The organism is Luteimonas panaciterrae (genome assembly GCF_020511115.1).
Lineage (GTDB): Bacteria > Pseudomonadota > Gammaproteobacteria > Xanthomonadales > Xanthomonadaceae > Luteimonas > Luteimonas panaciterrae.
In genome coordinates, this window is record NZ_JAJAVH010000007.1 from 460,827 (window position 1) to 576,169 (window position 115,343).

Sequence of the window (115,343 nt, forward strand, 5' to 3'; positions counted from 1 at the left end):
GCGGTCGGACTCCGTTTATGGCGATCTTCTCTATTTGGACCAAACCTACGTCTCGTCCAGGTCAAGCACATACGCGACGCTCACTTACAAATACAAAGTTAGAGACCAGATTCCGGAAGTCATGTATCAGCCTGGGTACAACCCAAATGGCTGGAATACCGCTTGTCCGAAGAACAACGATCCTTACCACCCTCTGCATTGCGCCTCTGAATCCGGCGCCTACGACGAAATCATCAAATATTGGACACAGGCCTTTCCAACATGCCAAATGCTGGAACATTCCCTGATCGGTGCATATCAAGATCCATACAATTCGATCGCATCTGTTTCCAATGGCGACGGTAGTTATCACGGGGAGATCAGATTTGGATCCAAGAGAGTTCGTCGGGTCATGCAATGTCCTGGACAAAGCGGGCCCAATATCTCTGAAAGCGACTCCATATCAAAAAACATAAGCTTCAGATGTGCTAGTAATTTCTCACCAATTACGGATGGAACTAACGCACCACCAAATGTAAGCGTCCCCTATCTCTGTAGAGCTTCGGGCCCATTCCCAAGCATCACCGGCAGGCTGAAGCAAGTCGCTTCCTGCCCCGCCAACTCCCAGCCCTGCCATCCGTCTACAACCGACAAGTCGCGCACCGAGATTGACTTTGAGTTCGCAGGAAGGCCATTTGCCCGCTATTACCATTCCTTAAAGCAAGTCGTCGACAAAACCGGATTCCCTGCTGGTTGGACGCATACCTATTCCGAGCGCCGCATTGACTCCAGCTGGATAAATACTTCCGACGGTTATTATGAATCTTTGACATCCCTCGGCAACGATCGCTACCGCCTCGACAACTCCAACGATCGAATTCTTGAGAAAGTCACTGACGGAACCGCCTCCTATCGCATTGTCTCCGCCAATGGAGAGATTCGATACTTCGGGAGCACTGGCCTATTGCTGAGGATTCAGAATCCTAGCGACCCGAGCCGCGACGTCACGCTGGTCTATAACAATGATGTTCCTGGGGAAGAGTTCATTGATCATATCGTTGATTCGAAGGGTCGCACGCTTGACTTCAAGTACGAAATTCCAGGCCTCCTAACCAAGGCCGTCCTGCCGGATGGAACTACTGTTACGTACGTGTATGATTCCTACGACAACCTCGTCGCAGTGGACTATGGCGACGGAGTTCGCAAAGAATACTTCTATCATGAGTCTGGATTGGCTGATCCGGTTTTTCGGAACCATCTGACAGGCATTGCCTATGAAGACGGACAGCGCTACGCCTCATTCGGCTACGACAATACAGGACGAGTCAAGTCAAGCCAGTTGCATGGTCCAAATGGTTATGTCGAACAGACGACACTGAGTTACGACACCGCTGACAAGGTCAGCGCAATCACGCCTTCAGGAAGTACGCGCACCTATACAATTCAACCGGGCATCTATCGTCGTCCGTTGAGTATCACTGGCGGCCCCGATGCTGTGACAAATACCTACGAGACAGATGGCCGCGTCAAGACACGCACATATGCGAACGGGGCGACCTCAAGCTTTACTTATCAGCCCGCCTATCAATCCGGCACCACGGAAGCCGTAGGCACAATCTCCGAACGCAAAACGACCGTCACGCGAGATGCCGGAAATCGGCTCACGCGAAGGGAACTCTATGGCCTGCAAAACGGCGTACAGACCCTACAGCAAGTCGAACTGAGAACCTACGATACGAACGGCCGGGAAACTGCTTCTTGTCTAGTCGACCCGGCCATTTCTGGCGCAGCCAGCTACGTCTGCGGATCCCAAGCCAACGCCCCCAACGGGGTTCGCCAAACTCGGACGACCTATTGCGAAGCAGCCGACATCAGTGCCGGCACATGCCCGATCGCTGGCTTGGTAACCGCTGTCGACGGCCCACGAATCGATGTGGCAGATATCACCACCTACACCTACTACGCCAGCGACTCCCCGGACTGCGCCACTGCCCCCACTACATGCCAGTACCGCAAAGGCGATCTGTGGAAAGTCACCAATGCCCTCAACCATGCCACCGAAACGCTGCGCTACGACAGCGCCGGTCGGCCTCTGTCGGTGAAAGATGTCAACGGCGTCGTGACTGACCTTGAGTATCACCCCCGTGGCTGGCTGACTGCACGCAAGGTGCGTGGCACGGACGAAGCTTCCGAAGACGATGATCTGATCACCCGTATCGAATATTGGCCAACCGGCCTGATCAAGCAGGTCACACAACCTGACAGCACATCCATCAAATATACATATGATGCAGCCCGACGGTTGACAGACATTACCGACAACGCCGGCAATACGATCCACTACACGCTCGATAATGCCGGTAATCGCATCCAAGAAGATACCAAGGATGCTGGTGGCACACTCCGCCGCACTTTGTCGCGCATCTACAACCAGCTGAACCAGCTGCAGATTGCCAAGGATGCCGACAATCACGCGACTGGTTTTACTTACGATGCCAACGGCAACCCTGACACCACTACCGATGCGTTAAGCCGCCTCACAGACAATGATCATGATCCGCTGAATCGGCTTACGCGCACACTGCAAGATGTGGGCGGTATCAACGCAGAGACTAAGTTTGCCTACAGTGCTCTTGACAACCTCACCAAAGTCACCGACCCGAAAGGTCTAGAGACTGCCTACACCTATAACGGCCTGAGTGATCTGACCCGTCTTGCTAGTCCGGATACGGGTATCACCAACTATACCTACGACAATGCCGGCAACCGCAAGACTCAAACCGATGCCCGTGGCGTAATCACTACCTACAACTATGATGTATTGAATCGACTTATCGGGATCACTTATCCCGACATCAGCTTGAACGTAGGCTACACCTACGACACTACTAATTTCGTCTGCGCCAATGATGAGAATTTCGCAACGGGCCAGCTCAGCAGAATGACCGACGCCAGTGGTAGTACTGACTATTGCTACGACCGCTTCGGTCGTCTGACGCGCAAAGTTCAGACTACCAATAGCAAGGCTTTCACTCTTCGCTATGCCTACACGAAGACGGGGCAATTGCAGAGCATCACCTACCCCGACGGCGCTCTGGTTGATTACGTACGCAATGCGCTAGGGCAGATTTCTGAAATCGGAGTCGAGCGACCGCAGCAAATGCGTCAAGTGCTGTTGAACCAGACCACTTATGCCCCGTTTGGTCCTGCTACCGGCTGGACTTACGGCAATGGTCGTAGCCTGATCCGCACGCTCAATCAGAACTACCAACCGGAAATGATCCGCGACAATGCTGCAGGCGGCTTGTCCCTGCACTATAGCTTCGACGCCGTCGGCAATCTCACACAACTGAACAATGCAGACCAGACTGCGATCCTGTCGCGTTATGACTACGATGCGCTGAACCGTCTGACTAACACTAAGGACGGACCTACCGGCACTGTCATTGAGCACTATGACTACGATGCCACTGGCAACCGCACTGGGCTGACCAATACCAGCGACATCGCCTCCTACACTTATCCATCCGACAGCCATCGCCTCTCCGGCACCGGTGTTGTCGCCCGGACCTACGATCCCAGCGGTAACACTCTCAGCATCGGCGGTACGACCAAGGAGTTCACCTACAACGGTGCCAACCGTATGACACAAGTGAAAGCCAACGGCGTGGTAGCGATGAACTATTTCTATAACGGACGCGGAGAGCAAGTCCGCAAGTCTCTCGGGACCAGCAACACTTACGTGATCTATGACGAAGTTGGCCGCTGGCTAGGCGATTACGATAAAAATAGTACTGCGACCCAGCAAGCGATCTGGCTAGACGGCCTTCCCATCGGCTCGTTGTCAGGATCGGGGGCTGTGCAAGCTCTCCACTACCTCGAACCTGATCACCTTGGCACACCTAGAGCGGCGATCGATGTGACTCACAATACGGCGGTTTGGACCTGGGACATCAAAGGCGAAGCTTTCGGCAACACAGTTCCTAACGAAAATCCGGATGGGGATGCCACACAGTTCAAGCTTGATATGCGATTCCCTGGCCAACTATACGATGTAGCCTCGGGATTGAACCAAAATTGGCACCGTGACTATGACCCAGATACGGGGCGTTACATTGAAAGCGATCCGATTGGCCTGAATGGTGGAATTAGCACATACGCATATGTCAGCAACACACCATTGAGTGCTGTTGATCCGCGAGGCTTAGCGATGTCACCGGCACGCGAGTGTGGTGGCGGGCCTGGGACTTATGCATGGGCGCATTGTGGCGATCCGCCTTCAGGTAGCCATGCCTCTGGATACTATGGAGGTGAATTTCATGCCATTGTCGGATTTGGTTTGACGAGTGTTACTTGTAATGACCAGTGCGGCAAAAAGAAAACTTTCAGTTATCTTAAATTGTGCATTGGTGGCGCACTTGGCGGCAGTGGTGGCGGCGGCGTCGTATTCGGAATGGATGGCGAGAATTGCAATCCGGACAGGTATAAGGGTTGGTTCTACGAAGCCGGTGTTTCATACGGATATGGCTCAGCCGGTTTCGACATTGGTTACAATAATGATGGGTCGCTATCAGGAGTGACCGAAGAGAGCTTAGGCGTTGGATTTGGAGCAAAAATTAAAAGCACATGGTGTTATTACTTCCCGCTAATAAACTGAAGAACGATGCCCATCGAAGCAAAAATTATTGCGACAATTTTCATAATCGCAATTTCAATTGGGGTCACCCTCATCAAATCGACAGCGCACAATGCTGGGCCTGATTGGCTGTGGCGTGGAGGTAAGAACGACCCCTTCCGCAATCTCTTGATGCAGAGCGATGGGAAGTTGCGGCGCTTCACCAGGATCGGAGTCTTGATCTGGTTTGGAATCTTCTTGGCAATTATGTGGTTTGCGGTCCCGACAACGTAGCGGCATTGCCTGACGCTAGAAGAATGGGCTGCACAAGTAGGGACGCCTTCCATGCACTTTCGAACACTTCTGCTGTCTTAGAACTTCTTGATCTCGACATGCCATAGGTTTCGAATCGAAGCGATTCCTTGAGCGCCACGATGGCGAGCAGCCAAAAGATCGTCTGGCCCTACCCCGCCGATGGCATAGATTGGCAACGAAACAGTTTCACGCAGGTGTCCGAAGCGAACCCAGCCGATACCTTTGGCATCCGGATGAGTAGGCGTCGGATTGACGGGGCCTAGTACGACGAAATCACAGCCGATCTTTTCGGCAGATTCGAGTTCGGCTTGATCGTGGCATGACGCCGCAAACGGCGCGGCTATCGGCCGTTCAGTAAAATCTGACAGCTGGGCAGCCCGCAGATGCACACCGACATCGAATTCGCGGGCCAGTGCAATGTCACCGTTGATCAGTACTTCTGCCTCGACGGCATGACAACGATCGATCGCTTCACGGATCAAGTAATGACGGCGTGGCAGGGCAATATTCGGAAGGCGCAGCTGCACACGTCGAATACCGGCAGCAAGTGAGTTCGCCAAGCCATCAAGCCACTCGACATCACTCTCACCAGGTTGCGGCGTGACCAGATAACGCTCCGGCTGCAGCAAAGCAGCGACTACCGGTCGATCGGCAGGCGGCATGGAATAAGCTGTCAGTTTTGTCGGCGGAACCCAAGCCAGCGCCTGTCCTTCATTGCCGCGCGGCTTGCCGCGCCAGCGTTCGATGCGACGCACATCTAATCGCAATCGTTTTTTTGGATAGCGCTGCGGTACGGCAATGATGGGATCGCCGACTTCGACCTGGATGCCGAGTTCTTCATCGAGCTCGCGGATCAGCGCCTGCTCGGGTGTTTCGCCGGGCTCACGCTTGCCGCCCGGAAATTCCCACAAGCCAGCCAGGTCCCGACCTTCGGTGCGGCGCGCGAGCAGGATGCGGCCAGTGGCGTCGGTGATGACGCCGGCGACAACATCAATGCGTGGTTCGTCCTCGGTCACCACGGAGCCGACCTACCCGGCTGCTATCGGAACGATGCGAGGCCGGGATTGCCGATATCGGTTTTCCGGCTCAGGCCAGCTGTCCATGGCAGTGCTTGAACTTCTTGCCGCTCCCGCAAGGACAAGGATCGTTGCGGCCGACCTTGGGCATGTCGGCAAGATCCGCTTGCGCCTGAGCCTGCGCGGCTTCTTCGTCGGCACCGTAACCACCCGCATCGGCGTGGCGGAACTGCATCTGACGCGCCACGGCCTCGGCCTGGGCGCGCTCCTGCGCTTCGAGGGCGGCCACTTCTTCCTCGGTGCGGATGCGCACACGCGCGAGCAGCGTGACCACTTCGCGCTTCACCTTCTCCAGCATCTGGCTGAAGAGTTCGAACGCTTCCTTCTTGTATTCCTGCTTCGGCTGCTTCTGCGCATAGCCGCGCAGGTGGATGCCCTGGCGCAGGTAGTCCATGCGCGCGAGGTGCTGTTTCCAGTTGTCGTCGAGGACGTTGAGCATGATGTGCTTCTCGAGCATGCGCATCGTGTCGTGGCCGACGGCGGCTTCCTTGTCGGCGAACAGGCGGTCGAGTGTGTCCTGCACGTAGCGCTGGACGCCTTCGGCGTCGATCTCTTCCTTGTCCTTCACCAGCGAGGTCACCGGCACGACCTGGCCGAATTCGGCATTAAGCGTGCTTTCCAGGCCCGGCAGATCCCATTCCTCGTCCACCGAGTCCGGCGGCACGTGACGCTCGACGAGTTCGGCAACGACGTCGCCGCGGATGCCGTCGATGTTTTCCTTGATGCTCTCGGCTTCCAGCAGTTCGTCGCGCTGCTTGTAGATCACCTTGCGCTGGTCGTTGTTGACGTCGTCGAAGTCGAGCAGGTTCTTGCGGATGTCGAAGTTGTGCGCTTCGACCTTGCGCTGGGCGTTGGCGATCTGCTTCGACACCAGCGGGCTTTCGATGATGTCGTCTTCCTTCAGACCCATGCGCGCCATCACGCGCTGCACCCAGTCGGCGGCGAAGATGCGCATCAGGTTGTCTTCGAGCGACAGGTAGAAGCGCGAGGAACCCGGATCGCCCTGACGGCCGGAACGGCCGCGCAGCTGGTTGTCGATGCGGCGCGATTCATGGCGTTCGGTGCCGACGATGTGCAGGCCACCGGCGGCTTTCACTTCGTCGTGGCGCTGCTGCCAGGCTTCTTTGAGCTTGGCCTTGGTGGCGTCGTCGAGCGGCGCACCGGTTTCGGCTTCGAGCGCGGCGATCTCGGCTTCGAGCGCGCCGCCGAGCACGATGTCGGTACCGCGACCGGCCATGTTGGTGGCGATGGTGACGGCCTTCGGACGGCCCGCCTGCGCGACGATGTGCGCTTCGCGCTCGTGCTGCTTGGCGTTGAGCACTTCATGCGGAATGCCGTCGGCCTTGAGCTGGGCCGACAGCATTTCCGAGACTTCGATCGAGGTGGTACCGACCAGCACCGGCTGGCCGCGTTCGTAGCATTCCTTGATCTCGGCCGAGACGGCGCGGAACTTGCCGGCGCGGTTGAGGAACACCGCATCCGGGTGATCCTTGCGGACCATCGGGCGATGGGTCGGGATCACGATCACTTCCAGGCCATAAATGCTCTGGAATTCGTAGGCTTCGGTGTCCGCGGTGCCGGTCATGCCCGACAGCTTCTTGTACATGCGGAACAGGTTCTGGAAGGTGATCGAGGCAAGCGTCTGGTTCTCGCGCTGCACCGGCACGCCTTCCTTCGCCTCGACAGCCTGATGCAGGCCGTCGGACCAGCGACGGCCTGGCAGGGTGCGGCCGGTGAATTCGTCGACGATGATCACTTCGCCGTCGCGCACGATGTAGTCGACGTCGCGCGAGTAGATCGCATGCGCGCGCATCGCCGCGTTGAGGTGATGCACGACGTGGATGTTGTGCGGCGCATAGAGGCCATCGTCCTCGGAGAGGATGCCGGCCTTGCGCAGCAGCTGTTCGGCGTGTTCCTGCCCTTCCTCGGACAGATGCACCTGCTTGCCCTTCTCGTCGACCCAGTAGTCGCCCTCGCTGTCTTCCTTTTCCTGGCGCGCCAGCGACGGCACGATGCGGTTGACCTTGATGTAGAGCTCCGGCGATTCGTCGGCGGGGCCGGAGATGATCAGCGGCGTGCGCGCTTCGTCGATCAGGATCGAGTCGACTTCGTCGACGATGGCGTAATGCAGACCGCGCTGGAAGCGGTCGTCCTTCGACAGCGCCATGTTGTCGCGCAGATAGTCGAAGCCGAATTCGTTGTTGGTGCCGTAGGTGATGTCGGCGCCGTAGGCGGCGTGCTTGTCGCCGTGCGGCATGCCGGGATAGACCACACCGACGCTCAGGCCGAGCCAGTTGTACAGGCGGCCCATCCAGGCCGAGTCGCGGCGAGCGAGGTAGTCGTTGACGGTGACGACATGCACGCCCTTGCCTTCCAGTGCGTTGAGATAGGTCGGCAGTGTGGCGACGAGCGTCTTGCCTTCGCCGGTGCGCATCTCGGCGATCTTGCCCATGTGCAGCACCATGCCGCCGATCAGCTGCACGTCGTAGTGGCGCATGCCGAGCACGCGCTGGCTGGCTTCGCGACAAACCGCGAAGGCTTCCGGCAGCAGCTTGTCGAGGGACTCGCCCTTGGCGACGCGTTCCTTGAACTCCGCCGTCTTGGCTTGCAGTTGCTCGTCGGAGAGCGCCTGCATCTGCGGTTCCAGCGCGTTGATTTTCTTGACGATGCCGCCGAGTTGCTTGATGAGGCGTTCGTTGCGGCTGCCGAAGATGCCGGTGAGCAGGCGATTGAGCATGTTGTTGATGGCCAAGACTTGATTTAACAAACCGGGAATGGGATCCGGAAGTCGCCAAGCCTTGGCCCCCTTCGCCCCGCCGGACCGCGCCGAGGGCGCGGGAAGACGGGGAACCGCGGGAAACAGCTCCCGACTACCGAAAATAAAAAAGGGCGCCAGGCGCCCTTTTGGCAACGCGACATTGTACGTGGTGACGCCGGGATGGGGTATCAAGCCCATCTGCGTCCCCTCCCCGCGTCGCGGGCGGGGGTGCGAACGGATTACATGCGCTTGACGCCCTGTTCGCCGAGGAACTTCTTCGGGTTCACGACGTGACCGTCCTCCCACACCTCGAAATGCACGTGGGCACCGGTGGAGCGGCCGGTGGAGCCGGCCTTGGCGATCTGCTGGCCGCTGCGGACCAGATCACCCACCTGCACCAACAGGCGCGAGTTGTGCGCGTAACGGGTGACGTAGCCGTTGCCGTGATCGACCTCGACCACTTTGCCGTAGCCCGAACGCACGTCGGCGTAGCTGACCACGCCGTCGGCCACGGCCAGGACCGGATCGCCGATGTTGGCGTGGAAATCGATGCCCTTGTGGAAGGCGCCGCCGCCGCCGAACGGATCGGCGCGGCCGCCGAAAGGCGAGGTGATGTAGCTGTTGGCGATCGGCTCGCGCGAGGGCGTGGCGCTCTTGTCGAGCTCGCGATTGAACAGCAGCGACTCCAGCACCGACAGCTGCCGGCCGGAATCCTTCAGCTGCGCGCCGAGCGCGTCCATGCCCTGGCGCAGATCGCCGGCCGGCATGTCGCGCACCGGGCCTTCGCCGCCGACACCGACCGGTTTGTTGAAATCGAATTCGCCGTCGCCGAGCTGGCCGATGCGGGTCAGCCGTTCGCCGAGGGCATTGAGACGATTGGCCTCCGCCTGCAGCTCGCCCAGACGGGCGGCGAGCGCATTGACCTCGCGCTGCGCGGCACGGCGGGTGGTCTCGATCTGGGCTTCCTGGCCGTTGGCGCGTGCCTGCAGCACCGAGACGCGCAGCACGTCGACCGTGGTGGTGGCGGCAACGCCGAAGGCGACGCCCACACCCAGCAGCGCCACGAGGGCGGTGGCCGGACGGGCGGCGGTGCGCGCATGCGCGCGCTGGGCGAGTTCATGGGTGCGACGCTGCGTCCAATGCCACAACCGGGCGGACTGGTGACGCGCGTATTTGGAAATGCTGTGTAAAGTCATAGGTACCGATGTCTGATTCCCGATCCAAACCGCCCAAGGCTTCCGACCGCTCCGCGACTCCGCGTGCCGCGCTCGATGCGCTGCTCGCCGATGCCGCAGGCGATCCCTTGCGTCGAGCCTTATGGCTGGACGAGTTGGATCGTCGTTTGCGCCCCCAATTGGCGCCTTCGCTGGCCGCGCATGCGCGACTGGCGAATGTGGTTGGCGCCAAGCTCGTTTTCGTCACCGATTCGCCGGTCTGGCATGCGAAGCTCAGGCTCGCCGCCGACACACTCCTCGATGCTGCCCGGTCCCTCGGACTGGATGTCAGCGAAGTGGCCGTCAAGACGACCACCCGGTCGGAGGCTCCACTCGCGCAGAGATCGCCGCCGGCTGCAAAACCCATGTCAGCCACCGCGCGTGAAGCCTTGCGCGATGCCTTGGCGTCGCTTCGTGAGTCCGGTGGGGGGCCGGCGAAGGACGAGTCCTGACAACTGAAGTTCAAAACGCGCGTCTTGCACGCTTTTGAAGTCGCGGGCAGTCCGGGAAACGGAATGGAAGGCGCTACCGGACCGCAAACGAACGGGGCATCCTACCGGCGCACGCGCGACTGGGCGTTAAACAAAGACTAAAATTTAAGTAACAAAAAGTTAAATTTTAGTTAAGACATCACGCCGCGTTCACATCTGTGACGGGGATCGACTTGTGGTCATGTGTCAGAAAACGACACCTGCCCGCGATCGGCGGGCTTGGGCGGCCTGGTCTCAGGCCGGCAGTGGATCGGCGTAAACGACGGGCGCCGTCTGCGCTTCCGGGAAGGTGACCTCTTCCCAGGCCGAGCGCTCGGCGAGCAGTGCGCGCGCCAGCTTGTTGTTCAGGGCGTGGCCTGACTTGAAGCCCTCGTAAGCGCCCAGGATCGGATGGCCGACCAGGTACAGGTCGCCGATCGCATCGAGAATCTTGTGGCGCACGAACTCGTCGGCGTAGCGCAAACCGTCGTCGTTGAGGATGCGGAACTCGTCCAGCACGATGGCATTGTCCATCGAACCGCCGAGGCCGAGGTTGCGCTCGCGCATGTATTCCAGATCGCGCATGAAACCGAAGGTGCGCGCGCGGCTGACTTCGCGAATGTAGGCCTCGGTGGAGAAATCGACTTCGGCGCGCGACTGCGCGGCCGGGATCATCGGATGGTCGAATTCGATGGTGAAACCGAGACGGAGGCCGTCGTAGGGCTCGAAACGGGCGACCTTGTCGCCCTCGCGCACTTCCACGGGGCGCTTGATGCGGATGAAGCGCTTGGGCGCGGCCTGCTCGACGATCCCCGCGGATTGCAGCAGGAACACGAACGGCCCGGCGGACCCGTCCATGATCGGCACTTCGGCCGCGGACAGATCCACGAAAATATTGTCGATGCCGAGGCCGGCCAATGCCGACATCAGATGCTCGACGGTCTGCACCTTGGCACCGCTCTGAGCGAGGCCGGTGCACAGCGTGGTTTCGGCGACGAGATCGGCGTTGGCCGGAATCTCGACGATGGGATTGAGATCGACTCGACGGAACAGGATGCCGTTGTCGGCAGGCGCAGGCCGCAGCGTGAGGTAAACCTTCTCGCCACTATGCAGCCCGACGCCGGTGGCGCGGATCACATTCTTGATAGTGCGCTGCTGCATGCGGGAATAGATGTCTAGGTCGTCAGACGACGGTCATTGAACCGTGTTATGGGGAATGGGGCATCAGACCGCCGAGGAGATTAGCACGCGGAATGCTGAACCTGAACGGAAGAAATGCCGCGTACTGCGGCCTGGATCGCAGTTTTCGGCCCGGCTTTCACTGGAACGAATCGGTGGGTCGAAGCCACCCTCCGCGCCGGAACCCCGGCGGGGTCGAAAAACCCCGCCCGGACACTGGCGTCCGGGCGGAAATCAACGGGACATGACTACTGCTATCGAGTTACTTAGTCAGCCTGGCGACGCAGGAACGCCGGGATGTCCAGGTAGCTGCTGTCGGTGCCGAAATCGGCCACCGGCGGCGTCGACGGTGCTTCGGCCGGGCTGCTGCCGCGACCGCGTAGGCTCGAGGCCAGGCTCTGTCCCGCGCTGTAGGCATTGCCGCCGTAGGCCATGCCGCCGTCGTCCACCAGCAGACCGGTGGTGCCGTCGCGCTTGGCCGGGGTGCGGACCAGCTCGACCTGCGGACGATTGGTCCGCAGGATGTCGTGGCCGAAGCTGCGGTCATCGTGACGCACGTTCTGGCGACCGGCACTGCGGTTGAGGCCGGTGGCGACCACGGTGACGCGCACGTCGTCCTGCATGTCCTGATCGAGCACGGTGCCGATGACGATGGTGGCGTCCTCGCTGGCGAAGTTCTCCACCGTGCGGCCGACTTCGTCGAACTCGGCCATGGTGAAGTCCGGACCCGCGGTGATGTTGACCAGGATGCCATTGGCGCCGGCCAGGTTGACGTCGTCGAGCAGCGGATTCTGGATCGCGCTTTCGGCGGCGGCCTGGGCGCGATCGTCGCCGCGCGCATGGCCGGTGCCCATCATCGCCAGACCCATTTCAGCCATGACGGTGCGGACATCGGCGAAGTCGACGTTGATCAAACCCGGACGGACGATCAGATCGGCGATGCCCTGCACCGCGCCGAGCAGCACGTCGTTCGCCGCGCGGAAGGCCTGGATCATCGTGGCGTTGCGACCGAGCACGGTGATCAGCTTCTCGTTCGGGATGGTGATCAGCGAGTCGCAGTGCTGCGACAGTTCGTCGATGCCCTTCAGCGCCACCTGCATGCGGCGGCGTCCCTCGAACGGGAAGGGTTTTGTCACCACGGCGACGGTGAGGATGCCCATCTCCTTGGCCAGCTGCGCGACGACCGGCGCCGCGCCGGTGCCGGTGCCGCCGCCCATGCCGGCGGTGATGAACACCATGTCGGCGCCCTGCAACGCGTCCATGATGATTTCGCGGTCTTCCAGCGCGGCCTGACGGCCGACTTCCGGATTCGCACCGGCGCCGAGACCCTTGGTGACGTTGCCGCCGAGCTGCAGTTGCAGCTTGGAGCCGTTGTTCTTGATCGCCTGCGCGTCGGTGTTGGCGGTGATGAACTCAACGCCGTCGACGCTGCTGTTGACCATGTGCGCGACCGCGTTGCCGCCGCCGCCGCCCACGCCGATGACCTTGATCACCGCGTTGGGAGCCATTTTTTCAACCAGTTCGAAATGTGCCATGTCCGTGTCCTCGCTTTGGTTTAGTTATGTGTTGCTAGTGATGATTCGTGTTGCCAAGTACTACGTGTCGTCGTCGCCTCGCCTGCCGCTTTGAAGCCGGGAACCGATAACCGGCAGCCGACAACCGAAAAGCAAGAGCGAACGCTCCTGTATTTCGGCTACCGGTTCCCGGCTTCCGGCTCCCTTCCATCATCAGAATTCCCCCCGGTACCAGTTCTTCAACTTGTTGAAGAACGTGCCGGCGCGTCCGGTCGGAATCACCGGGCGGCGCGGATGCTCGATCTGGCTGCCCATCAGCAGCAGGCCGACGCCGGTGGCGTGCACCGGATTGCCCACCACTTCGCCAAGACCGGTCACGTGCTGCGGAATGCCCACGCGCACCGGCATCTGCAGCATCTCCTCGGCCAGTTCGACGACGCCTTCCATCTTGGAAGCGCCACCGGTGAGCACCATGCCGGCGCGCACGTGCTGCTCGAAGCCGGAACGGCGCAGTTCGGCCTGCACCATCTCGAAGATTTCCTCGTAGCGCGCCTGCACCGCCTGCGCCAGCGACTGCCGCGGCAGACGGCGCGGCGGACGATCGCCGACGCTCGGCACCTGGATCGATTCCTCGCTCGTCGCCAGCTGCGCCAGCGCGCAGGCGTAGCGCACCTTGATCTGCTCGGCCTCGGGCGTGGGCGTGCGCAGCATGTGCGCGATGTCCTCGGTGACCTTGTCACCGGCGATCGGCAACGAAGCGGTATGGCAGATCGCGCCCTGCACGAACACGGCCAGATCCGTGGTGCCGGCGCCAAGATCGACCAACACCACGCCGAGTTCGCGTTCGTCGCCGGTGAGCACCGCGGTGCTGGAGGCCAGCGACGACAGGATCAGATCGTCGATCTGCAAGCCGCAGCGCTGCACGCACTTGCTGATGTTCGCTGCGGCCGACTGCGCGCACACCACCAGGTGCGCATGCACTTCCAGGCGCACGCCGGTCATGCCGACCGGATTGCGGATGCCTTCCTGCGAATCGTCGAGCACGTACTCGCGCGGGATCGCATGCAGGATCTTCTGATCGGCGGGAATCGCGACGGCCTTGGCCGCTTCGAGCACGCGATCCAGATCGGCGTAAGTCACCTCGCCATCGCGGATCGGCACGATGCCGGGCGAATTGCGGCACTGCACGTGATTGCCGGAGATCGACGCATATACCGAACGGATTTCGCAGCCAGCCATCAGCTCGGCCTCTTCCACCGCGCGCTGGATCGACTGCACCGTGGATTCGATATCCACGACGACGCCGCGCTTGAGCCCGCGCGATTCGTGCGAGCCGATGCCGATCACCTCGATGGGATTGCCCGGCGAATACTCGCCCACCAGCGCCACCACCTTGGAGGTGCCGATGTCGAGTCCCACGATCAGTGCCTTGTCGCCTTTGCGGTTCATGTGCGTGCCTGCCTTTGCGGCGTGTTGCGCCCGCTTGCGGCAGCGGGTGGGGGGGATGCGGGTGCGGCGGGCGTGTCGGTAGCCCAGCTCAGCGCGAAACCGTTGGTGTAGCGAAGATCGGCACGCTGCAACGGCAACGGCTTGGAGGCGAGCAGTTGCGGCATCAAGCGCGCGAAGCGCGCCAGGCGCAGACGCGCCTCCTGACTGCCGACGATCAGTTCGGTGCCGTTCGACAAGGTCAGCGACCAGCTGCCGCGGCGATCGAGCGATACGCCACTCACCTTCCTGCCTTCCGCCGCGAACATTTCACCGGCCTCGTTGTAGAGCGCGACCACGTCCTTGATGCGCGCGGCGGGCGCGTCGACATCGAAGCGTGGCAGCCCCGGCGGCACGGTCATGCTGCCGATCGGGAATACGTTGCCGCGCTCGGACAGCAATTCCTTGTCGCCCCAGCGCGCGAACGGCTTGTATTCGACGATGCGCACTTCGAGCACGTCCGGCCAACGCTTGCGCACTTCGGCCTGCTCCACCCACGGCAGCTTCGCGACCGCGGCCTGCGCGTCCTGCAATTTCACCGCGAAGAAACCGCTGCGCGCATACGGCAGCACCGTGTTGCGCAGCTGTTGCGCATCCACGCGCTTGAGTTCGCCACCCACACGCAGCGTGCGCAGCGGCCAGCGATCCGCGCCGATCCAACCATTGAGCACAGCGACGACCGGCAGCACCACCAGCGCCAGCGCCAGGCTCCAGACGATCAGGCGCAGCAGCGCGCTCATGCACCCTTCTCCGGCGCTTTGACAGGCTCGAAGCCGTCGATGGCGATCTGCTGCGCCGCGTAGCCGATGTCACCGGCGCCCATCATCAGCAACAGGTCGCCGTCACGCAGGATGTCGGGCAGCACCGAGCGCAGTTCCTGCGCGCCGTTGACCACGACCGGATCGATGCGCCCGCGCGCACGGATCGCGCGCGCCAGCGACTTGGCATCGGCGCCGGCGATCGGTGCCTCGCCGGCCGGGTACACCTCGGTCAGCACCAGCGCATCGACGTCGGACAGCACGCTGGCGAAATCGTCGAACAGATCGCGCGTGCGCGTGTAGCGATGCGGCTGGAACGCGACCACGAGCCGATGCTGCGGCCAGCCGCCGCGCGCGGCCGCGAACACCGCCGCCAGTTCCTTCGGATGGTGGCCGTAATCGTCGACCAGCTGCACCGTCGCGCCCTGCGCGGTGTGCAGTTCGGCCAGCAGATTGAAACGGCGGCCGATTCCCTGGAATTTTTCCAGCGCGCCGGCGATCGCCTCGGCGGGAACGCCAAGCTGCCACGCCACCGCGGCGGCGGCGAGCGAGTTCTGCACGTTGTGGCGGCCCGGTAGCGCCAGCGTGACCGGCGTGCGCGAGGCATCGGGCAGGCACAGCACGTAATGCATGCGGCCGCCCTGCTGCTCGACATCCTCGGCGCGCACTTCCGCCTTCTCGTCGAAGCCATAGGTCATCACGTGGCGCGGCATGTCGCTGGCCAGCTTGACCACTTCGGGATCGTCGATACACAGCACCGCGATGCCGTAGAACGGCAGACGGTGCAGGAATTCCGAGAACGCGGCCTGCACGCGCGCGAAATCGCCGCCGTAGTTCTCGAGATGATCGGCGTCGATGTTGGTGACCACCGCCACCAGCGGATTCAGGCGCAGGAAGCTGCCATCGCTCTCGTCGGCCTCGGCCACCAGCCAGTCGCCGCTGCCCAGGCGCGCGTTGGCGCCGGCCGCGAGCAGCTGTCCGCCGATCACGAAGGTCGGATCGAGCCCGCCCTCGGCGAGCACGCTGGCGAGCAGCGAGGTGGTCGTGGTCTTGCCATGCGTGCCGGCCACGGCGATGCCGCGGCGGAAGCGCATCAGTTCGGCCAGCATCTCGGCGCGCGGCACGATCGGGATGCGCTGCGCGCGTGCTTCCAGCAGTTCCGGGTTGTCCGGCTTGATCGCGCTCGACACCACGATGCAGTCGGTGCCCAGCACGTTGGCGGCGGCATGGCCGCGATGCACGTTGGCGCCGAGCTTGGTCAGACGGCGCGTCACCGCGTTGTCGGCCATGTCGGAACCGGAGACCTGATAGCCGAGCGTGCACAGCACCTCGGCGATACCGCTCATGCCGACGCCGCCGATGCCGACGAAATGCACGCGCGAATAGCGGCGCGCGAAATCGCCCGGCGAGACGCCGCCCTGGCTGTCCTTGGCGTCGTACAAACGGCGGATCATGCGTGCTGCCCCATCGTTGGTTCAACACGACGGCGAAGATCGCCGCCGCGAGCAGCCGCGGGCGTCGCCTTCACCTGCTTCGGCCGCACGGTGGCGGCGTCCTTCTGCGGCTCGGCATTGGCTTGCACCGCATTGGCGGCTACCTGCGCGCCTTCGCCGCGCAGGCGCGCGACCTGGCGCTCGGCGCGATCGAGTTCGTAGGACACGCGCAGCAGCAGGCCGAGCGCGGCGCAAGTCATCAGCACGCTCGAACCGCCAGAGGAAATCATCGGCAGCGTCAGCCCCTTGGTGGGCAGGATGCCGAGGTTCACGCCGATCGAGACGAAACTCTGCAGGCTGATCCACAACGCCACACCGAACGCGCAGTAGCCGGCGAAGTGTCGGCGCATGCCGACACAGCGATAACCGACCCAGAACGCGCGCCCGACCAATGCCACGTATAGCCCGATCACCAGGCACACGCCGACGAAGCCGAGTTCCTCGGCGATCACCGAGAAGATGAAGTCGGTATGCGCTTCCGGCAGGTACGACAGCTTCTGCACCGAGGCACCGAGGCCGACGCCGGTCCATTCGCCGCGGCCGACCGCCATCAGCGCGTTGCTGAGCTGGTAGCCCGAACCAAGCTGATCGGCCCACGGATCGAGGAACGAGGTGAGACGGCGCACGCGATACGGTTCGAGGATCGCCACGAACGCGAATACCGGCAGCCCGATCACGATCGGCATCGACATGCGCGGCAGATTGACGCCGCCGAGCACCAGCATGCCGGCGGTGATCGCCAGGATCAGCGAGGAGGAGCCGAAATCCGGCTGGATCAGCAGCAGCGCGACCAGCGCCACCGCCACACCGAGCGGCTTGAGCATCGCCGGCCAGGTGGCGTTGACCTCGTCACGGAAGCGCACCAGATAGCTCGACAGCCAGACGATGTAGAGCAGTTTGATCGCCTCCACTGCCTGGAATTTCGAGACGCCGAGATTGATCCAGCGCCGCGCGCCGTTGACGGTACTGCCGACGCCTGGGACGAACACCAGCAGCAACAGCACGAAGCAACCGAGCAGGAGCAGCTGGTTGTAGTGCTCGATGGTCTTCAGCTCGGTGCGCATCGCCCAGATCGCCAGACCGATGCCGACGGCGAGGAAGACCAGATGGCGGTTGAGATAGTAGAAGGGCCCTACCCCCATCGCGATCGAACTCGAGGCGACCATCACCACGCCGAGACTGGCGAGCGCGATCGAGACGCCGAGCAGCCAGCCGTCGTAACGGCCCGTGATGGCATCGAGCCGGGTCGCCTGTTTCACGCTACCGAGGTAGGAAGACATGTTCATCAGCGCACCTTCAATGTGGCGAGCCCGACAAGCACGAGAATCACGGAGATGATCCAGAAGCGCACGATCACGCGCGGCTCCGGCCAGCCCTTCAGTTCGAAGTGGTGGTGGATCGGCGCCATGCGGAACACGCGCTTGCCGGTCAGCTTGAACGAGGCGACCTGGATCATCACCGACAGTGTTTCGATCACGAACACGCCGCCCATGATCACCAGCACCAGTTCCTGGCGAACAATGATCGCCATCGTGCCGAGCACCGCGCCGAGCGCGAGCGCACCGATGTCGCCCATGAACACCATCGCCGGATAGGTGTTGAACCACAGGAAGCCGAGACCCGCGCCGGCGATCGCCGCGCAGATGATGACCAGCTCTCCGGCACCCGGAATCTGCGGAATCTGCAGATAGGACGAGAACACCGCATTGCCCGAGGCATAGGCGAACACGCCCAGCGCGCAAGCCACCAGCACCGTGGGCATGATCGCCAGGCCATCAAGGCCGTCGGTGAGATTGACCGCGTTGGAGAAGCCGACGATCCAGAAGTACGCGACCACGATGAAGAACGCGCCGAGCGGAATCGCCACCGTCTTCAGCAGCGGCACGAAGAACATGGTCGCCGCCGGCACGGTGGAATCGGCGGTCATGTACAGGAACACGCCCGCGGCGAGGCCGAAGATCGACTGCAGCAGATATTTCCAGCGCGACTTCAGACCGTTGGGATCGCGCTTGACGATCTTGATCCAATCGTCGAGCCAGCCGATCGCGCCGAAGGCGAGCATCACCGCCAGCACCAGCCACACGTAGCGGTTGCGCAGATCGCCCCACAGCAGCACCGACAGCAGCACGGTGATCAGGATCAGCGCGCCGCCCATGGTCGGCGTGCCGGCCTTGGAGAAGTGCGTCTGCGGACCGTCCGTGCGGATCGGCTGGCCGCCCTTGTACTGCGCCAGCTTGCGGATCACCGCCGGCCCCATCCACAGCGACAGGAACAGCGCCGTCAGCGCGGCGAGGATGCCGCGGAAGGTCAGATAACCGAACAGGCCGAACAGGCCTTCCAGCTGCTGCAGCCAGCGCGTCAGTTCAAGCAGCATGTGTGGCGCTCCCCTTTTTGTTCGGCCCGTTCTTGTTGGGCCCGCCCCTGTTCGGCTCGCCACCGTCGGCCGCCAGCAGTGCCTTGACGATGCGATCCATCGCGCTGCCGCGCGAACCCTTCACCAGCACGCGCACGGTGGCGTGCAGTTCCGAGCGCAATGCTTCGATCAGATCTTCGTGCGTGGAGAACGTGCGAGCGCCCTCGCCGAAGGCTTTCGCCGCCATCGCGCTCAGGCCGCCGAGCGCGTACAGCCGCGCGATGCCAGCTTCCTTCGCGCGCTTTCCAGCGGCCTCGTGCAGCTGTTGGCCGTCGACACCCAGTTCGCGCATGTCGCCCAGCACCAGCCAGGTTTCGCCACTGGCGCTGGCGAGCGTGTCGATCGCAGCGTTGAGCGAACCGGGGTTGGCGTTGTAGCTGTCGTCGATCAGCACCGCGCCGTTGCCGAGGCGATAGCGCATCAGGCGTCCCGCCACCGGCTGCACGTCGCGCAATCCGATCACGATATCCTGCAGCGATGTTCCGCATGCATAGGCGAGCGCCGCCGCGGCCAACGCGTTGGCGACGTTGTGCCGGCCGGCCATTGGCACGACGGCATCGGCCTCGCCCTGCGGCGTGATCAGGCGGAACTGCGTGCGATCGTCGGCGACGCGCAGGTCGCGCGCCGTGATCTCGGCTTCGGCATCGAGCGCGAAGCGGATCTGGCGGCGGCCATGAGCACGGGTGGCGAAATACGGAGCGAAAGCGTCGTCGGCGTTGATCACCGCGATACCGTCGGCCGGCAACGCGTCGTAGATCGCCGCCTTAGTGTCGGCGACGCCTTCCACGCTACCCAGCCGCTCCAGGTGCGCCGGTGCGACGTTGTTCACCAGCGACACGCGCGGACGCACGATCGCCGTCAGATAGGCGATGTCGCCGGGCTGGCCGGCGCCCATCTCGTAGATGGAGAAATCGGAGTTTTCCGGCGCATCGATCACCGACAGCGGCAAGCCGATCTCGTTGTTGCGATTGCCGGGATTGGCGTAGGTCTTGCCGACGCGCTGCAGGATCGACAGCAGCAGCGTCTTCACCGTCGTCTTGCCGTTGCTGCCGGTGATCGCCACCACCAGCTCGTCGCGCGTGTGCTGCAGCGCGGCCGCAATCGAAGCCAACGCGCGCTCGGTGTCGGCGACCACGATCTGCGGCAGCGCCACGTCCTGCGCTTCGGACACCAGCGCCGCGCGCACGCCGAGTTCGGCCGCTTCGGCGACGTGACGATGGCCGTCGAAGCGCTCGCCCTTGAGCGCCACGAACAAGGCGGCGGACTCAGTATCGCCGGCGGCATTGCCAAACGTGCGCGTGTCGGTGATCACCGCATCGATGAGCAAATCCTGCGACGACGAATCCTGCGCGCGACCATGACCATGCAGCTGGCCGCCGGTCCATTGCGCGATGCGGGACAACGGGACCGGGATCATGCCACCCCTCCCGTCGCCGCGCCTTTCGTCGATCTGCTCTCCAGCACGGCACGCGCCACTAGCGTGTCGTCGAACGCGTGCTTGACGCCTGCGACTTCCTGGTACGGTTCGTGGCCCTTGCCGGCGATCAGCACGATGTCGTCCGGACCGGCTTCGCCGATCGCGCGCGCGATCGCGGCGGCGCGGTCGCGCTGCACCAGCACCGCGGAACGATCGCGAAACCCTTCGAGGATGTCGGCGATGATCGTATCGCCATCCTCGAAACGCGGATTGTCGTCGGTAACGATGACGTAATCGGCGTTCGCTTCCGCGATCACCGCCATCTGCGGACGCTTGCCGCGATCACGCTCGCCGCCGCAGCCGAACACGCAGATCAGACGTCCGCGCAGATGGCCGCGCAGCGATTCCAGCGCCTGCTGCAGCGGATCGGGCTTGTGCGAGTAGTCGATCACCACCAGCGGCAGCACGCCATCGCCACCGAGGCGATTCATGCGGCCGGGAATCGGCTGCAATTGCGGCAGCGCGGCGGCGATGTCGTCGTCGGTCTCGCCCAGCGCATGCAGCACGCCGGCCACGGCCAGCAGATTGTCGATGTTGAAGCGACCGAGCAGCGGCGAATGCACAGGGTAGCGCGCATCGCCGAGCACCAGATCGAAGGCGATGCCGGACGCGTCGAGCGCGACGTTCTCCGCACGCACCTGCGCCTGCGACTGTCCGCGCGCGCTCAGACCGACGCCACGCACCGTCTGCGGCAGCTGCGCCAGCAGCGAAGCACCGAAGGCGTCGTCGAGGTTGATCGCGGCCGCGCGCAATCCGTCGCGCGAAAATAGCTTGGCCTTGGCGGCACCGTAACTTTCCATGTCACCGTGGTAATCGAGATGGTCGCGGGTGAGATTGGTGAACACCGCCACGTCGTAGTGCACGGCGTCCACGCGGCCCTGGTCGAGCGCGTGCGAGCTGACTTCCATCGCCACCGCCGCCGCGCCCGCGTCACGCAATTCGGCGAGCAGCGCATGCATCTGCAACACCAGCGGCGTGGTGAACCCGGTCGGCACGGCCGCGCCGTACAAGCCCGCGCCCAGCGTGCCGATGGTGCCGGTGCGGCGACCACGCGATTCCAGCGCCTGCGCGATCAGCTGCACGGTCGAGGTTTTGCCGCTGGTGCCGGTGACGCCCACCATGGTCATGGCGCGCGACGGCTCGCCGTGGAACTGATTCGCCATCGCGCCCATGCGCGCGCGCAATCCCGGCACGGCGATGGCATCGGCAGGCGCCGGCAGGTCGGTAGGTGCGGGAGGCTCGAACAGAATCGCCCCCGCACCCGCCGCCTTCGCCTGTTCGACGAAATGCAGGCCGTGCGTGCCGAAACCGCCGATGGCGACGAAGGCATTGCCGGGTTCGATGGCACGGCTGTCCTGCACCAGTCCGGTGATCGACAGCGACGGCGGCACCGTATCGACATCGGGCAGCAGTTCGGCGAGCAGCATGCTGCGCGTCATTGATGCGCTCCCGCCGCCGGCGTGGCCGCGGCCACGGGCAGACGCGCCGTCGTGGTCTTGCCCGCGTTCTTCTTGGCTTCCGCCTTCGCCTGCTCGGCCAGCCAGGTCTCGATGTCGTCCGGCGGCACGTCCATCAGGCGCAGCGCGCCTTCCATGACGTTGCGGAACACCGGCGCCGCGGTGAGACCGCCGAAGTGCGAACCCTTGGTCGGATCGTCGATCACCACCGCCATCGCGAAGCGCGGATTGTCGACCGGCACGATGCCGGCGAAGAAGCCGACATAACGACGCGAATAGCCGCCGTTGCTGGCCTTGTGCGCGGTACCGGTCTTGCCGGCGACGTGATAGCCGAGGATCGTGCCCCAGGGATAGGCGGTGCCGCCGGGTTCGGTCACCGTCTGCATCATCTTCACCACTTCGTGCGCGATCTGCGCATCGAGCACCTGCTTGGATTCCGACTCCTGGCGCTCCTTGCCCTTGATGAAGGTCGGCGTGTACATGCGTCCGCCGTTGGCGAGCGCGGCGTAGGCGTGCGCGATCTGCAGCGGCGTCACCGAGATGCCGTAGCCGTAGGACAACGTCTGCTTGGTCGTGCCGCTCCAGCGCGAAGGCGGCGGGAACAGGCCGGCCGCTTCGCCGGGGAAGCCGCTCTGGGTGCTCTGGCCGTAGCCGAAGCGACGCAGGAAGTCATAAAAGCGCTGGTTCGGCAGCAGCGCCGCGATCTTGGCCGCACCGACGTTGGAACTCTTGCGGATCACGCCCGTGGTATCGAGCACACCATAGTTATGTGTGTCGGTGGTGCGGTACTTGCCGTTGGGCATCCAGCCTGGGTTGGTGTTAAACGTGGTGCGCGGCGTGATCACGCCGGCTTCCAGCGCCGCGGCGACGGTCAAAGGCTTCATCGTCGAACCCGGCTCGATCAGGTCGGTGACGGCGCGGTTGCGGTGCGCGTCGCGATTGCCGGTTTCCACCGCGTTCGGATTGAACGACGGCAGGTTCGCCATCGCCAGGATCTCGCCGGTGGCGATGTCGACGATCACCGCCGAACCGCTGGCGGCGCCGGATTCGTCCAGCTGACGACGCAGTTCGCGATAGGTCAGGAACTGGATGCGGCGATCGATGCTGAGCGTGAGGTCCTTGCCCGGCTCGGCGGCGCGCACCAGATCGACGTTCTCGACGATGCGGCCGCGGCGGTCGCGGATCACCTTCTCCACGCCGGGCTTGCCGCGCAGCCAGTCGTCGAATGCCAGTTCGATGCCTTCCTGGCCTTCGTCGTCGACGTTGGTGAAGCCGAGGATGTGCGCCATCGCCTCACCCTGCGGGTAGAAGCGGCGGTATTCGCGCTGCGAGAACACGCCGGGAATCTTCAGCGCGAGGATCTTCTGTGCCTCCACCGGATTGATGCGGCGCTTCAGGTACAGGAATTCCTTGTCGGCCTTCTGCGTGAGCTTGCGCGTGAGCACGTCCTGCGACACGCCCAGCACGCGCGCCAGCTCGGGGATGCGGTCCGGCGCCTTGAGCAGCTCGTGCGGATTGCCCCACACGCTTTCCACCGGCGTCGAGACGGCGAGCGGCTCGCCGTTGCGGTCGGTGATCATGCCGCGCGAGGTCGGAATGGGAATCTCGCGCAGGATGCGCGCGTCCGCCTTCTGCTGATAGAAGGCGTTGTCGACCAGCTGCAGATCGACCGCGCGCCCGACCAGCGCCACCACGCACAGGCCGAGCGTGCCGATCACCAGCCGCAGGCGACCGCGCAGGTTGAACTGCGCGCGATTGCGCGACTTGCGCGGCGGCGGCGCGCTGCCGCTTGTTTTGAAGCGCCTGGACTCGCGCGAGAAAGGCAGCTTGATCATGTCCCGGATGCCTTTCATGGCCGGATCACCACGATGTCGGCGCTTTCCGGGAACTTCATGCCGAGCTTGGTCCGCGCGATCTGATCGATGCGGTTGGCTTCGGCCCAGGTCGCCTGCTCGAGCTGCAGGCGGCCGAAATCGACGTTGAGCTCGTCGCGCGCGTGTTCGAGCTTGGCCAGCTGCACGAACAGCTGGCGGTGCTGATGGCGCGCATTGACCACGCCCACCGCGCTGAGGATGTTGGCGATCACGAGGATGGCAAGGAGGACGCGCAGGATCATGCAGCGGCCTCCAGCTTCTCGGCCACGCGCAGCACGGCGCTGCGGGCGCGCGGATTGGCCGCGAGCTCGGCCGTGTCGGCCTTCTGCGCGTCGCCGATCGCGCGCAGCGTCGGCACGAAAGATTCCGCCGCCGGCAAACGTCGATTGGCCGGCGGCGCTTTCGCATGCCGCGCGATGAAACGCTTGACGATGCGGTCTTCCAGCGAATGGAAACTGATCACGGCCAGCCGTCCGCCTGTCTTGAGGTTGGCATAGGCGGCGTCGAGGCCGCGCTCGAGGTCGTCGAGTTCGCGGTTGATGTGGATGCGGATGGCCTGGAAGGAACGCGTGGCCGGGTGGATGTCGTGCTTCCCACGCGGCATATTCGAAGCAATCACTTGCGCCAGATCGGCAGTGCGTGTGATCGGCTGCTGCGCGCGCCGCGCCACGATCGCGCGGGCGATGCGGCGGCTCATGCGCTCCTCGCCGTAGGTCCACAGCACGTCGGCGATTTCCTGTTCGGAGGCGCGCGCCAGCCACTGCGCCGCGCTTTCGCCGCTGTCTGGATCCATGCGCATGTCGAGCGGCCCGTCCTTGCCGAAGCTGAAACCACGCTCGCCGACATCCAGTTGCGGCGAGGACACACCGAGATCGAAGAGAACGCCGTCGAGGCCGTTCTGCGCGGCATCCCAGTTTGCGAGGTCGGCGAAGCTGCCGCGGCGGATGGTCACGCGCGGATCGGTGCCGAATTCACGTTCGGCGACGGCGATCGCTTCGGGATCCTTGTCCATCAACAGCAGCCGACCTCCTCCCCCCAAGCGTTGCAGCACGCCGCGCGCGTGACCGCCGCGACCGAACGTGCCATCCAAATACGTTCCGTTCTCCACCACCCGCAGCCCTTCCATGACCTGCTGCCACATGACGGGGAGGTGGCCGGACGCGATGTCCGCGCCACCGCCCGTCACAACTGCAAACCGAGCATGTCCTCGCCCAGATCGGCATCACCCAGCGTCTGCCTGATCTGCGCGAGATGCGCCTGCTCGCTCCACAACTCGAACTTGTCGCCCATGCCCACCAGCACGGCCTTCTTTTCCACACCGATCGCGTTGCGATGGCTGGCCGGCAGACCGATGCGGCCATTGCCGTCCGGCTCGACGAAGGTCGCCGCGCCCACCAGCTTCAACTGCAGATTGCGGCTCACCGACTTGGTGCGCGGCAGCGCGTTCACCTGATCGCGCACGCGCTCCCACACCGGCTGGGGATAGAGGTAAAGACAACCCGACTCGAAGGGGTTGTAGGTGATCACCAGGCGGTTGCCGCACTCACGCGCGACAAGGTCCCGGTAACTGGTCGGGATCGCCAGCCGGCCCTTATCGTCAATTGTGATGGCGGTCTCGCCTTGGAACACGACAACCTTCTGGTTTTGCCCGTCTTCGGCGGGCTTCAACGCCGGAAAACCACATAACTCCCGGTTTTCCCACGAAGCGCCACCTTAGGAGCGCCGCACAGGGTTGTCAACAACTTTCAGAAGGAAATTTACTTAGGCGCGTCAAGGACTTGCAGAGAACTTCAGAGACTTGTTCAAGCTTTATCCACAAGCTGCTGTTTCATCTCAAATTTTGAGATTCGACCAGTCTCATGGTTGACGAGACGCACAAATGAGCACGGTGCCACAGATCTGCTGCGACGCAACAACGGTGGAGATTCCGAGATTGTCCTGGAATTGGAGCGAAATTCTAATTTCAGAAGAAAAATCACTCTCAATTAAAACAATAGAGCCGCCCGCAGGTCGCCGCCAAACCCGACGAGGAGCCCCCTTGAGTCAAGGGGGCGCCGCGACAGCGGCGGGGATCGGAAGCACATAGCGGGGCCCAAAGTTTGCCGCGCAAACTTTGGGGCTTTCAGTGCGAAGCACTGGAAGCGCGGGGCGGAGCCGGCCGATAAGCCGGGTTCTGTCGTGAGCAGTCATTCCTCTAGGCGCAGCGTCACCGCTACGCTCAAGCAGCCTACCCGGAGACACCGCGGGCCGCGGCATTGCCTCCCTATTTGGCCTTGCTCCCGGTGGGGTTTGCCGTGCCGGTCCGTTACCGGACTCGCGGTGCGCTCTTACCGCACCATTTCACCCTTGCCGTCCTGCTTGCGCAGTCTTAGGCGGTATCTTTCTGTTGCACTTTCCGTCGGCTCGCGCCGCCCAGGCGTTACCTGGCACCGTGCCCTGTGGAGCCCGGACTTTCCTCGGCACCCTTGCGGATGACGCGACTGCCTGGCCGACTCCGCCGTGTCGATTATCGCACGCCGCCTTCCCGCTGGGCTGAAGAACGTCCGCCCGCGGACCTCAGAAGACGTACCCGAACGATGCCGACAGCAGATCGATGTTGGCGCTGTAGCTGCCGTTGATGCGGCCGAAGTTCGAGGTGGTGGTGATTTCCGGCTCCCCGTTGAACAGGTGCAGATAGCCGACATCGACCACCGTGCGATCCGACGGCTTCCACTCGAAGCCGAGGCCGAGCAGACGGCGATCCGCATCCGGCAGGCGCGCGTTGCGATGCTCCAGGCTCGTGGGTGTCTGGTCGTAGCCGATGCCGCCACGCAGCAGCCAGCGTTCGTTGAGCTGGTATTCCACGCCGATCGACACTGCGGTGGTGTCGCGGAAACCGTAGGTCTCCACCACGTTGCGCTCGCCCGGCGTCGTGTCGAAGTCGAGCACCAGTTCCTGGAAGCTGGTCCATGCGGTGCGCGAGATGTCGCCGGTCACCGCCCAGCGATCGTTGAACTTGTGAAACACGCTCAGGATCGCGACCGCCGGCGTATCGAGCCGGGTACTGCCCTTGCTGGATTTCAGCAGCGGCGGCAGGTTGTCGAGGATGGCCTGTTCGGTGGCGTTGCGCGCCTGCGGCGGCCGGAACGTGCCCTTGCCATCGATGTCCTGCTTCACCTTGGACTGATAGCTCAATCCGATGTGCGTGTTCTCGGTGACGCTGAGCAGCACGCCCAGCTTGAAGCCCCAATCGGTGGCATCGCCTTCGATGGTCGCCTTGCCGTCGCGCTGTTGCGATTGCCCCAGGAACAGGCCGTAATCGACCGCCTGGCTCAGTTCCGCATCCAGCCGCTGGCCGTACACGCTGACACCGAAGCTGACGTAGGGATTCACGTCGTAGGAGAAGCTGGCGCCAAGGTCGATCACGCGCAGATCCGACTTCAACGCGCTGTAGCGTCCGACCCAGCCATTGTCGTATTCAGTCTTCAATCCGAACGGCGCATCGATGAAGAAACCCAGATGCGCCTTCTCGCCGATCGGCGTGGCGAAGAACGCGGACGCCACCGGCAGCAGATCGCCAGCATCGCCGCCATCACCGCCGGTGAGCGGCTGACGCGTGAAGTTGTGCGTGCCGCCGTTGGAATCGTATTCGGCGCTGAGGTTGATCAGCGTGGCGTCGGCTTGGAAGATCGGCCGTTCACCCAGCAGGCGCATGCCGGCGGGATTGTTGGAAACGATCGCGGCATCGCCCGGCGCGGATGCACGCCCGGCGAAAGCACGGCCGAGCGCGGCGGCGCTGTTTTCCCGGATCTGGAAACCGCCGGCAATGGCATCTGGAGCGATGACGAAAGAAGCAACAACGGCGACGGTCAATACGCTCGGAACGAATAGCTTGCGGTTCATGCCTACCCTCTTGTCAGTGAAATTGCGGAATCCCCGATAGAATTTCTTGTCGGCCCCGCAAAATCGCGTGAATCGCGCACGCTGAAGCGCGCATGCAACGTGTCGAGCCCGTCCATACGCAATGTCCAATCCGAATCAGCCATGCGGGATAGCGGATCGGGCCAGATACCCGGCCTCTTGAGGCCATCACTTCCGCGCGCGCTGATCATTCGCACGGTTCGATGCATGGCGAACCGTGTGAACTATTCGATCCCTGGATGCTCGCGAAGCAGAAATGCTTCGACGCGGATCAATCGCTGCCGTACAGCGCCTTGCGCGGCGCGCCGCTCAATTCCGCGGCCAGTTTCGCCGCCGTCGAAGGCGGCAGATGCGCGCTGAGTTTCGTGTAGATGCGCCGGCCCTCGGCGACTTTCGCATCCGCGTCGTCGCCCGCACCTTCGATCAGCAGCACGAACTCGCCCTTGCGCTGGTTGGGATCGGCGTCGATGCGTGCCTGCAACTCCGCCAGCGTGCCGTCGAGCACGCTCTCGAACAGTTTGGTCAGCTCGCGCGCGACCACGGCGCGGCGGTCGGCACCGAATACCGTCACGCAATCGGCCAGCGTCTCGGCGATGCGGTGCGAGGATTCGTAGAACAGCAGCGTGCGCGTTTCACTGGCGAGCGCGGTCAACCGCTCGCGTCGCGCGTTCGCCTTCGCCGGCAGGAAGCCCTCGAACACGAAACGATCGCTGGGCAGGCCGGCGACGCTGAGCGCCGTGATCAGGGCGCTGGCGCCGGGCACGGGCGAGACCCGCACGCCCGCCGCGCGCGCGGCGCGCACGAGGCGGAAGCCGGGATCGCTGACCAGCGGCGTGCCGGCATCCGACACCAGCGCCAGCGATTCGCCGGCCTGCAATCGCGCCACCAGCCGGCCGGCGAGTTCGTCCTCGTTGTGCTCGTGCAGGGCGATCAGGCTCTGCTCGATGCCGAAATGCGCCAGCAACTGGCGGGTGTGGCGGGTGTCCTCGGCGCAGATCGCGGCGACCGAGCGCAGGGTCTCCAGGGCGCGGGGCGAGAGATCGCCGAGATTGCCGATCGGCGTTGCGACGACGTGCAGGGTGCCGGGTGTGGAGGGTGAGGCGGTGGACATCGGAATTCCCAGCGTGAACGCTTCCCGGCCGCTTCGCGGAGCCGGGAAAGACGAAAGGGTAGAATCCTAGCCGTTTCCGTCCCTGGGCCGGCCCTGATGCGCCATCCGTTGCAATCGATGAAAGGAATCCTCGCCGTTTCGCTGCTGGCCGCCCTGGCGGCGGGCTGCACCACGGTCAAAGTCAGCCAGGCTCCCGACAAGCCGAAGGAAGCGGCCGTCGAGGCGTCCCAGCGCGTCGCGCACTGGCAGTTCGACGCCGGCAGCCGTCCGCCGGCCGATCGCGACGGCTATCGCCCGCCACAGAAGCTGGCGGTGCTGCTGCCGCTCTCGGGCAGCCTCGCCCCCGCCTCGGCGCCGGTACGCGATGGCCTGCTGGCCGGCTACTACGGCGAACAGCGCCGGCGCCCCGAATTGAAGTTCTACGACACCGCCGGCACGGCCGGTGGCGCGATCGCGGCCTACCAGAAGGCGGTCGCCGACGGCGCCGACCAAGTGCTGGGGCCGCTCGGCCGCGATGAAGTCGACGCGGTGTTCCGCGAGGTGAAAACCGGCGTGCCGGTGCTGGCGCTCAATCGCGGCACGGTCGCCCCGCCGGCCAACAACGCGAGCTATTCGCTGGCGCCGGAAGACGATGGCAACAGTGCCGCCGATTACCTGATCACGCGCAAGGCATTGCGCGCGCTCGTGCTCAGCTCCGGTGACGACTACGCGCGCCGCAGCGCGGCCAGCTTCGCGGCACGGATGCAGGAAAACGGCGGCAGCGTGGTGCAGACGCTGGCCGTGGTCGGCGACAAGCCGGCCGACATGACGCCCACGCTGCAGGCCGCCCTGCAGAAAGAAGGCGGCGTGGATGCGGTCTTCCTCGCACTGCGCGGCCCGGCCGCGCGCGCGATGGCGCCGCAATTGTCGGTCGCCGGCTACACGGGCAAGCCGCTGGTGGCGACCTCGCAACTGGTCTCCGGCACCGGCAAGGCCGACCAGGACCGCGCCCTCGACGGCATCGCCTTCCCCACCGAGCGCTGGGGCGTGAGCTCGGTGTCCGGCCTGCCCGGCGCGGCCGACACCGCCGGCCGCATCTCCACGGCACGCGGTCCGCAGGCCAAGCTGTTCGCCTTCGGTTTCGACGCCTGGCTGCTCACCGCCTATCTCGAACGCCTCGCCACCAGCGCGGACGCCGACGTGGAAGGCGCAACCGGCCTCCTGCGCGTCGGCGCGACCGGCAACGTGCTGCGCACGCCGGCGTGGTCGACCTTCAGCAGCGGCTACGTCGTGCCGCTGAACAACGGCCGGGGCGGCTGATCGCACCGGAATATCGGGCGGGACCTTGAGTAGTCCGCGCCAGCGCGGTGCGACCGTCGAAGCGGCGGCGCGCGCCCATCTGCTGCGCGCCGGGCTGCGCGAGGTGGCGGCGAACGCGAACTATCGTTTTGGCGAGCTCGATCTGATCATGCTGGACCCGGCGAATATTCGCCGGACTGGCGATGCGACCCTGGTGTTCGTCGAGGTGCGCTATCGGCGCGATACGCGATTCGGTGGCGGCAGCGCATCGGTGGATGCCGGCAAGCGGCGCAAGCTCGTGCTTGCCGCCGAACAGTTCCTGGCTGCCCATCGCGAGTACGCCGATGCGGCGTGCCGGTTCGATGTGATCGATGCGAGCGGAGATCCCGAGTCGCCGGAGATCGTCTGGCTGCGCGATGCTTTCCGCGCCGATGACATTTGAGTCGTCATTCCCGCGCAGGGTGAGCGAGCGCGTGCTTAGCGGACGCCTTCAAGGCGTCTGCTGCGCTCCCGAACGCCCGGCCATGGATGGCCGGGCCGGACGTTCCGAAAGTCTGTATCGTCGCGCCAGGGATGGCATCAAGAGTAACGTCCAGGGATTCCCGCCTTCGCGGGAATGACGAGCAAAAACTAAAGGCCACTGGTCTCAGAAGTGAGCGTAGCCCGTCTTTTCCGGTACCCACGCCTGGCCCTGCATATCGAATGCACTGACGCGTCGCGCTTCGACGATGCGGCCGATCCGAGTCGCAACCAAATCATCCCGATGCACAGCATCTTCGATTGCATCGCGCACATCCACTGCCGCCGTGAAGCACAACTCGTAATCATCGCCCCCACTGGCCTGCAGCACGCGCCGCGTCGCGACATCGAACGTGGATCGCAGCGCAGGCGATGCCGGCAACGCATCGATTTCGACATCAGCCCCGACGCCACTCGCTTCGCAGATGTGCCCGAGATCGGACAACAATCCGTCGGAGACATCGATACAGGCATGCGCCAGGCCGGACAATGCCAGGCCGGCCGCCACGCGCGGCTCGGGCCGGTCGAGACGCACGCGCAGTGTTTCGTCGATGGCCGTGCCCTTCCGCCACTGCGCCAGCGCGGCGGCGGCATCGCCCAATGTCCCGGTCACCCACACATCGTCGCCGACCCGCGCACCGTCGCGGCGCAGCGCCTTGCCGGGCTCGACGAATCCATGCGCCGTCACGCACACCGACAGCGGCCCGCGCGTGGTGTCGCCGCCGACCAAGGCCACGTCATGCCGCGCCGCGAGCGCGAGAAAACCGTCGAGGAATCCATCGACCCAAGCCGCCTCGCCTTCCGGCAGCGACAACGACAAGGTGCACCACGCGGGCCGCGCACCCATCGCGGTGAGATCGGAAAGATTCACCGCCAGCGATTTCCAGCCGATGTCGGCGGGCGCGGTTTCCGCGGGGAAATGCACGCCCGCGTTGAGCGTGTCCATCGCCACGACGAGCTGCATTCCGGCCGGCACGGCCAGGAGCGCGGCATCGTCGCCGATCCCCAGCACCACGTCGCTTCTGACAGCGACGCGTTCGCGGATTCTTGCGATGAGATCGAATTCCGCGCTCACGGGCCGGAACTCCCGCACGCGCTAGGAGCGCGGCGCTTTCGCCTCGACGGCGCGCCATTCCGCCGCGGCATGATCGAGCACGCCGTTGACGTAGGTGTGGCCGTGTTCGGAGCCGAAACGCTTCACTGTCTTCACCGCCTCGTCGATGATCACGCGATACGGCACGTCGATGCGATGCTGCAGTTCGTAGGCGGCGATGCGCAGCATGGCGCGCTCGATCGGATCGACGTCCTCGATGCCGCGATCCAGGAACGGCGCCAGCGCCGCGTCCAGTTCGCGATAGTGCTTGTCGACGCCGTGCACCAGGTCCTCGAAATATTCGAGATCGGCGACTTCGTGCGCCTGCTCGTGCGCGAACTGCGCGATCACGTTCTTCACGTCGGCGCCGGAGAGCTGCATCGCGTAGACCGCCTGCAGTGCGCGGCTGCGCGAACGCGAACGCGCGACGTGGTCGACGCCGTCGCGGCTGCGATGTCCGCCGCGGCCGCGGTTGCGAGACTCGTCCCGGCTCAACGCAGCTTCTCCGTCAGGCTGGCCATCTCGATGGCGACCAGGGCGCATTCCTCGCCCTTGTTGCCGTGGCTGCCGCCGGCGCGGTTCTCGGCATCGACGAGATCGTCGACCGCGAGCACGCCATTGGCCACGGGCACGCCGTAGTCGAGGCTGATGCGCATCAGCCCGTCGGCACAGCGGTCGGCGACGTGTTCGTAGTGGCGGGTATCGCCACGCACCACGCAGCCGAGCGCGACGATCGCGCGATGCGCGCCGGCAGCGGCGAGGCGCGAGGCGGCCAGCGGGATTTCCCAGGCGCCGGGCACGCGGACCACGTCGATCGACTCGTCGGGGACGCCGTGGTCGGCGAAGGTCTTGCGCGCGCCGGCCACCAGCGCATCGGTGATGCGCGGATTCCAGCGGCTGGCGATGATCGCGAAACGCGCGCCTTCGGGGGCGCGCAGGTCGCCTTCGTGGTGGGTCATGGGAAAAAGAAAGGAAGTCGTTGGGGGAAGTGTAGCGTGTGGGTCGGGACACCAACCGCCCGCCGCTCCCACACAGGAGGAAATGACAGGCAGCGAGCTATTTTACGGTTCGAGGTATTCCACGACCTCCAGCCCGAACCCGGCCAGGCCGACCTGCTTGCGCGGAGTGCCGAGCACGCGCAGCTTGCCCAGGCCCAGATCCGCCAGGATCTGCCCGCCCGCGCCGTTGCGGCGCCATTCCGCCAGGGCGCCGGCGCGGCTTTTGCCGGCGGCGGCATGCGGGGATTCCTCGCGGATGCGCGCGAGCAAGGCATCCGAGGACTGCGGCTCGTCGAGCAGCACCAGCGCGCCACGGCCCTCGGCGGCGATCGCCGCGAGCACATCGCCCACCGCCGGCCCGAAATCGGCGCGACGCCAGCGCAAGGCATCGGCCAGCGGGTTGTGCATGTGCACGCGCACCAGGGTCGGGGTGCTTGCGTCCACTTCGCCGCGCAGCAGCGCGAAATGCAGGGCGTGGCTGACCCGGTCACGATAGGTGACCAGCTGGAACGGCCCGTGCTCGGTCTCGATCTCACGCGCGTCGACGCGTTCGACGGTGTGCTCGGTTTCGAGCCGGTAGCGGATCAGGTCCTCGATCGAGCCCATCTTCAGGCCGTGCTCGCGCGCGAATACCTCCAGTTCCGGCCGGCGCGCCATGCTGCCGTCGGCGTTGAGGATTTCCACCAGCACGCCGGCCGGTTCCAGGCCCGCCAGCATGGCCAGATCGGTGGCGGCTTCGGTGTGGCCGGCGCGCGTCAGCACGCCGCCTGGCTGCGAGGTCAGCGGGAAGATGTGGCCGGGCTGGGCCAGATCACGCGGCTGCGCGTCCGGCCGCACCGCGGTGCGGATGGTGTGGGCGCGGTCGTAGGCGGAGATGCCAGTGGTGACACCCTCGGCGGCCTCGATGCTGACCGTGAAATTGGTGTGGTGCGTGGAGGTATTGGCCTGCACCATCGGCGGCAGGCCGAGCTGGTGGCAGCGTTCGCGCGTGAGCGAGAGGCACACCAGCCCGCGCGCGTGCGTGACCATGAAGTTGATGTCGGAAGGCCGCACCAACTCTGCGGCCATGATCAGATCGCCTTCGTTCTCGCGATCCTCGTCGTCGACGATGACGACCATGCGGCCGGCGCGCAGCTCCTCCAGCAACTCGGCGATAGGGGCGAAGCTCATGCGCCCTCCTTCGCCGACAGCAGACGCTCGACGTAGCGCGCCACCAAGTCGACTTCGAGATTCACCGCATCGCCCACCCGCGTTTGCGAAAACGCGGTGTGCGACACCGTGTGCGGGATCAGCGCCACGTCGAAACCTTCATCGCCGACGCCGTTCACCGTCAAGCTGACGCCGTCGACGCAGATCGATCCCTTCTGGGCGATGTATTTCGACAATGGCTTCGGCGCGGCGAAGCGCCAGCGCTGCGCGCGCGCATCCTCGCGCACGTCGAGCACGCGGCCGACGCCGTCGACATGGCCGCTGACAAGATGGCCGCCGAGGCGATCGTTCGGACGCATCGCGCGCTCCAGATTCACCGCGCGCCCGACCGGCAACTGCCCGAGCGTGGTCAGCGACAGCGTTTCGTTGGAGGCATCGGCTTCGAAGCCGGTTTCGTCGAACGCGATCACGGTCAGGCAGACACCGTTGACCGAGATGCTTTCGCCAAGCGCCACGCCTTCGAACGGCAGCGTACCAGCGTGGATGCGCAAACGGGCGTCGCCGCCGCGCGTGTCGCGTGCGGCCAGGGTGCCGACGCCTTCGATGAGTCCTGTGAACATAGCTGTCGCGTTCCGAAGTGGCTTGGAAAGTCCGCACATCGAACCGCGTCATCAACGCGGTAAGGTGTGCGGGCTCTTGCGGAGGGACCCGCATACGCCTCGGGACGCGAAGGCACGCGCGCAGCCATGGGCCGCGCGATGCCGTCTTCTTTCATCCGGACTCTAACCGTCGGCCCCGGCATTCGACCGGGTCTGCTGACCTTTCGCGGCGTTTGCGAAGAATTCGCATGCCAACCGCGGAAGCGCTCGCGGGCTCGTGACGCGACCTGGAAAACCAGCGTCGCCGTCACCTACCGCCGGTGGGGAATTTCGCCCCGCCCTGAAGACGTTTCAATGTTGTGTGTGAAGCCAGGCCGGCGAACCGGCCCGCGCATCCTATCACCCGACCGGTTTGCGGCGAGCGTGAACGAACAGCGGCCAGTGGAGACGCTGTGTTGCGGCAGCCTCGCCCCAGGCCGCGGCGAACCCGTCCGCGCGGGCGGCGACGGGGTCGAGGCCGTGGCTTTCGCGGTAGCGCTTGGTCGCCGAATAGCTGGAGAAATAGCCGAGCAGGCGCGCCAGCGACCAGTCCGCCTCCAATGTGAAATCCGGCGCATCGACCGGATCGAACGGCCAGCGGAACCCAGCATAGGCTTCGTCGACCAGGGCCCGTTCCGGCGGCCAGTAGTCGCGGATCGCGTCCTGGAACCCCGCATTCGCCGCCGCCAGTGCCGGCGGCACGACGATGTCCTGATAACCCCATGCCACCAGCACGCCGCCGGGACGCAGTACGCGCTCGCATTCGGCGAAGAAGGTCTCGCGGTCGAACCAGTGCAGCGCCTGCGCCACGCAGATGGCGTCGACGCTGGCATCCGGCAGGCCGCAGCGCTCGCCGGGCTCGACGGCGAAGGTCACGTTCGATGGTCCCGACGCCTGCGCGATCTGCGCCGCGCTCGGATCGGTGGCGAACACCGCATCGAAATGCGCCGCCAGATCGCGACTGGCTTGCCCGCTGCCGCAACCGGCCTCCCACACCTGCCCACGCGCGGGCGCGATGGTGGCGATCCAGCTGAACAGTGCCTGCGGATATTCCGGCCGCGCCGCCGCGTAATCGGCGGCGACGGTGGAGAAATGATCCTTGAAAGCAGGATTTCCTGCGCTCATGCCGCCTGTTCCGGCTGCAGGAGCAGACGCATGTCGTCGCCTAAGCGGCGTGTATCCACCGTGCGCAAGCGCAGACGCTCCGCCATCGTCTCGATCGACAGACCGTCGAACAACGGCCGCGCCTGCGCGCCGAGCAACACCGGCGCCACGTAGAGCAGCAGCTCGTCCACCAAGCCCGCCCGCAGGAACGCACCCGCCAGCGTGGCGCCGGCTTCCACCTGCACTTCGCCGATGTCGCGCTCGGCCAGCAGCGCCAGCACGGCGGCCAGATCGAGCGAACCATCCCGCTGCTTCACCGCGGCGTGCGACACCGTGAAACCACGCGGCAGCTTGGCGTCGGGTGCATGCAGGTAGAGCGTCGGCGCGTCGCCCTCGCGCACGCGGCCGCGCGCGATGGTTGCGAGGCCCGGATCGAGCACAACACGCATTGGCGCCACGAATTCGGTTACCTCGTCGAAGCGCACCGTCAGCTGCGGATCGTCCGCCAGCACGGTGCCGGAGCCGGTCAGGATCGCGCCGCTGCGCGCGCGCCAGCGCATCACGTCCTGGCGCGAGCCTTCGCCGCTGATCCACTTCGACTCGCCATTGGCCATCGCCGTGCGGCCGTCGAGACTGGTCGCCAGTTTCACCCGCACCCAGGGCCGGCCACGCTCGACGCGCGACAGGAAGGCGCGATTCAGGGCACGCGCCTGCGCTTCCATCAGTCCCGAGTCGACGGCGATGCCGGCGGCAAGCAGCTTGTCGAAACCTTTGCCATCCACTTGCGGGAACGGATCACGCATCGCCGCCACCACGCGCGACACACCCGCCGCGATCAGCGCATCGGCGCAGGGCCCGGTGCTGCCGGTGTGCGCGCAGGGTTCCAGCGTGACGTAGGCGGTGGCGCCACGCGCCTGCTCGCCCGCCGCCTGCAACGCGAACACTTCCGCGTGCGGCCCGCCCTTGCGCTGATGCCAGCCCTCGCCGACCACGCGATCGCTCTGGACGAGCACGCAGCCGACCATCGGATTGGGCTTGGTGGTGTAGGCGCCACGCTCGGCCAGGCGCAGCGCGCGCGCCATCATCGCGTGGTCTGTTGCGGTGAATCCGGTCATATCGCAACTCCTCTGCTTTCCCTTCTCCTTTCGGGAGAAGGTGGCGCGTAGCGCCGGATGAGGGCGTGGAAATCACTTGCCGGGGGGAGATTCCCGCGGGCCGGAATTCTTCTTCCCTCATCCGCCCCTGCGGGGCACCTTCTCCCGGAGGGAGAAGGGAAATATCTAGCGTTTCTTGTTCTTGTCGACGTTCTTGTCGAACGGCACCACGTCCCCGCCGAGCAGCGGCAGCTGTCCTTCGCCGGGAAGATCGCGCTCGAGCCGGTCGAGTTCCTCGCGGAAATCGGCCACGTCCTCGAACGAGCGATAGACGGACGCGAAGCGCACGAACGCGACATGATCGAGCTTGCGCAGCTCCGCCATCACGAACTCGCCGACGCGGCGCGACGGCAGCTCGCGCTCGGTGGTCATGCGCGACTGGTGCACGACAGCGCGCACCGCCGCCTCGATCTGCTCCTCCGACACCGGCCGCTTGTGCAGCGCGCGGTCGAAGCCGCGGCGCAGTTTCTTGGCATCGAACGGTTCGCGCCGGCCATCGCCCTTGATGATCACCGGCATCTTGATTTCCACCGTCTCCAGCGTGCTGAAGCGCTCGCCGCAGGCCTCGCACTCGCGGCGACGGCGGATCGTCGCGCCGTCGTCGCTGACGCGCGAGTCGATCACGCGGGTGTCCTGGTGCTGGCAGAAGGGGCAATGCATTCGTGGTGTCTAAAACTCCGGGGTTCTGGCGTTGTCAGGTCTCAACCGTACACTGGGAACTGCTGACACTGCTTGGTCACGTTCTCGCGCACGCCCGCGATCACATTCTCATCCTTCGGATTGTCCAGCACGTCGCAGATCCAGTTCGCCAGCGCCACGCAATCCGGCTCCTTGTAGCCGCGCGTGGTCACCGCCGGCGTGCCGATGCGCAGGCCCGAGGTGACGAAAGGCTTCTGCGGATCGTTCGGCACGGCATTCTTGTTGACGGTGATATGCGCCTTGCCGAGCGCGGCTTCCGCGTCCTTGCCGGTGATGCCCTTGCCGATCATGTCGACGAGCATCAGATGGTTCTGCGTGCCGCCGGAGACGATCTTGTAGCCGCGCTTGATGATGGTCTCGGCCATCGCCTGCGCGTTCTTCACCACCTGCTGCTGGTAAGCCTTGAATTCGGGCTCCAGCGCTTCCTTGAAGGCGACCGCCTTGGCGGCGATCACGTGCATCAGCGGGCCGCCCTGGATGCCGGGGAAGACGATCGACTGCAGCTTCTTCTCGATCTCCTCGGCCGCCTCGCCCATCGCGGCGCGGCTGGCGACGATGATGCCGCCGCGCGGGCCGCGCAGGGTCTTGTGCGTGGTCGAGGTGACCACGTGCGCGTGCGGCAGCGGGCTCGGATACACGCCGGCGGCGATCAGGCCGGCGACGTGCGCCATGTCGACGAAGAGATAGGCGCCGATCTTGTCGGCGATGGCGCGGAAGCGCGCCCAGTCCACCACCTGCGAATAGGCGCTGAAGCCAGCCACCACCATCTTCGGCTTGTGTTCGAGAGCGAGGCGCTCGACTTCGTTGTAATCGATCAGGCCCTCGTCGTTCACGCCGTACTGCACGGCGTTGAGGATCTTGCCGGAGAGATTGACCTTGGCGCCGTGGGTGAGATGGCCGCCGTGCGCCAGCGACATGCCGAGGATGGTGTCGCCGGGATTGAGCAGCGCGAAATACACCGCCTGGTTGGCCTGCGAGCCTGAATGCGGCTGCACGTTGGCGTAGTCCGCACCGAACAGCTGCTTGATGCGGTCGATGGCCAATTGCTCGGCCACGTCGACGTATTCGCAGCCGCCGTAGTAGCGCTTGCCCGGATAGCCTTCGGCATACTTGTTGGTCAGCACGCTGCCCTGCGCTTCCATCACCCGCGGGCTGGCGTAGTTTTCCGAGGCGATCAGCTCGACGTGATCCTCCTGGCGGCGCACCTCATTGGCGATGGCTTGGGCGAGTTCGTCGTCGAAACCGGCGATGCGGGCGCTGCTGGAGAACATTCGGGACCTCGGGCGGGGGTTTGGCGCCTGGAACATCGGCGCGGACGGGGGTTTTCAAGTATCGCAGGGCGCGGGACGCCGTCATAGGGTCGCGGGGTGCTCATCGCCCCTTCCACCGCCTCCAGACGGCGCCAACCGTGCCGTGCGGCACTGATTCATCCCCCTTGCAAAACAATATGATCCGCCCCAGACACCGGGGCAGGCCTTTAAAATGCGGTCGGCAAGCTCTTCGCCAGCCAGACCCGTCGGGCGACGCGCCCGCCCTCCTTCTCCCTCTGGTCCAGAGTTCACGTCGTGAAATGGGTTTTCGTCTTTTTGTTCGTCGCCAGTGCGCTCTACGTGCATTTCCGCGGCAAGGTGCGCCATCGCGTGGGCCGGCAGCTGCTCGACCACTCCACGTTCATGGCACCGATCAACGTGTTGATGTACGCGTTCTCGCGCGTGCCGACGACGGCCTTCATCGACCCCGGCAAGCATTTCCCCGAGCTTGAGACGCTGCGCGGCCACTGGCAGGTCATCCGCGAGGAAGCGCGGCATCTGCGCGAGATGCAGCACATCAAGGCCGCCGACGGCTACAACGACGTCGGCTTCAATTCCTTCTTCCGCCGCGGCTGGAAGCGCTTCTACCTGAAGTGGTACGACGACGCGCATCCTTCGGCCGCCGAACTGTGTCCGCGCACCACCGAGCTGCTGCGCGCCATTCCGAGCGTGAAGGCGGCGATGTTCACCGAACTGCCGCCGGGTTCCGAATTGCGCAAGCACCGTGACCCCTTCGCCGGCTCGCTGCGCCTGCACCTCGGCCTGGAAACGCCCAACGACGACGCCTGCTTCATCGATGTGGACGGTACCCGCTACAGCTGGCGCGACGGCGAGTGGACCATGTTCGACGAAACCTACATCCACTGGGCGCAGAACGGCTCGGACCAGAACCGGACCATCCTGTTCTGCGACATCGAGCGCCCGATGAAATACCGCTGGGCGCAGTGGCTCAACCACTTCGTCGGCAAGAACTTCATCGCCGCCGGTGCGTCCCCCAACATGGAGGGCGACAAGACCGGCGTGATCAACAAGCTGTTCAAGTATTTCTACGCGGTGCGGCTGAAGACCAAGGAGCTGCGCAAGCGCAGCAAGTTCACGTACTACGCGCTGAAATACCTCGGGATCGTGCTGGTGGTGGCGTTGATCGTCTGGATCTAGGGAAAAGCTGGATTCCGGCTTTCGCCGGAATGACGAGCAAAAAGAAAGCGCGCCCTGGGCGCGCTTTCTTCGTTCCGGATGCCGGCTTCGCCTTAGTTGTGCAGGATCAGGTCGGCGATGACGCCGGTGGCGATGGCCACCAGCAGGAAATCGCCGGCATCGCTGCGGCGCCAGCGGTAGCCGTACGGCGGGTGCCGCAGGCCGTAGCGCCCGTAATCGGTGACCACATAGGTCGGGCCGTAGCCGCGGTCGTAATAGCGGGTGCCACGCGCCCAGCGCGGCGGGCCGTAACCGTGATAGCCGTAGGCGCGGCCATAGGGCGGGCCGGGGCGATAGTCGTGGTGGATCACGCGTACCGGAGGCGCGTAGTAGCGGCGGCCGTAATCGCGATCGCCGTAATAACGTCCGTCACGATAAGACCGCCTGTCGTCGTATCGGCCGTAGTAGCGCCGATCGTCATCGCGATCGCGTCCGTGGCGATCACGGCGCCAATCGCCACGGTCATCATTGCCGCGGTGATCGCGCCAACGCTCCTGGCGGCCGTCATGGCGCTCGTAGCGGCCATCGCCGTGCTCGCGCCAGCCATCGCGCGCGAGGGCGGTCGGCGCGGTCGCCATCAGCGCAAGCAGCAACGGCGCCGTGAATCCAAGCAGTTTCCGCATCATGTCGTTCTCCCGGGTGGGATCTGGTTGGGAACACTATCGGAGAGGGCAACTGAATCGCCACTTTCCCGAACCGGTCCCACCCAGGCCGCCTATAAACCGGTTCAGATGGCGTGCAGACGAACGGCCCGGCGAGGGCGCACCGGCTATAATCCTGACTTCCCAACCTTCCAGCTCGCCCGCCGGCCCCGCCGCGGGCGCGGGCTGTATCGGAACCCCGCATGCAATACATCTACACCATGAACGGCGTCAGCAAGACCGTGCCGCCGAAACGTCAAATCATCAAGGACATCTCGCTGTCGTTCTTCCCCGGCGCCAAGATCGGCCTGCTGGGCCTGAACGGCGCCGGCAAGTCGACCGTGCTGAAGATCATGGCCGGCGTCGACCAGGACTTCACTGGTGAAGCACGTCCGGCCAATGGCATCAAGGTCGGCTACCTGGCCCAGGAGCCGCAGCTGGATCCGGCCCACACCGTGCGCCAGGCCGTGGAAGTCGGCCTGGGCGAGATCATCAACGCGCAGGCGGCGCTGGACGCGGTCTACGCCGCCTATGCCGAGGAAGGCGCCGATTTCGACAAGCTCGCCGCCGAACAGCAGCGCCTGGAATCAATCCTCGCCGCCGGCGACGCGCACACACTGGAAAACCAGCTCGAAGTCGCCGCCGATGCGCTGCGCCTGCCACCGTGGGACGCTGTGGTCGGCAACCTCTCGGGCGGCGAGAAGCGCCGCGTCGCGCTGTGCCAGCTACTGCTGCAGAAGCCCGACATGCTGCTGCTGGACGAACCAACCAACCACCTCGACGCCGAATCGGTCGAATGGCTGGAACAGTTCCTGGCCCGCTACACCGGCACCGTGGTGGCGGTCACCCACGACCGCTACTTCCTCGACAACGCCGCCGAGTGGATTCTTGAACTCGACCGCGGCCGCGGCATTCCGTGGAAGGGCAACTACACCGACTGGCTCGTCCAGAAAGAAGAACGCCTGAAGCAGGAAGAGGGCCAGGAAAAAGCGCGCCAAAAGGCGATCGCCAAAGAACTGGAGTGGGCGCGGCAGAATGCCAAGGGCGGCCGTTCCAAGGGCAAGGCGCGCCTGTCCCGCATCGAGGAACTGCAGTCGGTCGATTACCAGAAGCGCAACGAGACCAACGAGATCTTCATTCCGCCGGGCGAACGCCTGGGCAACAAGGTCATCGAGTTCAAGAACGTCAGCAAGAAGTTCGGCGACCGCCTGCTGATCGACGACCTCAGCTTCAGCGTGCCCCCCGGCGCGATCGTCGGCATCATCGGCCCGAACGGCGCCGGCAAGTCGACGCTGTTCAAGATGATCACGGGCAAGGAGAAGCCGGACTCGGGCACGATCGAAACCGGCCCGACCGTGAAGCTGGCCTACGTCGACCAGAGCCGCGAGGCTCTGACCGGTAACCACAACGTGTTCCAGGAAGTCTCCGGCGGCCTGGACATCCTCAACATCAACGGCATCGAGATCCAGTCGCGCGCCTATATCGGCCGCTTCAACTTCAAGGGCCAGGATCAGCAGAAGCTCGTCGGTACGCTGTCGGGCGGCGAACGCGGCCGCCTGCACATGGCCAAGACGCTGCTGCAGGGCGGCAACGTGCTGCTGCTCGACGAACCGTCGAACGACCTCGACATCGAAACCCTGCGCGCGCTGGAAGACGCATTGCTGGAATTCCCCGGCAACACGTTCGTCATCTCGCACGACCGCTGGTTCCTGGACCGCATCGCCACGCACATCCTCGCCTTCGAGGGCGATTCGCACGTGGAGTTCTTCCAGGGCAACTATCGCGAATACGAGGAAGACAAGAAGCGCCGCTTCGGCGACGATGCCGGTCCGCACCGGTTGCGCTTCAAGGCGCTGAAGTGAGTCAACAGCGAACGGGACCGGCGACGGTCCCGTTTTTACAAGCAAGCGTTTTGCAGGCAACGGCACCAGCCATCGGCATCATCGCCTCGCATCGACATTGATATCGACTCCAGGAGTTGCTCCCATGAACTTCATGCACGCATTGCGCCAACGCTGGCAACAAGCCGGCACCCTGGTCTGCGTCGGCCTCGATCCCGAGCCTGCGAAGTTTCCCGCGAAATTCTCCGGCGACGACGATGCAGTGTTTTCCTTCAACCGCGACATCATCGACGCCACGGCCGACTATGCCTGCGCGTTCAAGCCGCAGATCGCGCACTTCGCCGCGCTCGGCGCCGAAGACGCGCTGTCACGACTGATCGCGCACATCCACGCGCGCCATCCCAACATTCCGGTGATCCTGGATGCCAAGCGCGGCGATATCGGCAGCACCGCGCAGCAGTACGCGGGCGAGGCGTTCGACCGCTACGGTGCCGACGCGGTCACCGCCAATCCCTATCTCGGCCATGATTCGCTGCGGCCGTTCCTGGATCGCGCCGACAAGGGCGTGGTGATCCTGTGCCGCACCTCCAATCCCGGCGCGGGCGATTTGCAGGACCTGCCCGTCCGCGGCAGCGACGGCAAGGAACGTCCGCTTTACCAGCACGTCGCCGCGAAAGTCGCCAGCGAGTGGAACACCCACGGCAACTGCGCCCTGGTCGTGGGCGCGACCTGGCCGGCACAGCTGAAGGAAGTGCGTGCGATCGTCGGTGACGTTCCATTCCTCGTTCCTGGGATCGGCGCACAAGGCGGCGATGTCGAAGCGGTGATGAAGAACGGCGCCACGGCTGACGGCACCGGCCTGATCGTCAGCAGCTCGCGGGCGATCCTCTATGCCTCCGCGAAAGACGACTATGCCGATGCCGCCGCGACCACGGCCAAGGCACTGCGTGACGAGATCAACCGATACCGGTAAGCACCACTTTCCACCTCGACAACGGAAAGCGATTCAATCGTCGCTATTGGGATCGAGACCGGGGAATAGAATCTCGGTAAACCCGAACTGGGCGAAATCCTCGATCCGAGATGGATACAGCCGGCCGATCAGGTGATCGCATTCGTGCTGCACCACGCGCGCATGGAAATCCTCGGCCTCGCGCTCGATCGGCGCACCCGACGGGTCGAACCCGCGATATCGGATGTGCCGGAACCTTGGCACCACCCCGCGCAGCCCGGGAACGGACAGGCAGCCTTCCCACCCGTCCGCTTTTTCCTCCGACAGTGGCTCGATCGTCGGATTGAGCAGGATCGTGCGCGGCACCGGCGGCGCGTCGGGATAGCGGTCGCTGTGTTCGAACCCGAAGATCACCAGTTGCAGGTTCACGCCGATCTGCGGCGCGGCCAACCCGACGCCGCCGGCGGCATGCATGGTGTCGAACATGTCGGCGATCAGGGCATCCAGTTCCGGGGTGCCGAACGCCGGAACAGGCTCAGCGACCCGGAGGAGACGGGGGTCACCCATTTTGAGGATGTCACGTATCACTGCCCCTCCCGTCCGCCCGCATCGCGACCGCCTGGAAACCCGCTAAAAGTCTGGTGAATGGGGAATCGCGCTGCTCTATACTTTCGGCGCCAATGGTTGGCGCCTCACCCGGACCCTTAAAGGAATTATCGTCATGAAAAGAATCTTTGTCACCGCTGCACTGGCTGTATCGTCGTTGTTCGCGGTTTCCGCGAACGCGCAGGCCGCCGACGCCCTGCTTTGCTACAGCTCTCTCTTCAGTCAGAGTTCCGGCGGCACCCCTTCCGGAACCGTGACTTATCCGCAGCTGACCAACGCGACGAAGTACACCTGCAATTCGACTGCCCAATACACGCTGTCCCAGCTCGCCCAAGGTGGCTGGATCGTCGTTGCCATCGACGAGACCTTGTACTCGACCACGTTCAACAGCAACGGCACGACCACCACCAACTCCCGTTACAGGCTGATCATTCGTCGGTGATATCGCTATGACGAATTGCCGTGGCCGGCTTGCAAACAGGGGGTCGGCTGCGGCAACACCCAAAGCTTTCATCGCGCGTGTCGACGATCGTCCACGCGCATGCTCACTTCAGAGCACGCAAGGTCGCTGGTAGAAACCTGGCCCAGATCGCCATCCAGATCGCCATCCGGCTGAAAAGATTGCGCCGGGGCGCTTCGAACTTCCGGAAATAACGCCACAAGCCGCGATGCTTGTGCCATTCCACGAAGAATGGCCGCGCGCGACTGGAAACGCCGCGCACATGCACGACGCGCACGTCGTTCGCGACCGCCACCGATGCACCGGCCATTCGCACGCGCCGGCATAGATCGAGATCCTCCGCGTGCAGGCGATAACCCTCATCGAAGCCGCCGACACGATCGAACAGCGTGCGCGGAAGCAGCATCAAGGCGCCCGACACGGCATTGACATGCTGCAAGACCTGATTATCATCGGGCGACACATCGAGCGGGCGTTTGCCACCTCCGCCGATCGCGCCTTTCAGCATCGCGCCGAAATCGGGATCGCGACGACGCGCGGCGCCATCGCGCACGCCCGACTCGTCGACCAGATCGGCGCCCACCAGCATTTCGGCCTCGCCGCCACGAGCATGCGCGAGCAATCGCGCCAGCGTGTCCGCTTCCACCAGGCAATCGGGATTGACGAATGCCAGCCAGGGCGCGTCGCAATCACGCGCGCCCTGATTGCAACCGACGGAAAACCCGGGGTTGTGCGGATTGCCGATGAAATGCACGCGCGCATCCGTCGCGGCGTGCCGCTGCACGATGGCGAGCGTGCCATCGCGCGAGTCGTTGTCGACGACGCGGATCTGGGAAATCCCTTCGCTTTGGCGCAGCCGGGTCAGGCAGTCGTCGATGGTGGAGGCGCTTTCGTGGGTGACGACGACGGCGGCGATTCCCAGAGCCGTCATGACACGCCCTCCTCGTCCGCTTCCGCCGCCGGCGCCTCCTTTGCAACACTCGTACTCGCCGCAGGCGCCGTGTCGATTTCCGCGAGCGGGCCGAACAGATCGTGCTGCGCGGGAGACGAAGCAAGACCAGCCTGCAAGCGGGCAAGCGCATCGCGCATCGCGTACAGCGGATCGTTCATCAGGAAGCCGGCCAACCGCGCATGCCATCCCGGCCAGCGCGTGGCCAGGGCATCCAGGTCGCCATCGGCCGGGCCGCCCTCGCCGCCACGCGCGACGAAAGCGGTTTCGCACAAGGCATTGCGCCAGCCGAGTCCCGACAAGCGCAACGACAGATCGATCAGTGCGGCATACCACGAGGCATACGTGGTCGCATCGAGCCCGCCCGCCTTGGCCCGCGCGCGCCCACGCAAGAGCACGGCATGATCGACCGCCGCGGGCAACTCCGGATGCCGCGGCGCCATCGCAGCGGCCGCGCGCGCGATTCGTTCCGGATCCTCGGGAATCGGCGCGATCTCGCCGCAACGCGGCCACGCCGCGGTTTCGCCGGCGTTGCACCAGGGCGTGGCGGTGGCGATCGAGGCATCGCGCGCGAAGCACGCCGTCAGCTGCATCGCCCATCCCGGCATCGGGATCGCATCCGGCGCGAGCACGATGACATCGGCATCGCCGCAGGCCTTGAGCATTTCGTCGAGGTGCGCGACCTGTCCGATCGATCGCTGCCGGCGCGTGTAGTCGGCGGACAATCTGGTCTGCGCGATCCAGCGCTCGATCACGGCATAGCCGCGCGGACCGCATTGCGCATCGTCCGCCAGCCAGACCTGCGTGCCGGCGGGCGTGTTGGCTTCGAGCGCGCCGAGACAGGTGTCGAGCGCGACGTCGTCGGCCCCGACCGGCAGCAGCACGACCGGGAGATCAGTCATGCGGCGCCCCGGTCTTCCGCATTATTTCTTCCGCTTGGGCTGGAGGGGTTCCATCGCGCGGAAGCGGCGGCTGTATTCGTCGGTGAGCGCGTTGGCTTCTTCCGGGCTGCGGACGATGGTGGGCGTGATCAGCACGATTGTTTCGGTGCGCTCGGTGGTCGAGTGCTGCCCACCAAACAACCCACCGATGATCGGAATACGACTCAACCCCGGAATTCCGTTGGAACCGCGATTGACCGAGTCACCGATCAAGCCTGCAAGCAGGACGGTATTGCCGTTTTGCACCGCGGCTTCCGTCTTGAGTCTGCGCGTTGAAATACGGACGTTCGGATTTTGCTCGGTCGGTTCGCTGGATGGCTGACTGATTTCTTGAACGATATCGAGAAATACGATGCCGTCCTTGGTGACGCGTGGGCGCACCTTGAGAATTGTGCCCGTATCGAGATACTGCACCTGATTGTATGAAGTGCTGGTTCCGACACCAGTATTGACCGAGGTCGACACGATCGGAATGCGTTCGCCGACATTGAAGGTTGCCTCGGCATTGTTCCGCACGAATACCGAGGGAGTTTGCAGAATCTGGACATCGGTTACCTCGTCCAGAGCCTTGATGACCGCAGCGGCATCGTTCTTGACCAACTGCCACAAAACTCCGCCGCCTGCGGTACCGGCACCAACGACGGCGCCCAGCGTGCTCCATTTGCTTGGTCCGCCTTGACCTGGCTGCGGGAACGGCCCGATACCGTTATCGGTCATGCCTTTCTCGAGGTACCAGCTCACGCCCCACTCAAGATCGCCCTTGAGCTGCACCTGCACCACTTGCGCCTCGATGTGCACCTGCGACGGCATGATGTCGAGCCGTTCGATGACGTCCCTGATCGAATTCCAGGCACTGCCGGTGCAACGCACCAGCAAGGTATTGGTTTCATCCACCGCCGAAACACCGACACGCTCGCCTTCCACTTCCAGCGTGACGCGGCCATTGCCGCCCTGGCGGGGGCTGAGCGAAAGCGACCCGCTGCCCAAACCGCCGCCGCCCGAGCTTCCGCCTCCAAGGGAATCGCCGCCGGTCGAGGCCGAACTCAGTCCCGAGTCGTTGTCCACGCCACCGTCCTTGATCTCGGTGGGCGACAGCCCCGGCATCAGGGAGGCGCTGCCGCCGCCTTGATCGCCGCCGCCACGACTTCCACTGCTACCGAAAACATCGGCCAGCCGGTCGGCGAGATCCTTCGCCTTCACGTATTTCAATTCGTAGGAGAACAACTGCGCGCCTGCACCGGCGCCATCGATGCGCTCCAGCCACTGCTGGATCTGGTCGAGATAATCCGGCTGCGGCGTGATCACCAGCACCGCGTTGGCGCCTTCCAGCGGCATGAAGCGGAACATGCCGGCGACCGGGGTCTTGCTCTGCTCGCCGAAGACTTTTTCCAGGTCCTGCACCACCTTGCTGGCCTTGCCGGTCTGCAGCGGGAACACGCCGACCGACATGCTCGACATCCAGTCGACGTCGAAGATCTGGATGGTGCGCAGGTAATTCTCGAGTTCGGTGCGGCTGCCGGCGACGGTGATGACGTTGCGGCCGGAATCGACGTTGACGATCGAGCCCTGGCGCGCATACGGCTTGAGGATCTTCTCCATCTCGGTCGCGGAGATGTACTTCAGCGGCACCACGCGTGATTCGAAGCCGCGCGCGTTGGCGGCCGAGCCCGTGCGCGGCGCGACCGCGCCGGTCGAGACGGCCTGATCGGCGGGCACGATGTTGTAGCGGCCGTCGCTATAGATCAGGCGCGCGTTGTTCCAGCCCAGCACCATTTCCAGCACCGACAGCGCTTCGGCCGGACTGACCGGCTTGCCGGTGTTGAGTGTCACCGTGCCCTGCACGCCGGGCGCGATGACGTAGTTCTGGCCGAGCATGTCGCCGAGGATGGCCTTGGCGACCGCCTGCAGCGATTCGCCTTCGAAATTGAACGTGGCCGAGCCTGTGGTGCCGCCGAGACTGGGCGGCGTGGAGGCGGCGATTTCGCGATTGATGGCCTGACCGGTGCCGCGACGGATCTGCGGACGCGCACCGCCGGTCTCGCGGTTGTCCTTGCGGATGTCGCGCGGAGCACTGCTCCCCTTGTCCTGGTCGGTCTCGCCGGCGGCCGGCGCTTCCACGGTATTGTCGCGACGCACGTTCGGCGTCGGCACCGTCGCGCAGCCCGCGAGCAGGGTGATGAGGAAGGCGACACAGAAGGAACGAACATTCATTGCGTGCACTCTATGGGTTCTGGCCCGGCTGCGGCGGCCGTTGTTGCGCTTCCTGCCGCAGCTTGGCGCGGCGGGCTTCGATGCGCTTGCGGATGGCTTCGATCTGTTGCTGCGTGGCGGCGTCCTGCGCGGCATCGGCCGGATTGGGATTGGGCGGCACGTCGGCGCTTTGCGGCGGCGGGCGTGGCGGCGGCACCTGGTTCACGGCGGGCGATGGCACGGGTTGCCCCGGAATCGGGGGCGGCGGGGGCAGCGGAGGCGGCGCCGCGATCGCCGTCGGCGGTTCACCACCGGTGCCGTTGAAGACGCGCAATTCGAGCTTGCGTTCGCCTTCCGGTCCATTGAAGACCGCGCTGCGCGTATCGACCGAAGTCAGATGCCAGTTCGGCGCGGCCTTCGGCGCGTCGCCGACTTTCACGCGCATGGGTTCGCCGGTGCCGTCGGGCGTCTGCAGGATCGCCATCTGGAAATCCGGTGTGCGCAGGACGCTGGTGAGCACGTAATCGAAGGCGTTCGCCTTGCTCGCTTCCTCGCCTTCCGGGTTGATGGTGAAAGGCTGTGGACGGCGATCGTCGGTGAACAGCGGGCGTTCGCCGATGGCGGCGTATTGCGGTAAGGGGCCGAGGCGCTCGGGTACCTTGGCGACCGGCTGCGGCAGGCGACCGGCCAGTGTCGGATCGTCCTCCAGCGTCGCCACCTTGCCGCCGATACCGATCAGCGCGAACACCCACATGCCGAGCGCCCACAGCGCCAGCCCGCCCAGCAGCCAGGTCTTGGCGCCTGCCGTTTCAACCCGGCGCATTGACACCTCCCGGTCCTGGTCCAGGGGGATTCGAATTCGGGGCCGGCTGCGCCGGTGCCGCCGCCGGCTGCAGATAGCCGTAGAGATCGAAACTCACGTCCAGGCCCGCACCCTGTCGCGATTGCTGCTGGGCGACGAAGAAATTGGTGGAGAGGATGTTCAGATTGTCGACGAACAGACGCGGCGAGCCGTTTTCCAGTGAATACAGCACGGTCGCCAGCTCGGCATTGCCGCAGCGCAGGCGCACCTGCACGACTACGCGCGGGAAGCGCTGCGGACGAGAATCGGTGGTCGGCGAGCGGTTCTGGATCGCGCAGCTCTTGTTGCCCGGGCTCGCTTCTCCAACCGCGGTTTCCAGACGCTGCACCAGGCTCGCCGTCGCCAGTTCCGGGCTGCGCTCGGTCATGAATCCGGGAACGCGGCTGGATTGCAGCTGCAATTCCTGCAAGCGCCTGCGCACCTGCGGTTCCTGTTTCAGCTCCATCCGCGCGCGCAGATCACGCTGTTGCAGCGAGGCGATCTCCTCGTTGACTTCCAGCATCGGCGCCGTCCACCACGGGTGGACGAGCACGAAATAGGCCAGCGCCAGCACGCCGACGAGAATGCCCAGGGCCAGCCAGCGGTCGCGCTCAGGGCGTTCGGACATCGACGGCTCCCGGTTGCGATTTGGCGGCGTCGGTGACCGCGAGTTCGGCGGTCAGGGTGAAGCGGTCGCGGTGCGTGCGCGGATCGGGCTGCAGCGCGCCGGTCAGCGCCGGCTGGCGCCACAGCTTCGAACCCTCCAGCTTGATCACCAGCGCCGAGGCTTCGCTGCTCTGCCCGATCAGCGTCAGGCGCGTGTCCTCGATGGCAAGCTTTTCGACGTAGGTGGTATCGGGCAGGCGGCGCGCGAGTTCGTCGATCACCTCGACGGCGGTCGGCCGGCCCGCGCGTGCGTCCTGCAGGAAACGCAGGCCTTCGACCCGGTCGATCAGCTGACGCTTCGCGGCGGCGGCCTGACGCGCCTGGCTGCCGTGCTGATCGGCTTCGCGCTTGAGTTCGGCGGCGACCTCGCGACGGTTTTGGAGGATCTGCCACAGCCCCACGCCGAAGGCGAGCAGCGCGACGACGATGAAGACGTGGTTCCAGACCCGCCACGGATCGCTGCGCCGGCGGCGCTGCCCGTCCGTCAACAGATTGATGCCGAGCGCGCGACCCTCGCCGTCGACGACGTCCACACCGGCGAGCGTGGCCCCGAGCGGGCCGAGCGCGGCGAGCGCCTTGTCGAACGTCGCGCGCGGGACGACGACGAGTTCGACGTCGAGCTGATCGCCGCGGCGCGCGATGACACGCGCGTCGTAATGCACATCGGAGGCGGCGAAGGGGGTCTGTCGATCGATTTCGAAAGCGACGACGTCGCGCAGGCGGTCCGCGGCTGCGGCCGGCAGGGTGAGCCGCCGCCTGAGGCCGGCGCTTGCCGGCAGCAGCAGCCAGCGCGGCAGATCGACGATGCGCTGGGCGAGCAGTTCCGCCAGCGGGTCGTCGGTACCGATCTCCGTGGCGCCGCCAGCCTCGGGCGCCCAGGGGATCTGCCCGAGCTCCTCGTTGCCTTCCCCGCGCTGTAGCAGCAGATGCAGGTCGGCGCCGTCATGGCGAAACAGCAGGCGCTCGTGGGCGAGGCCGAACAGGGCGCGCAAGCGCGCCGGCAGCCAGCTCGCCAGCGCTTCGGTCCACCAGGTCCAGAACCCGTTGAACCCCGGACGCAGGCGCCCGCCGACCCGTCCGAACCTTTGTCGGAACGAGCCTGGCGACGCGCTCGTGTTGTCGACCGCGGACATCATCGCGGAATGGCTCCCTCTTCCCATCGCAGTGCCAGATAAGCGGATCCCGGCACAGTACCGATCCCCGCACGCACAACGGCCTTCAGCACTGCCTGGCGGCCATCCCGGAGCCGCGCGCGGCTGACGATACTATACGTACCGGTGCCGCCACCCAACAGCGCGGAGTCGTCGAGGTCGCCAGGCTTGGGCTGGGTTTGCTTGCGGCGTGCCAGGATCGGCGCCGCATCCACACCCAGTGCTTGCAGTACTTCGGCCGGCGCGTAGTTTGGATCAGGGCGCATCTGCCCGCTGTATACAGTGAGCAGCGGCGCCACCTTGGCGTAGAGCTGCGGCGTCATCCCCAGCACCTGTTCCACCTCGGCGACGGTATCGAAAGGCGCGTCCTTGGCGCCGTACGGCAGGCCCGCCGACGCGTAATCCGGGTCCTCGGCGCCGCCCTGAGGCTGAGTGAGGTTGTCGATATCGCGCCAATCGGCGATCGCGGCGGCGAGCCGGTCGGCTTCCTGCTTGTCGGTGCCGAGCACCACGAACAGCTGGCTCAGGAACGGCACGTCGGCGGTGTTGAGGTCGACCTTGCCGGATTCGTCGACGATGCTGACTTCCACCTGCGCATCACCGAACGCCCAGGGATAAGGCCGGCCGTCGGGCTTCCAGCGCAGGCGCGGATCGTTCTCGAACACCCGCGTCAGCGCGTACTCCAGACCGGCGCGTGCGGCCTGTCCGACCACCACTTCCTGATCCAGCGATCGCGCCTGCAGACGCTCGATGCGCGCGGAGAACGCGAATGCGGCGACCAGCGTGGCCAGCAGCGCGATGATCCACATCACCAGCAGCAGGGCGACGCCGCGCGCGCGCGCGGCCGGAGCGTTCCTCATCGGAACACCCCCGGCGCCTGATTGCCCGCCTGCGGCAACGACACCACCAGCCGCGGCCATTGGCCGGCGACCTTGCTTTCGATGTCGATCGACACCTGCACCGGCAGCCGGTCCGGCGTCTCCCACTTGTCGACCCACTCGTCGAGCTTGTTTTCGGCGTTGAGGCCGCGATAGCGCATCTTCACGGACACCAGGTCCGGCACCATCGGTTCGGGTGGACGCGGCTGCCGTTCTTCCGCCACCGTGTTTCCCACCACCGGCGCGAAGGACACCACCAGCTTCGCCTGTCCGCCGTCGTCGATGACGCGGATGTCGTGCAGATGCGGGCCGCCACGGCCGAGATAGTCCGGCAGGTCGGCGACGAAACGCATGTGATCGGATTCGCCGATGAAGCGGGTTTGCTCGCCGGTGCTGGTATCGATGGCGAATCCGATCAGCAGCGCTGAGGTGATGCGGCGGCGCAGGAAGCCTTCGACGGCGCGCATGCGCTCGTTCTGCTCGGAAATGAGTTCGCCACGCTGCTTGGTCGCGGTCGCCGCGCGCACCGTGGCGAAGGCCACGGCCAATCCCGCCGCCAACAGCGTCGCCGCCAGCAGCACTTCGATCAGCGAGAAGCCGGAAACCTGGCGCCGGCGCGCATGCGCGCGTCGCGAAGCCCGGATCGATGTTCTGCCGAATCGCGGATTCATGGCGTCACGCTCTGCGTCATGTCCGGCGTGGCCAGGCGCAGCGTTTCCAGCGACAACTGCCGCCCCGGCCCACCGTCGCCCCACTGCACCGTCAAGGCCAGCCGCAGCAGATGCGGCGCGCCAGGATTCTGCAACGCGTCCTGCCGCGGGCGCAGCGGATCGGTGTAATCGCTGATCTGCATCGTCCAGCGATATTTGCCGTCGTCGAACTCGCCATCGCGCGCGCCCGGTTGCAACACCTCGCCAACGCCGGTTTGCGCGAGCAGCGATTGCGCATGCAGCGCCGCGCGCCCCGCATCGGCGGAATCCCGCACCTGCCGCGCCGAGCCGGACAAGGTGCCGAGCAACAGTGTCAGCGCGAGCGCCAGCACCGCGAAGGCGATGATGATTTCGATCAGAGTGAAGCCGGTTTGCTTCCCCTTTGCCGAATGCCGCACGCGCGCGGCAGCCCTCCCCATTCCGTGTTTCATGGCGGCACCGTTTCCGCGCGCCACGACTTGACCTCTCCGGTCAACCAAGCGACATCGACATTCCAGCCTGCGCGCTTGACGACCAGTTGCACGCGCCCGCCGGTGGAAGCGCCGTCGGCGAAGAACACGATCGCGCCCTGTCCGCGACTGGGCTGCACTTCACGCGCGCCGAAGAAGCGGATCGAGATCTTGTCGGAGATGCGTCCCTGGCGTCCGGCGGCGCCTTCCCAGGTGTGCTCGCTCGGGCTGATGACGAAACGCTGCGGCGTGCCGGTGGCGATCGCCTGCGCGCGCGCGAAGCGCAGGTTGGCGGCCACATCCTGCGTCGCCGAGCGCAATTGCATGCGCTCGAAACCACCGGTCACCGCCATCACGCCGAGCAAGGCGGCACCGGCGATGATCGCCATCACCACGATGATTTCGATCAGCGTGAAACCGCGCTGATGTCCGTCGAAGGCATTGTGCGATCGCAGCACAGCGGTGGCGGGCAAGGGACGCTCCCCCGATGTCCGCACTGCGGCAACCGGTTCCCTACCCTGCCAATCCCGGCTGCCGAATTTCACGTTTACTCGAACTTGATGTCGCCCTTGACGCTGTCGCCGCCGGCCTGCTTGTCGGCGCCGAGACTGACCAGATCGAAAGGCTTGTTGTCGCCGGGCACCTTGTATTCGATCGGCGTGCCCCACGGATCCTTCAGATCCGCTTCCTTCGCATACGGACCGAGCCAGTTGTTGGCGCCGCCGGGCTGCGTGATGAGATCGTTGAGCGAAGCGGGCAGGTTGCCGGTGTCCATCTGATAGGACTGGACCTTCTCGGCCAGGGTCTGCACCTGTGCCTGCGCGAGCTTGAATTTCGCCTTGTCGCCGCCGCCCAGGATTCTGCTGGCCGCGAACGCGACGATGCCGCCGATCAGCACGGTGACGATGATGATTTCGATCAGGCTGAAACCCGCCTGTGCCGAACGCGGGGAGCCGGGGAAGGAACGTGAACGCCTCATCGCTTGCATCCTAAAAAGTTGTCGGGTCAAAAACTGTCAACAAAACCTGTCAAATACGGCGCCTGGCCGCCAGGAACGCCGAAGTCTCGCATTTCCCGCCAGCCGGGAAATGACCGAACCTGAATTCCAGATGTTGGATCGACGACCGGGCAAATGGTTCATCGCCCGGACGGCCGTTCTGTCCCCTGAATACGGCACGGCGTCACTGGATTGTATCGGTGAGGCCGTAGATCGGGATCAAGACCGCCATGATCACCGCGCCGACGATGCCGGCCAGGACCAGGGTGATCACCGGCACGAGGGCCGCCAGCATGCGGTCCAGGGCCTGCCCGGTCTCCTGCTCGAAGGTGTCGGCGGTCTTCAGCAGCATGGTGTCGAGCGCGCCCGACTCCTCGCCCACCTGGATCATCTGCAGGGCCAGCCGCGGGAAGCGCTTGCCCTTGGCCAGGGCCGCGGACAGACCGACGCCGTTCTTCACCTCGTCCGCCGCGGCTTCCACGTCGCTGGCCAGGGCGCGGTTGCCGAGCACGTTGCGGCCGATGCCGAGCGCGGTGAGCAGCGGCACGCCGTTCTTCAGCAGCGTGCCGAGGGTGCGCGCCAGGCGCGCGGTTTCGAGCTTGGCCACCAGCGAGCCGGCCAGCTTGCGCTGCAGGATCCATTCGTCGAAGCGCGCGCGTACCGCCGGATCGCGGCGCTTGCGGTCGAGCCACAGCAGCAACAGCGCCGGCACCACGATCAGCACGATCCACCAGTCGCGCACGAACAGGCCGAGGCCCAGCACGAGTTGAGTGAACCACGGCATCTCCGCATCGAGGCTCTCGTACATGCCGGCGAACTGCGGCACGACGTAACCGAGCAGGAACATCAGCGCGCCGATGACCAGCGTCAGCAGAATCGCCGGATAGATCAGCGCATTGATCACGCGGCCGCGCAGCGCGCCGCTGCGTTCGAGATATTCGGCCAGGCGCTGCAGCGTCTCCTGCAGACTGCCGCCGGCCTCGCCGGCGCGCACCATGTTGATGTACAGGCGCGAGAAGGTGCCGTGCTGGCGTTCCAGCGCCGTCGACAGCGCGCTGCCGCCGCGCACGGCGTCGCGGATGTCGGTGATGGTGCGGCGCGCGGCCTCGTCTTCTGGCAGCTCGAGCAGAATTGTCAGCGCCCGGTCGAGCGGTTGTCCCGCGCCGAGCAGCGTCGAAAGCTGCATGGTGAACTGCACGAGCCGTTCACCGGCGAATGGCTTGGGCTTGAACAACGCGTGCCAGGTGGATTCACCGCCGCTGCCGCTGGCGAGCGTCGCCTCGACCGGCAGATGGCCCTGTTCCTGCAGGCGCAGCGCAACCTCGCTGTCGCTGGCGGCTTCCATCTGGCCGTCGAGCATTTCGCCGCGGGTGTTGAGGGCTTTGTAGCGGTAGAGGGGCATGGCTCGGAGGCTTCGTTGTTGCTCGTCATTCCCGCGAAGGCGGGAATCCATGGACGTCTGCTTTAGGCATCTGCCCAGTGATATCGGACCACAGATCGCGCCAGGGCGGGTTACTTTCGTCTATCAGTCGAACCTTCCATGCGCGATTCCACTTCTTGATTCGCTTCTCCCGCTGAATCGCCGCCTCCATCGTGGAATGCAACTCGTACCAAACCAAGCGCGCAATCCCATAGCGTTTCGTGAAACCATCGACGACATGCTCGCGATGTTGCCAAGTTCTGGCTATCAAATTGCTGGTCACTCCGGTGTACAAGGTTCCGTTCCTATCGCTTGCCAAAATGTACACACAAGGTTGTCTTTCCACTGATTTCGTCCTTGAAACGTCCATGGATTCCCGCCTTCGCGGGAATGACGAACAAGAGCATCACGCATCCTCCGTTACGCGCAAAACTTCCTCGATCGTCGTCAACCCGGCCATCGCCTTGATGATGCCGTCCTCGTACATCGTGCGCATGCCGGCCTGCTTGGCGAGCTGCTCGAGTTCGCCCATGCCGGCATGGCGCATCACCGCGCGGCGCAATTCGTCGTCCATCACCAGGAATTCCATGATGGTGGTGCGGCCGTGGTATCCGGTGGGTGCCAGCGTGGAGCCGCGCGGACGATAGAGATAGATGTCGCCCTCGGGCTGATAGCGGCGCAGGCTGAACTTCTCGATCTCCTCCGGCGAGGCCAGATATTTCTCCGCATGCGTCGGTTCCAAGCGCCGCACCAGACGCTGCGCGAGGATGCCGTTGACGGTGGAGGTGAGCAGATAATCCTCCACGCCCATGTCGAGCATGCGCGTGATGCCGCCGGCGGCGTTGTTGGTGTGCAGCGTGGACAGCACCAAGTGGCCCGTCAGCGCGGACTGGATGGCGATGCGGCATGTTTCCAGGTCGCGCATTTCGCCGATCATGATGATGTCGGGGTCCTGACGCACGATCGAGCGCAACGCGTGCGAGAAATCCAAGCCGATCTGCGGCTTGGCCTGGATCTGGTTGATGCCTTCGATCTGGTATTCGACCGGGTCCTCGACGGTGATGATCTTCACATCCGCCGTGTTGAGCTTCGACAGCGCCGTGTACAGCGTCGTGGTCTTGCCCGAACCGGTGGGACCGGTGACGAGCAGGATGCCGTGCGGTTGGTCGAGCACCTTCTGGAATTGCGGCAGGAACTCGTCGGTGAAGCCGAGCCTGTGGAAATCGAACACCACCGTCTCGCGATCGAGCAGACGCATCACCACCGATTCGCCATGCGCGGTGGGCACGGTGCTCACGCGCAGGTCGAGTTCCTTGCCCTGCACGCGCAGCATGATGCGGCCGTCCTGCGGCAGGCGGCGTTCGGCGATGTTGAGCTTGGCCATGATCTTGATGCGGCTGATCACGGCGGCGGTGAGATTGCTGGGCGGGCTTTCGCCCTCCTCCAGCACGCCGTCGATGCGGTAGCGCACTTTCAGGCGATTCTCGAACGGTTCGATGTGGATGTCCGACGCACGCAGGTCGACGGCGCGCTGGATGATCAGGTTCACCAGCCGAATGACGGGAGCTTCGGAGGCGAGGTCGCGCAGATGCTCGACATCGTCCATGTCGCCGCCGCCTTCGCCGTCGGCGGTCTCGACGATCGCGCCCATCGCGCTGCGGCCCTGGCCGTGCCAGCGCTCGATCAGATCGTCGATCTCCGAACGCAGGCCGACGGCGAGCGCGACCTCGCTGCCGCTGGCCAGACGGACCGCGTCCACGGCGTAGGTGTCGTAGGGATCGGCCATCCACAGCACGAGGCGGTTGTTCTGTTCGCCGAGTGGACAGACGTGGAATTGCTTGAGGAAGCGTGTCGACAGTGTCTGGGCTTCCGCCGGCATCTCCGGCGGCGCATCCGGCGCGTCCTTGCCGGTCAGCAGCGGCAATCCGAGCACCTCCGCGCAGGTTTCGGCGTGGTCGCGCTCGGAAACCAGGCCCAGCCGCGCCAGCAACGACAGCAGATCGTTACCGGTTTCCTCCTGCAGGCGGCGCGCGCGTCCCAGGTCGGCTTCCTTGAGCCGGCCTTTCTCCAGCAGCGCCGCGACGATGCGCTCGTCAGCGGCACGCACGCCAGCGGCACCCTCGTTGACAGATGGGCCGACGGCGGAATGTTCGTGTCCGGGCTCCTGAACGACTGCGCTCACTGCGACCTCCTGAAGAAAGCCGACTTTAGCAGGTCATCCCGCATGCCCGACATCACAGCGGGCGGCTGCGCTCACAGCGCCGATCCCGGGGCGAACCGGACGTGAATCCGCCTCGAAACCCCTGTTCCCGGCACAAAAAAAGACCCCGGCTGGAAACCGGGGTCCAAAGTTTCGCGAGGACGATGCGATTTATTGACGCGCCACCAGGGTGACGCCGCTGTACGCCGCCGCACCCACCAGCTTGATGTAGTAGGTACCCGCCTGCGGGGCGGTGAAGCGCACGGTTTCGCTGTTGCCGACGCGGGTCGACTTGGCGTCGTAGACGCTCGTGGTCGGCTCGGCGTCGAAGCTGACGTACACCGAGACGTTGCCGGTGCCGCCGTAGGTCATGAAGCTGAGCACGCTGCCGGCGCTGGCTTCGAAGCTGTACAGCACTTCGCTGCCAGCCGTGCCGGACAGGCCGGTCACCGGCGTCTTGTTGACCAGCGGAGTGGCCTCCGGGCCGCACTGCTCGGTCTCCGGATCGCACGGCACTTCCAGCGCCTGGTCGAGCGCGGCCTTGGCATCGACGATGCCGGTGCCGATCGGCGTGCCGGAAGGAATGGTGACCGGGAACGGACGCGCGGTCTCCTTCAGCAGGGTTTCCATCGCCGCGGGCGTGAGCGGATCCCGTCCGGCTCCGGCCAGCGCGCTCTGCACCAGCGCGACGGTGGCGGCGACGTGCGGCGCCGACATCGAAGTGCCGCCGAGGCCGAAGTAAGTAGCTTCGCCTGCTTCCGGCGTGGTCTCGCTGTCGCTGCCGGTGGACCAGACATAGCCGTTCGGATTGCCGTCCACGCTGCCGCCGCCACCCGGTGCGGACAGATCGACGGTGGTGCCGTAGTTGGAGTAGTACGCGATTCCGCCGGTGACGCGCGTGGCGCCGACGGTGATCACGCCGTTGCAGTTGGCCGGGCTGCGCGTGGAAGCGTCGGCGGCCTGGTTGCCGGCCGAAACGACGACGGTGGTTCCGCGGCTGTTGGCGCCGTTGATCGCATCCTGGGTGGCGGCGTCGCATGCGCCGGGGCCGCTCAGGCTCAGGCTGACGACTTCGGCCGGATTCGTATTCGCCGGAACACCGTCCACGGTGCCGCCGGACGCCCAGATGATCGCGTCGGAAATATCGGAGTCATAACCGCCGCAGCGGCCGAGCACGCGCACCGGCAGCACCTTGGCGTTATGGGCGAGACCGGCCATGCCGATGCTGTTGTTGCTGACTTCCGCGACCGTGCCGCTGGTGTGGGTGCCATGCCAGCTGCTCGGCTCGCCGACCCAGTCGGCGCTGCAGTCGGCATCGAGGGTCCAGTCACCGTAGTCCTTGGCGCCGGGCACGCGCTCGTCGGTGGGACGGCGCGAGACGAAGGCGTCGGTGATGAAGTCGTAGCCTTCCAGCAGATTGGCCTGCAGGTCGGGATGGTTGAGCAGCACGCCGGTATCCAGCACCGCGACCACGGCGCCGTCTCCCTTCGAGATATCCCACGCCGCCGGCGCGTTGACGCCGCCCACGGCATTGTGGAAATGCCACTGGTACTGCGCGTAATACTGGTCGTTGGGCGTGAAAGCCTCGGTGGTCGCGGCGAGCACCTTGCGCATCGGCGCATCGTCGATGCGGCGCATGCGGTCGACCTGCGCGTATTCCACCGACGGATCGGCGCGAAGCTCGCGCACCAGCTGCTGCAGCTGCGCTTCGGGCACGCGACGCGAGAGCTTGAACAGTTCGGCGCCGGTGCCGAGCTTGCGAACGTAGTTCGCGCGGGTCGCGGCCACCTGGCCGCGCGCCGCGCTCAAACCGGCGCGTCCCACGGCGGAATTGACCGCGCCGAGCTTGGCATTGCGGTCAACGCTGACGGCGGTGCCCTTCTTGTATTTGACGATCAGGCGCGCGCCAGCCTGCGATTGCTCGGCCGTGACGCGTGCAGGTTCCTTGGTGATGAAAGGCTTGCCGGCGGCCTGCGCCGCAGGCATCACGGCCACCATCAATGCAATGCCGGCGATGCCGTACACAACGAATTGTTTCTTGCTGATCACGATGCAGTTCCTTTTTCAGTTTACGAAACAAGTGAAATCGCCGGCTGACGATTCCATCCCCAATGACCACGGCCAACGACCGCGGCATGCATCCGCGGGCTGTCTCTCGTCAGCCCACGGATGTTTTTCCGATTACCAGCCGAAGCCCGCGCCGATGCCGACCGACGTGTCGTCGCCGCTGGTCGCGCCGCCGATCGTGAACGTGGCCCGGTCGCTGATCGCCCGCTGATAGCCGATCGATAGCGCGCTTTCGCCACCCTGGAAGCCCACGCCCACGCCCACGCGGTTATCGCTACGGATACCTGCAGCACTCGTAGCCATGTTCAACATGGCCGCGCTCATCGCGCCCTGACGATCGATGCGGCGATCCTGATCACGCAGACGGCGTTCGACACCGTCCTTGAACACGCCGAAGTCGTCCTCCAGCGCCATGATCTTGGCGTCGGTGTAGGCCTTGGCCGAGTTCAACGTCTTGGTCGCGCTGGCGTCCATCTGGCGCTTGTTCACCGCATCGGTGGCCTGCGTGCCGTCGGCGACGTTCACCACCTGACGCTCGTTGCCAACGCTGCCGACCGAAACGGTGTTGGCGCGATCGGCCACCGAACCCTGGCCGAGCGCGACGCTATTCGCCGCCGTCGCGCTCGCGCCCTGTCCGATCGCCGTGCTCGATGCGCCGGACGCGACCGCGCCCTGCCCCATCGCTACCGCATTCGTGCCCGAAGCCGTGCCGCCCATCGCGACGCTGCTGCTGGGCACGGCGGAAGCGGATTCGCCCGCCGCGATCGTGCCGGTACCGTTGCCGCTCGCGTTGGTGTCGCCGATGCCCTTGGTCGGCTTGCTGGCGGCGGCCGTGCGATCGTCGCCGCCGGTGTCGCTCGCCGCGTCGCCGGTACTGGCCACTGCGCTGCCTTCGACGTTGGTCAGACGCTGATCGATCTGCGTGATCGTGGCATCCAGCGCGCTGATCGCATCGCCGACACTGAAGTAGCTGCCGCCCTGCACCATGTAGGTCGGTGCGCTGATCGTGCCGAACGCCGTCACCGACGCGCCGCCGCCGAGCGCTTGCGCCGTGCTGTCGAGCGCGTCGTACAGCTGGCCGCCGTTGACCGCCTGCGTGCTGCCGGCATTGACGTCGCCGGCCGCGAGGTTGTTGATCTTCGTGCCGTCCGCGCCGGCCAGGGTGATGCTGTCCTTGTCCTCGTCGTCGTAGCTGACGGCATTGGCGACGCCACTGGCGACTTCGTCGAGCTGCCCCTTGTTGACCGCATCGGTGGCTTCGGTACCCGCCGCGACGTTGGTGATCTGACGATCGACAGCTTCATGCACGTTGCCCGCGGCATCCGTCCAGGCATGCGCGGCACCGACCGACACCGAGTTCTCGCGTTCGGCCAGCGAACCTTCGCCCAGCGCGACACTGCCGGTGGCTTCCGGCGTGGTCCAGGCGTTGGCACCGAGCACCGTTGCGCGATCGGCCTGCGCGAAGCTGTTGAAGCCCAGCGACGTGGACGAACCGCCGATCGCCCAGCTCTCCGAGCCGATCGCGGTGGTGTAGTCGCCGACCAGAGTGCTGTCCCAATAGGAACCGGCATAGGCACCCGCACCGACCGCGACGCTGTACTGGCCGGCCGCGGCCGCGGAGCTGAAGGAACCATCGGAGAAACCGCCGATCGCCGTGCCGTACAGGCCGGTGGCCGATGCGTTCTGACCGACCGCGGTCCCCATTCCACTCTGGAACACCGTCTGACCGCTATCCGGGTCGACGACGAACATGCCCGTCGACGCACCCGCGCCGATCGCCGTGCCGCCGTCTCCGGCCATCGACCCCGCGCCCGTCGCGGTGGCGTTGAAGCCAGTCGCATAGGCACCGGAACCGACCGCCGTGGACTGATAGCCATCGGCCGTCGCGAAACCGCCGATCGCCGTGGCGAACGGCGCCTTGGCCCAGGCCAGTCCACCGACCGCGGTACCGAGGAAGCCCTCGACCTCGCTGCCCGAACCGATCGCGACGCCGTTGCTGCCGTTGCTGATGCTGTTGAAGCCCAGCGCCACGCTGCCGCCACCGTTGGCCTGCGCACCGTTGCCGCCGGCGAAGCTGGAACTGCCCGTGGCGATCGCGTTGCTGCCGAAGGCGCTGCTGTTCTCGCCTTGCGCAAGGGCGTTGTAACCCGCCGCGGTTGCGTTGTCCGCCAATGCGTTCGCGCCGCTGCCGTAGGCCGATGCGCCGTTGCCGATCGCGTTGGCCGCTTCGCCTGCCGCGGTCGCATTGTCGCCTTCGATGTACGCGCCGGCGTTGCTGTCCTCGCTGTCGCTCGCCTTGAAGAAGCGGTCCGTGTTCTCCGCCGTCTTCTCCACTTCCTTCAGCTGCGCCACGTTCACCGCATCGGTGTCTTCCGTGCCCGCCGCGACATTGGTGATCTGGCGCTCGCTGCCGACATCGCCCACCGACACCGTGTTCTCGCGCTCCGCGCGCGAGTCCGCGCCCAGCGCCACGCTGTTGGCCGCCAACGCGAATGCGTTCGAACCGACCGCCGTCGAGTTCTCCTCACGTGCGTAGCTGTTGTAGCCCAGCGCCGTCGACAGATCGCCCGTCGCCCATGCGCCATTGCCGAACGCAGACGCGCCAGCGCCCGTTGCTTGAGTGGTGATCAAACCGAAGAACGAGGTGCCGCCGACCGCCGTGCTCTCTTCTCCGGAGGCTTCCGCCGATTCGCCCACTGCCGTTGCGCCGCTGCCGCTAGCCGTCGCGCCGTAGCCGAAGGCCGAGGCGAAGTCGCCGGTGGCCGCGCTGTAGCCGCCGACCGTGGTCGAGGCCAGGCCCGAGGCTTCGCTGCGGAAGCCCGTCGCCGTCGCCTGCGTGTTCGAAGCCACCGATTCGGAACCGGTCGCGGTGGCGTAGGCACCGGTGCTCTGCGCACCTTCGCCGGTCGCCGTCGCACCGATCTCGCTCGCCGTCGCACCGAGACCAATCGCGGTCGACGATTCACCCGAAGCGACACTTTCCGCACCGAGCGCCGTCGCGCCGTCGGCGCTGGCGGTGCTGTAGTAACCGACCGCGGTGGATTCGGTGCCGCTGGCTTCGGCCAGCGCGCCGTTGGCCACGCTACCGTCGCCGGACGCGACCGATGCCGCACCCGTCGCGGTGCTCTGCTCGCCCGAGGCTTCGCTCTCCGCGCCGACCGCCGTGGCGTACTCGGCGGTCGCCTGGCTGGCAGCACCGAACGCAACACTGTTCGCAGCCTGCGCGATGGCGTTGTAGCCGACGGCAACTGCGCCATCGGCAAGCGCATTGGCGCCGCTGCCGTAAGCGGATGCACCCGTGCCGATCGCATTGGCCGCTTCGCCCGAAGCCGTGGCGTTATCGCCTTCGGCATACGCACCCGCGTCACTGTCGTCGCTGCCGGTCGCCTGGAAGTACTTGGTGTCCTGCGTGACGGCCTCCAGCTGTGCGAGGTTCACCGCATCCGTCGCTTCGGTACCGGCCGCGACGTTGGTGATCTGGCGTTCCGCGCCGACATCACCCACCGACACCGTGTTCTCGCGATCGGCAAGCGAACCGGATCCCAACGCCACCGAATTCGCGGCGAGCGCCTGGCTGCCGGCACCGATGGCGATCGCGCTCTCGGCATCGGCGAACGAATTAGTACCGAACGCGATGCTGTGCAGGCCGTTGCCGAAGGCCTGGAAGCCGACGGCGACGCTGTAGTCCTCGTAACCGAACGCGCCGCGGCCCACCGCGACGGCGTTGGCGCCGGGCGTCCAGCTGTTGTAGCCGATCGAAGTCGAACCGTTGCCATCCGCCCAGGCGGCATTGCCGAAGGCGCTGGAGTTCGTGCCGGTGGCCCACGCGTAGTTGCCGAATGCGGTGGCGCCATCCGCGGTCGCCCACGACATGGCGCCGACCGCGGTGGTCTCCTCGCCACTGGCCCAGGCTTCATCGCCGATCGCGGTGCTGTAGCTGCCGGTCGCGCGCGACTTGTAGCCGCCGGCGAAGGCATGATCGCCCGTCGCCTGCGCGCCGTAACCGTAGGCGCTGCTCACCTCGCCCGTCGCCTGCGCACCCGCGCCGACGGCGGTGGCGTTCTCCACCGACGTGGTACCGACCAGCACGGGGTTGCCGTTCTCATCGAGAATCGGCTGGTTGAATTCGTCGTAGGCCTGGCCCATGCCGCCGACCGCGACGCTGCCCGCGCCATCGGCGGTGCTGTTCTGGCCGACCGCGACGGTGTTGGTGCCAGCGGCGGTGGCGCCGCTGCCGAACGCGGACGCGCCATTGCCGATCGCGCTGGCGGCCTCGCCTGCGGCGGTTGCGTTGTCGCCTTCGACGTACGCGCCGACCGCGCTGTCTTCGCTGTCGGTGGCCTTGAAGAAGCGATCGGTGTTTTCCGCCGTCTTCTCCACTTCCTTCAGCTGCGCCACGTTGACGGCATCGTTGTCGTTGATGCCGGCGGTGACGTTGGTGATGCGGCGCGTGGCCGGATAACCACCGTTGCCGGTGCCGTTACCCACCGAGACGACATTCTCCTCGCTGGTGCGCGAACCCGCGCCCAGCGACACGCTGTTGGCGCCGTTGGCCCAGGCGCTGACGCCGATCGCCGTGGCGTTGGTCGCATAGGCGAACGTGTCGCGGCCGAGCGCCGTCGCGCCGGCCTGCGTCGCCCAGGCGAACTGGCCGACCGCGGTGGTCCTATCCGCCGTCGCCCACGCCGAGGCACCGACGGCGGTGGTGTTCTCGCCCGTGGCGCGCGAACTCGAACCGATGCCGATGCTGTTCAAGCCGCTGGCGGTAGCCGATTTACCGACCGCGATGCTGTTGGTGCCGGTGGCGGCGCTCTGCGTGCCCAGCGCCGTGCTGTAGTCGCCGGTCGCGTTGGCGACCGCGCCGAAGGCCGATGCCTGCTCACCCGGCGCATAGGCACCGACGCCCGCCGCCGTGGCTGCAAAACCATCGGCGCTCGCGCTCGCACCCAGGGCCGTGCCACCCACACCGGCGCTGGTCGCGCCCGTGGTCACGGGCTGACCATTGTTGGTGATCAGCGGATCGCCGTTTTCATCCACCGCGATACCGCCCACGGCCACCGCGGCCGGGCCGGTCGCCTGCGCGTTGTTGCCGAAGGCGGCGCTGTTCTGACCGGCAGCCAGCGAGTTGTAGCCGACAGCAACCGCGCCATCGGCAATAGCATTGGCGCCACTGCCGAATGCGGAAGTGCCGTTACCGATCGCATTGGCCGCTTCACCCGCCGCGGTCGCGTTGTCGCCTTCGATGTACGCGCCGGCGTTGCTGTCCTCGCTGTCGCTCGCCTTGAAGAAGCGATCGGTGTTCTCCGCCGTCTTCTCCACTTCCTTCAGCTGCGCCACGTTCACCGCGTCGGTGTCTTCGGTGCCCGCCGCCACGTTCGTGATCTGGCGTTCCGCGCCGACATCGCCCACCGACACCGTGTTCTCACGCTCCGCGCGCGAGTCCGCGCCCAGCGCCACGCTGTTGGCCGCCAACACATACGAGTTCGCACCCAGTGCCAGCGAGTTCTCCTCGCGTGCGTAGCTGTTGTAGCCCACCGCCGTCGACAGATCGCCCGTCGCCCATGCACCGGTACCGAAGGCCGAAGCCGCTTCGCCACTGGCTCGCGTGTTGATCAGGCCGAAGAAGGTCGTACCACCGACCGCCGTGCTCTCCGCGCCCGAGGCTTCCGCCGATTCGCCCACTGCCGTCGCGCTGCTGCCGCTGGCGGTTGCGCCATAGCCGAACGCCGAGGCGAAGTCGCCACTGGCCAAGCTGTAGCCGCCGACCGTCGTCGAGGCCAGGCCCGAGGCTTCGCTGCGGAAGCCCGTTGCCGTCGCCTGCGTGTTCGAGGCCACCGATTCGGAACCGGTCGCCGTGGCGTAGGCGCCGGTGCTCTGCGCACCTTCGCCGGTCGCGGTCGCACCGATCTCGCTCGCGGTCGCACCCAAGCCAATCGCGGTGGACGATTCACCCGATGCAACGCTTTCCGCACCGAGCGCCGTCGCGCCGTCGGCGCTGGCGGTGCTGTAGTAACCAACCGCGGTGGATTCGGTGCCGCTGGCTTCGCTCAGCGCGCCGTTGGCCACGCTGCCGTCGCCCGAAGCAACCGCAGCCGCGCCCGTAGCCGTGCTCTGCTCGCCGGACGCTTCGCTTTCCGCGCCGACCGCCGTGGCGTACTCGGCCGTCGCCTGGCTGGCAGCACCGAGTGCCACGCTATTCGCGGATTGCGCGATGGCGTTGTAGCCGACCGCAGTAGCGGCATCGGCGATCGCGTTCGCGCCGCTGCCATAAGCGGAGGCTCCGTTGCCGATCGCATTGGCGGCTTCGCCCGCCGCGGTCGCATTGTCGCCTTCGACGTATGCACCGACCGCGCTGTCTTCGCTGTCGGTGGCCTTGAAGAAGCGGTCGGTGTTCTCCGCCGTCTTCTCCACCTCCTTCAGCTGCGCGACGTTGACCGCATCGGTATCTTCGGTACCCGCCGCCACATTCGTGATCTGACGCTCCGCGCCGACATCGCCCACCGACACCGTGTTTTCACGTTCCGCGCGCGAGTCCGCGCCCAGCGCGACGCTGTTCGCCGCGAGCGCGAACGCATTCGAACCGACCGCCGTCGAATTTTCCTCACGGGCATAGCTGTTGTAGCCCAGCGCCGTCGAGAGATCACCCGTCGCCCATGCGCCGTTGCCGAAGGCCGAAGCGCCGGCGCCTGTCGCCTGTGTCGTGATCAAACCGAAGAACGAAGTGCCGCCAACCGCCGTGCTCTCCTCACCGCTGGCTTCGGCGTATTCGCCGACCGCCGTGCTGCTCGTTCCGACTGCCGCCGAGCCCGTGCCCACCGCGGTGCTGTAGTCGCCGATCGCGTTGGCAACCGCACCGAAAGCGGACGACTGCGCGCCCGAAGCATAGGCGCCAACGCCCGTGGCCGTCGAAGCGAAGCCTTCGGCATTCGCGCTCGCACCGAGCGCCGTTCCGCCGACACCAGCGCTGGTCGCGCCCGTGGTCACCGGCTCACCGTTGACGGTGATCAGCGGATCGCCGTTTTCGTCCACCGCAATGCCGCCGACGGCAACCGCGGCCGGGCCGGTCGCCTGCGCATTGTTACCAAAGGCCGCACTGTTCAGACCTGCCGCTAGCGAGTTGTAACCGACAGCAACCGCGCCATCGGCGAGTGCATTCGCACCACTGCCGAAGGCCGATGTGCCATTACCGATCGCATTCGCCGCTTCGCCCGCCGCGGTCGCGTTATCACCTTCGACGTAAGCGCCTGCGTTGCTGTCCTCGCTGTCGGTCGCCTTGAAGAAGCGGCTCGTATCCCCCGCTGCCTTCTCCACTTCCTTCAGCTGCGCGAGATTCACCGCATCGGTGTCTTCCGTGCCGGCCGCGACGTTGGTGATCTGGCGCTCCGAACCGACATCGCCCACGGAGACCGTGTTCTCACGCTCCGCACGCGAATCCGCACCCAGCGCCAGGCTGTTGGCTGCCAGCGCGAACGCGTTCGAACCGACCGCCGTCGAGTTCTCCTCACGTGCATAACTGTTGTAGCCCAGCGCCGTCGAGAGATCACCCGTCGCCCATGCGCCGTTGCCGAAAGCGGAAGCGCCAGCGCCTGTTGCCTGCGTCGTGATCAGACCGAAGAACGAAGTGCCGCCGACCGCCGTGCTCTCCTCGCCGCTGGCTTCGGCATATTCGCCGACTGCCGTGCTGCTCGTTCCGACCGCTGCCGAGCCCGTGCCCACCGCCGTGCTGTAGTCGCCGATCGCATTGGCGACCGCGCCGAAAGCGGACGACTGCGCGCCCGAAGCATAAGCACCGACGCCCGTGGCCGTCGATGCGAAACCTTCCGCATTCGCGCTCGCACCCAGCGCCGTGCCGCCGACACCAGCGCTGGTCGCGCCCGTGGTCACCGGCTCACCGTTGACGGTGATCAGCGGATCGCCGTTTTCATCGACGGCGATACCGCCCACGGCCACAGCAGCCGGCCCCGTCGCCTGCGCGTTGTTGCCGAAAGCCGCACTGTTCAGACCTGCGGCCAACGAGTTGTAACCGACGGCAACCGCGCCATCGGCGAGTGCATTCGCACCACTGCCGAAGGCCGATGTGCCGTTACCGATCGCATTCGCCGCTTCACCCGCCGCGGTCGCATTGTCGCCTTCGACATACGCGCCGACCGCGCTTTCTTCACTGTCGGTCGCCTTGAAGAAGCGATCAGTGTTCTCCGCCGTCTTCTCCACTTCCTTCAACTGCGCCACGTTCACCGCGTCGGTGTCCTCGACACCAGCGGCCACGTTGACGATCTGCCGTTCGAAGCCGACGCTGCCGACGGATACGGTGTTCTCGCGATCAGCGATCGACTGGTAGCCCAGCGCGACGCTGTTGACTGCGAACACATCGGCTTCCGAACCAATCGCCGTGCTGTAGTCGACACGCGCCTTGGCCCAGCGGCCGAAGGCGCTGCTGTTCTGGCCGTCGGTGCCGGAGAGCTGACCGACCGCCGTGTTCTCGTCGCCGTAGGCGATGCCGCCCACCGCGACGCTGCGATCCCCATGCGCTTCCGACCAGGCGCCGAGCGCCGTGCTGAACGCACCGTAGGCACGCGTCTGCTCGCCGACGGCGACTGCGTTCAATCCGCGCGCCGTGCTCGCGGCACCGACCGCGACCGAAGTCTCGCCGCTGGCTTCCGCGACGGCACCCACGGCCACCGCACCGTACTCGGTGGCGCGCGCGGCGACACCGATCGCGGTGCTTTCCTGGCCCGATGCCGTGGTGTGCCAGGTTTCTTCTTCCCAGGTGCCGCCGTTGATGACGGTCATCTCGCCGCCGATCGCGGTCGAGCCCTGACCGCTGGCTTCGCTGCCGGTGCCGTAAGCCGACGCGTTATCGGCACTGGCTGTCGCGCGATTGCCGCCCGCCGTGGCGGATTTGCCCTGCGCGCTCGCGCCGCTGCCGAATGCCGTCGCGTATTCGCCTTCGACCGATGCGCCGTCTTCGCTGTCGGCGCCGGCCGTGGCCTTGAAGAATTTGTTGGTGTTTTCGGCGGTCTCGGCGACTTCGTCCAACTGCGCCTTGTTCACCGCGTCTGTATCGTTGATGCCTTCACTGACGTTGGTGATGCGGCGCGTGGCCGGACCGACCGTGCCGGCGCCGCCACCGTTACCGACCGAGAACACACCCGCTTCGTCCGCGCGCGCGCCGTAGCCGATCGCCACGCTGCCCGCCGCCGCTGGCGCGACGTAGGAATTGAATCCGATAGCCACCGCACCTTCCGAATGGCTTTGCGCGGAATAGCCGACCGCCGTGCTGCGCTGGCCGAACGCCTGCGTGTTGGAACCAAGCGCGGTGCCCGCGGTGCCCTTCGCCCAGGCGTTTCCGCCGACCGCCGTGGTGTTGGTCTGCTGCGCGCGTGCGTTGCTGCCGACCGAAGTCGCGCTGGTGTGCGTGGCTTTGGCCGCATCGCCGAGCGCAGTGCTGCCGGTGGCGCTGGCTTCCGCGTTGTTGCCGCACGCGAGCGAACCGGTCGGCTGCCCGCTGTCACCGGCCTGCTTGCAGACCGTGTTGGCGCCAGCGGTCGGCGGCGCTGCCTGCGGCACGGCGCCCGGCCGTGTGCCGTTGTCGTTCTCGTCCGAATTCGCCGAGATCGCAGCGATCGCACCGGCGGTGAGCGCCGCCTGCAGCAGCATGCTGCTCTTGTCCTTGCTCGCGACAGGCGCACTTTCGGCGGGACTAGATTTCGCCTCGTCCGTGCAATCCGGACTGGCTGCCGCGCCATCGCCGGCCTGTTTGCAATCGACGTTGTCGACAGCCTTGGCGCTCTGCGCCTGCTTGCCTTCGTCGAGGGGCTTCTCCTGCTCCGCGATCGCAGGCGCCGCGACAAGTGCGCTCGCCACCACGATCGCCTGCAACAACCGCGCGCCTTTTCCTTTGCCTTTCGTCTTCGCCAGTTCCGAAACCACCACCACGCCGCGATCGGCATCCCATACCTTGCGGAAAATGCGGTTCATTGCTTCAACCCCTTCTGTTGTTTGTTTGGCGAAGATGACGCGTGCGTTCGCGCAGCAGGCGCCGCGCGAATTTCGATTTCGGTCTTTCCCAATAATTCCGGCTCGGCGATTCGGTCTTCCTTGTCCCAACGAGCTCCCCTCAGCCCATCCCGTTTCGCTGGGTCAATGAATGCAGCCTGACGACGGAATAGCCCGATAGTCGCTTCGGGGCTTTTTTGACGTCAAGTGAACAAAAGTGACTTCAGACACAAATTTTTTTCTTGCGTCTTCATTTCGCTCTCACGCTCAATCGTTTTTTTATCAAGGGTTTACCCCTTAAAAAATCGCGCGAACGAATCGCTGCCTCCTCTTGATGCAGGCGCAAAAAAACCCGGTTCTCACGAGACCGGGTTCTCTTTTATTTTGTGATGTGTTTCCTGTTTCTATCCGGCGCGACTGCGCACATTGCGGAACATGCGCAACCACGGCGAGTCCTCGGACCATTCGCGCGGTGACCAGCTGAGGTTGGCGGTGCGCAATGTGCGCTCGGGGTGCGGCATCAGAATCGTGGCACGCCCGTCCTCGCTGCAGAGCCCGGCGACGGCGTCCATCGAGCCGTTCGGGTTGGCGGGGTAGCTGGCCGCGGGACTTCCGTCACCCTCGACGTACCGCAGCGCGACGCGTGAGGCCGTGCGGTCGATGGCGTCGGCGAACTCGGCGCGTCCCTCGCCATGCGCGATGGCGACGGGAATGCGGGAACCGGCCATGCCGCCGAAGAACCACGACGGCGATTCCACCACTTCCAGCATGCCGAAGCGCGCTTCGAACTGTTCGCTGCGATTGCGCAGGAACTGCGGCCAGTGCGCGGCGCCGGGAATGATGTCCTTCAGTTGCGACAGCATCTGGCAACCGTTGCACACGCCGAGCGAGAAACTGTCGCCGCGCGCGAAGAACGCCGCGAACGCATCGCGCAGCGCTGCGCGTTCGAGAATCGATGTCGCCCAGCCACGGCCCGCGCCGAGCACGTCGCCGTAACTGAAACCGCCGCAGGCGACGAGTCCCGCGAACGTCTCGAGTTTCGCGCGCCCGGAAATCAGGTCGCTCATGTGCACGTCGACGGCGTCGAATCCGGCACGCGTGAACGCGGCGGCCATCTCGACCTGGCCGTTGACGCCCTGCTCGCGCAGGATCGCGACTTGCGGACGAGCGCCGGTGGCGATGAAAGGCGCGGCGATGTCCTCGGCGGGATCGAAGGTCAGTTTCGGCTGCAGGCCCGCCGCATCGAAACGGCGAACGGCCTCGCGCTCCTCGTCGGCGCAGACGGGGTCGTCGCGACGCTTCTGCATCGCATGCGTCACCGACCACCAGGCGTCGAACAGCGCATCCCAGCGCCATTCCACCAACGACTCGTTGTCGTCGAGCACGCGCACGGTCGGCGCCGTGGTCGGGCGCGCGATGCGCTGCGCGCATTCGATCAGGCCATGACTGGCGACGAGGTCAGCGAATTCGGCGCGATCCTCGCCGCGGATCTGCACGATCGCGCCGAGCTCCTCGTTGAACAGCGTGCGGAAGACATCGTCGGCGCGTTCGGCACCCCAGCCTTCCAGTGCGATGTCGAGGCCGAGATGCGAGCAGAACGCCATTTCGCACAACGCCGCGAACGCGCCGCCGTCGGAACGGTCGTGATAGGCGAGCAGCAGTCCGGACTCACGCGCTTCGCGGATCAGCTCGAACAGGGCGCGCAACCGCTGCGGATCGTCGAGATCGGGCGGCGTGCCGCCAAAGGCCTCGAAGCATTGCGAGAGGATCGAGCCGCCCAGGCGCTGGCGTCCGGCACCGAGGCCGATCAGCCAGATTTCCGTGTCGGCTTCGCGCGAGAGCAGCGGCGTGAGCTGCGCACGCGTGTCCGTCACCGGCGCGAACGCGCTAACCACTAGCGATACCGGCGACACCGACTTTTGCGCGACGCCACCGGCATTCCACTGCGCCTGCATCGACAGCGAATCCTTGCCGACCGGAATGCTGAGATCGATCGCGGGACACAATTCCAGGCCAACCGCTTTCACCGCATCGAACAGGCGCGCGTCCTCACCCGCGTGTCCGGCGGCTGCCATCCAGTTCGCCGACAGCTTGACGCGATGCAACGTTTCCACCGGCGCGGCGCAGAGATTGGTGATCGCCTCGCCCACCGCCATGCGCGCGGCGGCGGCGGAATCCAGCAGCGCCAGCGGCGTGCGCTCGCCGATCGCCATGGCTTCGCCGGCGTGGTTTTCGTAATCCGAGAGCGTGATCGCGCAATCGGCCACCGGCAGTTGCCACGGGCCGACCATCTGATCGCGGGCGGTGAGTCCGCCCACCGTGCGATCGCCGATGGTGATCAGGAAGTTCTTGGCGGCAACGGTGGGATGCGCGAGCACGCGCAGACCGGCTTCCTGCAGATCGACGCCGTCGGTCGACAGCGACGGCCAGCGCGCGGGTCGCGGACGCTGGGTATCGCGGTGCATCTTCGGCGCCTTGCCGAACAGCACGTCCATCGGCAGGTCGATCGCGAATCCGCTCTTGCCTGCTTCCGCATCAAGATGGGCGACATCGGCGCCGTAGCCGACGACCAGCCGCTCCTCGGCGGTGGCCACGCCGACCGCTGCGAACGGACAGCGCTCGCGCTCGCACAGCGCGGCGAAATCGGCGAGGCGCTGCTGCGCCACGCCGAGCACGTAACGTTCCTGCGATTCGTTGCACCACAACTGCATCGGCGAGAGCGAGGGATCGTCGCTCGGCACCTTGAACAGATCGATCACGCCGCCGACGCCCGAGTCGTGCAGCAATTCCGGAATCGCGTTCGACAGGCCGCCAGCACCGACGTCGTGGCACCACAGGATCGGGTTGTCGTCGCCGAGCGCGGCGCAGCGATCGATCACTTCCTGGCAGCGGCGCTCCATCTCCGGGTTGTCGCGCTGGACGGAAGCGAAATCGAGATCCTCGGCACTGTCGCCCGAGGCGACCGAACTGGCGGCGCCGCCGCCCAGGCCGATCAGCATCGCCGGGCCGCCGAGCACGATCACCGCATCGCCCGGTGAAAGCAGTTTCTTCTCGACCAGACCGCGATCGATGGCGCCGAGACCGCCGGCCAGCATGATCGGCTTGTCGTAGGCGCGAGCGAGGTCGTCGCCTTCCTGCACTTCGAAGCTACGGAAATAACCGGTGAGATTCGGCCGGCCGAATTCGTTGTTGAACGCGGCCGCGCCGAGCGGGCCGTCGGTCATGATCTCCAGCGCGCTGGCCATGCGCGGATTCAATGCGCGTGGCTGTTCCCAGGGCTGCGGCAACGTCGGAATGCGCAGATGCGAAACGCTGAAGCCGCACAGACCGGCCTTGGGCTTGCCACCGCGACCGGTGGCGCCTTCGTCGCGGATTTCACCGCCGGCACCGGTGGATGCGCCGGGGAACGGCGAGATCGCGGTCGGATGATTGTGCGTTTCGACCTTGATGCAGAACGCGCTCTCGTGCACGTCCTCGTGGCGGTAGGTGTGCGTCTGCGCATCGGGGCGGAAGCGCCGCGCCGGATAACCTTCCACCACCGCGGCGTTGTCGCTGTAGGCCGAGAGCGTGTGCTCCGGCGTCTGCGCGTGGGTGTGCTTGATCATCTTGAACAAGGACAGCGGTTGATCCTCGCCGTCGATGGTCCAGGAGGCGTTGAAGATCTTGTGCCGGCAATGCTCGGAATTGGCCTGCGCGAACATCATCAGCTCGACGTCGCTGGGATCGCGGCCAAGTTCGGCGTAGCGCGTGCGTAGGTAGTCGATCTCGTCGTCGGCGAGCGCGAGGCCCAGGCGCGCGTTGGCGGATTCGAGATCGGCCAGGGCGATGCGCTCCAGTTCGCCGCGCGCGGGCACGGCGAACAGTGCCGCGGCCTCGTCGTGCGCGGCGAGCAGCGACTGCGTCATCGGATCGTGGAGCAATTTCGCCAGCGCCGTCTGTGCCGCCGCGTCGGACGGCCAGCCGGCCAGATCCAGACGCATGCCGCGCTCGACGCGCTTCACCGGCAATCCGGCGCCGCGCAGCAGTTCGGTGGCCTTGCTGGCCCAGGGCGAGATCGTGCCCACGCGCGGGGCGACGTAGCGGGACACCGCCCCATCGGCGCGCGGCGCGGCGGTGTCACCGGCCTGGAGGATGCGGTGCAGGGTCGCCGCGTCAGGGAGCGCGGCGGGAGCGCCGCCATCCTCTCCGCGAAGCGGTTCCACCCAGTACACGTACCAGGCGCCCGACACGCGGACGGAGGGTGAGAGGGATTGCAGACGGGTTTGGAGCCGGTCGCGACGGAACGGAGACAGGGCCGGCAGGCCCTCGAGGACGATCATGTCCGGGGGAGCAGACGCTGGGAAGCGGGGCGGTATTGTACCTGACAGCTAACGCGATGCTCCCTCTCCCCCGCTCGCGGGGGAGAGGAAATTCAAAGTCACGGGCTGCCTGCGGCGGCGGCGGGCATGCTGCTGGCGAGCGCGTCGTTGAGCGAGGCGCCCTTCGCCAGCTTGTCGAGCGTGGCGCGCAGGGCGTCCGGCGGCATGTAGCCCGGCATCACCTCGCCCTTGTCGGTGATGATCATCGGCGTGCCCTGCAGGCCGACGCGCTGGCCGATGTCGTATTCCATGGTGACCGGGTTCTTGCAGTTGCGCACCGGCACCGCCTGGTCGTTCTTGGCATCGGTGAGGGCCTTCTTGCGGTCGGCCGCGCACCACACGTTCACCATCTTCTGGAAGTCGGGGCTGCCCAGGCCCATGCGCGGGAACGCCAGGTACTGCACGGCGATGCCCTGACGGTTGTATTCCGCGATCTGCGAGTGCAGCTTGCGGCAATAGCCGCATTCCACGTCGGTGAACACCGACACGGTGTACTTCGGGCTCGGCGGCGCGAAGACGATGCGGTCGGCGACGGGAATCGTGTCGAGCAGCTGGCGGCGGACCTTGGCCAGATTGCGCTGGATCAGGTTCTCCTTCGAGTACATGTCGTACAGGTTGCCCTGCAGCAGGTAGCGGCCGTCGTCGCTGACATATAGCGTCTGGCCGCCGACGATGGCCTCGCGGAAGCCGGCGATCGGCGCGGCGCTGATGTGGTCGATCTCGACCTGGGAGTTGAGCTTATGGATCGCATTGCGGACGCGCTCTTCCGGCGAACCCGCTGCCACGGCCGGCGCGGCAGGCTTGTCTGCTGCGGGCTTGGCCGGCGGCGCGGGCTGCGCACAGGCGGACAGGCTGAAGAGGCTGCCGAGCAGAGCGAGGAGATACCGTTTCTTCATGAGTACTGCCTGACGACTGGATGCGCCGATTGTCGCATGGGCGGGTGGACGGGGGTGCATGGGAGTCCTTTCGGCTTTGTCCGCGGGATGGGAGTCGGAATTCGTAGACCGCGCTTGAGGCTGTGGATTCCCGTTGATCTTCGGGAGATGGGCTGAAACTTCGGGTTCGTCACAGTTACCGTCCCTGGCGCATGATTTCTGGGGGATTGCTGCTGCCATCCTTGGCGCATCCTCACTGGCTTCGGGCCGCCCTGTCCGGCCATCCATGGCCGGGCGTTCGGCAGGCCACGCAGCAGTGCCGCGTAAGCGGCCTGCCTCATCCTCTGGGGTGATGCTTTGCATGGAGGGACTTCAAATGCTCCCGCGCCACCAGCGTGTAGATCTGCGTGGTCGAAAGCGAGCTGTGCCCGAGCAGCATCTGCAGCGCGCGCAGGTCGGCGCCGTGGTTGAGCAGGTGCGTGGCGAAGCTGTGGCGCAGGCCGTGCGGGCTGATCTTCGCCAGATCGATGCCGGCGACGCTGCCATAGCGCTTCACCAGCCGCCAGAAATCCTGCCGGGTCGGCGCCTTGCCGCGTGCGTCGAGGAACAGCGGTTCCAATGCGCGCTTAGCTGCCAATTGCGGCCGCGCCTCGTTCAGATAACGCTCGAGCCAATGCTGCGATTCCTCGCCGAGCGGAACCAGGCGTTCCTTGCTGCCCTTGCCCATCACCCGCAGCACGCCCTGGCGCAGGTTGATTGCGGTGGCGGGCAGGCCGACCAGTTCGCTCACGCGCAGGCCGGCGGCGTACATCAGCTCCAGCATCGCGCGATCGCGCAACCCGAGCGGCGCGGCGATGTCGGGCGCGGCCAGCAAGGCCTCGATCTGGCTTTCCGACAAGGCCTTGGGCAGCGAGCGCGGCAGTTTCGGCGGTTCCAGCAGCGCGACCGGATCGTCCGCGCGCGTGCCGTTGCGCAGCTGCAGGGCGAAGAACGCGCGCAGCGCGGACAGCAGCCGCGCATTGCTGCGCTGCGACCAGCCATGCCGCGTGCGCCAGGCGAGATAGTCGAACAATGCGGCGCGGTCGGCGCCGGCCAGGCCACCATCACGACCCTCGCGCCAGCGCGCGAAACCCTGCAAATCGCGGCGATAGCCATCCAGCGTGTGCTGCGCCAGGCCGCTTTCGGCCCAGATCGCGTCGAGGAAGGCAGTGATGGCCTGTTCGTCGCGCGCGGGCAGCGGCGGCAGTTGCGCGACGAGTTCGCGGCGGTCCGCGGGAGTGATCATGGTCGAAAGCGTAACGGCTGACGGCGCGTTGCGTGCAACCGTTATTCTGTTGGGATGTCCGAACCCTCTCCACAGCCTTCTCCCACGGACCGGCCGCGCGCGCTGATCGGCTGGCGCCTGCTGGCACTGTTCTACGATTTCTGGCCGGTGCTGGCGTTGTGGATGCTGGTGTCGCTGGCTTTCACCCTTGCCTACACCATCGCCGGCCATCACGACCCCCGCCAGAACATCGCGCCCTACAGCGCGCTGCAACTGCTGCTGTGGTTCTCCTGCTGGGTGGTGAGCGGAGTGTATGCGGGCATCAGCTGGCGGCGCGGCGGGCAGACGCTCGGCATGCGCCCGTGGCGGTTGCAACTCGTTTCAGCTGACGGAGTCTCGGCGCCGACATGGCGCGCGCTCGGCGTGCGCTATCTCGTCGGCACCTTTTCTCTTTTGCTGGCGGGCCTTGGCTTCTGGTGGGCCTGGTTCGATCGCGAACGCCTCACCTGGCACGACCGCGCCAGCGGCACACGGATGCGGCGCAATCCCAAACGGCGCTGACCCGTCTCCGACCGACGATTAGTGATCGTCCCCGGCCGATTCCGTCCTTTCGCCCTTCTCTTTCGCATGTGCGATCGCTTCGGCTTCGCGTGAGAGCAGGCGCCAGTATTCGTCGCCATTGCTGCGCGTGTAGCGGATCGCACCCGCGCGCACGAGGATGCGCCTGAGTTCGTCGTCCTCGAAACCGCCGAGCCGCTCCCGCAGCAGATCGAAGGAACGATCCGTGTAGCCCTTGTGGCTGAGGAAGTGCTGCGCCGTTTTCTCGGCCATGTGTTCGGTCTTGACCGCTTCCAGCGCGATCTCCAGATCGGTCGAGGCGCGATCCTTCTGCAGCCACCAGGAAATCAGGCCGCCCACGAACACGCCGAGCAGCCCGAACAGGCCCGCGATCATTTCCGAATTCATGCAGACCTCCTAGGTTTGCGGCGCTGCCGTGTCCGGAGCCGCGGGCTCTTCGGCAATCGCTTCGCCTTTTCGCGCCAGCAGGCTGCCCGCGTACAGCGCGGCCAGCAATAGGGTCAGGCCGCCCCAGAACGTAGAGTAGAACGCGAGGTGGGTGTTGAACGGGAACACCGTCACCGCCAGCGCCAGCATCGCCGGCCGCGCGCGATCGCGCGCCGGTTCGGATGCGTAGCGCCACGCGCGCCAGGCCAGTGCCACGCCGGCCAGCCACAGCAACAGACCGAGCGCGCCGGTTTCGCTGAGAATTTCCAGCACGATCTGATGCGCGTGCAAGGCGGGGCCGCTGCCCCAGGCCGGTATTTCTCCAGGCTCGGGATCACAGGCCGGGAACGCATCGCGGAAACCACGCGCCCCCACGCCGTTGATCGGGTGCTCGCGCACCATGCACACCGCCGCGCCCCAGATGCGGCCGCGGCCGGACAGCGCGCTGTCCATGCCGGCCTCGTCGGCGGTCAGCGCCTGCGTGGTGCGCTGGATGCGTTCCCGCATCTGCGGAACGGTGAACGTGAGCGCGACCAGCAACACCGCGCCGAAAGCGAACACGCCTGCGAGTTTCTTCCAGCCCAGCAGGCGCCAGCCGGAAAACACCAGCACCAGCGCATAGGTGAGCCAGGAAGCGCGCGCGCCGGCCAGCAATACCACGCTGCCGATCAGCCCCGCCGCCACGATCCATCCGATATTGCCGAAGCGCCGCCCCGCCGCGTACAGCACGAACGGCGACAGGCTGGCGAGCACGATGCCGAGTTTCAGATTGCAGGGGCCGAGCACGCCGCCGAGGCGATCGACGGCCGCGATTTCCTCAGCGCTGCACATCGGCTTGTGTTCGATCGCCTGCTTCAACGCGTCCAATCCCCAGAACAGCGGACTGGTGCCGGACACCGCCTGCGCCAGCGCATCGAGCGTCCACACGCCGGCGATCACCGCCAATCCACCGAACGTGATGCGCCGCCCGCGCGCATCGGCGACCGCGGCCGCGGCCAGCCACAGGAACGGCAGATAGCGCAGCCCCGTCGCCGCCTTGTAGAACGCATGACGCGCATCGACCGCGTCCACCGCGGAGAACAACTGCGGCAGCCAGTAAGCGAAGAACAGCACGCTGGTCAGCGCCCACGCCGGCCCGCTCAGCAGCGCGGTGCCGCCACGGAAACGCGAGACCAGCAGTTTGATGATGGCCGCGAGCGCGCCCAGCACCAGCACGCCCTCGGCGATGCCGGGTGCCGGCCACAACACGACGAAAGCCAGCACCCACCATGGCGCCCAGCGCCAGCCGACCTGAGCGTCGGCGTGCCTGTCCGAGAGCGTGCCTCCGGGAACTTGCTCGGCAGGAGCGTGCCCCGCAGGAGCCGGATCAGCGCTGGACGAGTTCGTCATAGACATCGAGCGTGGCCTGCTGCATGGCCTGCAGCGAATATTGCGTGAGCGAGGCCGGCATCGTAGCAAGCGACGGCGGCTTGGACAGTAGCGTCCCGGACAGCAATGCCTGCGCGCTCGTCAGCAGCGCCGCGTGATCGAACGGTGCCACCGCGCCGCTTGGCAGCAGTTCGCGCAGCAGCTCGCCGACGCCGCCATGCGCCCAGCCGAGCACGGGACGGCCGACCGACAGCGCTTCGATCACGGTACGTCCGAACGATTCGGGCTTGCGCGAGACCTGCAGCACCAGATCGGCGGCGGCATAGGCTTCCGCGATCGCCGCCGTCGGCGGCGTGATCGCCAATGCGTCGGCGAAACCGCCACTGCGCGCCTCGGCCTCGAGATCGGCGATGTATTGCTCGCGGCCCGCCTCACGCGCGCCCGGCATCCACAAACGCGCGTCGATGCCGGCGCCACGCAGGCCGCCGAGCAACACCAATGCATCGGCATGCCCTTTCAGTCGCGTGCCGCGACCGGGCAGCAACAGCAGCGGACCATCGCCGCCCAGTTGTGGATATTGCGCCGCCACGCGCGCGCGCGCTTCGCGATCCGGCACGGGCGCCCGCGGAAACGCGGCGGGATCGATGCCGCGCGGAATCACGCGCAACTTCGCCTTGTCGGTTTTCGGATAGTGCTGGAGCACATAATCGCGCACCGTCTGCGACACGCAGATCACCCGCTCGCCGCGGGTCATGATCGCGCTGTAGCGCGAGGGCGAATTGAGACCGTGCACGGTGGTGACGAAGTGCGGCTTGGGCAGCGGCAACGGTCGTGTGCCCGGCGTGCCACGCAGCGCGCGCCAACCCATCCACGCGGGCAGTCGCGAGCGTGCGTGCACGATGTCCGGGCGCTCGCGCGCGAACAGCTCATGCAGCGAACGGATGTGGCGCAGCGTCAGCAGCGACTTGCGGCCGATGTCGAATTCGACGTGCTCGGCGCCGCTCGCCAGCAGCGTCGGCACCAGCCGCCCGCCCGCCGACACGACGATGGCACGATGGCCGGCGCGAACCAAGGCGTCGGCGATCTCGAGGGTGGAACGTTCGACACCGCCCGACTCCAGCGCGGGCAGCAGTTGCACCACGGTCAGCGCGCGACCCATGCAGTCGCGGCGTTTCAGTCGATCAACACGAAATGCGATCCGCAGTACGGGCAATCCGCCTCGCCGCCCTCACTCTCGATCGGCAAGTAGACACGTGGATGCGAGTTCCACAACGCCATCGACGGCAGCGGACAGCTCAGCGGCAGATCGCTGCGGCACACTTCGTAGCGTTTCTGGGCGTTGGCTTGGACGGGGGTGGCGTTGGCTGCGGTCATGGCGGAGCGGAAAGGACGGATACGGTTAGTTTACCGTGCGGCGGCCCACCCCGGAATTGTGACGAAATGTCGATATTCGCGTGCCGCGTCAGCTTGCCACGGCGCTGAGCGCGCCCTACCTGAACGGCTGCGCCGCCATAGCGACGATGCATCACATGGAGCGGGCACCACGATCGCCCGCTCCGCACCGAGGTCATAACGGCAGATCGAACAGGAGAATTTCGGTGGCGGCGCCGCCGCTTCCGGCCACGCGCAACTCACCCGCTTCCTCGGCGTAGCCGACCGCATCGCCCGCGGACAACGTGTGTCCGCCGATCACGGCCTGCCCTTGCACCACCTGCAGCCAATAACGTCGCAGCGGCTTCAGCGCATGCGTGACTTCCTCGCCATCGCTCAACCGTGCGCCATGTACCCAGACCTGCTGTCGAATCGCGAGACTGCCGTCGGCGCCATCGGGCGAAGCGAAGGTCGCCCAGCGGCCGCGCCGCGCCGCAGGATCGAAACTACGCTGCGCATGCGCCGGCGCGGCGTTGACGCGATCGGGCTGAATCCAGATCTGCAGGAAATGCACGGGCGCTTCTTTCGAAGCGTTGTATTCGCTGTGCTCGATCCCGTGGCCGGCGCTCATCCATTGCCATTCGCCCGCATGCACCACGCCCTCGCCGCCACTGTTGTCGCGGTGCGCGAGCGCGCCCTCGAGCACGTAGCTGAGGATCTCCATGTTGGCGTGCCCATGCGGTGGGAATCCGGCGCCGGGGGCGACGCGGTCCTCATTGATCACGCGCAGCGGACCAAAGCCCATCCACTGCGGGTCGTAATAACGGCCGAACGAAAAACTGTGCCGGCTGTCGAGCCAGTCAGTGCGGACGATGCCGCGTTCGGCGGCGGGGCGGAAAATCTGCATGGGTCATCGCCATTTGAAACGTGCCTGTTTTGAAACAGGTATGTTTCAAAACAGGCACGTTGAAAAAGATGTGCTGAAAACAAGCGCGCCATTCCCGCACGAGCGGAAATGGCGCGCGAGACAGAACGTTCGAACTTATTCCTTCTTTTCGCCTTCCGGCTTCGGCACCACCGCCTCGGTGGTGATCTGCAGCTTCACTTCGTCGCTCACGTTCGGCACATACTTGTCCACCCCGAACTCGCTGCGCTTGAGCGTGGTGGTGGCATCGAAACCGACCGCTTCGCGCTTGGCGAGCGGCTGCACGCCTGCCTTGTTGAGAGTGACATCGAGAACGGCCGGCTTGGTCACGCCCTTGACGGTCAGATCACCGGTCACCTTCAGCTTGCCCTTGCCCGCGGATTCGACCTTGGTGCTCTTGAAGGTGATCTCGGGATACTTGGCGGCGTCGAAGAAATCGGCGCTCTTCAGATGCTCGTCGAAATCCGCCGTGAACGAATTCAAGCCGGCCAGCGGCAGCTTGACCTCGACGCTCGACTTCGAAACGTCCTCGGCGTCGTACACCAGCGTGCCATCGACCTGGCCGAAATTGGCGAAGGGATTGGAGAAGCCGAAATGGCTCCAGCTCGCCAGCACGTTGGTATGGTTTGGGTCGAGCTTGTAGGTGACGGGCGCGGCGAAAGCGGAAGCGGCGAACAGCGACAGCGCGGCGGCGAGAGCAGCGCGTCTGGGCGAAAGCATCTGCATGGTCGAATCTCCTGAAAACTAATGATGAGAGGAATTTGCGGGGCAAAACGTTGCGGAACGCTGCTTACTCGATGCGGGCGGTTTCGTCGAAAGCCAGCCTTGGCGAGCGCGGGAAGATGCTGGCCGGGTCACCTTGGCCGAGATTGACGAGGAAGTTGGACTTGATCGGCGTGCCCTTGAAGAAGGCTTCGTCGACGATGGCATTGTCGAAACCGGTCATCGGCCCGGTATCGAGACCGAGCGCGCGCGCGGCCAGGATCAGATAGGCGCCCTGCAGGGTGCCGTTGCGGAAGGCGTGATCGCGCCGATTCTCGCGCGGGCCGTCGAACCAGCTCTTGGCGTCGGTGTGCGGGAACAGGTACGGCAGCTTTTCGTGGAAATCCGGGTCGTAGGCCACGATCACCGTCACCGGCGCGGCCATAGTCTTGTCGTGGTTGCCCTGCGACAGGGCCGGCTCGAGCCTTGCCTTGGCTTCCTTCGATTTCACGAACACGAAGCGCGCCGGCGACATGTTGGCGCTGGTCGGCCCCCACTTCAGCAGGTCGTAGAGTTCGCGCAGCTTCTCGTCGCTGATCTCACCGCTGAAGGCGTTGTAGGTGCGGGCGCTGCGGAACAGCTGATCGAGCGAGGCGGCGGGCAGAACGTCGGACATCCGGGATTCCTTGGGAGGGTGGCCGCTGAGGCGCGGCGGTCGAGGGAGTGTAGAGTTCCATATGCAATGTATAAGTCCCGCGTCCGCAACGAATCATCACTAAAATAGAACAAAGACCGCTTTCCGTGACCGATTCGCTGCAAATCTGGGCCGTCAGCGATGGCCGGGCTGGCAATCTGCGACAGGCGGAGGCCCTGGCGCATGCGCTGGATCCCGCCGCCCGCCATGTCGAGGTGGCCACGCGGATCCCGTGGCGATGGTTCGCGCCGCGCTGGCTGCCCAGCGGGCCCGGCGCCTTCGGGAAGGCTTGGGCCGAAAGCACCGCCCTGCCGGAAGTCGCGATCGGTTGCGGCCGCCAGGCCGCCCTGGCCACGCGCTGGCTGCGCCGGCAGGACACGCGATCGGTGCAGATCCTCGATCCGCGCATCGATCCGTCGCATTGGGATCTAGTGGTCGCCCCCGGGCACGACGGCCTGCGAGGCGCCAACGTCATCACCACGCTCGGCAGCCTGCATCCGGTGGACGACGCCTGGCTCGCGCAAGCGCGCGAAGCCTTCGCCGCCTTCGTCGAACTACCGCGGCCGCGCACCGCCGTGCTGCTCGGTGGTTCCAGCGCGCATGCCCGCTTCGATCGCATGGCGTTCGAGGTGCTGGCGTCGAAGCTCGAAGCTGTGCTCGCATGCGATGGCGGCAGTCTTCTGCTGACCGCTTCGCGTCGCACCGATCCGAAAGTGCGCGAACTGCTGCGCCATCGCTACGACGGCACGCCGGGCATCGTCTGGCGTGGAGAGGGCGATGGCGAAAACCCCTATCCCGGTATCCTCGCCTGGGCGGATCGCATCGTCTGCTCACCGGATTCGGTCAACATGATTTCAGAGGCCTGCGCCACCACCGTGCCCGTGCACGTGTTCGATCCCGCGCGCGTGCGCGGCCGGCCGCGACGCTTCCTCGATGCACTGCTGCAACGCGGCCGCATCCGCGCGATGGATGCGCGGCTCGCGCCCTTCGACGTCGTGCCACTGCGTGAAACGGTACGCGTCGCCGCGGAAATCCGCGATCGCCTGAATCTCTAGCGCATCGCCGCGCGCGCGGCGATTCCGCTCACTTCTTCTCCGCGGCCATCTGCTGCAGCGCCAGCCGTCCGATGAACTGCGTGCGCACGAAGCCGACGATGTCGGCGTGGATGCTGCGCCGGCGCTGCGGGGATTCGATGTAATCCAGCGCGCGGTAGAACATGTAGTAGGTGATCGCGCGCGTCGCCTGTTGCAGCGACTTGCGTTCCAGCCCCGTGGCCAGCTTCATGCTGATGATCTGCTCGGCGCGATCGAGCGCGATGTCCTCCACCGCCTGCTGCAGGATTCCGCGCATCGGCGAATCCTTGCTGTGCATCTCACGCAGTCCGACGATCATCGCGTCGATATGGTTTTCCACGAAATCCAGGAAGTAGGCGACCGTACTGATCGTCACGTCTTCATCGTGCTTGGCGTGAGCGGGGATTTCCTTCAGCTCCTTCATGAGCTGAGCCGCCACCATCTCGGCCGCGGTGCGGCCGAGATCGTTCATGTCGCGGAAATGCCGGTAGAACGTGTTGTGGTTCAGCCCGGCTTCGCGGGCGAGCTCTCGCAGCCCCAGCGACGGCAGCGCGGTGCCCTCACGCGCCCCTAGCCGAAAGGCCGCCTCGATCAGGCGCCGCTTACCGTCCGGCAAGGCGTCGATGCCGGCCAATGCACGCGCCTTCACAAATATTTCCCCCTATTGACAATAGGGTAGCCAAATGGATACTTCAACCGTATCCGCATGGATACTTCTTTGCGTGGGCGAAAGTATGGCCGCACAGCGATTCTCCGTTGTCATGGTGTCGCCGCTGGGGGGAACGGACACCGGTACGCGTCATCCGGTCCGCATACCCCCGCGCAATGGCGAAGCAGCTGAACACGATGCCTGCGGCCAACGCGATTCGCAAGCCGCGCGCCAGAGAGCGCACGCCGCCGCTTTGAAGACCGCTCCTCGTGGCTTGAGGCGGCTGGCTCCACGGATCGTCCGCGGAATCAGCCATGCCCACTTCGCCACGGATGCCCTGATTCCTGCCGCTCGTCCTTCGATCCTCGGGAGATCGACGCCGCACTAAACCACCGCCACATCTGTCATGAACCTGGGAGGGATTCATGCAACATATATTCGTCGCCGCATCACGGCGGCTTGCTCGATCTTTGTTCGTTAGATCAAGCAATCGCTTCTTCAATCTGAAGCCGGTTGATATCGCGCCGATTAAAGAACTCGGCGCTCCGGCGCTGAACGGCAATCTCGGCTGCCATGCAGCGTCAACCTCAATTTCGAACGCCTCGATAAAGCCCCTGACGAAGCCGCACCGGATTTCGGTGATGGCATGCGCGATTTTGGGCATCGACGGCCACAACACCTCGCCGAAACACAATCGGTGGCGGGCAACCAAGCGCGTTGCAATGACGCGCCCTCGCATTGCGCACGGCAGCGCGACGCCTGCTCCAGTCGCAATCACCGCACCGCTCCTCTGATCCAAACCCTTCATTTCCAGTCAACCAATCGGCATCCGCCCCCATTCGCGGATGCCCTCAACATCGATGGGAGAACAAACGCATGACTGCAAGAAAGACTGCTTTAGCCGCGATGGTCGCAGCCGGATTCATGCTGAGCACATCGGCTCAGGCCGCCATTTCGTTCGCGAGTCCGAAAACCTATCCGACCGGTGTTCTCATCGGCCCCGGCCCTTCCGCGGATTCGATGGACAGTGCCGATTTCAACAACGACGGGAACATCGATCTGGTCCTCGCGGACCCGTATCTGCCCTTCAGCACTCCCGTGGTGGTGCTCGGCAACGGCGACGGAACTTTCAAGGCACCCATCAGGATCAACGTGAAATTGAAGGATCCGTTGCTTGGCTTCCTCGACATTCCCTATCTGTACGCAACTCAGTGCGTGAACACCGGGGATGTCAACCGAGACGGCTTCGCGGACATCGCGGTCGAAACGGGGCCCTTCGTGGCCCTCCTGCTGGGCAATGGTGACGGCACCTTCCGCCACGGCACCACGAAATTCATCGTCCTCGGCGGTCAGCTGTTCACGCCGCTCATCGATACCAACAGGGACGGCAAGCTCGATCTCGTCACCGGCACCGCCGCCACGCTCACCACATTTCTCGGCGACGGCACTCCCAAGCTGGGCGGCGGCGTCAAGATCAGCGGCCCCGTGGGAGTCACCGCCGCGTTCAGAGAAACGAATCTGAATAACGATCAATACCCTGATGCCGCCGTCGTGGAGAGTCTTCCCGGCGGTGCCTTCTTCCGTGGTGTTTCCCTGTGGAAAGGTAATGGTGATGGCAGCTTCGCCAAACTGAGATCGATCAATACCGGCTTCATTCCCGAAGATGTCGTGGTCGCCGATCTCGATGGTGACGGCGTTGACGATTACGCCACGGCCAACTCCTTCAGCTTCAATATCTCGGTGATTCTCAGCAGCAAAGGATTCGCACCAAAGACTTACGAGAACGTCGGCAAGGCCGGCACCGAGGACGCAAGCGTCCAGAATCTCGTGGCCGAGGCGAAGCAAAAGATCAACGAAAGCGTCACGACCGATGCGCCCACCGAGCTTCGAGACATCCTGTTGAACTCGACGTTCCAACCCGGCCCGGTGAGCATCCGCGCCGCGGACCTCGACAACGACGGGGATAAGGACCTTGTCGTCACTTCGGTGATCGGCATCTGGGCGACCGTCTATGAAAACGACGGCACCGGAAAGCTCATCAACCGTCAGGACCTGCCCATCGCGCTGCTTCCGCAGACGCCGGTGCTCGCCGACTTCAACAAGGACGGCAAGATCGATATCGCCGTTGGTGGTTGGGGTGGCGCGTTGGGAGTACTGATCAATAACAGTCACTAACCAATGGCTTCATCGGAGGCGCATTCCCCGATCCCGACGATGAAGCGCATTGCGTCGGCGGCCGTCGTAAGACGGTCGCCGGTTTTTATCACTCTGGAGGGAGTTTCCATGTCGTTGCAGCATCACTCAACATCGCCCCATCGCGACCGGTCGCGTCCATCGCGCTGGATGTCCAGTTTGCTTCTGCTCGTCGGATTCGCCTGGCTGGCCTTGTCCGGCTCAGCCAGTGCCACCGAAATCGGTACACGCAAGGAAATCGTGGTCAAGTCGCTCAATCCCGCGCCTGGTGTGATCCAGACTTTTGTCTCGCTCTACGCACCACTGCCGGCCTCCGTCGGAGCGCATCCGGAGGCTTGTGACTGGATCACCTACATGCGTTATCGCGACGCAAAAGGTCCGTCCGCCTCCTCGGATGCGGACATCGTCTACACCGCGCAGCCTGGCCTGCGCAGCGGAGCCATGGCCTATGACACGCTGGCCCGCCAGGTCGTGCAAAAAGCGGCGGCCGCCGGCAAGCATGCCGAATTCTGGACCACGCCTCGCAGGACCGTCTGCCTCGTCGACCGCACCGGCCTTGACGCAGCTGCCGCGCAGCGCGATTACCACGTCGCAGTCGACTACTACTACAAAGGCAAGATCATCGATGGCAAGAAATTCGCAGGCTTCCTGAGTGGGTCTCAGATCGGATTCCTGAAGTACATCGATGCCGTGCAGATCATCAAGGACTGGCACTTCATCATGACCGAAGGCCTGCCCGATCCGAAGGTCCGGGCCAGCAAGCTCATCTGTGGTGGCCACTCGATGGGGGCACTCATCACGGGCATGTTCATCGGTTGGGATTTCGACGGCAACCCCGCGACCAACGACGACGCCGGATACAAGAATTGCCGTGCCTACTTCGCCCATGACTCGATGGTGAGCACCGATCCTGCCGCGCTGGAGCAGAAACCCATCCTCGGTGGAATCGTCGGCGCCATCGGCAACATGCTCAACACCTCGGCTGGCGCCGTGCTTGTCGATTCGGAACTGATGCCTGCTCTCAATACCGGTGTTGTGCTCACGCCGGAGACCTGGTTCATCTACAGCATCATCGGCATGGCCGCTTATTTCGAACCGGATGCCGAGTCCGATCTGCTGAGACAGCTCCCGCATAACCTGAACCTGGACATCACTTTGAAGGTGTTTTTGTCCAACACCTATCTCCAGTTCGTCACCGGCATCCCAGACGTCCGCAGCTTCCGCTACACCAATGCGGCGCTACTGGGCGCCCTGCTGGACAACAATACGCAAGTCATTTCCTTGATGGGTGCAGGTCTCGGCAGTTTCGGCGGTGGGCCGGTCGCGGAGAAGACCTTCCCGATACCGTCCCAGATCGGCGACCTGCCGTTGGTGGGACCGCTATTGGGACCGCTGCTGGGGACCACCACGCGCAAGGTCGGGCCGATCAATCCCTTTGTGCTCACCACTTGGCGTGGCTATCAGCAGATTCCCGGCCGCACCTGGTACGGCACGAACTACACCTCGCCGGATGACGAGCGCGTCGATTTCCATGACTATGCACGCACGATGTTCGAAGGGCCGGCCACGCATGCCGATGCCTATATCTCGATGGGGATGATTCTGGACGTCCTCTATCTGGTGGGGCCGCAGCATGGCAAGTTTGAAAACCTGCGCTACCGCGATGCGGCGACGCTGAGGCCGCGCACCGTCATGATCGCCGAGAAAAGCATGGTCAATGCGGGATTCAAGCTGAGCGATCCCTTGCTCTCGATCCTCAATCCGGATAACCCGATCGGCCTGGACGATGCGGTGACGTTCCCCGGATACAACCACCTCGACATGACCGGCGCCTCGCCCATCCAGAACGATGGCCAGCCCGAGCGAGTGAGCACGCATCTGGTCCAGTTCGGAATCGCCAATACATCCCACTGACGATACATGGCCGCACATCGGCGGCCGTTGCAAAACGGCCGCCGACTTTTTCATAGCAACGAACGCTGCGTTTTTACCAGCCCGTACGATCCCGGAATCCAGAACGCCACGGCAGCCATCGACAGCCTGCCGCGCGTAGCACTCCAAACGCCCATCCCTGCCAGGCATCCCCGAGCAGAATCACCGACCAATGGATGTCGAGTGATGGGAAATGCTGTCGAACGCACGACGAAGCATGCCATCGACCCATCCTTTCGGAGATCTCTCGTGACATCCCGCCCCCACTCCCCATCCACATCACCTCTTCGCGGTCGTTCTCGAACGGCGCGATCATTCGGTCTGCTCTTGTCCGCCGGAGCCGCCTGGCTCGGCATGGCCAGCCAAGCCACCGCCATCGAAGTCGGCACGCGCAAGGAAGTCGCGGTCCAGTCGCTCAATCCCGCGCCCGGCGTGATCGAGAGCTACGTCTCGCTCTATTCGCCGTTACCGGCTTCCGTCGGCGCGCATCCGGAAGCTTGCGACTGGATCAGCTACATGCGCTATCGCGATGCGAAAGGCCCGGCCAACTCCTCGGACGCAGACATCGTCTACACCGCGCAGCCCGGCCTTCGCGGCGCGTCCATGACCTACGACATCCTCGCCCGCCAGGTCGTGCAGAAAGCCGCGGCCGCGGGCAAGCATGTCGAGTTCTGGTCGATGAGCCGTCGCGGCACCTGCCTGGTCGATCGCACCGGTCTCGACGCCGGCCTCGCGCAGCGCGACTACCACGTCGCGATCGACTACTACTACAAAGGCAAGATCATCGATGGCAAGAAATTCGCCGGCTTCCTCAAAGGGCCGCAGATCGGATTTCTGAAAAATATCGACGGCGTGCAGGTCCTCAAGGATTGGCGTCTGGCGATGACGGAAGGTCTACCCGATCCGGCGGTACGCGCGCGCAAGTTGATCTGCGGCGGGCAGTCGATGGGCGGATGGCTCACCGGTCTGTTCATCGGCTGGGATTTCGACGGCGATCCCACCACTACCGACGATGCCGGCTACAAGAATTGCCGCGCCTATTTCGCCCACGAATCTTTCATTCATACCGACCCCGCGGACCTCAGCGAGAAACCGGTACTTGGCGGAATCGTCGGCGGGATCGGCAATCTCTTGAACACCTCGCTCGGCGCACTGCTCACCAACACGGAGCTGATGCCCGCGCTCGATCTTGGCGTCGTGATCACGCCGGAAACCTGGTTCCTGTTCAATCTCACCGCCCTGGCCGCCTATCTCGAACCGGATGCCGAATCCGATCTGTTGAGGCAATTGCCACACACGCCGAACCTGGATACGACGCTGAAGGTGTTCCTCTCCAGCAGCTATCTCCAGTTCACCACCGGCATTCCTGATGTCCGCAGCTTCCGCTACACCAATGAAGCATTGCTTGGCGCCCTGTTCGACAACAATTCGCAGATCCTCGGCTTGTTGCATGCGGGCGTCGGCAGCTTCGGCGGCGGGCCGGTGAAGGACAAGACCTTTCCTATTCCCTCCCAACTCGGCAGCCTCCCGCTGGTGGGGCCACTGCTCGAGCAGATCCTGCATACGAACACGGATCGCAAAGCCGCTCCGATGAACCCGTTCGTGCTGACCACCTGGCGGAACTACCGGCAGATTCCGGGACGATTCTGGTATGGCGGCGAGTACACGACACCGGATGACGAGTCGGTCGATATCCACGACTACGCTCGAACGATGGTCGAAGGGCCTGCCTCGCACGCCGACATCTACGTCTCGATGGCGACCGTGCTGGACAACCTCTACTTCCTTGGGCCACGTCACGGCAAGTTCGAGAATCTGCGCTACCGCAACGCCGCGACTTTGAGGCCGCGCGACATCACGTACGGTGAACACGGCGAGATCCAGAGAGTCACCAGCGCGCTCGATCCGTTCATCACGATTCTGAATCCGGACGATCCCTTCTACGCAACCAATGCCGTGGTGTTCAAGGGATTCCACCACCTCGATATCACCGGCGGCGCACCGATCCAGAACGATGGCCAGCCCGAGAAAGTGAGCCAGAACCTGGTCCAGTTCGGAATCGCCAACACCTCCAATTGACGATGTTCCGCTCCAACCAGCCGATGGCGGCGGTTGCCGCCATCGGCTTTCTTTTTTCTAGCGCGAGATTCGAGCGACCCGTGTACGCCGCTCGACGGGCGCGAGCCGCGTCTGATCGTTCAATTCGACATCACGCAGTTCGAACGGAGCGCCGTAGCCGGCCGGCAGATCCGCGCGATTGAAGGCCAGCGCAACGGCTCCGGCTCCATTCTCGATCCAGCGCGCGCTGTGAGCGATGGCGACTGGCCGCAACGCATTCCCGGGCCCGGTTGCGTACAGCGTGCCGCGTACTTCATAGCGGCCCGGCGAGGCCGCCTGGACGGGAAGATCGAAACGCAGCGCGGCGGCATCGAACCGATAGCTGCCATCTAGTTTCGCCGTCGGCTGCGCGACCGCGATCGCAGTACGCACATCGCGCTGCACGTCGCCGGCGTTCGCGAACACCTGCACTTCCCACAGGCCCGGTTCACTCTCGGCATCGGCGGGCAGCGGCACCTTGGCACGCAAGGCGCCAGCGCCATCCGCGGTCAGCGACAGCGGCCAGCTGCGTCCCGACGGCGAGACCAGCAATGCGCCGCCTTGCGCGCCTTTCATGCGCGCATCGCCACGCAGCAGGTCGACACGAATTTCGCCGTTCTCGCCGGCAAGGGCATGATCCCGACTCAATGCAGCGCGCATGCGCACCTCACTGCGGGGCTCGTAGACATGCATGACGTAGCGGCCGCGCGCCTGCGCCAGACGGACGTCGTATCGCCCCGGCGATGCATCTTCGGCAAGCTTCACGACAGCCGTCCTGTCGTTCGCCGCGAGACCCGCGGCACGCAACTGTTCACCGCCGCTGCGCTTGGCCAGGGCGACCTCGCGGCCGCCGCGAGATACGCGCACCGCATCGGCGGACACCTTCGCCGCGTCCGCCGCGGGACTGACGCGGATCAACGCGCCGGGTGATGTGGTGGTGACGCCGACACCGCGCTGCAAATCGGCACCGTCCACTTCCTGCCAATACTCGCGGCTTTCCACCGCGGCAGGCTTGGGGTCGGCGACGATCGCGGCGTTGGGGTCCAGCGCCCAGGAGAATTGCACCGGCGCACGTTCGGAGACAGCGCGCGCAGGCATGGCCAGCGTCACGAGATGGCGCGGCACCTGATCGGATGCCGAGGGCGGCAACATGGGTGTCTCCGCAGCGGCGGCATCGAGACCGGCGGCAAGCAGAGCGAGAGCAAGGATCGTTCGCATGGTCGGCCTCACGGAGTCATGTTGTTGCGCAGGATGGTGTCGAGCGTGAAGCAGGCTCGACGGCTCTGGTTGTGGCTCAGGGGCTCCGCACCGGCGGTGCGCTGCTTGTCCTGGAACCACACGGTGCCCGCGGCCGACTGGCTGGAGCAGTTGAGGAAACCGTCCGAACAGCTGTCGAGCCATTCCTGCGTCACCTCCAGACCGACATTGAGCGAATAGCCACCACAGTAGCTGTCGCCATCGAACGGCGAGGAGTCCACATCGGTGCCGACCACGCTGCGGAACGGCTTCGGCAACGCCGGCCGTCCCGATGTGCCGTAGAGATTGTTGGCGTTATAGGTCGCCATCCAGCTGACCTGCTGCATGCGCACCGCGTCGGACTCGTAACCGAGCAGCCAACCGACCGCCTGCTCGAATCCGTTGCCGTTCATCACGGCATCCGCCAGCGGCGTACCCGCGGAAGACGGCGCCAGCGCGTTGACACGCACCACCTTGCTGATGATGTTCGGGTAACGGCTGTCGTAGGTGGGATTGGAAAGAATCCAGCGCATCACGTTCGCGCCGTTGGAATGCGTGATGACGATCAGCTGCGTGATCTGCTTGGCATTGATGAAATCGGTCAGCTGCTGCGCCAGGCAGCCGGCGGCGCGGCTGTCCCACATGTACTGTTCGAAATCGCAATTGATGACCACGTAGTTGGCCGGATTGGCAAGGCCGGCCCGCACGTTGTCGACCATCGTCGGCTGCCAATAATCCTGATAGGCATTGCTTTGATTGCCGGTGCCGTGCACGAAGGCGACGCCGGTGGCGGCCTGTACCGCCAACGGACAAGCCGCCAGCGCCGTCAGCAAGGCGAACTGGCGTCGCCAGGAACGAGAGATGCGCATCGTTTTCCCCAGATCACGAGCGGTGCGATCCATCGGCGTCCTGCCCACGATGCCCCGACTGATTCACCGTCGCATCCAGCAACGGCGTACAGGCCGGAGCATACCGAGACGTCTGCGACAGTCATGTGGCAATGCATCATCCGCCGTGATTTCGCGACGACGTCGTCGTGATTGGCGTGAAAGCGGTGTGAATTCGTCGCTCGATGCGCTGATTCGGCGGAAATGATCGAATGCGCTTCCCTCGTGTTGCGCATCGACGCACATGGGGCGTGGATGCATCGCATGCACACTTCCGCGTTGCATGTGGTTCGTAGGAGACGTCGACAAGCGGACACGGAAGTCCCGTCATCTAATGTCGGCATCGCATCGCGGCAGTACGCAAGAACTTTGATGCGTTAGCGACGGGCCGCGCCTGTGCCGGTACCTGTGCCGGTACCTGTGCCTGTGCCTGTGCCTGTGCCTGTGCCTGTGCCTGTGCCTGAGCCTGTGCCTGTGCCTGTGCGTGTGCCTGTGCCTGTGCCTGTGCCTGTGCGTGTGCCTGTGCCTGTGCCTGTGCCTGTGCGTGTGCCTGTGCCTGTGCCTGTGCCTGTGCGTGTGCCTGTGCCTGTGCCTGTGCCTGTGCCTGTGCCTGTGCCTGTCCTCGTCCCGCCCGTTCCCGTTCCAGGCATGCGTGGATTCGGGAGCGCCCCACTTGGAGTCGCCGGGCGTCCGGCCGCATCGATCGCACTGTCCATCGCCGTGCGGCGCTCGCGCTCGGCACCAATCTGTGCCTGCAGCCGTGCCGTGCGCGCGGCGCTCGGATCGGGGATTTCCGCGGAAGGATTCAAGGTCGCGTTGCGAATGCGGTCGGCCTGTGCCTGCGCCGCCATTTGGTTGAGCGGCAGATAATCGCTGCGGAAATTCAGCTCGACCGAGGAGTTGAGTTCGAGATCGGTATTCATCTCCTCCGAACTCTGATTGCGCTGCGTGGAGACGTAGCTGATGTTGTTCTCGACCTCCGCGCTCGCGCCCCAGGGACCGACGCCGAAACTCCCGGAAGCACGCACACGGTTCTGCATGCCGAACTGCGTGCCGCGTTCCTCATTGGCGGCGCTGCGCGTGTCGATGTGGAAGCGCATGCCCGCGGTGATGCGTCCACTGTCGACGACGATGCGCTGCATGCCCATCGACACCATCGTCGCCAGCATCTGCTGCCGCTGGCGGGCGAGATAGCGGCGCGCCAACGGCACGAGTTGTTCCGGATTGCTGGCGTCCACCGACTCTTCCGGCCCCATTCCCAGCGTGGCGCGGATCTCTTCCGCATTCGGCATCGAGGCGCCGCCACGCAGGCGCAGCCGGATGTTGGCGACTTCCTCTGGATCGGGTTCATCGCCCGGATCCGGCGTGTCGTATTCGATCGCCTCGGGAAAATGATCGGCCACCCATTGCCGCACCTGTGACAGGCCAAACTGGGTGCGCTCGAAGCCTTCTGCTGATGCCGAGACCGCACCGAGCAGTTCCACATACTGCTGCATCTGCTGCGAATTGGAGTCGAGCATGGCGCGGAACACGCCGTTGATCAGATCGGTGACAAAACGCGGGAACGATACGGCGTTGAGCACGTTCTGCGTGGTGGTCGCGACGCGATCCGCGGCCGCGCCGAAGTCGGGCGCGTCCTGCGCGCGCGCGAGCGTGGTCGCGCGCCCAGGCGCACGCTGATGCTCGACCTCTTCCTGCGCGTGCTCCTCTTCCGAGATCAACTCGGCCGCCAGGGTCGACACCTTCACCATCGCCTGCGCCAGCGAGCGGCGATCCTCCGGCGAAAGACTCTGGTAATGCGGCGCGCGCTCGAGCACGTCGCGCACCGCGCCGCGAATCCATGGCGGCGGCTGCCGGGCTGTCTGCGCAGGCGGGGCGGCGACCACGGCGTTCATCATGATTCACACCGCGATCGGCAATGCCGGCGTCACGCCCGCGGAGGGCGTCATCGCGGCGGTCGGGCGCGCGCTGAGCCAGCGCTGCGCCGCCGAGATGACCTCGATGTGATCGGCACGGCTGGGATCGAGCTGCGGCAGCATCACCTCGTAATGCCCGGCCAGCCACAGCAGCACGGTCTGTCCGGCGCGTCCGCGATCGACACGATTTTGGATCAGACCGGCGCTACCGCCCTGCACCGCGCCGGCCACCGCCAGCAGCGACCACAGCGAGTTCGCGCCGAAGGCGACCAGCAGCAGCCGATCGCGCAGGAACTTCAGCGCGTCATTGATGTTCTCGACGATATCGTGCGCCGCCATCGACGCCATCGGATCGGTGCGCTGCGCCAGGAATTCGCCCAGCGCCTGCCCGCAGGTTTCCAGCGTGACGCCCTCGCGCATGTCGGCGCCATCGGCCTGGGCGACGATCGCCTCGCAATACGCGGACATCAACCGCTCGAAATGCGGCGCTTCGAACACACGCAGGAAGATCGCATTGCGTTCGTTGACATCGAGCCGTTCGCGGCGGCCGCGCCAGAAGGCGTTGATCTGTTGCGCGGCCGGCCCCAATGGCTGCGTGATCGCGCCACTGGCGAACAGGCCGGCCACGAGTTCCGCCGTCGGCAACAGGCCGGCCGCTTCGAGTTCGCTCGCGAAATACAAGGGGGCCGCCGCCTGCAACTGCGCGCGATCCAGCGCATTCGGTGCGCCGGGCGGCAGATCGATGTCGCCGAGTTCCGCCAGCGACAAGGCATAGGTGTGGCGCGCGAGCGCGGACAGCGAGACCGCCAGCGCCTGCAGCAGCGGCGCATGCTCGCTCCGCGGACGAGTGCGGAATCTCGGCGGCAACACACGGCCCATGGGCGCGCGCCTCAGGCCGGTGCGCCGGCGGCGGCGTTGCCCCCCGCCGCACCGCGCTGGTTGGACGGTGCGTTGGGATCGAACGGCGTGGCGTTGCCCTGGATGCTGGCGATCATGCCGGGCGTGGCCATCTTCTCCAGCGGCAGGTAATCGCTCTTGAAGTTCACGCGCACCTCGCCGGTGAGCTTGGCTTTCATCTCCTGCTTGGATTCCGAGTCCTCGTTGACCGAGGAAGACACCACGGTCTTGTGCGACTGCGTGTTGACGTTGTCGGTGGACACGCCGCCGAACCAGCCGATGCCGGCGCTGGCCTTGGTGCGGTTGCGGTTGGAACTCGATTGGCTGTCGTACAGCGAGGCGCCCGCCTCGCGCTTGGCCTCGTCGGACGCCTTGAAATCGAACACCACCTTGGCATTGATGAGACCGTCGGTGACGACGATGCGGCTGATGCCCAACATCACCATCGAAGCCAACAGTTGCTGACGGCTACGCGCCATCTGCAGTCGCGCGGCCATCACCAGCCGGGTTTCCTGCTCCTCGTCGGAAACATCGGTGATCGGTTCGGCCAGGCCGAACTCCTGGTTGATCTGCGACAGCACACCATCGGGATCATCACCCGACGGGATCAACCGCGGCATCCCGCCATCACCCGCGTTGCTGGTGTCCAGTTCGAACTGGCCCGGATACTTGTCCCTCACGTAGTCGCGCGCGTTGTTGAGGCTGATGTTGTCGGAGGCGAACTGGTCCACGGTCTGCGCCACCGACTTGAGCATCTCGGCATAAGCCTGCATCTGCTGGATGGAGGATTCGACGATCGCCTGGAACACGTTCTTGATCAGCCCGCCGACGAAGGCCGGAAAATCGACCGCGCCAACGAAGTTCTTGAAGTTGGTGGCGCCCTGTTGCACCGACCCCGCGGTGAAATCGCTGCCGGCGAAGGTGCCGATCTTCTCCGATGCCTTGCCCTTGGCCTGATCGACCGGATTCCCGGCCAGCGCACGCGCGGCGGGCGCGTCGTCCGCGTCGCCCAGCGCCTGCGCGGCGGGCAGATCCTTGCGCAGCAGGCCTTGGCCGGGTGTGAGTTCCTGCTTGGCCAGGCCATCCGGATTGGCCATGTAGGAAGCCACGCGCACCATGTTGCGAGCGAGCTCCTGCTGCTCGGCGACCGGCAACTCGCGGAAGCCCGGCGAGGACTCCAGCAGTTGCCGCACCTGCGGGCGCACGGCGCGGAGCGTGTCGTCATCCAGCCACGCGGGTGCGGCCGATGCGGAAGTGTGGCTGGCGACCGCCTGGGCGGCGGCACTTGGCGATTGTCGGGCGGCAGCGTACATGGCGGTCTGCTCTCGGAATCAGGGAGTGGAGGCCGGTGCGGGCGGCGCCCCGGGCGCCGATGCGGCCGGAGCCGAGCCCGGCGCGGGACGATTGGTGGCGAGCGTCTTGACCATGCCGGGCTGCGCGTTCATCTGGATCGCGGCGATCGATTCGGGATTGGCCATCTTCTCCAGCGGCAGATAGTCGCTCTTGAAATTCACTTCCATCGTGCCGGCGAGACTGGCCTTGGTGGTGAGGCTGGCGTCGGCCGTGGTTTGCGTCACCGACGTCATCTGGATCAGCGGCTGCGACACGCTCTTGTAGTCGCCACGCGTGTAGAAACTGGCATCGCGCTTGGCTTCGACCACGGTGCCGTTCGGCAGCCGGTAGATGTTCTGCCCCGGACCGGTGCGGCGGATCTCGCCGCCGGTGACCGATTCTGTGGTGACGGCGGCATCGCCGTAGTCGTACTGCTGCGCGGTCTTGGCGAACTGCATGTTGTCGCGCGCCTGGAAGTCATACATCACCTTCGCCGACAGCTTGCCGTTGGTGACCACGATGCGATTCAAGCCCAGCGTCACCATCGTCGCCAGCAACTGCTGACGGCTGCTGGCGATCTGGGTGCGCGCCGCTGGTACCAGCAGCGCCTCGACGAGTTCATCGTCGAGACGCTCGATGGGCTGATCCAGCGGCAACGTCTGATTGATGCGCGTGATGGCGACGCTCTCGTCGACGCCTTCGCGCACGGTCACGCGGGGTTGCGGCGCGGGCGCCGGTTCGTCGCCGAAGCCGACCGAACCTCCCATGCCGCCAAAATTCGCGAACGGATCGTTGCTGTCCATCGAAATCTGGAACAGATCCGGGAACTGTTCGACCAAATGATCACGGCCCTGGTTCTGCGTGGTGTTCTCGTCGCGGAACTGGCTCAAGCTCTTCGACACGTCGGCAACAAGTTTGGCGTAGGCCTCCATCTGTTCGATCGAACTCTGCACGATCGAATGGAACACGCCGTTGATCAGGCCCGCGCAGAATTCGGGAAAGTTGACCGCCTGCAGCAACGCACCGGCCGCGGCCACGCCTTCACGCGCGCCCTGCGCCTTGAATTCACCGTCCTGACTGACATTGCTGCCGCTTTGCTGGCTGGTGCCGCCGCTTTCGCCGGCCAGTGCGCGCACCTGCGGGCTCTGCTGGTCGGGCCGCAGACGCACGCCGTCGGGTTCGGCCAGATAGCTGCCGATCTGCACCAGCCCCTTCGCCAGCGCCTCGCGCTTATCGGGCGCGAGTTCGTTGAAGGAGCGACTGCGTTCGAGCAGATCGCGCACGGCGCGGCGCGCGGCATCGTGGGTTTCCCGGCTCACCGGCGGCGGCGCCGAGGCGGCGCGCGCCGCGGGCCGCGCCGTCTGGTTGGATCGGGGAAAGATTGCGGACATGGCGGCGCTCCGGGAATGACTTGAATCGACTTTCTTCTGCTCTCCCCTCCGGAGAAGGGAAAGCGGTTACTGCAACGACCGCGCCTCCTCGATCTGCTCGCGCATCTCGAATTCGATCGGACGCACGTACAAGCTGATGCGCGCGGGCGAACTCGGCGTGACACGGATGCTGAGCACGGAGAAATGTCCCTGTTCGCCAGCATCGTCCATGCCGAACGCTTCCAGCCAACGTGACAGCGCGGCCAGCTGGCGCGGACGTTCGGCCAGACCGAGCTTGAGCAGGTCGAGGAAACGCGCTGGCAGATCGGGAATCGCCGCCAGCAGGATCTCCAGCTTCAGCTCGGCGCCGTCCGGTGTCTCGCGCACGCCGATCAGCACGCCACCCGACGGCAATTCGAAACGACCGCCGAGCGCCACGCCGACGATGCGCATCAGACTCGGCAGCTGATGGCCGATCCCAAGACGATTCATCAGTGGCCCCAGCATGTTCACCGCCAGCGCGCCGCGATGCAGGAAGGTGACGCGCTGGCTGCCGGTTTCCTTCTTGCAGCCGATCGAAGTGAAGATCGGCATCAGGTTGGGCATCTCCGCCATGATCATCCGCGTCAATCGCGACAGTCCTGGCGAGAGCGCATCGATCTGCGTGGGCAACAGCTCGTAGTAGATCTTCGTGGCGTACAGCCCATCCTCGTCGAAGGCACTCCCGAACCAGGCGCCGTAGTTCATCCAGCTCAGCCCGCCAAAGCCACGCCACTCCTCGCTGCGCGAATCGAACCAGCGCAACGCATCCCGCCCGAAGATCGGTGAGATCAGCCGCCGCATCTCGCGCGTGGCCTCGTCGCGCCGCGCCACCGGCGAGGCATTGGGACCGAGCGGCTCGATAGTGAAGCGCAGCGTGCCGGGCTCGGCTTCCGAGAACGAAGGTTCGTATGGCACCGCGCCCGGCGTCAGGGCGTTTTGGGTGTAGGAGAGATCATCGTCCGGCAGGTAGAAGGTGCGATCGATCAGGCCGTCGATGTAGGGCAGCGGATCGCGCGTTCCCAGCGCTTGCGCGGCGGAACGCAGCGATCGCTTGACCAGGTTCGAGACGGGTTTTGCATTGCGGTCTGACATGGCCGTTCTCCCTTGTCTCTCACATGCCAGGCAGGCTGATGCCGGCCTGGTCGAGCACGTCGCGCGCCACCTGCGGCATGTCGATCGGCCGGCTGGTGATCACCGGCGACTCGGTCGGCTGCGCGTACTGCTCGATGCTGGCCTCCTGCACGCCGCCGACGGCCAGCCACTGCTCGCAGGCTTGCACCAGATCCCAGTCGGTGGGATCGACGGTCGGCTGGTCGCTGCCGCGCAGTTGCGGGTTGGTCAGTGCATTGACCGAAATCACCTCGCCGTAGCGGTTGCTCAGGCGCTGGGTGTTGTTGGCGATCCAGCGGATGATCACCGCGCCGGAGCGCGCCTGGGTGCGGAACCGGTGCGTATTGCGCGCGCCACCGAGATAATTGGAGTTGACCTGGTCGATCACCTGCCACATGTCGCGCGCCCCGAACGAGCCGCGCACCTCGGAATCGCTGAGCAGATCGCGATATTCCAGGATCATCTGCTGCAGTTCGGTCGCGGCGAAATAGGCGATGCCATAACCGCTGCGCGACAGACTGGCACCGAGATCGCGCGCGGCCTTGCGCACCTGCTCCTGCGAGACCGCCACCGGGATGTTGGTGCGCAGCAAGCGATCGACGCTGAGCTGCCGCCCGAACGAAGACACGGCCGAGACGAAGCGCAACCACAGTTCGTTGAACTCGCGATTGGGCTCGTTGTTGCCGGGATCGCCACCGGGCACACCGAAACAGCGCATGTACAGATCGCGGCGCTCGCCCTCGGTGATGCGCTCGCCGGCCTTCTTGTAGTAGTTGAACAAGTAGTCGCCGGCCTTGCCGCGACCGAGCGGCAGCAAGCCTCCGCGGAACAGCTCGACGATGCGCTCCACCACCTGCGGCAACCGCATCTCCTCCAGCATGTAGGCGAAGTAGATCGCCTGCACCGCGTTGAGGTTCTCGCGGATGATCTCGATGTCGGTGGATTCGTCCAGATCGGGCAGGATGATTTCCAGCGCCGACGGCGGTGCGCCGGCCACGACACCGGTCTGCATGTCGTAGACGTTCTGGATGCGGCTGGAGAGCCAGGAATCGTTGGCGGTGACGCCATCGGCGGCCAGCCTGCGCACGGTCGCGGCGATGTTGCGCATGCTCAGCGCGTACACGGTATCGCCCGGATCCGGATCGTTGTAATCCGCGGGATTCTTGCGGCGCTCCTCCGGATCGTCTTCGTCCGTCAGACATCCGACGATGCTGGGATCGATCAGCTTGGCCTGGATCTGCGACCCCAGCTTGACCGGATAGTTGCGAGAAAGCATGCCGAAAGCAGCATCGAACAACGCCTTGTTCTCGCGGTATTCGCCCTGCGCCACGCTGACACGCTGCACGAATCCCTTGACGCTCGCATCCGTGTAGCCGTCGATTTGCAGGACGCCGCAAATGCCGAGAATCTCCTGCTCGTCTGCTTTCAGCTCGGACTCCGCGACCTGACGCTGCGATCCCACCAGGCCATACTCGTGGATGTTCTCGCGGTTCTTCTCCAGCTCTTCCCAGCTCTTCTTCTGCTGTGTCGCCGCGACCACGCGATAGAACGGATCGATCACCGTATCGCTCGACAAGAGCTTCTTGATCTTCTCGAGCTCGTCGATCTGGCTCGGCGTGAGTCCGCCGCTGGTGGAAGCGGTACCGGCGATGGTTTCCAGCACCTGGCGACGGGCGCGCAGTTCCTGTCGCTTCTTGAACTCGCGCTCGCCCAGGTCGATCGAAAGGATGCGGGTGATCTGGTACATGGCATTTGCTCTCTTGGAAGTGGTGTCGGTGGCGGATGCAGCGGCGACTGGCGCCGACTTACTCTTCGCAGAGCCCGCGGCAATATGTGCAGCTGCCGCGGCGCCCGCCTTTTTTCTGGGCTTGGTGGAACTCTTCTTCTTCGCCATCGGAATCTCCTCGGCAGCTGTGTTGGCTCGCGCGCACGTGCGTCATGCCGCAACGAGCGCGGGTGGAACATCGTCGGAAACAACATCGGATTCGTCTTCGCCCTCGGCGCGGATCTGCGCATCGATGTACGCGTCCAGCGCCCGCAGCGCCGCGGCCGCGTCGACCACGCCGCGACCGCAACCGGTCACGCCCGCGTTCGCGAAGGGACGCGCACTGTCGATCAGCAGCTGTCGCGCCAGCGCGCTGTCGATCGGCCAGGCCCGGCGCGCCGCATGCGATGCCAACAACGCACAGACAGCACTGACGAACGGCGCGGCGAAACTGGTGCCCGTGGCGCTCTGGTAGCCGTCGAGCGCGCAGGTGCGAATGTCCCGGCCGGGTGCGCACAGCGCGACGTGGTCGCCGCGCGTGCTGAATCCAGTCGGGCGCAGCTGTTCGTCGACCGCGCCGACCGCGATCACGTCCTCGTGCGCGGCCGGATAGAACTTTTCCTCCAGCCCCGAATTTCCGCTCGCCGCCACCAGGATCACGCCGCGCGCCAGCGCGTAGCGCACGATCTCCTCATGCGGCCGCGGCGCATCGGCGAGCAGGGCCGATTCCGGCGTGCCGAAGCTCATGTTGATCACCTTCACGTCGAGATCGATCAGCCGCTTCATGCCGGCGTCAATGTTGTCGAGGGCGCCGATGCCGACGCGCTTGTCGTTGGGGCCGAGTGCGGCGCCGAGCACCCGCACCGGGGTCAGGCCGCAAGCGCCAGCACCACCGGAAGGAATGTCGCGGCCCCGCGCCACCAGGATGCCGGCACAGCCGCTGCCGTGACCGACTTCGTCCTGCGGGCGTTCGCCGCGATGGCGGAAATCGCCCACGAGCGTGAGGCCGCCAACCGCTTCCGGATCGAGATCGACGCTGTCGAAGCCGGCGCGGATGCGGCCGGTCAATTCGGCATGCTCGAGCGCCGCGCCTGTGTCGGCGAGGCCGATCACGATCGCGGGATCTCCGCCTTCCAGTTGCAGCGCCTGCGGCAGGCGGATCGCGTCGCGTGCCCATGACTGCGCCGGAACTTCGTTCGACGTCGGCCGCTCGCGCCGGTCCAGCGGCACACGCGACAGATAGTCGGCACTCACGCGCTCGACCATCGGCAGTTCCGCCAGCGCCTGCAGCAGGGCTGGCATCCCTTCGTTTTCGTACGTCTCGAAATCCCGCACTTCGATGCGCAGCACGCGCGCGACTCCGCTGATCTGTTCTACATCGTCGAAGCGGTGCGCACCGATCGCCTTGCTTTGCGCGCGGCGCTTGCGCGCGCTGTGCAGGCGCGCGACGCGGAAGGCGCCGCCGTGATGACGCAGCAACCGATCGATCACGCCGCGATCGACGTATTCGGCCAAGGGCGTTCCATAACCATGCACGGCACGCAGGCCGGGCAGATGCTCGGGGACTTCGCCCAGCTTCAGCGTCAGCAGCAGGCGGCGCGGCACGCGGGCGGCGAACGAGCGCGCGTTCATGGCGTGCCCCCTGGCTGCGCGGCGTGCGTCGAGGACGCATTCCACCGGCCGATCCGGCCTTCGCTCAACTCCACGTGCGCGACCTCGCCGTCGCCGAAATCCACTTCGGCCTCGCAACCGAGCTGCATCGCCAGCGGCGCCAGCACGATCTGTCCGTCCTCGGCCGCGACCACGGGCACGGCCTGCCCCGCCGCGCGGATCAACGGCAGTCGACCGATGCGCAGACCCGGTGCGTTCAGATGCACGCGCTGCGGCACATCGCCACCATTGCGCTCGACGCGGGTGACACGCGGCGCCGCGGCTTTCATCAAGGCCTGCTGCAGGCGGTTGACCGGCATGCGTGACAGCCGCGCGATCACGTCGGCGCCCGCGGTGTTCTTCAACTCATTGAGCTGATCGACGGTGCGCACGCCGATGCGTTCCAGACGGCGCTGATCGTCGTCCGAGATCTGATCGCCCAGCGCCTCGCGCAGGCTGAACTTCGGATCTTCCGCCTGGTAGTTGACCGCGTTCTCCTCGATCATCGGCTTGGTGATCGTGGTCAACGCCAGCTTGATCGTGCTGGCCTCGGTTTCACCGGGGCCGGCGGGACGCAGGTAGACGTCGTCCTCGATCAACTGCACGAAGGCGCGGATGTCGAGCGAGACGTCCTTCACGGCGAAGGTCAGCGGCATCTTTCCGACGCGCGCCTTGATCGCCATCGCGGCCTGCGCCTTGTCGAGCTGCTCGGTCAAGGCCTGGATGAACAGGTCGAAGGGCACACCGGCGTCTTGCAGCAGCGAAGGCATCTGCGCGCTCATGGTTGGCCTCCGCCCGCGTTGCCACTACTCCAGCCGATCCGCAATTTCGAAGGTGACGCGAACCAATCATTGATCTCACGACTGCGAGGCACGTCGGCCAGCAGCCGGCAGCCGCCGTCGCGCAACACGGGGCGCAACTCCAGCGGCAGCGTCATCTCGACATCGGAGAGCTGCACGCCGCCGCGCGCCTCCACCGCCAGCAGGCCGTCGTGCAGTTCGCTCAGCAGTTGCGAGAGTTCACGCAGCATCACGCGCCTCCTTCACTGGGCGTCGGCGCGGGTGTCGGCGCCAGTGTTCCGGGAGTGGGTGGTGTCACCGGCGCGACGGCGCGCATGGCCGGTGCCTGCCGCTGCACGAGCGCGATCTTCGCCGCATCGGCCAGGCGATCCAGCGGCAGCGTCTCGCTGACGAAATTGAGCTTGACCTCGCCGAACAGGTCGGCGCGGACATTGGATTCGTTCTGCGCGTTGACGGCGACCGTCGACACCATGGTCGAACTCTGGCCCGCGTAGCTCATCGCGCCACGTTCGCCCCAGTTGTTGACCTGCTGCGGATCGCTGCTGGTGGCATAGCTCACCTTGGCCGCGTCGGTAGCGGCGGCGCGGAACATCACCTTGCTGGTGATGCTGCCGTCGCGCACGACCACGCGCTGCATGCCGAGCAACACCATCGCCGCGAGCAACTGCTGGCGCTCACCACCGACCTTCAACCGCACCTGCGGCAGCACGGTCTGTTCGAGCAGTTCCGTGCTCAGCTCCTCGCCTTCCTCGACACCGTAGTCACTCAACCACGACGGCGCCAAGCCTTCCTTGCGCGGCGCCAGTTCCGGTTCGGTGCGCGCGGCACCATCCGGCAACAACAGTTGCAGATCGCCGGGATAGCGGGTCGCCAGCCAATCGCGGGCCTGGTTCGGGGTGACGTTTTCCTCGGTGAACTGGTCCACCGTCTTCGCCACCGCCGCCACCATGCTGGAGTAGCTCTCCATCTGCCGGATCGAGGCATCGACGATCGCATCGAAGGTGCCGTGCACCAGTTGCGCAACGAAACCGGTGAAGTCGATCTCATTGACCATCGCGCCGGCACGGCGCGCGATGGTTTCGGTCGCCTGCGGTTTGGTGTTCGTCACCGGCGCTGCAGCGGCGGGCGCCGCATCGCCTTCCGCCAGCGCGCGCGAGGGCGTGCGCCCGTTGCGTGGGGGGAAGATGGCGCTGCGTGAGCGTGGCAGGTTGGCCATGGCGTCTGTCCGTCGGCTTCGGCGTCAATCAGATCAACTCATCGGTTCCGGCACTCGTCAGGTCCGGCATTCATCAGGTTTGCTCCCAACGGCCGTCGTCGCTGTAGGTGCCGTCGCCGAACAGGTGGAAGTCGCGGATCGCGATCTTGTCGCCCTTCACCGCGTGGGTGAAACGGAACTCGAAGCGAACCCGCAACGCCGCGAAGGTCGGGTTGTCGCGCGGATAAACGATGTTGTCATCCATGATCTTGGCCTTCACCGACAAGCCCCAGCCGACCGCGTCGTTGGTGGCGATGTTGCTGATCATCACGTTGCCGACCGACTTGCCGTTGTACTGCCAGTTGATCTCGAAACCGGCGCTGATCTCGTCGGTGACCAGGAATCCCACCTCGACCATCGGCCAGTCGGTGAAGCGGATGGGCTGACCGTCCTGCGCCGCCGGCATCGGGCTCGGCGCGACATCGTTGGGATGCTTGTAGCCGCGCAGCTGGTCGAGCTCCCAATGCACGTCGCCGTCGTTGTTGACGACACGCTCCATCACCGCGCCGATGATCGCCGAGGCGATCTCCACGGTGGCGCCGCCGTCGAGGGCGCGCGTGCGCGCGGCGCTCAACTCGCGTACCACCGGTGCCGGCGGTGGCGGGAGGCGGAACTGCTCGGGATCGTCCGGCTCGGCATCGAGCGCGCGCGTCCCGCGCACCGCCGCGCCGCGGCGACCGAGCGACTGCGCGATCGCCGTCTGCGCCGGCAACTGCATGACGCGCCAATTGCCGTTGCCAGGCCCGGCGATCTCGGAAAAGTCAGTCGCGAATTCGTCGAACGTCACCCAGTTGTCGCACCCGTTGTTGGGCACGTTGAAGGCGACAGGATCGTTGTCGAAAGCGACGTTGATGTCCCAAGGATTGAGGATGTGCAGCCGCGCCGACGCCGGATCGTTGAGATCGCCGCGGATGCCGGCCACCACCACCGAGTGCGGCTCGCCGAGCACCATCGTCCACAGCGGTCCGTGCGCGGTGAGCCAATCGGCCCATTGCCGCGGCGCGAGATAGCGGCCGCCGTCGGCCGGCGCCGCCACCGCGACGAATCCGTAGCGCGTGCAGATCGCATCCAGCAAGGCCTGGCTGTAGCGGTTGTCGGCACTGCTGGGAGACAGCAGCGTCGAGATCTCGCGCGCCAGCGCCTGTGGCGACATCGCCTCCGGAAGCGTGGCGCCCTTCGGCTGCCGGTAAGAGAACAGCATCGCCATCGATGCCGCCCAGCTGGTGTTCTTGTCCGGCTGCGGAATCAAGGTCGCCGGATAATCCGGAAGCACTTCGCTGGACACGGCAGAGAACGCACGGGTCCGCACGGACTGCGCCTGCGACATGTGTCCGCCGCTTTGTCCGGTCACCCCGAGCGGGCGCGATGGAATCGATTGCCCCGGCGCCCTCACACCGAGCGACTGCGACGACGCCGACTGATTGCCGCCGTACAGGATGCGCACCACTTCCGGATGGAAGCGTTCGCTGAAAGGTTCGAGCACGGTGGCCGAACCACCGTTGTTGTTGATCCATTCGGCCACCTTGGCCTGGAAGCTTCTCCACAGATGATCGGCGGCGAAGAAGCCTACCGATGATCCCGGGCCTCCCGTCCAGCGGTCGGCGCCACGGGTATAGAACACCGATGCGCCACCTTCACTGCGCACGCCGAATTCGCGATGGCCGCTGACCGGATGCTCGCCCGACCACGGCGCGTTGACCGTGGTGAAGCGCCAGCGGTTGCTTTCGACCAGACTGCCGACCACCGAAGCATTGTCCGGGCCGGCGATGTCGATCTTGAACACCGCGCCGACCGGCGAGGCGGAACTCCAGGTGACATCGTCCACGCCCGCGTCGTAAGGGATGAACTCGCTGTTGTCCGTGTCGACGAAAGCGTTGAGGTTGAGGCGGATGTGATTCAGGAGAGCGGTATCGCTCCAGCCGGACGGCAATTGATCGCAGCGCACTTCATAGCGGTCGAGATTGAGCTCGCCATAGGCATCCTGGATGCGCTGCACGTGCATGCTGCGCGCGGAAAGCGCGGAATCGATCGAACCCGGCACCGTCCAGTTGAACAGATCGGCCCATTGCGGCGCGTAACGCTGTGCCTGATCGACGTCGTCGGCGGTGATGATCATCGCGCGCGCCGTCGCGCCCAGGCTGCGCGCCGATCCTGAAGTGCGGCGCGTGACCAGTCGCGATACCGGCAGATTGCGGTTGGCACTGAGCGCGAATGTGGCGGCGCGGCCTTCGATCCAGCCGATCTTCGTCGGTGTGATGAAGCAGCCGCGATTCAACCCCTGTGCCGCCGGCTGCCCGCTGACGTGCACGCCGCAGATCTTCGCCTGCAGGCTGCCGCCCGAGCCGGTGAGCGTATACACCGGTGATCCGCTGGCGCCGGCCAGCGACAGGATCGGATAGTCGATGGTGTCGGGCGTCGGTGCCGCGCTGACGTAGCCGCCGTGCAGATGTTGCTTGTCACCGTCGATGGCGTCGGTCAGTCCTGGCACGGCATGCGATTGCGCCGAATAGCCACAGATCGCGACCGGCAGTTGCGTCGAGGGGGTGGCATTGAGGAACTGGAAGTACTGACCGCCCGGCGCGGCGATCGGCACGCCGTCGATCACGGCCAGATCGTTGTCCCAGTCGCCGTCGCCGCTGTAGCGTGGCGCCACCCGCCAGGACGAGGCATTGACCGTGCATTCGCCGAAGGGCTTGTCGCTGCTGCCGTTACGTCCCGGAATGATGTTGCAGGTGCTCATCCCGCTCAGGTTGTGGGCGCAGGTGAGAATGCGATTGGGACCGATGTAGAAGCCGGTGCCGCTGTACTGCGCACCGTCGGGCGCGGTCATGTTGAGCTGGCAGATCGCCGCATGCGGGAAGCTGTTCGTGCTGGAGACGCCGACGAACCATTCCTCCTTCGCCAGGCTGAAGGCATCTTGCGTGCATTGCAGGGCGGTCGACGGATTGCTCGGGTCGTAATACGGCGTGATGATCTCCTGCGCGCGCGCATAGGCACCGCGCGCGGGCATGCCCAGGCTGCGCGTCTGCGCACGCGGGCGACGCAGAGACAAGCCTTGCGCGGGCGCTGCGCCAGCTAACGCCGCGACTTCCTGCTGCACGCAGCCCATGTAGTAATCCCAATCCCAGTACGAGGTCGGGCACTCGTGGTTGTCGCGCGGCGAAATCTCGATATGGCCGAGGATGTGTTCGCGATCGGCCGGAATTCCGTGCTGCTGACATAGCCAGGCCACCAGTCGCGCCGAGGCCTGGTATTGCGCTTCGGTCGGTGGCAGATCGCGCCGATTGTGGCGCGAGGGTTTGTTGGCATTGTGCTCAATGCCAATGCTGCGCGAATTGGCCGAGCTGGCGTGCCAGGCCGTGTCGGCATCGCGCACCATCTGCACCACTTCACCGTCGCGGCCGACGATGTAGTGCGAACTGACACGGGCACTTGGATTCTGGAACCATTCGATGGTGCCGCCAATGCCCGGACCACCGGCCGTGATATGGATCACGATGCGATCCAATGCACGATCGCGGCGGCGTCCCGTCGTGAAGCTATGCGCGGGAACGAAGCGGCTGGCGCCGGGATAGTCCGGCGCCGGCACATCGAGCGCGCGAACGCGGCTGCGCCCACGCGACTGCAATGCTTGCGGTGTCGAGAAGGTGGGATCGTCCGATGACGCATCCGCGGATGGATCGAACTGCTCGACGGGTTCGTCGGCGGTGATGCCCATCGTGTCCGGATCGACGCCATCGGTGCCGGCCGTCTCCTCGAGGCCGCGCGCGACGCCCAACGAGAAGGTCAGGCTCTGCGACCACTCGGCCGCCACCTGGCGAATCCAGGCCAGCTTGCCGGCCGTGATGCGGCAGCCGAGATTGGTGGTGTCCGAATGCGCGGCCACATGCACGCCCACCATGTGCGCGCGCGGCGAGGCGCCGCTTTCGAGCCAATACACCGGCGAACCGCTGGTGCCGCCGAGCGTCTGCAGGTCGTAGTCGAAGGTCTCGTCGGTGGGCAGGCTGCGGATGTAACCACCCATCATGTGCTGCTTGTTGGGATCGATGGTCTCGTTGACGAAGTGCTCGATCAGGTCGTTGGCGTACCAGCGCGCCGCATAGCCGCTGACCACCACGCCTTCCGGCCGCGATTGCGTCAACTCCTCGACGAGATCGAAGTAGTTCGGCGATGCGTTGCCTTCCGGTACGCAGATCAACGCCATGTCGAAATCGCTGTTGCCGCTGTAGGACGGATGCTTGCGGAACTGCGTGGCCCGGAATCGTCCGAACGGCTCGTTCCCGCTGCCGGTGCCGCCGCCGTTCTTGCCCGGCACGATGATCAGCTCGCTCTGGCCGTCGACCACATGGGCCGCGGTCAGCAGCAGGCGCGGCGCGATGAAGAACGCGCTGCCGTGCAGGCCGCCTTCCTCGCTGCCGTCCACGGCGCGCACCTGGCAGATCGCCGAGTGCGGCGGCACCGTGGTGTCGTCGACGCCCAGATACCATCTCGCGCTTTCGATGAAGAAGCTGATCTGCGTGGTCAGCGCATCGATCAAATTGCTCGGCCGGTAGTACGAAGACACCAGCAAGGGCTTTGCATATGCCGACTGACGCGCGCGCGGCGCGGACACCGAGAGCGCGCGTCCATAACCATTGCGATAGGACTGCGCGGCGGCAGGTGCCGCGGGAGCGCCGCCATTGACCGGCGCGGGTGCCACCGTCGTGGCGGGCGCGGCGGCCGTGGGCGCGGGTGCGTCATGGGCTTCCTCGTTCCACAGCTCGTCGGAATAACCGTCGCTGTAGGGAGCCTGCGTTTGCGTCGCGCCATTCCCGCCGTTGACAGGCCGCGTCGCCACGGCGCCGTTGCCGTTGGTCGTGGGCGTGGTGCTCGCGCCGCCATTCGTGACCAGCGTGTCTCCGCCCCAAGCCAGGCTGTCACCGTTGCCGCCGCCGTAACCATTGCCGCGATCCAGTCGCGTGGTCCGGCGCAAACCGCGCTCGGTGAGCCCCGAGAGATTGACGTACATATTGCCGCGATCGGGCACCCTCACCGCCACCGGACGACTGCGGTCGCCTTCCTGGTATGTCGCCAGGCCGAAATACAGACGCGGCTGACCGACGAAGCGCGCCACCACGCTCGGCGGCACCAGATACACCGCCTCCCCCCTGCGACTACTGCCCGCGCTGAGCAGGCGCGTGGTGTAGAAGTTGCGGGTATTGCGTCGCGCGCGATTCTCCGAGGACAACAGTTCCGGTTCGGTGGCTAGCCCGATTTCGAACAAGGGCGACTCGGTGCGGACGGTGAAACCGAGCACGCTGAAACGATCATCGATCGAGGCTCGGTTGGCACGAATGAGGGCCATGGCGGTCTCCTAGCGGCGCTTGCGGGCGCTGTTGGCAGAGGAATTGGACGAAAGCGGCGACGGAACCGCGAACTCGACGGCATCACCCATCTCGGCATCGGTTTCGATGACCGAAGAGATGCGCTCCCAAAAACGCTGCTGGGCGTCGATGCCGATGTCGTGCAGATGGGGCTTCATGAATTCGAGCACTGCTTCCAGATGGCGGAAGAACACGCGCTGTCCCGACTGCACGTGCTCGACCGAGCCGCGCCACTCGCACGACGCGCTATCGGCATCACCACGCTCGCACCAAACCCGGACGATGAAGGCGGCGGTGCGGTCCTCGAGCAGTGCCATGGCGGCGGGGTCCGTCGATTCGACATGGGTCGAGGGTGCTCTTGGGGCATCACGGGGGGATCACCCGGGGATCACGGGGTGATCACTTGGGTTAGGGAGTTGGTGATATGGATGTGATGCCTTTGAATTTTGTGAGCGGTGTCTCTTACAAGCAAAAGCGTTTCGTCCGCTACGCGGCCGAGTTCATTTCTTTTGGTAAGCCCCAAAAGAAACGAACCAAAGAAAAACGCTTTTCTCGACACAGCAATCCCAACGCGGGAAGTACCCCAGGATTTTCCGACTCGCCATCCTTGGCTCGGTCGGAAAACGGCGGGCATCCTGCCCGCCGCCCTTCGGGTCTAGAGGCGAGGTCGGCTCGCAAAGTTCTCAGCAAAAACACAAGAGCAAAAGCCTTGTTCGGCTTTGCTTCGTCTTTCGCTTCTAAAAAAGTTTGAACGCCCTGACAGTCGGAGACCCGGAGGGCGGCGCACAGGGATGTGCGCCGTTTTTCGACCGAGCCAGGATGGCGAGTCGAAAAATCCCGATAGCAACGAAACTCTGGGGCTGCTTCGTCGGGGAAAGCGTTTTTCTTTGGTTCGTTTCTTTTGACGCTTATCAAAAGAAATGAACTCGGCCGCGTAGCGGACGAAATGCTTTTGCTTCTTAAGCAAACCCCAAACCTAAACCAAAAACCGCAAACTCAACTGCAACTGCTCATCAGCATGCGCAAGATACCCCCGCGCAGAATCAATCATCTGCCGCGCCCCACTCTCCCCAGCCCCAATTCCAGGCACGGGCATAGGCATAGACACAACAGACTCAACAGAACCCCCAATCGCACTATCCGCAATCTTCTGATACAGCGCCATCGTCTCCCGCATCGGCTGAATCGCCAGCTCCCGCCGCAGCAACTCGCGACAATGCTCGAACTGCCGCAACGCCTGTGCACGCTGTCCATTGAGCACGAACAGCTGCATCAACTCCCGATGCACGTCCTCGCGCAACGCATCGTGGTCAAGAATTGCCTGCGCATGACGAATGCCCTCGGCGTATTGTCGGCGGATCGTCGCGATCTGGATAAGCCGCCCCAGCGCGTTCAGATAATCGCGGCGGTACTTCTCGCGCTCGCGCAGCGCCCAGTCGTCGGTCATGTCCATCAGGATGTCGGACTTGTACAGGGCCACACCGTGCTCAAGCCCCGCGATGTCCTCATCGGTCAATCGCTCCGGCGGCTTGGACAGGCCGGACGCGATGGCATGCTGGAATTCCTCGACATCCAGCCACAGCTGCGCCGATCCGTTCAGACCGATCGCGCCCCTGCGGTCGCAGACGATCACATCACCGTGCTTGTGCGGCGGCGGCTCGATCAGCCGGCGCAGGCGCCAGAGCGCCGTGTTGAACGATCCCGGCGTGCTCGCGCCGGAACGTTCGGGCCACAGGCTGCCGAGCAAGTCCGAACGGCTGAAGTAGCAGCCACGGCCGAGCGCCAGGTAGGCCAGCAGGCTCGCGCTGCGGCCGGCGACGGCCAGCTGCTGGCGTTCGTCGTCGCCAGCCGCCACCGTCAGGGATCCGAACAGCCAGATCTTGATCATTCCCGTCGTCCATCCGTTTCGCCAGCGGGTGGTCGAGAAAGCGTTCCCCGGGTCGATGTCCGTTCGCCCGAGGCGAACCGTGACGGACCTCACCTTTCTTTCTCCGCCGACGCTTCCGGACCCCGCGCCGGGCCTTCGCCCTCCCCTCGCGGACCCGACGGACTCGTGACGGCGGCATCGCGCCGCCGAGACGGATGCCCTGAAAAGCGCTTTCTTTCTCGCATAACCTCCCCGCCGAGAGAAGAGGTCTGCTTCCGATGTCAGGTGTAAGCTCTGCTTTCCGTTAGTGTTGTTGATGGCCTTGGTCGATGGGGAGACCGGCCAGGGCAAGCAAAACGAAACAATCGCGAGCAAGAATCGCTGTCTGTTAAGGCGCGGGGAGCGCGCCGCAGACAGCCGCTACCGGGAGAGAACGCAGATGAGTACCTTGTCCGTTCGCGTCAGGAAGGCGCGATCGCTGGTACGTCTTTCGCAGGCCGAACTGGCGAGACGTATCGGCGTGAAGCGCAGCGCTGTCACGCAGTGGGAGAATCCGGAGGGCACCACGCCGAGCGTGGATCATTTGATCCAGATCGCGCTGCTCACCAGCACCAATTTCGAATGGCTGGCGACCGGACGCGGCCCCAGCTGCAGCGAAGTGGCGGAGCCGGCGTCCGTGATCGTCGACGACTACGCCCGCGACGAATACGAAAGCCGGATGCTGACGCAGCTGCGCCTAATGCCGATGATGAAACGCAGGATGGCGCTCGACATCATCGGCGTGCTGGCACGGTAGAGCTTCGATCGGGACGGCTGCCATCGTCATTCCCGCACCGAAGCGCGCCGTCAGCGCGCTGAGACGGGAATGACGGATTCCTGCATCCGAGTTCAAAAACTAGAATTCAAGCCGCGCCATGCGCGCGGCATCGTCGACGCTAGCCCGCGCAGCGTCGATCGCGTCGCTTCCGCTCACGAAGCGGCGCCGCCGGTCCAGCGTGCACTCCAGCCCCGCCGCCAGCATCACCGCATGCGCGGAGAGCAGCGCTTCCTGCGTCGCGTCGTCGAGGATGCCCGCTGCATGCGCCGCCACGATCAACTCCGGCGTATCACGCGGCACCAGCAGCGCCGGCAATCCAGCGGCATCGCGCAACACGAGGTACTGCAGCAGAAACTCCAGATCGACGAGTCCGCCCTTGCCCTGCTTGAGATCGAAACCGGCGGCGTTGCTGCGATCCAGCTCCGCGCGCATCTTCCGGCGCATGTTGATCACATCCTCGCGCAACTTGTCGGCATCACGATCACGGCCCAATGTTTCGCTGCGGATGCGTTCGAAATCCTCGCGCAAACCGACATCCCCGGCAACGGTACGCGCGCGCACGAGCGCCTGATGCTCCCAGGTCCAGGCGCGGTTGCGCTGATAATCCGAATAACTGGCCAGACTCGACACCAGCAAGCCTTTCCCGCCATCCGGACGCAGGCGCACGTCGATGTCGTAAAGGCGTCCAGCCGCAGTCACGGTACCGAGCAGGGCGACGATCTTCTGCGCCAGACGCGCGAACCAGCGCGGCGCGTCCAGCGAACGCGCGCCGTCGGAATGCGCATCGGCCGCGGCATCGTAGAGGAAGACGAGATCGAGATCGGAACCGAAACCGAGTTCCTCGCCGCCGAGACTGCCGTAGCCAACGATGGCGAAACGTGCGCCGGGAATATCACCGTGCGCGGCGTGCAGTTCGCGTCGCGCGAGCGCGAGCGCGACACTGAGGACCGCGTCGGCCAGCCATGCCAGTTGACGCGCGCTATCTTGCGCACGCTGGCGGCCGTCCAGGGTCGCCAGCGCGATGCGGAAACTGAGCGCCTGACGGGTTTCGTTGAGCGCCATCAGCGCGGTTTCGGTGTCGTCATGCTGCAAGGCCGTCTCGCACGCGCGCGCGAGATCGTCGCGCTCCGGCAATGGACCGGCCACGCGCGCGTCGAGCAACTCGTCCAGCAACAGCGGCAGCGTCGCCAGCCGTTCGGCGAGAAGCGCGCTGCGGATCACCGCGTCCACCAGACGGGCCAGCGCCGCCGGCTGCTCGTCGAGCAGCGCCAGATAGCTCGCGCGACGCAGGATGTTGTGCAGCAAGGCCAGCAGGCGTTGCAGCGCCAGGCCGGGATCGTTCGCGGTGCCCGCGGCTTTGACCAGCTGCGGCAGCACGCGATCCAGCCGCGCGCGCGCAGCATCGGACAGCTCACGCACGCCGGAGGTACGCGCGAAGTCGCGCAGCATCGCGTCGGCGGCGCCGGCTTCGGCGTAACCCGCGGCAACCAGTGCCTGCGAATCACCGCCTTCGGGCAGCGCGAGCCAGTAATCCGTGAGATCGCTTTCGGTCGTCGCGTCGCTGACCGCTTGCCTGCGTCGCGGCGCCAGCAGCGCCTCGAACTCGGCCGCCACTCGCGCACGTCGCGCATCCAGTGCCGCATGCAGCGCTTTCCAGTCCGGATAGCCAAGCCCGCTCGCAATCCGCATCCGGTCAAGATCGTCGTCGGGCAGCGAATGCGTCTGCGCATCCCGCAACATCTGCAAGCGATTTTCGAGCCGGCGCAGGTAGATGTAATCCTCGACCAGTGCGTCGTGGGTGTCCGTCGAGATCTGATGCGCGTCCCGCAGCGCGCGCAAGGCCGGCAGCAACCGGCGCTCACGCAGGGCCGCGTCGCGACCGCCGTGGATGAGCTGTAGTGCCTGTGCGAGGAATTCGATCTCGCGAATGCCGCCTGCGCCCCGCTTGATGTCGTCTTCCAGTTCCTTGCGCGCCACTTCCGCCGCGATCGCCGCCTTCATCGCGCGCAGGCCGTCGAGCGCGCCGAAATCGAGATAGCGGCGGTAGACGAACGGTCGCAGCGCTTCGAGGAACGCCTCTCCGGCTTCGAGATCGCCAGCCACCGGCCGCGCCTTCTGCCAGGCGTAGCGCTCCCAATCGCGTCCTTCGCGCTGGAAATACTGCTCCATCGCGGCGAACGACAACGCCACGCGCCCGGCATTGCCGAACGGCCGCAGACGCAGATCGACGCGATGACAGAAACCATCGGCTGTCTTCTCGTCGAGCAGCTTCGCCAATTGCTGTCCGATGCGGGCGAAATACGCTTCCGCCGCGAGCGGACGCGCGCCATCGCTCTCACCTTCCTCCG

88 protein-coding genes, 1 other RNA gene and 1 riboswitch (2 of these 90 cut by a window edge) are annotated in these 115,343 nt (G+C 65.3%); of the genes, 16 read left to right on the forward strand and 73 right to left on the reverse strand.

All coding sequences use genetic code 11. From position 1 onward, the window contains the following. On the forward strand, nt 1-4,636 hold the 3' portion of the coding sequence (locus LG367_RS10150; protein ID WP_226469116.1) for an RHS repeat-associated core domain-containing protein. It extends 242 nt beyond the left edge of the window; the window shows 4,636 of its 4,878 coding nt (coding positions 243-4,878); the start codon falls outside the window, past its left edge; its stop codon occupies nt 4,634-4,636. 329 nt (nt 4,637-4,965) lie between these two features. On the opposite strand, the gene LG367_RS10155 is transcribed toward LG367_RS10150, so the two are convergent. The 3 genes from LG367_RS10155 to LG367_RS10165 all read right to left on the reverse strand — a co-directional run bounded on the left by LG367_RS10155 (nt 4,966) and on the right by LG367_RS10165 (nt 9,939). Then, nucleotides 4,966-5,925: a Nudix family hydrolase gene (locus LG367_RS10155; RefSeq protein ID WP_226469117.1), complete on the reverse strand. Its 960-nt coding sequence runs from the start codon at nt 5,923-5,925 to the stop codon at nt 4,966-4,968. A 70-nt stretch (nt 5,926-5,995) separates the two neighbouring features. After that, nucleotides 5,996-8,722 (reverse strand): preprotein translocase subunit SecA, encoded by a 2,727-nt coding sequence (gene secA, locus LG367_RS10160; protein ID WP_226469275.1) that lies wholly within the window; start codon nt 8,720-8,722, stop codon nt 5,996-5,998. Between the two features lie 260 nt (nt 8,723-8,982). Beyond that, nucleotides 8,983-9,939, reverse strand: coding sequence for a M23 family metallopeptidase (locus LG367_RS10165; RefSeq protein WP_319004016.1), 957 nt, complete (start codon nt 9,937-9,939; stop codon nt 8,983-8,985). A gap of 8 nt (nt 9,940-9,947) precedes the next feature. Between LG367_RS10165 and LG367_RS10170 the strand changes: the two genes are divergently transcribed. After that, nucleotides 9,948-10,409, forward strand: coding sequence for a DciA family protein (locus LG367_RS10170; RefSeq protein WP_226469118.1), 462 nt, complete (start codon nt 9,948-9,950; stop codon nt 10,407-10,409). Nucleotides 10,410-10,682: 273 nt separating this feature from the next. Here LG367_RS10170 and lpxC read toward each other — a convergent pair whose 3' ends face one another. The 16 genes from lpxC to rsmI form a co-directional block, all read right to left on the reverse strand. Continuing rightward, the gene (lpxC, locus tag LG367_RS10175; RefSeq protein ID WP_226469119.1) at nt 10,683-11,588 is read right to left on the reverse strand and encodes a UDP-3-O-acyl-N-acetylglucosamine deacetylase; all 906 of its coding nucleotides are present in this window, start codon (nt 11,586-11,588) and stop codon (nt 10,683-10,685) included. Nucleotides 11,589-11,872: 284 nt separating this feature from the next. Further along, nucleotides 11,873-13,141 (reverse strand): cell division protein FtsZ, encoded by a 1,269-nt coding sequence (gene ftsZ, locus LG367_RS10180; RefSeq protein WP_226469120.1) that lies wholly within the window; start codon nt 13,139-13,141, stop codon nt 11,873-11,875. A gap of 192 nt (nt 13,142-13,333) precedes the next feature. Beyond that, the gene (gene ftsA, locus LG367_RS10185) at nt 13,334-14,569 is read right to left on the reverse strand and encodes a cell division protein FtsA (RefSeq protein WP_226469121.1); all 1,236 of its coding nucleotides are present in this window, start codon (nt 14,567-14,569) and stop codon (nt 13,334-13,336) included. Beyond that, nucleotides 14,566-15,345 carry a cell division protein FtsQ/DivIB gene (locus tag LG367_RS10190; RefSeq protein WP_226469122.1) on the reverse strand — a complete coding sequence of 260 codons (780 nt, stop codon included), beginning with the start codon at nt 15,343-15,345 and terminating at the stop codon, nt 14,566-14,568. Before LG367_RS10190 ends, ftsA begins: the two co-directional genes overlap by 4 nt. Beyond that, entirely contained in the window at nt 15,342-16,817 is a 1,476-nt protein-coding gene (murC, locus tag LG367_RS10195) for a UDP-N-acetylmuramate--L-alanine ligase (protein WP_226469123.1), read from the reverse strand. The genes LG367_RS10190 and murC overlap by 4 nt, the downstream gene beginning before the upstream one ends. Then, nucleotides 16,814-18,136: a putative lipid II flippase FtsW gene (gene ftsW / locus LG367_RS10200; RefSeq protein ID WP_226469277.1), complete on the reverse strand. Its 1,323-nt coding sequence runs from the start codon at nt 18,134-18,136 to the stop codon at nt 16,814-16,816. The genes murC and ftsW overlap by 4 nt, the downstream gene beginning before the upstream one ends. Before the next feature lie 5 nt (nt 18,137-18,141). Beyond that, the gene (mraY, locus tag LG367_RS10205; RefSeq protein WP_226469124.1) at nt 18,142-19,230 is read right to left on the reverse strand and encodes a phospho-N-acetylmuramoyl-pentapeptide-transferase; all 1,089 of its coding nucleotides are present in this window, start codon (nt 19,228-19,230) and stop codon (nt 18,142-18,144) included. Continuing rightward, entirely contained in the window at nt 19,220-20,686 is a 1,467-nt protein-coding gene (locus tag LG367_RS10210; protein WP_226469125.1) for a UDP-N-acetylmuramoyl-tripeptide--D-alanyl-D-alanine ligase, read from the reverse strand. Before LG367_RS10210 ends, mraY begins: the two co-directional genes overlap by 11 nt. Further along, on the reverse strand, nt 20,683-22,185 hold the full coding sequence (locus LG367_RS10215) for a UDP-N-acetylmuramoyl-L-alanyl-D-glutamate--2,6-diaminopimelate ligase (RefSeq protein WP_226469126.1): 1,503 nt from the start codon (nt 22,183-22,185) through the stop codon (nt 20,683-20,685). The genes LG367_RS10210 and LG367_RS10215 overlap by 4 nt, the downstream gene beginning before the upstream one ends. Continuing rightward, nucleotides 22,182-24,038, reverse strand: coding sequence for a peptidoglycan D,D-transpeptidase FtsI family protein (locus LG367_RS10220; protein ID WP_319004017.1), 1,857 nt, complete (start codon nt 24,036-24,038; stop codon nt 22,182-22,184). Before LG367_RS10220 ends, LG367_RS10215 begins: the two co-directional genes overlap by 4 nt. Nucleotides 24,039-24,052: 14 nt before the next feature. Continuing rightward, nucleotides 24,053-24,316: a cell division protein FtsL gene (gene ftsL, locus LG367_RS10225; protein ID WP_226469278.1), complete on the reverse strand. Its 264-nt coding sequence runs from the start codon at nt 24,314-24,316 to the stop codon at nt 24,053-24,055. Continuing rightward, nucleotides 24,316-25,263, reverse strand: a complete 948-nt coding sequence (gene rsmH / locus LG367_RS10230) for a 16S rRNA (cytosine(1402)-N(4))-methyltransferase RsmH (RefSeq protein ID WP_319004018.1) — start codon at nt 25,261-25,263, stop codon at nt 24,316-24,318. Before rsmH ends, ftsL begins: the two co-directional genes overlap by 1 nt. Further along, nucleotides 25,260-25,706 (reverse strand): division/cell wall cluster transcriptional repressor MraZ, encoded by a 447-nt coding sequence (mraZ, locus tag LG367_RS10235; protein WP_226469128.1) that lies wholly within the window; start codon nt 25,704-25,706, stop codon nt 25,260-25,262. The genes rsmH and mraZ overlap by 4 nt, the downstream gene beginning before the upstream one ends. 517 nt (nt 25,707-26,223) lie before the next feature. Continuing rightward, nucleotides 26,224-26,573: RNase P RNA component class A (gene rnpB, locus LG367_RS10240), an RNA gene on the reverse strand. A 60-nt stretch (nt 26,574-26,633) separates the two neighbouring features. After that, complete coding sequence (locus LG367_RS10245) at nt 26,634-27,959, reverse strand: OmpP1/FadL family transporter (RefSeq protein WP_226469129.1); 1,326 nt, start codon at nt 27,957-27,959, stop codon at nt 26,634-26,636. 289 nt (nt 27,960-28,248) lie between these two features. Next, a complete protein-coding gene (gene rsmI, locus LG367_RS10250) occupies nt 28,249-29,088 on the reverse strand; it encodes a 16S rRNA (cytidine(1402)-2'-O)-methyltransferase (RefSeq protein ID WP_226469130.1) in 840 nt (279 codons plus the stop codon). A gap of 117 nt (nt 29,089-29,205) precedes the next feature. Between rsmI and LG367_RS10255 the strand changes: the two genes are divergently transcribed. Beyond that, nucleotides 29,206-30,387: a penicillin-binding protein activator gene (locus tag LG367_RS10255; RefSeq protein WP_226469131.1), complete on the forward strand. Its 1,182-nt coding sequence runs from the start codon at nt 29,206-29,208 to the stop codon at nt 30,385-30,387. Nucleotides 30,388-30,412: 25 nt separating this feature from the next. Then, nucleotides 30,413-30,808 carry a YraN family protein gene (locus LG367_RS10260; protein WP_226469132.1) on the forward strand — a complete coding sequence of 132 codons (396 nt, stop codon included), beginning with the start codon at nt 30,413-30,415 and terminating at the stop codon, nt 30,806-30,808. 204 nt (nt 30,809-31,012) lie between these two features. Here LG367_RS10260 and thiL read toward each other — a convergent pair whose 3' ends face one another. From thiL to glyA, 9 genes are all read right to left on the reverse strand, one after another. Continuing rightward, entirely contained in the window at nt 31,013-31,960 is a 948-nt protein-coding gene (thiL, locus tag LG367_RS10265) for a thiamine-phosphate kinase (protein WP_226469133.1), read from the reverse strand. A gap of 21 nt (nt 31,961-31,981) precedes the next feature. Continuing rightward, nucleotides 31,982-32,473 carry a transcription antitermination factor NusB gene (gene nusB, locus LG367_RS10270; protein WP_226469134.1) on the reverse strand — a complete coding sequence of 164 codons (492 nt, stop codon included), beginning with the start codon at nt 32,471-32,473 and terminating at the stop codon, nt 31,982-31,984. Beyond that, nucleotides 32,470-32,937, reverse strand: coding sequence for a 6,7-dimethyl-8-ribityllumazine synthase (gene ribH, locus LG367_RS10275; protein WP_226469135.1), 468 nt, complete (start codon nt 32,935-32,937; stop codon nt 32,470-32,472). Before ribH ends, nusB begins: the two co-directional genes overlap by 4 nt. A 102-nt stretch (nt 32,938-33,039) precedes the next feature. Beyond that, nucleotides 33,040-34,146 (reverse strand): 3,4-dihydroxy-2-butanone-4-phosphate synthase, encoded by a 1,107-nt coding sequence (gene ribB / locus LG367_RS10280; protein WP_226469136.1) that lies wholly within the window; start codon nt 34,144-34,146, stop codon nt 33,040-33,042. After that, nucleotides 34,143-34,745 (reverse strand): riboflavin synthase, encoded by a 603-nt coding sequence (locus LG367_RS10285; protein ID WP_226469137.1) that lies wholly within the window; start codon nt 34,743-34,745, stop codon nt 34,143-34,145. The genes ribB and LG367_RS10285 overlap by 4 nt, the downstream gene beginning before the upstream one ends. Before the next feature lie 139 nt (nt 34,746-34,884). After that, nucleotides 34,885-35,076, reverse strand: a riboswitch (FMN riboswitch). A 47-nt stretch (nt 35,077-35,123) separates the two neighbouring features. After that, nucleotides 35,124-35,888 (reverse strand): class I SAM-dependent methyltransferase, encoded by a 765-nt coding sequence (locus LG367_RS10290; RefSeq protein WP_226469138.1) that lies wholly within the window; start codon nt 35,886-35,888, stop codon nt 35,124-35,126. Continuing rightward, nucleotides 35,885-36,982, reverse strand: coding sequence for a bifunctional diaminohydroxyphosphoribosylaminopyrimidine deaminase/5-amino-6-(5-phosphoribosylamino)uracil reductase RibD (ribD, locus tag LG367_RS10295; RefSeq protein WP_226469139.1), 1,098 nt, complete (start codon nt 36,980-36,982; stop codon nt 35,885-35,887). The genes LG367_RS10290 and ribD overlap by 4 nt, the downstream gene beginning before the upstream one ends. 165 nt (nt 36,983-37,147) lie before the next feature. After that, the gene (nrdR, locus tag LG367_RS10300; RefSeq protein ID WP_226469140.1) at nt 37,148-37,681 is read right to left on the reverse strand and encodes a transcriptional regulator NrdR; all 534 of its coding nucleotides are present in this window, start codon (nt 37,679-37,681) and stop codon (nt 37,148-37,150) included. Between the two features lie 41 nt (nt 37,682-37,722). Further along, nucleotides 37,723-38,991 carry a serine hydroxymethyltransferase gene (gene glyA, locus LG367_RS10305; protein WP_226469141.1) on the reverse strand — a complete coding sequence of 423 codons (1,269 nt, stop codon included), beginning with the start codon at nt 38,989-38,991 and terminating at the stop codon, nt 37,723-37,725. A gap of 294 nt (nt 38,992-39,285) precedes the next feature. On the opposite strand from glyA, the gene lpxO reads away from it, so the two are divergent. Beyond that, on the forward strand, nt 39,286-40,188 hold the full coding sequence (gene lpxO / locus LG367_RS10310; protein WP_226469142.1) for a lipid A hydroxylase LpxO: 903 nt from the start codon (nt 39,286-39,288) through the stop codon (nt 40,186-40,188). 92 nt (nt 40,189-40,280) lie between these two features. Here lpxO and LG367_RS10315 read toward each other — a convergent pair whose 3' ends face one another. Further along, complete coding sequence (locus LG367_RS10315) at nt 40,281-40,853, reverse strand: RcnB family protein (protein ID WP_226469143.1); 573 nt, start codon at nt 40,851-40,853, stop codon at nt 40,281-40,283. Nucleotides 40,854-41,071: 218 nt separating this feature from the next. On the opposite strand from LG367_RS10315, the gene ettA reads away from it, so the two are divergent. Continuing rightward, complete coding sequence (gene ettA, locus LG367_RS10320) at nt 41,072-42,730, forward strand: energy-dependent translational throttle protein EttA (RefSeq protein WP_226469144.1); 1,659 nt, start codon at nt 41,072-41,074, stop codon at nt 42,728-42,730. Between the two features lie 124 nt (nt 42,731-42,854). Continuing rightward, nucleotides 42,855-43,682 (forward strand): orotidine-5'-phosphate decarboxylase, encoded by an 828-nt coding sequence (gene pyrF / locus LG367_RS10325; protein WP_226469145.1) that lies wholly within the window; start codon nt 42,855-42,857, stop codon nt 43,680-43,682. A 33-nt stretch (nt 43,683-43,715) separates the two neighbouring features. On the opposite strand, the gene def is transcribed toward pyrF, so the two are convergent. After that, a complete protein-coding gene (gene def, locus LG367_RS10330; protein WP_226469146.1) occupies nt 43,716-44,249 on the reverse strand; it encodes a peptide deformylase in 534 nt (177 codons plus the stop codon). Nucleotides 44,250-44,382: 133 nt separating this feature from the next. Between def and LG367_RS10335 the strand changes: the two genes are divergently transcribed. Next, a complete protein-coding gene (locus LG367_RS10335) occupies nt 44,383-44,709 on the forward strand; it encodes a hypothetical protein (RefSeq protein ID WP_226469147.1) in 327 nt (108 codons plus the stop codon). 103 nt (nt 44,710-44,812) lie between these two features. Here the strand turns inward: LG367_RS10335 and LG367_RS10340 are convergent, their stop codons facing one another. The 19 genes from LG367_RS10340 to xerD form a co-directional block, all read right to left on the reverse strand. Beyond that, the gene (locus LG367_RS10340; protein ID WP_226469148.1) at nt 44,813-45,658 is read right to left on the reverse strand and encodes a glycosyltransferase family 2 protein; all 846 of its coding nucleotides are present in this window, start codon (nt 45,656-45,658) and stop codon (nt 44,813-44,815) included. Continuing rightward, nucleotides 45,655-46,578, reverse strand: coding sequence for a glycosyltransferase (locus LG367_RS10345; RefSeq protein ID WP_226469149.1), 924 nt, complete (start codon nt 46,576-46,578; stop codon nt 45,655-45,657). Before LG367_RS10345 ends, LG367_RS10340 begins: the two co-directional genes overlap by 4 nt. A gap of 21 nt (nt 46,579-46,599) precedes the next feature. Next, complete coding sequence (gspD, locus tag LG367_RS10350) at nt 46,600-48,828, reverse strand: type II secretion system secretin GspD (RefSeq protein WP_226469150.1); 2,229 nt, start codon at nt 48,826-48,828, stop codon at nt 46,600-46,602. A gap of 10 nt (nt 48,829-48,838) precedes the next feature. Then, nucleotides 48,839-49,630, reverse strand: coding sequence for a general secretion pathway protein GspN (locus LG367_RS10355; protein ID WP_226469151.1), 792 nt, complete (start codon nt 49,628-49,630; stop codon nt 48,839-48,841). Further along, nucleotides 49,617-50,276, reverse strand: coding sequence for a type II secretion system protein GspM (gene gspM / locus LG367_RS10360; protein WP_226469152.1), 660 nt, complete (start codon nt 50,274-50,276; stop codon nt 49,617-49,619). Before gspM ends, LG367_RS10355 begins: the two co-directional genes overlap by 14 nt. After that, nucleotides 50,260-51,450 (reverse strand): PilN domain-containing protein, encoded by a 1,191-nt coding sequence (locus LG367_RS10365; RefSeq protein ID WP_226469153.1) that lies wholly within the window; start codon nt 51,448-51,450, stop codon nt 50,260-50,262. Before LG367_RS10365 ends, gspM begins: the two co-directional genes overlap by 17 nt. Next, the gene (locus tag LG367_RS10370) at nt 51,447-52,325 is read right to left on the reverse strand and encodes a type II secretion system minor pseudopilin (protein ID WP_226469154.1); all 879 of its coding nucleotides are present in this window, start codon (nt 52,323-52,325) and stop codon (nt 51,447-51,449) included. The genes LG367_RS10365 and LG367_RS10370 overlap by 4 nt, the downstream gene beginning before the upstream one ends. Further along, nucleotides 52,322-53,014, reverse strand: a complete 693-nt coding sequence (locus tag LG367_RS10375) for a prepilin-type N-terminal cleavage/methylation domain-containing protein (RefSeq protein WP_226469155.1) — start codon at nt 53,012-53,014, stop codon at nt 52,322-52,324. The genes LG367_RS10370 and LG367_RS10375 overlap by 4 nt, the downstream gene beginning before the upstream one ends. Then, nucleotides 53,011-53,484: a type II secretion system protein XpsI gene (gene xpsI / locus LG367_RS10380; RefSeq protein ID WP_226469156.1), complete on the reverse strand. Its 474-nt coding sequence runs from the start codon at nt 53,482-53,484 to the stop codon at nt 53,011-53,013. Before xpsI ends, LG367_RS10375 begins: the two co-directional genes overlap by 4 nt. Continuing rightward, on the reverse strand, nt 53,481-53,975 hold the full coding sequence (xpsH, locus tag LG367_RS10385; protein ID WP_226469157.1) for a type II secretion system protein XpsH: 495 nt from the start codon (nt 53,973-53,975) through the stop codon (nt 53,481-53,483). The genes xpsI and xpsH overlap by 4 nt, the downstream gene beginning before the upstream one ends. Before the next feature lie 74 nt (nt 53,976-54,049). After that, complete coding sequence (gspG, locus tag LG367_RS10390; RefSeq protein ID WP_226469158.1) at nt 54,050-54,481, reverse strand: type II secretion system major pseudopilin GspG; 432 nt, start codon at nt 54,479-54,481, stop codon at nt 54,050-54,052. 202 nt (nt 54,482-54,683) lie between these two features. Then, on the reverse strand, nt 54,684-55,901 hold the full coding sequence (gene xpsF, locus LG367_RS10395) for a type II secretion system protein XpsF (protein ID WP_226469159.1): 1,218 nt from the start codon (nt 55,899-55,901) through the stop codon (nt 54,684-54,686). Between the two features lie 25 nt (nt 55,902-55,926). Next, nucleotides 55,927-56,289 (reverse strand): GIY-YIG nuclease family protein, encoded by a 363-nt coding sequence (locus LG367_RS10400; protein WP_226469160.1) that lies wholly within the window; start codon nt 56,287-56,289, stop codon nt 55,927-55,929. Nucleotides 56,290-56,325: 36 nt separating this feature from the next. Then, nucleotides 56,326-58,026 carry a type II secretion system ATPase GspE gene (gspE, locus tag LG367_RS10405; protein WP_226469279.1) on the reverse strand — a complete coding sequence of 567 codons (1,701 nt, stop codon included), beginning with the start codon at nt 58,024-58,026 and terminating at the stop codon, nt 56,326-56,328. Nucleotides 58,027-58,290: 264 nt separating this feature from the next. Beyond that, on the reverse strand, nt 58,291-60,165 hold the full coding sequence (locus LG367_RS10410; protein WP_425490951.1) for a S8 family peptidase: 1,875 nt from the start codon (nt 60,163-60,165) through the stop codon (nt 58,291-58,293). Between the two features lie 135 nt (nt 60,166-60,300). After that, nucleotides 60,301-70,164, reverse strand: a complete 9,864-nt coding sequence (locus LG367_RS10415; RefSeq protein WP_226469161.1) for an ESPR-type extended signal peptide-containing protein — start codon at nt 70,162-70,164, stop codon at nt 60,301-60,303. Nucleotides 70,165-70,586: 422 nt separating this feature from the next. Then, nucleotides 70,587-74,501 carry a phosphoribosylformylglycinamidine synthase gene (purL, locus tag LG367_RS10420; protein ID WP_226469162.1) on the reverse strand — a complete coding sequence of 1,305 codons (3,915 nt, stop codon included), beginning with the start codon at nt 74,499-74,501 and terminating at the stop codon, nt 70,587-70,589. 98 nt (nt 74,502-74,599) lie between these two features. Next, nucleotides 74,600-75,436, reverse strand: coding sequence for a DsbC family protein (locus LG367_RS10425; protein WP_226469163.1), 837 nt, complete (start codon nt 75,434-75,436; stop codon nt 74,600-74,602). Nucleotides 75,437-75,752: 316 nt separating this feature from the next. Continuing rightward, nucleotides 75,753-76,700: a site-specific tyrosine recombinase XerD gene (xerD, locus tag LG367_RS10430; protein WP_226469164.1), complete on the reverse strand. Its 948-nt coding sequence runs from the start codon at nt 76,698-76,700 to the stop codon at nt 75,753-75,755. A gap of 54 nt (nt 76,701-76,754) precedes the next feature. Between xerD and LG367_RS10435 the strand changes: the two genes are divergently transcribed. Beyond that, entirely contained in the window at nt 76,755-77,240 is a 486-nt protein-coding gene (locus tag LG367_RS10435; RefSeq protein WP_226469165.1) for an RDD family protein, read from the forward strand. 18 nt (nt 77,241-77,258) lie between these two features. Here LG367_RS10435 and LG367_RS10440 read toward each other — a convergent pair whose 3' ends face one another. From LG367_RS10440 to LG367_RS10470, 7 genes are all read right to left on the reverse strand, one after another. Further along, entirely contained in the window at nt 77,259-77,645 is a 387-nt protein-coding gene (locus tag LG367_RS10440; RefSeq protein WP_226469166.1) for a hypothetical protein, read from the reverse strand. Between the two features lie 9 nt (nt 77,646-77,654). Beyond that, on the reverse strand, nt 77,655-79,073 hold the full coding sequence (locus LG367_RS10445) for an O-antigen ligase family protein (protein ID WP_425490952.1): 1,419 nt from the start codon (nt 79,071-79,073) through the stop codon (nt 77,655-77,657). After that, nucleotides 79,051-80,211, reverse strand: coding sequence for a glycosyltransferase (locus LG367_RS10450; protein WP_226469168.1), 1,161 nt, complete (start codon nt 80,209-80,211; stop codon nt 79,051-79,053). Before LG367_RS10450 ends, LG367_RS10445 begins: the two co-directional genes overlap by 23 nt. Before the next feature lie 14 nt (nt 80,212-80,225). Further along, complete coding sequence (locus LG367_RS10455) at nt 80,226-80,426, reverse strand: zinc-finger domain-containing protein (RefSeq protein WP_226469169.1); 201 nt, start codon at nt 80,424-80,426, stop codon at nt 80,226-80,228. Between the two features lie 193 nt (nt 80,427-80,619). Then, nucleotides 80,620-81,330: a pirin family protein gene (locus tag LG367_RS10460; protein WP_226469170.1), complete on the reverse strand. Its 711-nt coding sequence runs from the start codon at nt 81,328-81,330 to the stop codon at nt 80,620-80,622. Between the two features lie 135 nt (nt 81,331-81,465). Beyond that, the gene (locus tag LG367_RS10465; RefSeq protein ID WP_226469171.1) at nt 81,466-82,074 is read right to left on the reverse strand and encodes a YceI family protein; all 609 of its coding nucleotides are present in this window, start codon (nt 82,072-82,074) and stop codon (nt 81,466-81,468) included. A 64-nt stretch (nt 82,075-82,138) separates the two neighbouring features. Further along, complete coding sequence (locus LG367_RS10470; RefSeq protein ID WP_226469172.1) at nt 82,139-82,726, reverse strand: malonic semialdehyde reductase; 588 nt, start codon at nt 82,724-82,726, stop codon at nt 82,139-82,141. A gap of 125 nt (nt 82,727-82,851) precedes the next feature. Between LG367_RS10470 and LG367_RS10475 the strand changes: the two genes are divergently transcribed. Continuing rightward, nucleotides 82,852-83,799: a mitochondrial fission ELM1 family protein gene (locus LG367_RS10475; RefSeq protein ID WP_226469173.1), complete on the forward strand. Its 948-nt coding sequence runs from the start codon at nt 82,852-82,854 to the stop codon at nt 83,797-83,799. Between the two features lie 28 nt (nt 83,800-83,827). On the opposite strand, the gene LG367_RS10480 is transcribed toward LG367_RS10475, so the two are convergent. Continuing rightward, the gene (locus LG367_RS10480; protein ID WP_226469174.1) at nt 83,828-84,466 is read right to left on the reverse strand and encodes a TetR family transcriptional regulator; all 639 of its coding nucleotides are present in this window, start codon (nt 84,464-84,466) and stop codon (nt 83,828-83,830) included. Between the two features lie 425 nt (nt 84,467-84,891). On the opposite strand from LG367_RS10480, the gene LG367_RS10485 reads away from it, so the two are divergent. The 4 genes from LG367_RS10485 to LG367_RS10500 all read left to right on the forward strand — a co-directional run bounded on the left by LG367_RS10485 (nt 84,892) and on the right by LG367_RS10500 (nt 90,670). Further along, nucleotides 84,892-85,260 carry a hypothetical protein gene (locus LG367_RS10485; RefSeq protein ID WP_226469175.1) on the forward strand — a complete coding sequence of 123 codons (369 nt, stop codon included), beginning with the start codon at nt 84,892-84,894 and terminating at the stop codon, nt 85,258-85,260. A gap of 82 nt (nt 85,261-85,342) precedes the next feature. Next, nucleotides 85,343-86,641: an FG-GAP repeat domain-containing protein gene (locus LG367_RS10490; RefSeq protein ID WP_226469176.1), complete on the forward strand. Its 1,299-nt coding sequence runs from the start codon at nt 85,343-85,345 to the stop codon at nt 86,639-86,641. 39 nt (nt 86,642-86,680) lie between these two features. Further along, nucleotides 86,681-88,573: a hypothetical protein gene (locus tag LG367_RS10495; RefSeq protein WP_226469177.1), complete on the forward strand. Its 1,893-nt coding sequence runs from the start codon at nt 86,681-86,683 to the stop codon at nt 88,571-88,573. 372 nt (nt 88,574-88,945) lie between these two features. Continuing rightward, nucleotides 88,946-90,670 carry a hypothetical protein gene (locus tag LG367_RS10500; protein WP_226469178.1) on the forward strand — a complete coding sequence of 575 codons (1,725 nt, stop codon included), beginning with the start codon at nt 88,946-88,948 and terminating at the stop codon, nt 90,668-90,670. A gap of 57 nt (nt 90,671-90,727) precedes the next feature. On the opposite strand, the gene LG367_RS10505 is transcribed toward LG367_RS10500, so the two are convergent. The 14 genes from LG367_RS10505 to LG367_RS10570 all read right to left on the reverse strand — a co-directional run bounded on the left by LG367_RS10505 (nt 90,728) and on the right by LG367_RS10570 (nt 110,628). Next, nucleotides 90,728-91,906, reverse strand: coding sequence for a DUF4785 family protein (locus tag LG367_RS10505; protein WP_226469179.1), 1,179 nt, complete (start codon nt 91,904-91,906; stop codon nt 90,728-90,730). A gap of 8 nt (nt 91,907-91,914) precedes the next feature. Continuing rightward, nucleotides 91,915-92,793 carry a hypothetical protein gene (locus LG367_RS10510; RefSeq protein WP_226469180.1) on the reverse strand — a complete coding sequence of 293 codons (879 nt, stop codon included), beginning with the start codon at nt 92,791-92,793 and terminating at the stop codon, nt 91,915-91,917. A 395-nt stretch (nt 92,794-93,188) separates the two neighbouring features. Next, on the reverse strand, nt 93,189-94,709 hold the full coding sequence (locus tag LG367_RS10515; RefSeq protein ID WP_226469181.1) for a hypothetical protein: 1,521 nt from the start codon (nt 94,707-94,709) through the stop codon (nt 93,189-93,191). A gap of 3 nt (nt 94,710-94,712) precedes the next feature. Further along, nucleotides 94,713-95,606 (reverse strand): hypothetical protein, encoded by an 894-nt coding sequence (locus tag LG367_RS10520; protein ID WP_226469182.1) that lies wholly within the window; start codon nt 95,604-95,606, stop codon nt 94,713-94,715. 11 nt (nt 95,607-95,617) lie between these two features. Beyond that, nucleotides 95,618-96,937, reverse strand: coding sequence for a hypothetical protein (locus tag LG367_RS10525; RefSeq protein ID WP_226469183.1), 1,320 nt, complete (start codon nt 96,935-96,937; stop codon nt 95,618-95,620). 18 nt (nt 96,938-96,955) lie between these two features. Continuing rightward, the gene (locus tag LG367_RS10530) at nt 96,956-98,347 is read right to left on the reverse strand and encodes a hypothetical protein (protein ID WP_226469184.1); all 1,392 of its coding nucleotides are present in this window, start codon (nt 98,345-98,347) and stop codon (nt 96,956-96,958) included. 66 nt (nt 98,348-98,413) lie between these two features. Continuing rightward, a complete protein-coding gene (locus LG367_RS10535; RefSeq protein WP_226469185.1) occupies nt 98,414-99,460 on the reverse strand; it encodes a hypothetical protein in 1,047 nt (348 codons plus the stop codon). Nucleotides 99,461-99,479: 19 nt separating this feature from the next. Then, nucleotides 99,480-101,225, reverse strand: coding sequence for a hypothetical protein (locus LG367_RS10540; RefSeq protein ID WP_226469186.1), 1,746 nt, complete (start codon nt 101,223-101,225; stop codon nt 99,480-99,482). Between the two features lie 189 nt (nt 101,226-101,414). Next, nucleotides 101,415-102,875, reverse strand: coding sequence for a S8 family peptidase (locus LG367_RS10545; protein WP_226469187.1), 1,461 nt, complete (start codon nt 102,873-102,875; stop codon nt 101,415-101,417). Then, complete coding sequence (locus LG367_RS10550) at nt 102,872-103,675, reverse strand: hypothetical protein (protein WP_226469188.1); 804 nt, start codon at nt 103,673-103,675, stop codon at nt 102,872-102,874. The genes LG367_RS10545 and LG367_RS10550 overlap by 4 nt, the downstream gene beginning before the upstream one ends. Further along, entirely contained in the window at nt 103,672-103,923 is a 252-nt protein-coding gene (locus tag LG367_RS10555; RefSeq protein WP_226469189.1) for a hypothetical protein, read from the reverse strand. The genes LG367_RS10550 and LG367_RS10555 overlap by 4 nt, the downstream gene beginning before the upstream one ends. Then, nucleotides 103,923-104,909, reverse strand: coding sequence for a hypothetical protein (locus tag LG367_RS10560; protein WP_226469190.1), 987 nt, complete (start codon nt 104,907-104,909; stop codon nt 103,923-103,925). The genes LG367_RS10555 and LG367_RS10560 overlap by 1 nt, the downstream gene beginning before the upstream one ends. A 73-nt stretch (nt 104,910-104,982) precedes the next feature. Then, complete coding sequence (locus LG367_RS10565; RefSeq protein ID WP_226469191.1) at nt 104,983-110,292, reverse strand: N-acetylmuramoyl-L-alanine amidase; 5,310 nt, start codon at nt 110,290-110,292, stop codon at nt 104,983-104,985. Nucleotides 110,293-110,301: 9 nt separating this feature from the next. Continuing rightward, nucleotides 110,302-110,628, reverse strand: a complete 327-nt coding sequence (locus LG367_RS10570) for a hypothetical protein (protein ID WP_226469192.1) — start codon at nt 110,626-110,628, stop codon at nt 110,302-110,304. A gap of 107 nt (nt 110,629-110,735) precedes the next feature. Between LG367_RS10570 and LG367_RS10575 the strand changes: the two genes are divergently transcribed. Next, on the forward strand, nt 110,736-111,062 hold the full coding sequence (locus LG367_RS10575) for a hypothetical protein (RefSeq protein ID WP_226469193.1): 327 nt from the start codon (nt 110,736-110,738) through the stop codon (nt 111,060-111,062). A 225-nt stretch (nt 111,063-111,287) separates the two neighbouring features. On the opposite strand, the gene LG367_RS10580 is transcribed toward LG367_RS10575, so the two are convergent. Then, a complete protein-coding gene (locus LG367_RS10580; RefSeq protein WP_226469194.1) occupies nt 111,288-112,199 on the reverse strand; it encodes an AfsR/SARP family transcriptional regulator in 912 nt (303 codons plus the stop codon). Between the two features lie 418 nt (nt 112,200-112,617). Between LG367_RS10580 and LG367_RS10585 the strand changes: the two genes are divergently transcribed. Continuing rightward, on the forward strand, nt 112,618-112,974 hold the full coding sequence (locus LG367_RS10585) for a helix-turn-helix domain-containing protein (RefSeq protein WP_226469195.1): 357 nt from the start codon (nt 112,618-112,620) through the stop codon (nt 112,972-112,974). Between the two features lie 99 nt (nt 112,975-113,073). Here LG367_RS10585 and glnE read toward each other — a convergent pair whose 3' ends face one another. After that, on the reverse strand, nt 113,074-115,343 hold the 3' portion of the coding sequence (glnE, locus tag LG367_RS10590; RefSeq protein WP_226469196.1) for a bifunctional [glutamate--ammonia ligase]-adenylyl-L-tyrosine phosphorylase/[glutamate--ammonia-ligase] adenylyltransferase. Its footprint extends 523 nt past the window's final position; 2,270 of the gene's 2,793 nt are visible here — the last part of the coding sequence; the start codon falls outside the window, past its right edge; it ends in the stop codon at nt 113,074-113,076.

Bases quoted from the DNA above. Each gene is read 5' to 3' on its own strand.
- lpxC (WP_226469119.1), bottom strand. From the start codon at position 11,588: ATGCAGCAGCGCACTATCAAGAATGTGATCCGCGCCACCGGCGTCGGG.
- LG367_RS10490 (WP_226469176.1), top strand. From the start codon at position 85,343: ATGACTGCAAGAAAGACTGCTTTAGCCGCGATGGTCGCAGCCGGATTC.
- LG367_RS10540 (WP_226469186.1), bottom strand. From the start codon at position 101,225: ATGTACCAGATCACCCGCATCCTTTCGATCGACCTGGGCGAGCGCGAG.
- LG367_RS10315 (WP_226469143.1), bottom strand. From the start codon at position 40,853: ATGATGCGGAAACTGCTTGGATTCACGGCGCCGTTGCTGCTTGCGCTG.
- LG367_RS10545 (WP_226469187.1), bottom strand. From the start codon at position 102,875: ATGAACGCGCGCTCGTTCGCCGCCCGCGTGCCGCGCCGCCTGCTGCTG.
- LG367_RS10415 (WP_226469161.1), bottom strand. From the start codon at position 70,164: ATGAACCGCATTTTCCGCAAGGTATGGGATGCCGATCGCGGCGTGGTG.
- ftsZ (WP_226469120.1), bottom strand. From the start codon at position 13,141: ATGGCACATTTCGAACTGGTTGAAAAAATGGCTCCCAACGCGGTGATC.
- pyrF (WP_226469145.1), top strand. From the start codon at position 42,855: ATGAACTTCATGCACGCATTGCGCCAACGCTGGCAACAAGCCGGCACC.
- LG367_RS10470 (WP_226469172.1), bottom strand. From the start codon at position 82,726: ATGTCCGACGTTCTGCCCGCCGCCTCGCTCGATCAGCTGTTCCGCAGC.
- xpsI (WP_226469156.1), bottom strand. From the start codon at position 53,484: ATGAAACACGGAATGGGGAGGGCTGCCGCGCGCGTGCGGCATTCGGCA.
- LG367_RS10580 (WP_226469194.1), bottom strand. From the start codon at position 112,199: ATGATCAAGATCTGGCTGTTCGGATCCCTGACGGTGGCGGCTGGCGAC.
- LG367_RS10170 (WP_226469118.1), top strand. From the start codon at position 9,948: ATGTCTGATTCCCGATCCAAACCGCCCAAGGCTTCCGACCGCTCCGCG.
- ettA (WP_226469144.1), top strand. From the start codon at position 41,072: ATGCAATACATCTACACCATGAACGGCGTCAGCAAGACCGTGCCGCCG.
- LG367_RS10485 (WP_226469175.1), top strand. From the start codon at position 84,892: ATGCAACATATATTCGTCGCCGCATCACGGCGGCTTGCTCGATCTTTG.
- LG367_RS10465 (WP_226469171.1), bottom strand. From the start codon at position 82,074: ATGCAGATGCTTTCGCCCAGACGCGCTGCTCTCGCCGCCGCGCTGTCG.
- LG367_RS10505 (WP_226469179.1), bottom strand. From the start codon at position 91,906: ATGCGAACGATCCTTGCTCTCGCTCTGCTTGCCGCCGGTCTCGATGCC.
- LG367_RS10365 (WP_226469153.1), bottom strand. From the start codon at position 51,450: ATGATGTCCGCGGTCGACAACACGAGCGCGTCGCCAGGCTCGTTCCGA.
- ribH (WP_226469135.1), bottom strand. From the start codon at position 32,937: ATGACCCACCACGAAGGCGACCTGCGCGCCCCCGAAGGCGCGCGTTTC.
- xerD (WP_226469164.1), bottom strand. From the start codon at position 76,700: ATGATCACTCCCGCGGACCGCCGCGAACTCGTCGCGCAACTGCCGCCG.
- LG367_RS10555 (WP_226469189.1), bottom strand. From the start codon at position 103,923: ATGCTGCGTGAACTCTCGCAACTGCTGAGCGAACTGCACGACGGCCTG.
- ftsA (WP_226469121.1), bottom strand. From the start codon at position 14,569: ATGAACCGCAAAGGCGACAAGGCACTGATCGTGGGACTCGACATCGGC.
- LG367_RS10570 (WP_226469192.1), bottom strand. From the start codon at position 110,628: ATGGCACTGCTCGAGGACCGCACCGCCGCCTTCATCGTCCGGGTTTGG.
- LG367_RS10495 (WP_226469177.1), top strand. From the start codon at position 86,681: ATGAAGCGCATTGCGTCGGCGGCCGTCGTAAGACGGTCGCCGGTTTTT.
- LG367_RS10375 (WP_226469155.1), bottom strand. From the start codon at position 53,014: ATGAATCCGCGATTCGGCAGAACATCGATCCGGGCTTCGCGACGCGCG.
- LG367_RS10345 (WP_226469149.1), bottom strand. From the start codon at position 46,578: ATGACTGATCTCCCGGTCGTGCTGCTGCCGGTCGGGGCCGACGACGTC.
- LG367_RS10565 (WP_226469191.1), bottom strand. From the start codon at position 110,292: ATGGCCCTCATTCGTGCCAACCGAGCCTCGATCGATGATCGTTTCAGC.
- glyA (WP_226469141.1), bottom strand. From the start codon at position 38,991: ATGTTCTCCAGCAGCGCCCGCATCGCCGGTTTCGACGACGAACTCGCC.
- LG367_RS10510 (WP_226469180.1), bottom strand. From the start codon at position 92,793: ATGCGCATCTCTCGTTCCTGGCGACGCCAGTTCGCCTTGCTGACGGCG.
- LG367_RS10550 (WP_226469188.1), bottom strand. From the start codon at position 103,675: ATGAGCGCGCAGATGCCTTCGCTGCTGCAAGACGCCGGTGTGCCCTTC.
- gspG (WP_226469158.1), bottom strand. From the start codon at position 54,481: ATGAGGCGTTCACGTTCCTTCCCCGGCTCCCCGCGTTCGGCACAGGCG.
- LG367_RS10455 (WP_226469169.1), bottom strand. From the start codon at position 80,426: ATGACCGCAGCCAACGCCACCCCCGTCCAAGCCAACGCCCAGAAACGC.
- nrdR (WP_226469140.1), bottom strand. From the start codon at position 37,681: ATGCATTGCCCCTTCTGCCAGCACCAGGACACCCGCGTGATCGACTCG.
- LG367_RS10245 (WP_226469129.1), bottom strand. From the start codon at position 27,959: ATGAACCGCAAGCTATTCGTTCCGAGCGTATTGACCGTCGCCGTTGTT.
- ftsW (WP_226469277.1), bottom strand. From the start codon at position 18,136: ATGTCTTCCTACCTCGGTAGCGTGAAACAGGCGACCCGGCTCGATGCC.
- gspM (WP_226469152.1), bottom strand. From the start codon at position 50,276: ATGTCCGAACGCCCTGAGCGCGACCGCTGGCTGGCCCTGGGCATTCTC.
- LG367_RS10340 (WP_226469148.1), bottom strand. From the start codon at position 45,658: ATGACGGCTCTGGGAATCGCCGCCGTCGTCGTCACCCACGAAAGCGCC.
- xpsF (WP_226469159.1), bottom strand. From the start codon at position 55,901: ATGCCCCTCTACCGCTACAAAGCCCTCAACACCCGCGGCGAAATGCTC.
- LG367_RS10220 (WP_319004017.1), bottom strand. From the start codon at position 24,038: ATGATCAAGCTGCCTTTCTCGCGCGAGTCCAGGCGCTTCAAAACAAGC.
- LG367_RS10255 (WP_226469131.1), top strand. From the start codon at position 29,206: ATGAAAGGAATCCTCGCCGTTTCGCTGCTGGCCGCCCTGGCGGCGGGC.
- LG367_RS10335 (WP_226469147.1), top strand. From the start codon at position 44,383: ATGAAAAGAATCTTTGTCACCGCTGCACTGGCTGTATCGTCGTTGTTC.
- LG367_RS10460 (WP_226469170.1), bottom strand. From the start codon at position 81,330: ATGCAGATTTTCCGCCCCGCCGCCGAACGCGGCATCGTCCGCACTGAC.
- LG367_RS10560 (WP_226469190.1), bottom strand. From the start codon at position 104,909: ATGGCCAACCTGCCACGCTCACGCAGCGCCATCTTCCCCCCACGCAAC.
- LG367_RS10190 (WP_226469122.1), bottom strand. From the start codon at position 15,345: ATGAGCGCGCTGCTGCGCCTGATCGTCTGGAGCCTGGCGCTGGCGCTG.
- LG367_RS10400 (WP_226469160.1), bottom strand. From the start codon at position 56,289: ATGGACGTTTCAAGGACGAAATCAGTGGAAAGACAACCTTGTGTGTAC.
- LG367_RS10440 (WP_226469166.1), bottom strand. From the start codon at position 77,645: ATGAATTCGGAAATGATCGCGGGCCTGTTCGGGCTGCTCGGCGTGTTC.
- LG367_RS10210 (WP_226469125.1), bottom strand. From the start codon at position 20,686: ATGATCCCGGTCCCGTTGTCCCGCATCGCGCAATGGACCGGCGGCCAG.
- ribB (WP_226469136.1), bottom strand. From the start codon at position 34,146: ATGAGCTTCGCCCCTATCGCCGAGTTGCTGGAGGAGCTGCGCGCCGGC.
- rsmI (WP_226469130.1), bottom strand. From the start codon at position 29,088: ATGTCCACCGCCTCACCCTCCACACCCGGCACCCTGCACGTCGTCGCA.
- murC (WP_226469123.1), bottom strand. From the start codon at position 16,817: ATGATCCGCCGTTTGTACGACGCCAAGGACAGCCAGGGCGGCGTCTCG.
- LG367_RS10535 (WP_226469185.1), bottom strand. From the start codon at position 99,460: ATGTCAGACCGCAATGCAAAACCCGTCTCGAACCTGGTCAAGCGATCG.
- LG367_RS10445 (WP_425490952.1), bottom strand. From the start codon at position 79,073: ATGACGAACTCGTCCAGCGCTGATCCGGCTCCTGCGGGGCACGCTCCT.
- LG367_RS10165 (WP_319004016.1), bottom strand. From the start codon at position 9,939: ATGACTTTACACAGCATTTCCAAATACGCGCGTCACCAGTCCGCCCGG.
- LG367_RS10575 (WP_226469193.1), top strand. From the start codon at position 110,736: ATGGATGTGATGCCTTTGAATTTTGTGAGCGGTGTCTCTTACAAGCAA.
- gspD (WP_226469150.1), bottom strand. From the start codon at position 48,828: ATGAATGTTCGTTCCTTCTGTGTCGCCTTCCTCATCACCCTGCTCGCG.
- LG367_RS10425 (WP_226469163.1), bottom strand. From the start codon at position 75,436: ATGAAGAAACGGTATCTCCTCGCTCTGCTCGGCAGCCTCTTCAGCCTG.
- mraY (WP_226469124.1), bottom strand. From the start codon at position 19,230: ATGCTGCTTGAACTGACGCGCTGGCTGCAGCAGCTGGAAGGCCTGTTC.
- LG367_RS10585 (WP_226469195.1), top strand. From the start codon at position 112,618: ATGAGTACCTTGTCCGTTCGCGTCAGGAAGGCGCGATCGCTGGTACGT.
- LG367_RS10355 (WP_226469151.1), bottom strand. From the start codon at position 49,630: ATGCGCCGGGTTGAAACGGCAGGCGCCAAGACCTGGCTGCTGGGCGGG.
- LG367_RS10500 (WP_226469178.1), top strand. From the start codon at position 88,946: ATGGCCAGCCAAGCCACCGCCATCGAAGTCGGCACGCGCAAGGAAGTC.
- LG367_RS10525 (WP_226469183.1), bottom strand. From the start codon at position 96,937: ATGTACGCTGCCGCCCGACAATCGCCAAGTGCCGCCGCCCAGGCGGTC.
- LG367_RS10450 (WP_226469168.1), bottom strand. From the start codon at position 80,211: ATGGGTCGCGCGCTGACCGTGGTGCAACTGCTGCCCGCGCTGGAGTCG.
- LG367_RS10290 (WP_226469138.1), bottom strand. From the start codon at position 35,888: ATGAGCGCAGGAAATCCTGCTTTCAAGGATCATTTCTCCACCGTCGCC.
- ribD (WP_226469139.1), bottom strand. From the start codon at position 36,982: ATGACCGGATTCACCGCAACAGACCACGCGATGATGGCGCGCGCGCTG.
- purL (WP_226469162.1), bottom strand. From the start codon at position 74,501: ATGATCGTCCTCGAGGGCCTGCCGGCCCTGTCTCCGTTCCGTCGCGAC.
- LG367_RS10435 (WP_226469165.1), top strand. From the start codon at position 76,755: ATGTCCGAACCCTCTCCACAGCCTTCTCCCACGGACCGGCCGCGCGCG.
- LG367_RS10215 (WP_226469126.1), bottom strand. From the start codon at position 22,185: ATGACGCGCAGCATGCTGCTCGCCGAACTGCTGCCCGATGTCGATACG.
- LG367_RS10520 (WP_226469182.1), bottom strand. From the start codon at position 95,606: ATGGGCCGTGTGTTGCCGCCGAGATTCCGCACTCGTCCGCGGAGCGAG.
- LG367_RS10285 (WP_226469137.1), bottom strand. From the start codon at position 34,745: ATGTTCACAGGACTCATCGAAGGCGTCGGCACCCTGGCCGCACGCGAC.
- secA (WP_226469275.1), bottom strand. From the start codon at position 8,722: ATGCTCAATCGCCTGCTCACCGGCATCTTCGGCAGCCGCAACGAACGC.
- LG367_RS10530 (WP_226469184.1), bottom strand. From the start codon at position 98,347: ATGTCCGCAATCTTTCCCCGATCCAACCAGACGGCGCGGCCCGCGGCG.
- LG367_RS10370 (WP_226469154.1), bottom strand. From the start codon at position 52,325: ATGAGGAACGCTCCGGCCGCGCGCGCGCGCGGCGTCGCCCTGCTGCTG.
- LG367_RS10515 (WP_226469181.1), bottom strand. From the start codon at position 94,709: ATGATGAACGCCGTGGTCGCCGCCCCGCCTGCGCAGACAGCCCGGCAG.